Below are 115,343 nucleotides of genomic sequence, written 5' to 3'. Positions count from 1 at the left end.
GACGGCTGTGGCTTGCTGATGCAGAAGCCGGATGGCTTCCTGCGCGCAGTGGTTAAGGAATCACTCGGCGTGGAGCTGGCTGAGCAGTATGCCGTGGGGATGGTGTTTCTCTCCCAGGAGCCGGCCAAAGCCCAGACTGCGCGCGACACCCTGGATGCCGAGCTGACAGCACAAGGGCTGCAGCCGGTGGGTTGGCGGGTAGTGCCGACCGATGAAAGTTGCCTGGGGCCGATCGCCAAGGATACCCTGCCGCAGATCGCGCAGGTGTTTATCGAGGCGAAGGGTAAAAATGCCCGCGAACTGGCGATCAGCCTGTTCGTTGCACGTCGTAAAGCGGAGATCGCCCTGAGCGATGATGAGGACTTCTACATCTGTAGCCTGTCCGACAAGGTGATCTCCTACAAGGGTCTGACCATGCCGGTCGACCTGCCGGTGTTCTTCAAGGACCTGGCCGACCCGCGTCTGGAAACCGCAGTCTGCACCTACCACCAGCGGTTCTCCACCAACACCGCGCCGCGCTGGCCGCTGGCGCAGCCGTTCCGCTTCCTGGCGCACAACGGCGAGATCAACACCATTGAGGGCAACCGCAGCTGGGCCAAGGCGCGGGCGGGCAAGTTCGCCACCGAGGCGCTGCCGAACCTCGATGAGTTGCAGCCGATCGTCAACACCAGCGGTTCCGACTCATCGTCGATGGACAACATGCTGGAGTTCCTGCTGGTCGGCGGCATGGATATCTACCGTGCGGTGCGGATGATCGTGCCGCCCGCCTGGCAGAACGTCGAAACCATGGACGCTGAACTGCGCGCCTTCTACGAATACAACTCCATGCACATGGAGCCCTGGGATGGCCCGGCCGGGATGGTGATGACCGACGGTCGCTATGCGGTCTGCATGCTGGACCGTAACGGTCTGCGTCCGTCCCGCTGGGTAATGACCAAGGACGGCCTGATCTGCACCGCGTCCGAGATCGGCGTATTCGATTATAAGCCGGACGATATCGTCGCTCAGGGCCGGGTCGGTCCGGGCCAGATCCTGGCGATCGACACCGAGACCGGCGACGTGCTGCACACGGCCGACGTCGATGACCGACTGAAAAAGGCGCAGCCATACAAAAAGTGGCTGAAAGAGAACACCCTGCGCCTGGAACAGACCATGAACTTCATGGAGGAGGCTCAATCTTTCCCGCCGATGACGGCCGAGGAAGTGAAGACCCACATGAAGATGTTCCAGGTCACCTTCGAAGAGCGCGACCAGATCCTGCGCCCGCTGGGCGAATCCGGTATGGAAGCGGTCGGCTCGATGGGCGACGACAAGCCGATGGCGGTGCTGTCGCACCGGATCCGTTCGGTCTACGACTATTTCCGTCAGCAGTTCGCCCAGGTGACCAACCCGCCGATCGACCCGCTACGCGAGTCGATCGTGATGTCGTTGGAAACCTGCATCGGCTCCGAGCGCAACGTCTTTGAGGAGACGCCGGAACATGCCCGCCGGGTGGTGCTGACCACGCCGGTGCTGTCCGCCTCCAAGTTCTCCCGCTTGCGCAACAACAACGAGCCCGGCTTCGAAGTGGCGGTGATCGATCTCAATTACGATCCGCAACTGATGTCGCTGCAGGAAGCGATCACCAGCATCGCCGACCAGGCCGAACAGCAGGCCCGTGACGGCAAGGTGATCATCGTATTGTCCGACGCCAACATCGTGCGCGGCAAGCTGCCGGTGCACGCGGCGATGGCAACCGGTGCGGTGCACCAGCGGCTGGTCAACCAGGGGCTGCGCTGCGACGCCAATATCGTGGTGGAGACCGGTACCGTCCGCGACCCGCACCACTTCGCGGTGCTGTTCGGCTTCGGCGCCACCGCGGTTTACCCGTACCTGGCCTACCGTGTATTGAACGACCTCTGCGCCTCCGGCGAGCTGACCATGCAGCCGCTGGACAGCCATGAGAACTACCGCAAGGGCATCAACAAGGGGCTGTTGAAGATCCTCTCCAAGATGGGGATCTCCGCCATCGCCTCCTACCGCGGTGCCCAGCTGTTCGAAGCGATCGGCCTCTCCTCCGAGGTGGTCGAGCTCTGCTTCAACGGCGTCACCAGCCGTATCGAAGGCGCCCGTTTCGAGGACTTCGAACACGAGCAGAACCTGCTGGCCAAGGAAGCCTGGATTCCGCGCAAGCCGATCCAGCAGGGTGGTCTGCTGAAGTACATGCACGACGGCGAATACCACGCTTACAACCCGGATGTAGTACGCACCATCCATGAGGCGGTGCAGAGCGGCAATCCGGAGGCTTACCAGCGTTACGCCGACCTGGTCAACAAACGTGGCTTCGCCACCCTGCGCGACCTGCTGGGCCTGCGCAAGGACGTACAGTCGATTCCGCTGGACCAGGTGGAGCCGGCGTCCGATATCCTGAAACGGTTCGACTCGGCGGCGATGTCGCTGGGCGCGTTGTCACCGGAGGCGCACGAAGCGCTGGCGATGGCGATGAACGAACTGGGCGGTCGCTCCAACTCCGGTGAGGGCGGTGAAGATCCGGCCCGCCACGGCACCATGAAGCGCTCCAAGATCAAACAGGTGGCTTCCGGTCGCTTCGGTGTGACGCCGGAATACCTGGTCAATGCCGAAGTCATGCAGATCAAGGTTGCCCAGGGCGCCAAGCCGGGTGAAGGTGGTCAGCTACCGGGCGGTAAGGTCAACGAACTGATCGCCCGGCTGCGCTACTCGGTACCGGGCGTGACCCTGATCTCGCCGCCGCCGCACCACGATATCTACTCGATCGAGGACCTGGCGCAGCTGATCTTCGACCTCAAGCAGGTCAACCCGGAAGGGCTGGTATCGGTGAAGCTGGTTTCCCGGCCGGGTGTCGGCACCATCGCCTGTGGCGTGGCCAAGGCCTATGCCGACCTGATCACCATCTCCGGTTACGACGGCGGTACCGCCGCGTCGCCGCTGACCTCGATCCACTATGCCGGCTCGCCGTGGGAGCTGGGCCTGTCCGACGCTCACCAGTCGCTGCGTGGCAACCACCTGCGCGGTTCCGTGCGTCTGCAGACCGATGGTGGCCTGAAAACCGGCCTGGATGTGGTGAAAGCCGCTATCCTCGGCGCGGAGAGCTTCGGCTTCGGTACCATGCCGATGGTGGCGCTGGGCTGTAAGTACCTGCGTATCTGCCACCTGAATAACTGCGCCACCGGTGTGGCGACCCAGCACGAAGGGCTGCGTGACCAGTACTTCCGCGGCACCGTGGAGATGGTCAAGAACTTCTTCCGTTTCGTCGCCGAAGAGACCCGTCAGTGGATGGCCCAGCTGGGTATCCGCACCATGGACGAGCTGGTCGGCCGGGTCGACCTGCTGGAGATTCTGGACGGCGACACCCCGCGTCAGAAGAACCTGGACCTGCGGCCGATCATCTCCGATGGCGGCGTGCCGGCCGAGTTGCCGCACACTTGCCAGGTGGAGCGCAACGAGCCGTACGACAAGGGTACCCTGAACACCAAGATGCTGGAGCTGGCCCAGGCGGCGATCAACGACAAGGTCGGTGCCGAGTTCGAGCTGACCATCACCAACTGCGACCGCTCCGTCGGTGCGCGCACCTCCGGTGCAATCGCCAAGGTGCATGGCAACCAGGGGATGGCGGACCAGCCGATCACCTTCCGCTTCAAGGGGCACGCGGGTCAGTCGTTCGGCGTCTGGAACGCCGGCGGCCAGAACCTGTACCTGGAAGGTGATGCCAACGACTATGTCGGCAAGGGCATGGCCGGCGGTAAGGTGGTGCTCTACCCGTTCAAGGAGGTCAACTTCAAGTCCAACGAAACCTCGATCCTGGGCAACACCTGCCTGTACGGTGCCACCGGCGGCAAACTGTTTGCAGCTGGCCGCGCCGGCGAGCGTTTCGCGGTACGTAACTCCGGCGTGCACGCCGTCGTGGAAGGTGCCGGCGATCACTGCTGTGAATATATGACCGGCGGCCTGGTCACCGTGCTCGGTCCGACCGGCTACAACTTCGGTGCCGGCATGACCGGCGGTTTCGCCTACGTACTGGACCTGGATAACAGCTTCGTGGACAAGTACAACCACGAGCTGGTGGAGATCCACCGTATCCATACCGAGCAGATGGAAATCTATAAGAACCACCTGCGTTCCGTAATTATTGAGTTCACCAAGGAAACCGGCAGCGCCTGGGGCCAGGAGCTCATCGATAACCTCGATGACTACATCGGCCGCTTCTGGCTGGTCAAGCCGAAGGCCGCCAGCCTGAACGCGCTGCTCGACAACATGCGCAGCCAGAGCGAATAAGCACTGCTGACACAGCAGGTGAACGAATAACGGCGCGCCCGCTACGGCGGGCGCGACAGACGAGGTGAGAAAATGGCTAACCGTCTGAACAATGATTTTCAGTTTATCGATGTAACCCGGCAGGGGCCGGCCAAGAAGGACGCCAAGGAGCGTAAGCAGCAGTTTGCGGAGATCTACGAGCCGTTCCAGCCGGAGCAGGCGTCGGAGCAGTCGCACCGCTGTCTGTCCTGCGGCAACCCGTATTGCTCCTGGAAGTGCCCGGTGCACAACCATATCCCGAACTGGTTGAAGCTGGTGTCGGAAGGCAACATCATGCAGGCCGTCGAGTTGAGCCACCAGACCAACTCGCTGCCGGAGGTCTGCGGCCGGGTCTGCCCGCAGGATCGCCTCTGCGAAGGCGCCTGTACGCTGAACGACGGCTTCGGCGCCGTGACCATCGGCTCGGTGGAGAAATACATCACCGACACCGCCTTTGCGATGGGCTGGAAGCCGGATATGTCCAACGTCACCCAGACCGACAAGAAGGTGGCGATCATCGGGGCCGGTCCGGCCGGCCTTGGGGCGGCGGATATCCTGGTGCGCAACGGCGTCAAACCGGTGGTGTTCGACCGTAACCCGGAGATCGGCGGTCTGCTGACCTTCGGTATCCCGGAGTTCAAGCTGGAGAAGGACGTGATGTCCCGCCGCCGCGAGGTGTTCACCGAGATGGGCGTCGAGTTCCGTCTGAACACCGAAGTGGGCAAGGACGTCAGCATGCAGCAGCTGATCGACGAATATGACGCGGTGTTCCTCGGCATGGGTACCTACACCTATATGAAAGGGGGTTTCCCGGGCGAGGACCTGGACGGCGTCTTCGATGCACTGCCGTTCCTGATCTCCAACGTCAACCACTGCCTGGGCTTCGAAAAGGACCCGAGCGAGTTCATCGACATGAACGGCAAGCGGGTGGTGGTGCTGGGCGGCGGTGATACCGCGATGGACTGTAACCGTACCTCTATCCGTCAGGGCGCCAAGCAGGTGACCTGTGCCTACCGTCGTGACGAAGCCAACATGCCGGGCTCCAAACGCGAGGTGGAAAACGCCCGCGAAGAGGGCGTCAAGTTCATGTTCAACCGCCAGCCGGTGGAAGTGGTCGGCGACGACGGCAAGGTAACCGGCGTCAAGCTGGTTACCACCCGCATGGGTGAGCCGGACGAGAACGGTCGTCGCCGCGCCGAGGTGGTTGCGGGCTCCGAACAGGTGCTGGAAGCCGATGTGGTGCTGGTGGCGTTCGGTTTCCGGCCGAGCCCGGCGCCCTGGTTCGCCGACTTCGCTATCGACCTGCACGACGACGGTCGGGTCAAGGCGCCGGAGCAGTCCGAGTTCCCGTTCCAGACCAGTAACCCGAAAGTGTTCGCCGGTGGTGACATGGTGCGCGGTTCCGACCTGGTCGTTACCGCCATCGCCGAGGGCCGCAAGGCCGCCGAGGGTATCCTGGACTACCTGGAGGTCTGATCGTTAATTTCGTTAACTGATCAGCCTGAAAAAATGAAACAACCGAAAAGCCGCTCATTGAGCGGCTTTTTTAATTTCAGGACACAGGCAGTGACTCGACAGGCTGGCGCGAGATGTTGATTCTGCGGCCGCCCAGTGGCTATAGAAACGCCAGCTCAGACAGCAATACCCGACAGAACTCTGCTCTGTGGATTGAGCTAGATCAACGGCCCCCACTGTATGAAAATTATTCAATAACTGATAGTTGTCGCAGAGACTAATGATAAGTATTATCAATTCCAGTTTGTTACCGGAGCCTGATATGTACATCTGTATCTGCAACGACGTTACCGACCGCCAGATCCGTGAAGCCGTCGATCAGGGCGCCCGCACCATGCGTGATCTGAACCGCGAGCTGGAAGTGGCCAGCCAGTGTGGCAAATGTGCCTGCGCCGCCAAACAGGTGCTGCGAGCCCATCAACAGAACGATGACGGCTGCTGCGGCCTGCGGTAATTTTCTTTTGGTTAGATTTTCCGGAATAGCCAGCGGTATTACGCCAAGCCGAGTGCCGCTGTTGACTCGCTACCCCACCGTTACCGCGCCCTTGGCTCGCCGAATCTGAAGCTTTAAACGAAACCGGTTGCCTGCGCCGCCTGCCAGAGCAGTCGTAGCGCCAGCAGCGTGACGATCCAACGGAACAGCGTGCTGAACAACTGCGCTGGAATCTGGTTCAACAGCTTCAATCCCAGCCAGGTGCCGACCACCCCGGCAGCGATCATTGCCGCGATCAGCACCAGCCAATCCAAAAACGCAAAGCCCACCACCGAGAACACCAGCATCTTCAACAGGTGCTGCAGACTCATGCAGCTGGCGAAGGTGGCGGTGGTGGCGAACTTGTCCATGCCGTGCCGGTGCACGAAACCGGCCACCAGCGGCCCGGTGGCGCCGACAAACATCGATACCAGGGTGGTCAGCCCGCCGGCGATTACCTGACCGTTACGGCCCAGTGCATGCTTGCCCGGTTTCGGTCCCCACACCAGGTAGAGAATAAAGCCTGCCACGCTGAATTGGATCCAGCTCAGCGGCAGCTGCACCACGATCAGCGAGGCCAGCAGCGCACCGGCGACCGCGCCGACCAGGAACCACTTCACCATTGTCCAGTCGGTATGGCGCCGGGTCATCAACGCGCGATTGGCATTGGAGCCGAGCTGTACCAGGCCGTGCACCGGGATCAGCGCCGCCGCCGGCACCAGCGTGGCCATTACCGCCAGCAGCAGCACGCCGCCGCCGATCCCCATTGCAGCGGTGATCAGCGAGGTGAAACCGGCGGTCAGGATCAGCAGCAGGGCATCCAGCAGATCGATCGAGGCGGGCAGCAATTCCATTGCGGGTCTCCAGGTTGGGTAATAACCGCATTATAGGGAGGCATGGTACGTCACTGAATTGGACCAATGGCAGCGCTCGCCATGAAGCGGGTAGCCGGATGTTAAAAACAAAAAAAAGCCCCGCCGGGTAGATGGGGCAAGGTCTCGTCTTCTGTTGGAAGCAAGCGTCTAAGGAGGCTTTTGAGAAGGTTTAGCCGAACCGCTCCGGTCGGAACGGAGACAGGTCCAGGCTGGGCGGCTGTTGCCGGATCAGCTCGCTGACCAGCTGGCCGGTGATGGCAGCGAGGGTCAGCCCCAAGTGACCGTGGCCGAACGCCAGGGTGACTGTCGGATGGCTGGTCAGTTGACCGATCACCGGTAGCGAATCCGGCGTCGACGGGCGGCTGCCGACCCAGGAGGATTTAACCGGCAGCCGCTCGCCGAGCATCTGCTCGGCATGGCTTTGCATCGCATCGGTACGAGCCGGGTCCGGCGCCGCCATTGGGTCGGCAAACTCGGCGGTGCCGGCAATACGGATGCCATCGTGCATCGGCGTCAGGAAGATCCCCTTGTCCAGCCAGCCGACCGGCCGGCTGAGCCGCTGGCGGTCATCGGCCAGGGTGACGTGATAACCACGTTCGCTGACCAGCGGGATCGACAGACCGAGCTGTTGCAGCAGCGATTTCGAGGCGGCGCCGGCGGCGATCACCAACCGGTCCACCTGCATCTGCTGCAGGGTGGTTTGCAGCCGAACACCCTGCTCAAGTGGCTGCAGGTACTGTACCCGGTCGCGCACGAAGCGGCCGCCGCCGGCGATGAAATGCTCGAAATAGCGCCGGCTCAGGCTCAGTGGGCAGAGCGTATGGCGCGAGTTGGTATAGTGAACACCGCCGACATGAAAGCCGTGCAATGCCGGTTCCAGCTGCTGGACCTGTTCGCGGCCCAGGAACTCCATGATCACCCCCTGCTGGCGGCGCTCCTGCAGTTCGCCGTCGCGCGCCTTGTGGTAGCCCTGCTCGCTGCTGAACAGGCCGAGAATGCCCTGCTGTACGATCAGCTCGTTGGCACCGCTGGCATCGATCAACAGCTGGTCGGCGGCCGGGGCCGCTTGGTTGAGGGCGGTCAGTGCCGCGCGGCCGCGTCGGTAGTTGCCCGGCAGCGTGGCCTTCATGAAGTGCCAGCCGTAGGGCAGCAGGTTGGGCAGGTAGTGCGCCTTGATCGACAGTGGGCTCTGTTTGTCGAGCAGCATCTTCGGCATCTTGCATAGCAGCGGCCAACTGGCGAACGGCAGCCGTGCATAGTCGGCGAACAGGCCGGCGTTGCCGAACGAGGTGCCCAGGCCCGGTTCGTTCTGGTCGATCAGGGTGACCCGGCAGCCGGCGCGCTGCAGGAACAGCGCGCAGCTGAGGCCGACCACGCCGGCACCGATGATGGCGACTTCAAGTCTGTCAGTGTTCATCTGTCACGCTCCTCGGTCAGGCCGGCTGGCCGACGGCGCTGTCGCGCCGCCGCATCAGCAACTGTTGTGCGACCACCGGCACCAGCAGCACCAGGCCATACAGGTCGCTGTCCAGCCCCGGGGTGACCAGCATCATCGCCGCGCCGACCGTCATCGCCCGGAACAGCACCGGCAGGGTGCGCAGGAAGTAACCGCTGATGGCGATACCGAACACCACGATGCCGAGGCCGCAGGAGAGGGTGGTCAGCAGGTATTCGTACCAGGTGAAGTAGTCGTCCAGCACGATCAGCATCGCCGGCGAGTAGACGAACACGAACGGCATCATGATCTTGGCGTTACCCAATTGGAAAGCGCTGATACCGGTGCGGAACGGGTTGGCATTGGCGATACCGCCGGCGGCATAGGCCGACGTGCAGACGGGCGGCGTGATCTCCGACAGGACCCCGTAATAGAGCACGAACAGGTGCGAGGCCAGCGCCGGTACGCCGAGGTTGGCCAGCGCCGGCTGGGCTACCGCGCTAAGCATGATATAGAGCGCCGCGGTCGGCAGGCCGGCGCCCATCAGGATGCAGGACAGGGCGATCAGCATCAGCGAGATGAACAGCGTGGCCTGATCCAGCGCGAACAGCTCGAACGGTAGCCAGGCGGTGGCGGCGACCGCCAGTTCGCCGAGGTTCTGGGCGCCGGACGTGACCAGGAAGCCGAGCCGGAACGCCACCCCGGTGGTGGTGATCACGCCGACCACGATGCCGACCGCCGAACAGGCCGCGCCGACCGCCAGTGCATACTTGGCACCGGTTTTGAACGCCTCGTAGACGTCATGCAGGCTGATCCGGTTTTTCGGGTTCAACAGGCCAACCAGCAGACAGGCGCTGATGCCTGAAAAGGCTGCCATATAAGGGGTGAAGCCGCTGAACAGCACGCAGATCAGTACCACCAGCGGCAGCACGGTCATCCAGCCGTCGCGCATTACCTGGCCGATGCGCGGTATCTCTTCGCGGGAACAGCCGACCAGGCCCAGCTTCTTGGCCTGGAAGTGGACGATGGTCAGTACGCCGATATAGTGCATGATCGCCGGCGTCGCCGCCGCCAGTACGATGCTGCCGTACGGCATCTGCAGGTTTTCCGCCATGATGAAGGCGGCCGCGCCCATGATCGGCGGGGTGATCTGACCGCCGGCGGAGGAGGCGGCCTCGACGCCCCCGGCGAAGTGGCCCGGATAGCCGAGCCGTTTCATGTTCGGGATGGTCAGTGAACCGGTGGAGACCGTGTTGGCCACGGCGGAGCCGGAGATGGTGCCGAAGAATGCTGACGACACCACGGATACCTTGGCCGGCCCGCCGGCATATTTGCCGGCGATGACCGTGGCGATATCGATGAAGAACTGGCCCAGCCCCATGCGCTGGGCGATGACGCCGAACAGTACGAAATGGAACACCACGGTGGAGACCACCCACAGGGTGACGCCGAAGATCCCTTCCTGCGGGAAGTAGATGTTGTTGATGAATTGTGACCAGCTGACGCCGGGGTGGCGCAGGATATCCATGGGGATGTACTGACCGAACAGCGCATAACCGGCAAACAGCAGAATGATCAGCGGCAGCACTGGTCCCAGCGTACGGCGGGTCGCTTCCAGCACCAGTACGATCAACAGGCTGCCGAAGACGATATCGAGGGTGGCCGGATTGCCCTGGCGCAGCGCCTGCTCCGCCAGCTGAATCTCGATGCCGAACAGGCTGATATCCAACCCCATCCAGGTGACGCCGATATAGAGCGAGGCGGCCATGCTGAGCGCCGCCAGCAGATAGTCGTACAACGGAATCCGGGCGAAGCCACGGCTGTCGGTGCGCTGCCAGGCTTTGACGCCGGCGTAGTAGATGAAGATCATCGACAGCACACCGGCCAGGTGGATGCCCATATGCCAGTAGTCGGTCGGGATGCCGAAACCGGCGGTGATGTAGTGATACAGCGAGAACAGAACCAGGAATAGGCCGCAGCCGAATTCAAGCTTCTGGGGCAGCTTGCGGGTCTGCAGCTCGGAGTCGTATTTCTCCTCCAGATGCTGCAGCTCGTCTTGGGTGATCTGTTCCATAACAAACCTCGTTCGATATCAGGCGGACAGCGTGCATGGGGTGTGGATGTGGTCCACCCCGTCAAACGGATAAAACAGGAAGCTGGATGGCCGGGCCGGTCATCGCCGAGCCGTCCGCTCGGCGGCGCGATGATCGCCGCGTGGCAGCGGCGAATAGGGCCGTTGGGCTCTGCGCGGCGCTGCCGCGCAGAGCGGTCATTCTTACTTCAGTGCGCCGGCTTCACGGTAGAAGCGCTCGGCACCGGGGTGCAGCGGGATGGTGATGCCGCTGAGTGCGGTGTCCAGCTGGATCATGCTGGCCTTCGGGTGGCCGTTGCTGAACAGCTTCTTGGTGTTGTCGTTCCACAGCGCCTTGGTGATGTTGTAGGCCAACTCCTCGGACACGTCGCTGCTGGTCACCCACTGGGCGCCGCCGGCCAGGGTGTTGACGTCGTAATCGACCCCTTCATAGGTGCCGGCCGGAATGGTTTCGGCGTAGTAGTAGGGCAGTGCCTTGCGGATGGTGGCGATCTCTTCATCGCTGAATGAGTACAGTTCCATCCCTTTGGTGGCATCCAGTTGAACGATCGCCGCCACCGGGGTGCCGGCCACGTAGAAGTAGGCGTCCAGCTGGCCGTCGGCCAGGTGTTCGGCACTCTGGGTGTTGTTCAGTTCGGCTTCGTCGATGTTCGAGCGGTCGATACCGAACTCCTTCAGCAGGCGCAGTACCGCCACCTGGGTGCCGGAGCCGGCCTGGGCAATACCGACCCGCTTGCCTTTCAGGTCTTTCAGCGAGTTCAGCTTGGCGCCCTCGGGCAGCACCAGGTGCATCTCTTCCGGGAACAGGTTGGCGATCACCCGCAATTTGTCGTACTTCGGCTTGCCTTCGAACTTGCCTTCGCCGTTGAAGGCGGTGTGGACGATGCCGGCGATCGCCAGGCCGGATTCCATCTGGCCGGACTGTACGCCGGTCATGTTGGCCACCGAGGCGTTGGAAGACTGGGCGATGGCGACCAGGCCCGGTACGCCGCAGCTGCCACCCTGGTCACAGGGTCGTGAACCCGGCGGGTTGCTGATCGCATTGGCGATCAGGCCGGCGATCGGGAAGTAGGAACCGCCGGCGCTGCCGCTGCCAATGCGGAAGAACTGCATGTCGGCGGCGGAGGCGAAGCCGGAAACGGTGGTGGCGGCGGCCAGCAGGGTGCCGGCGATCATGTTTTTAATGCGCATAGCGATGCTCCTAATTGTTTTTATTGGTGCAAGTGCTTTGGTTGTGTCCGTCCGGCTGTTCGATGGAGCAACCAGGCGAATCGATCAGGCTGGACCGGTGGCAATGAGCGCCAGGGTCAAATGAAAAATCCGGCATGTTGGAACATCCGCTGCCGGGTCCGTTGGCGGGGGTATGCAACCATCGAGGATCTTCATTGTTGTTTTTGTTCTGCCGGCAACAGATGGCCGGATCAGTACAAGAGCCTTGATGTGGCCATTATTTGTTCGGCAAGATATAAATAAAAATATTATTTACTTAACAGTTGTTCAGGTTTTCTTATGTTTGGAGGTTGGCGATGAACTTACGGCAGATGGAGGCGTTTCGGGCGGTGATGATGACCGGTTCGGTCTCCCAGGCATCGCAGCAGCTGTTCAAGAGCCAGCCGGCGGTCAGTATGTTGATCAAGGAGCTGGAGGCGGATGTTGGTTTCCAGCTGTTCGAGCGGCGCAAGAGGCGGCTCTACCCGACGCCGGAAGCCAGCTACCTGTACAAGGAAGTGGAGCAGATCTTCAACCGGATCCACGATGTCTCCGAGACCGTCAAGGATATTGCCAACAAGCAGTATGGTTTCCTGCGGATCGGCTGCATGCCGGGGCCGTCGTTCTGCTTCGTGCCGGATATCCTGTCCGATTTCCTGCGCGAACGGCCGCGGGTGCGGGTGTCGATGCAGACCCGCGCCTCGGCGGCCGTCGCCGAACGGGTGGCCTCCTACCAGTACGATATCGGCTTGGCCGAGGTGATCGGTTCGGCCAGCCGGCAGGTGGACGCCGAGGTGTTCGCATTCAGCTGTCTCTGTGCGCTGCCGGTCGACCATTCGCTGGCCGACGAGCCGGTGATCCGGCCGCAGATGTTGGACAACGAACCGCAGATCACCCTGCATAGCGACCATATGACCTACCACGATCTGCAGAAGGCGTTTGCCGCCGCCAACAGCCGGATGAACGTGCGCTTGCAGACCCGCTTCTTCCTGCCGGCATTGCGTTTTGTCGAGCGCGGTCTGGGGGTCTGCGTGGTCGACCCGATGTCGGTCAGCAGCTACCGGGCCTACGCGCCGGCGGGGCGGTTGCTGTTCCGTCCATTTGAACCGGATATCACCATGAAATGCGGTATCCTGTTCGCCAAGGGCACGGTCAGGTCGCAGATGGCCGAGGCGTTTGCTGAGCGGTTGCGCGAGGAGATGCTGGCGCTGCAAGCCGATCCGCTGGCACTGGTTAACGACACTGTCTGATCCGCAGTCGAAGGCGCGACAGTTGTAACCGGCCCGGATCGTCGTAAAATCGAGCGATCCAACCTTCGCTTACAGGCCCGCCATGGAACTCGAACTGCTGCTGACCTACCTGGTCGCCATTACCTTGCTGACTATTACGCCGGGCGTCGACACCCTGCTGACTATCCGCAACAGTGCCCGCGGTGGTTGGCGGGATGGTGCGGTAACCAGTTTCGGCATCTGTTCGGGGCTGTTTATCCATGCCACGGTGTCGGCGGTGGGGATCTCGGTGATCCTGATGCAGACCGCCTGGGCATTCAGCGCGCTGAAGCTGATCGGCGCCGGCTACCTGATCTGGCTGGGGCTCAACAGCTGGCGGGCGGTGTTGCGCGGCAAGCAGACGCTGCTGAACGAAGGCTTGCCACCGGCGAGTGGTGGTTTCGATATGTCACGCTCGCTGCGCGAGGGCTTTCTGTCCAACGTGCTGAATCCCAAGACCGCGATCTTCTATATGGCGTTCCTGCCGCAGTTTATCGACCCGGCCGGCTCGGCGTTCTGGCAGTCGATCACCCTGGCGGCGATTCACTTCCTGATCGCCATGCTCTGGCAGTGTGGCCTGGCGTTGATGGTCAACCGGGCCAAAGAGCTGCTGCAGCGGCCGCGGGTCAACCGCACATTCGGCGGCCTGACCGGCTCGGTGATGATTCTGATGGGCCTGCGCTTGGCGGTAACCGACTAGTTTTTCTAATTCCGGCCAGGACAGTGGTCGCTCGATCGGCGGACCCTCCGCAGCCCGGTGAATCCCTACAGGTAGCGCGGAGCGTTGCGGATGATTGCCGGATCACGCAGGGTATGACTCTCACTGATTAGCGATGCTCATCACTAGCGACCGAGGTGTTGGATTGGTGTCAGTCGAGCCGATGTTAACTCAAAACTGTTCACCCATTACTACATAAAAAACATAAAAAAACGGCCGCGCCGGGATCACCGGGGCGGCCGTTGTGTTGAACCGGCGGACACCCTGGTACGGTGCCCGCGGTTTACCGAGGGTTAAGCTTTGCTCGGTGCGACGGTGACTTCCGGCTCGCCGTCCAGCTGACGCTGGTAGTCGTCGAAGCCGGCCTGCACCGATGCTTCCGGTTCGCCGCTCAGCAGGCTGACCACGACGATTGCGATGCTGGCGAAGATGATGCCCGGTACGATCTCGTAGACATCGAAGATGCCGCCGGAGATCTGCTTCCATACCACCACGGTGATACCACCGACGATGATGCCGGCCAGCGCGCCGAAGCGGTTCATCCGCTTCCAGTACAGGCTCAGTATCAGGGCCGGACCGAAGGCGGCGCCGAAGCCGGCCCAGGCGTAGGACACCAGGCCCAGTACGGTGCTGTCCGGGTTGAGTGCCAGCAGCATGGCGATCAACGACAGGCCGATGACCGCGAAGCGGCCGACCATCACCACCTCTTTCTGGGAGGCGTTCTTACGGATGATCTGCTTGTAGAAGTCTTCCGCCAGTGCCGACGAGGAGACCAGTAGCTGGGAGTCGGCGGTGGACATGATCGCCGCCAGGATCGCTGCCAGCAGGATACCGGCAACCACCGGGTTGAAGATGGCGTTGACCAATACCATGAAGATCTTCTCGCCGTCGCCCAGGCTACCAGCCATCTGGGTGTCCACGTACGGGATACCGACCAGGCCGATCAGGATCGCGCCGGCCATCGAGATGGCGCTCCAGATAACCGCGATGCGACGGGCGGTCGGCACGTCGGCGTTGGAGCGGATACCCTTGAAGCGAGCCAGGATGTGCGGCTGGCCGAAGTAGCCCAGGCCCCAGGCCATCAGCGAGATGATGGCGATGGCGGACAGCGGTTCGCCCTTGACGTCGTTCCAGACGGTCAGCAGTTCCGGGTTCTTGGTTGCCAGGGCGTTGAACATCTCGCCGCTGCCACCGATGGTCTGCATCGCGATCAACGGTACGGTGACCAGTGCCGCGGCCATCAGCAGGCCCTGCACCAGGTCGGTCCAGGAGACTGCCAGGAAGCCGCCGAACAGGGTGTAGGAGACGACGCAGATGGTGCCGACTACCAGCGCCACGGTGTAGTCCAGACCGAATACGGTTTCGAACAGCTTACCGCCGGCTACCAGGCCGGAGCTGGTGTAGAACAGGAAGAACAGCAGGATGAAGAATGCCGAGATCACCTGTAGCGCCTTGGAGTTGTCTTCGAACCGGTTGGCGAAGTACTCCGGCAGGGTCAGCGAGTTGTTGGCCGTTACCGAGTAGGTACGCAGGCGCTTGGCAACCATCAGCCAGTTGAGCCAGGTGCCGGCCAGCAGGCCGCCGGCCAGCCACAGGGACTCCATGCCGGACGCAAAGGCGTAGCCCGGCAGGCCGAGCAGCAGCCAGCCGCTCATGTCGGATGCACCGGCCGACAGCGCTGCCGGCCAGGGGCCCAGCGAGCGGCCACCCAGGAAGTAATCCGCAGAGCTGGAGGTACGTTTGTACGCATAGATACCGATACCCAGCATTACTGCCAGGTAAACGAGAAAGGTGCCGATAATGGCGCCACTGTTTTCAATCATTCGGGGTAAACCTCTCGTTTCTTATCGTTTATGTGACCAGTCATTGCCCGCGAGAGGAGCTGGCTGCTGGTCTCGGGAGACAAAAAGCCCTGCGACAAAAGTCGTAGGGCTTTCTGAATAGGGCGCGCAACTTAATCCTCTTTTCCGCCCAACTCAAGCAGTGTGGCGTTACCGCCCACTGCGGTGGTGTTGGTGGTGCGGGTCCGCTCGGTGATGAAGCGGTGCAGGTAGTAAGGGCTACCGAGGGTTGGCATCTTTGCGCAATCGGTTTCGGCGACCAGCTGGGCCAGGTTGCCGTCACGCGCCGCCAACAGGCGGTTCAGTTCGGCGACACGGCTGTTGCCGCAGTAGGCGACGCCGGCCAGTTCCGGCCGCTGGATCAGGGTTTCCAGCGGGCTGTCGGCGCCGAGTACCTGGACCACGCCGGCCGGCAGACCGGCCTGGGTCAGCAGCTTGTGCAGGCTGACGTGCAGGTTGTGTGGTTCACCGGCCAGGATCACCACGTTACCGGCGATCAGCGCGGTAACCAGCTGGCCGATCACTGCAGTCTCGTTGGCGTTGCTGTCGGCGGTGATCACGAACAGGCCGCGGCCGGCGGTGAGCAGTACGTTGGCTTCGCCGGTCGGCCCCGGCAGCGGCATCTCGTCGCCGATCTGACGCTGGGCGTTGTCGATCTGCCACAGCGCCATCTGGGCACTGCCGTTATGCAAGTTGTTGGCGAAGCGTTGCAGCAGCTGGGCGCGGCCGCTGACGCCGAGATCGTTCCAGCTTTCCCACTGGGCCTGGGCGGTGGCAACGGCGGTCTGGATAGCCTGGCTCATGATGCGTCTCCTGTAGCAGCAACTTCATGGGTAAAGCGCAGCAGGTAGCGCGGGCCGCCTGCTTTCGGGCCGGTACCGGACAGGCCTTGGCCGCCGAACGGCTGGACGCCGACCACGGCGCCGATCTGGTCGCGGTTGATGTAGGCGTTGCCGACCCGGGTACGACGGGCGATCCGGTCGGCGGTGCGCTCGTTACGGCTGTGTACGCCGAGGGTCAGGCCGTAGCCGGTGGCGTTGATGCTGTCGATCACCTTGTCCAGGTCGCGCGCCTTGTAGCGCACCACGTGCAGGATCGGACCGAACTGCTCGCGCTTCAGCTGGCTGATATCGCTGATTTCGAAGGCGGTCGGAGCCACGAAGGTGCCGCGCTCGGCATCCATCGGCAGCGGTGTCTGGCCGATCAACTTGGCTTCGCGCTTCATCCGCTCGATATGTTCCAGCAGGCCGGCCTGGGCGTCGGTGTCGATCACCGGGCCGACGTCGGTGCTGTGCAGGTACGGCTTGCCGACCACCTGTTCCTGCATGGCGCCTTCGATCATCGGGATGATCCGGTCGGCCACATCCTCCTGCACGAACAGTACCCGCAGTGCCGAGCAGCGCTGACCGGCGGAGGCGAAGGCGGAGTGCACCACGTCGCGCACCACCTGCTCCGGCAGTGAGGTGGAGTCGATGATCATCGCGTTCTGGCCGCCGGTTTCGGCGATCAGCGGTGCCGGCGCGCAATCGCGTGCCGCCAGCGCCCGGTTGATCAGCTGGGCGGTTTCGGTGGAGCCGGTGAAGGCCACGCCGGCGATGCGCGGATCGCGGGTCAGCGGCGCGCCAACGGTGGCGCCGTCACCCGGCAGCAGTGCGATGGCACCGGCCGGAATACCGGTTTCAAGCAGCAGCTCGATGGCGCGTACCGCGATCAGGCTGGTCTGTTCGGCCGGCTTGGCGATCACGCAGTTGCCGGCGACCAATGCGGCGCTGACCTGGCCCAGGAAGATCGCCAGCGGGAAGTTCCACGGGCTGATGCACAGGAACACGCCACGACCGGCCAGTTCGATCTGGCGCGGCTGGCCGTCGAAACCGGTGATGGTCTTGGGTGTCAGCTCGGCGCGCGCCTGCTGGGCGTAGTAACGGCAGAAATCGACCGCTTCGCGGATCTCGTCGATGCTGTCCTGGATGGTCTTGCCCGCCTCGCGGTGGCACAGCGCGACCAGCTCGCCCTCGTGCTGCTCCAGCAGATCGGCTAACTGTTCCAGGTATTTGCCTCGCTGGTCGACCGGCGTCGCCTGCCAGCCCGGCAGGGTATCGGCGGCGCATGCCAGGGCTTCGTCAACCTCGGCGGTGCCGGCCCAGTGCACCTGGCCGACCAGTTCGCTGCGGTCGTACGGCGCCTTGACCGGTTGCAGATTGCCGGTTTCACGCAGCTGGCCGTTGATCAGCGGACCGCCGGTCCACTGGGTCTCCATGAAGGCATCGACCGACTGCTTGAACGGCTGCCACTCGCACTCGATCTCGATATTCGGACCCTTGGAGTTGGTGCGGTCGTCGAACAGCTGGCGCGGCTGCGGGATGTACGGGTTGGCCAGCGACGAGCGGCCCTGCAGCACCTCGACCGGGTGGTGTACCAGGTCGGCGACCGGGTGACGGGCGTCGACCAGGCGGTGTACGAAGGAGCTGTTGGCACCGTTTTCCAGTAGACGGCGTACCAGGTACGGCAGCAGGTCTTTGTGGCTGCCGACCGGTGCATAGATGCGCACGTTGACGTCGTGCAGCTTCAGTACGGTGTTGTACAACGCGTCGCCCATGCCATGCAGGCGCTGGAATTCAAAATCGCGGTGGCTGGCCGTATTGATGATCGCCGCCACGGTGTGTGCATTGTGGCTGGCGAACTGCGGGTAGATCTTACCGCGCACCTGCTCGCTCAGCAGGAAGCGGGCGCAGGCCAGGTAGGAGACATCGGTCGCCTCTTTGCGGGTGAACACCGGGTAGCCGGACAGGCCGCGCTGCTGGCACAGCTTGATCTCGGCATCCCAGTAGGCGCCTTTTACCAGCCGCACAGGGATGCGGTCGCCCTGGTCGGCGGCCAACGCGGTCAGCCAGGCCAGTACCGGCAGGGCACGCTTGGAGTAGGCCTGGATCACCAGACCGAAGTTGCCCCAACCCTTGGCGGCCGGATCGCGGTACAGCTTTTCGAACAGTTCCAGTGACAGCTCCAGCCGGTCGGCTTCCTCGGCGTCGATGGTGATGCCGACATCCAGTGCCCGGGCCTGTTTGATCAGTTCGCGGACCCGCTCGAACATCTCGCTCATCACGCGGGCGTGCTGACCCACTTCGTAGCGCGGGTGCAGCGCCGACAGCTTGATGGAGATGGTCGGACGCGGGCTGTCGCCCTTATAGCTGTCCTGGCCGACAGAGGCGATCGCCCGGCTGTAGTCGTTGAAGTACTTGTCGGCATCTTTGGCGGTCAGTGCCGCTTCACCGAGCATGTCGAACGAGTAGGTGTAGCCCTTGTCGCGGTAGTTCTTGCCGCGCTTCAGCGCCTCTCCGATATCACGGCCCAGCACGAACTGGTGGCCCATGATCTTCATTGCCTGGTTCATCGCCTTGCGGATCACCGGCTCGGAGAACTTGTTGACCAGACGGTTCAGCACATTAGCCGGGCTGCCATCTTCCTTCTCGTCCATGGTGACCACTTTACCGGTCAGCAGCAGACCCCAGGTGGAGGCGTTGACCAGCAGCGAATCGGAGCTTTTCAGATGTGATTTCCAGTCTGCGACACTCAGTTTGTCGCGGATCAGGGCATCGGCGGTCTCCGCATCGGGAATGCGCATCAGCGCTTCCGCCAGGCACATCAGCAGGATGCCCTCTTTGGTATCCAGGCTGTATTCCAGCAGCAGGGCGTCGACCATGTGGATGGCGCCATCGTCGGCGCGCACCTTATTAATCAGGTCGGTGGCACTGTCGGTGGTACGGCTCAGCTCGGCTGCGCTGGGCTCGGCCAGCGGCAGCAGCTCGCGCAGCCATTGGGATTCGTCGACCGCGTACAGCGGTGAGATCAGCGGCCAGATCTCTGCGGGTTTACGCGCAGTGAATTCCGGCTGGAGTACATCGATGGCCTTGAACATAGCTCTTAGTCCTCAGCATCCGGCGATGGGAGATCGCGTGGAAATCAATCTTGTTATCTTGAGGATGGCACTTTAGTGACAGCGGCAAGGCGGGTCTTGCAAAAAACTCCGGATTTTTTGTGCCAGACTCCGGTGGCTGTGCGGGATTGATGATTAAATGTTCAGCCCAAAGGCTGAACGCTTGTTTTAATTTTTTACGCAATCCAGAGCTGTTCAAACGCAAAAAAGAGGCCCGTCTTACACTGGCCGATGGCCGTGAGTTAATACCCTGAACGAGCCGGTACGCCTGAATTTAAAGGTTTAGCGTATTTTCTGGTATGGCTTGTTGACGGTGTGTCATTAGACTGGTCAAGTCCGGCGAGCGTTATGTTTCACCAGCTTTACTGTTCATTGTCGGTCGTTTGATTTGGCAAAACTTTTCTTTGATTTCGCAAAACTTTTTTTCTCTGAACTAGTGAATACTTCGCCACCACATTGCGGCGGGGTTCCGGACAGCACACAGGGTCGCTTTAGGCCGGGCTAGGCGGGGCAAGAGAATGGTTCAATAGGGGCGAAGGAAATGGCGGATAGCTTGATTGTTGCGGCGGTCAGCGGCCAGGTGTGGATCGTATCGGCGGACGGTGAACGCCGTGAAGCCAAGGTGGGCGACCGGATCGAAGAGACCGACAAGGTCGTCCTGAGCGAAGGCGCTGATATCCAGCTGCAGTCAAGCGACAGCGGGTCGGTCAACGTTGTCGAAGCGGGTGAGTACTCGTTCGCCGAGCTTGCCGAGCTGCTCCTGGCCCAGTCGGACTACGACGACATTCTAAATGAAGACGCCGATGACATCGCCCAGCTGCAACAGGCGATCCTTGACGGCGTCGACCCGACCCAGGCCTTCGAGGCGCCGGCCGCCGGTGGTATTCAGGATGCCGGTGTCCGCACATCGTCCGAAGCGGTCACTCTCTCTCGAACCGGCCAGGAAGTGTTGCCGGACAGTGGCTTCGATACCGGTAATACCGGCAGTGCCGGCGCAGATGATAATCGGCCGCTGAACCCGGGCCGCCGGGATTCAACCGTCGAGTTTACCGCTACCTTGGATTCCAGCACCGACACTGATAGCAGTGCTGGCGGTTCCGATGGTGAATCCGGAACCAGCCCGTCAGAACCAACTGAGCCGACCGAACCGACCGAACCGACCGAACCGACCGAACCGACAGAGCCGACCGACCCGACCGATCCGACCGATCCGACCGATCCGACCGATCCGACCGATCCGACGACTCCGACGACTCCGACGACTCCGACGACTCCGACTGCCCCGTCCGACTCCAGCCCGCGCATTTCTCTGACAGCTGTTGAGTCCGTTACCGAAGAAGCGGTGACAGCGGGCCAGGTGATTGCCAATTTCACCTCGAGTGATCCAGATGGCGATGCACTGACACACCAGCTGCTCAATAACGACAATGGCTACCTGGCGCTGGACGGCAATACGGTGCTGCTGACCGCCGCCGGCGTCGCGGCGATCAACAATGATGAATTGGACCTGCAGAGCCTGAGCGTCAGCGTGCAGGTCACGGCCGGCGGCAAGAGCGCCGACGACAGCGACAGCACCGCCATCAACCGGGTCGACGAGGGTCCGAGCATCACCGTCACCGCGGTGGAATCGCTGACCGAGGAGTCGGTGGCCGCCGGTGATACCGTCGCCACCTTCGTCTCCAGCGATCCGGAAGGCCAGCCGCTGACGCACCAGCTGCTGAACGACCCGCACGGCTACTTCCAGATCGACGGCAATACGGTGCTGCTGACCGCCGCCGGCGTCGCGGCGATCAACAACGATCAGCTGGACCTGCAGAGCCTGACGGTCAGCGTGCAGGTCACCGCCGGCGACCAGAGCGCCGATGACAGCGACAGCACCGCCATCAACCGGGTCGACGAGGGCCCGAGCATCGAGGTAACCGCGGTGGAATCGCTGACCGAGGAGTCGGTCAGCGAAGGCCAACAGGTTGCCACCTTCACATCCAGCGATCCGGAAGGCCAGCCGCTGAGCCATCAGCTGCTGAACGATCCGAACGGTTACTTCCAGATCGACGGCAATACGGTGCTGCTGACCGCCGCCGGCGTCGCGGCGATCAACAATGACGAACTGGACCTGCAGAGCCTGACGGTCAGCGTGCAGGTCAGCGCCGGCGATCAGTCCGCCGACGATACGGACAGCACCCTGATCAACCGGGTCGACGAGGGCCCGAGCATCGCCGTCACCGCGGTGGAATCGCTGACCGAGGAGTCGGTCAGCGAAGGCCAACAGGTCGCCACCTTCACATCCAGCGACCCGGAAGGCCAGCCGCTGACGCATCAGCTGCTGAACGATCCGCACGGTTACTTCCAGATCGACGGCAATACGGTGCTGTTGACCGCCGCCGGCGTTGCGGCGATCAACAACGATCAGCTGGACCTGCAGAGCCTGAGCGTCAGCGTGCAGGTCAGCGCCGGCGACCAGAGCGCCGATGACAGCGACAGCACCCTGATCAACCGGGTCGACGAGGGCCCGAGCATCGCCGTCACCGCGGTGGAATCGCTGACCGAGGAGTCGGTCAGCGAAGGTCAGCTGGTCGCCACCTTCGTCTCCAGCGATCCGGAAGGCCAGCCGCTGACGCATCAGCTGCTCAATAACGGCAACGGCTACCTGGCGATCGACGGCAATACGGTGCTGTTGACCGCCGCCGGCGTCGCGGCGATCAATAACGATCAGCTGGACCTGCAGAGCCTGAGCGTCAGCGTGCAGGTCAGCGCCGGCGACCAGAGCGCCGACGACAGCGACAGCACCGCCATCAACCGGGTCGACGAGGGTCCGAGCATCGAAGTCACCGCGGTGGAATCGCTGACCGAGGAGTCGGTGGCCGCCGGTGATACCGTCGCCACCTTCGTCTCCAGCGATCCGGAAGGCCAGCCGCTGACGCACCAGCTGCTCAACGACCCGCACGGCTACTTCCAGATCGACGGCAATACGGTGCTGTTGACCGCCGCCGGCGTCGCCGCGATCAACAACGATCAGCTGGACCTGCAGAGCCTGACGGTCAGTGTGCAGGTCACGGCCGGCGACCAGAGCGCCGACGACAGCGACAGCACCGCCATCAACCGGGTCGACGAGGGCCCGAGCATCGAAGTCACCGCGGTGGAGTCGCTGACCGAGGAAGCGGTCGAAGTAGGCGATACCGTGGCCACCTTCACATCCAGTGACCCGGAAGACCAGCCGCTGACACACCAGCTGCTCAATAACGACAACGGCTACCTGGCGATCGACGGTAACAGCGTGCTGTTGACCGCCGCCGGCGTCGCGGCGATCAACAACGACCAGCTGGACCTGCAGAGCCTGACGGTCAGCGTGCAGGTCACCGCCGGCGGCAAGAGTGCCGATGACAGCGACAGCGTTCTGGTGGTAAGGGTCAACGAAGCGGCCAGCTTTGACGACCAGCAGCACAGCTATGCGGAAAACCAGCAAGCGAACGCCATTATCGCCACTCTTCAGGCTGATGATCCTGAAGGCGTAACAGGCTTCAATTTTAAAGCGACCGGCACCGATACCAGCGAAGACGGCTACTACCAGATCGACGGTGACGGCAACATCCGCATCACCGCGGCCGGCGTGGCGGCGCACGTCAACGACTTCGAGCAGGGCAGCAACAGCGGCCAGTATGTGGTGACCCTGACCGACGGTGGCGGTCGCACCAGCGATGCCACCATCACGCTGACCGAGACCGACCTGGATGAGGCGGCCAGCTTCGCCGACCAGAACTTCGACTACGCCGAGAACCAACAGGCTGGCGCGGTAGTGGCGACCCTGGAGGCGTCCGACCTGGACGGCATCAGCGACTTCGGCTTCAAACACGCCAACGGCAGCGTGCAGGCGACCAGCGAAGACGGCTACTACCAGATCAATGCCCAGGGTCAGATCAGCATCACCGCGGCCGGCGTGGCGGCACACGTCAACGACTTCGAGCAGGGCAGCAACAGCGGCCAGTATGTGGTGACCCTGACCGACGGCGGCGGCCGCACCAGCGACGCCACCATCACGCTGACCGAGACCGACCTGGACGAGGCGGCCAACTTCGCCGACCAGAACTTCGACTACGCCGAGAACCAACAGGCCGGCGCGGTGGTTGCCACCCTGGAGGCGTCCGACCTGGACGGCATCAGCGGCTTCGGCTTCAAGCAGGCCGATGGCAGCCTGTCTGCCACTTCTGCCGACGGTTACTACCAGATCAATGCCCAGGGTCAGATCAGCATCACCGCGGCCGGCGTGGCGGCGCACGTCAACGACTTCGAGCAGGGCAGCAACAGCGGCCAGTATGTGGTGACCCTGACCGACGGTGGCGGTCGCACCAGCGACGCCACCATCACGCTGACCGAGACCGACCTGGATGAGGCGGCCAGCTTCGCCGACCAGAACTTCGACTACGCCGAGAACCAACAGGCCGGCGCGGTGGTTGCCACCCTGGAGGCCTCCGACCTGGACGGCATCAGCGGCTTCGGCTTCAAGCAGGCCGATGGCAGCCTGTCTGCCACTTCTGCCGACGGTTACTACCAGATCGACGGTGACGGCAACATCCGCATCACCGAGGCCGGCGTGGCGGCGCACGTCAACGACTTCGAGCAGGGCAGCAACAGCGGCCAGTATGTGGTGACCCTGACCGACGGTGGCGGTCGCACCAGCGACGCCACCATCACGCTGACCGAGACCGACCTGGATGAGGCGGCCAGCTTCGCCGACCAGAACTTCGACTACGCCGAGAACCAACAGGCCGGCGCGGTGGTTGCCACCCTGGAGGCCTCCGACCTGGACGGCATCAGCGGCTTCGGCTTCAAGCAGGCCGATGGCAGCCTGTCTGCCACTTCTGCCGACGGTTACTACCAGATCGACGGTGACGGTAACATCCGCATCACCGCGGCCGGCGCCGCGGCACACGTCAACGACTTCGAGCAGGGCAGCAACAGCGGCCAGTATGTGGTGACCCTGACCGACGGTGGCGGCCGCACCAGCGACGCCACCATCACGCTGAACGAGACCGACGTCGATGAAGCCGCGAATGCCCCGACGTTAGACGTGCTGGCGGCCCAGGGCGATGAGGACGAGGCGATTGCGCTGTCGATCAGCGCCGAGTTGACCGATGCTACGGAGTCTCTGTCCATCGAGATTCGCGGTATTCCAAGTGGGGCGACCCTCAGCAATGCCCAAGGTGAGCTTGCTGTATCGAACGGGGTGGCGTCGCTGAATCCGGATGATCTCGCAGGGCTGAAGATCAAGCCGCCGCTGCACAGCGATGTTGACTTCGAGCTGAGCGTGGTTGCCGTTAGCACGGTCGAGGAGACCGGTGACCGGGCCGAGACCGTCGCCCCGCTGACGGTCGCGGTCAATGCGGTGGCCGACCAGCCGATATTGGCGGTCGAGCTGGGCGAGCCGGAGCCGATTGTGGTGGATGGCGGGACTTCGACTGTTTTCCAGTCCACCTTCGGTAATAGTGGCTCCGATGACTTTGTCGATTCGGTGGATGGCTGGCAGACCAGCTCCGACAAGATCGAAATGTGGAGTGGTGATGGTGCAGGCGACTATATCGAGCTGAACGAAGATCCCAGTCATAACCATCCGTTCCCGGATGCGGAAAATATCTACCGCACGGTGGATACCGTGGAAGGGGCGGTCTATACGCTGACCTTCGACTACTCGCCGCGCGCGGGCTACAGCGACTGGGTGAACAAGGTCGACGTCAGCGTCGGTGATCAGGTACTGGCAACAGTGTCTGCGGATGGTTCCGGTAACTCTGGCAATGAATGGTCCAGCCATACGCTGACCTTCGTCGGCACTGGCGAGTCGATGCAGATCGAATTCAGTGCTGCAGGTTGGGCGGTTGATCAGGGCCGCGGCATGTTCCTGGATAATATCGAGCTGACCCAGGACCTGGGCGATGTTGAATCGGGCATGGTCAGCGTGGCGCTGGATATTACCACCGCGTTGGTCGATCAGGATGGTAGCGAGTCATTGCTGGTCCGTGTTGAGAACCTGCCGGACGGCGCGCGTCTGTCGGCGGGTAGCGAGCAGGACGGTGTCTGGACGCTGACGCCGGCGCAACTCGATGGACTGCAACTGATCGCGCCGGAATCTGCTGGCAACTTTGAACTGAAGGTGACGGCGGTAGCTACTGAGCAACCGTCCGATGATGGCTACGAACTGGCGAACGATAACAGTGCGTCTGCCTCGGTAACCGTGCCGGTTGTGCTGGCCGAGTCATTCAGCCCACAGGCCGACAGCCTGAATGTGACTGAGGGCGAGCAGACCTCGGCGCAGTTCAGCGTGCTGGATAACGATCAGCCGGCCGATCAGGTCCAGTTACAGGTGGTGGCATTGGCACAGGATGGCGACGGCAGCGGCGCGGTAGACCTGTCCATCGGTAATGGTCTGACGCTGGTGACCGCGCTGGGTGGTACCGTGGTGATGCAGAGCAACGGTCAGTTCAGCTATGCGGCACCGGTGGTCGACAACAGCGAAGGAGCTGTCGTCGATTCCTTCACCTATCAGCTCAGCGATGGTGAATCCACGTCGAACTGGGTGACTGTGACCCTCAATATCAGCGATACCGGGGTTACCGCCCAATTGGATCAGGTTGACGCGCAAGTCGGCGGCGAACCGGTAACCGGCAATGTGTTGACCAATGACAGTTCGCTGGACAGCAACGATGCGCAGCCACTGAGACTGACCCAGATCTCCAATGACAACGACACCGTTGAGGTTCCGGCCGACGGCACCGTCCAGATTGCTGGCGAGGGTGGCGTACTGACCATCGCCAGCGACGGCAGCTATAGCTATACGCCGTCCGAACAGGCAGCTTCTGAAACCACCACCGCCAGTCTCAATATGACCGATTCGGCGCTGGGCCTGCGGGATTCCGATCCGCTGCTGGTCAATGGCAAGCTCAACCTGGCCGCCGCCAGCGCCGACTATGTATCAAGCGCCGGTTCCGGCCTGGGCGTGGGTGACAACGAAGGCAACAACAACGGCAGCAATGACCCGATCGACACGGACGCCAATGGCCAGGAAGCGCTGCTCTTCAGCTTCGGCGCCGGCACCTCAGAGGTCACCGCCGGTCTGCAGAACGCCACCGGCAATGACGATATCTCGATCCGGGTGTTTGACGCCGAAGGCAATGAAATCGCCGCCGAACTGGCGTTCTCCGGTAATGGCAACAATATCACCAGCGTGACCGTCAGCTCGGAAACCGATATCGGATATATCGCCTTTACCCTGTCTGAGAGTTCCAGCAACAACGACAACTATCGCGTTGACTCAGTGGCATCGGTTACCACGTCGGTCGCCACGGATATTTCCGACCAGTTCACCTACACGGTGGTCGATTACGATGGCAGCGAGGCGACCGCCACCCTGACGGTGAACCTAGGCGCGGAGCTGCAGAACCAGGCCCCGGAGGCGGTCGACGATCCGGCTGGCGAGGCTTACGCCATCGGCTTGGGTGATCTGGGTGATCAGAATCAAGATCAGGATAACTGGAGTGCCGAAGCCCGGCAGGCCCAGGGGGTAACGGTCAAGGCCTATGACCTGCAGGGGCAGGAGACCGAGCTGACCTTTGGCGATGGTAATAAGATCGGCGTGACCGGCGATGCCAACGGCGGCCCGGCGGAGCAGATCCAGTACAGTGCCGCCGAGGATGCCTCGGAAGCGGTGCTGATAGAGTTCGACGGCTATGTTACCGAAGCCAATCTGGGTATCTCCCATCTGTTCCCCAACGAGTTCGGCAGTGGCGAACTGGCGCAGTGGAGCGCCTATCTGGATGGCCAGTTGGTGGCGACCGGTACTATCAGCGATGCCGATGACGACAGCTTCACCACTGCGGTCGATACCGCTGGCAAGGTATTCGATAGCCTGCGGCTGGAAGCGATTGCCACCGAGGGCAATACCGACAACACCACCGATAACTCCGACTTCTTTATCACCGGTATCAGCGCCTTGGGCAGTGCGGCGGTGAACAGCCCCTATACCGTATTGGAAGGGCAGACGCTGAATATTCTCGATAGCCAGCAGGATCTGCTGGCCAACGACAGTGATGCCGACGGCGACAGCATTGCAATTACCGCCATTGAAGTTGGCGACGAAAGTCATGCGCTGGTGAACGGCAGTGTCACTGTTGCCGTCGACGGCGGATCGCTGACGGTGAACAGCGACGGCAGCTTCAGCTACAGCGCCGCTGATCAGGGGTTGGCCACCGGCGAGATCAAGCCGGTCAGCTTCGGCTATACGGTCAGCGATGAGTCCGGGGAGACCGATACCGCCCAGGTGCAGCTGACCGTGATCGGCGTGAATGTGGGGCCTGTACTGCAGATTACCTCGGCGGAAGAGCTTACCGAGGGTGAAGCCGCCGCGGGTCAGCGGGTCGCAACCTTTACCGCCACTGATGCCGATGGCGATGCGGTCACCACCGACTTTGCCGACGGCAGCAATGCGAACGGCTACTACGCGTTGCAGGTCGGCTCCGTGGTGCTGACGGCGGCAGGTGCGGCCCATGTCAACGCTGGCGGCAGCCTGCCGTTGATCCGGTTGGTTGCCGCTACCGCCGATGGTAATACCGACAGCGCGCAGCAAGCGGTTAACGTACTGCCGGCCGTCAATACCCCGCCGGTCAGCGAGTCGTTCACCATTCAGCTCAGCGACAGCGATGCGGTCGATATCGCCTTTGCCGAGCAGGGCGAGGTATCCGATACCGAGGATGGTGCCGACAGCAGCAAGGTTACCCAGGTGGTGATCCTGACGCTGCCAACCAACGGTGTGCTGCTCTATAACGGCCAGGCGCTGAGTGCCGAGGATCTGTACGATCCTGAGTCGGACGATCAGCCGCGGGCCTTCGCTCTGGATGCACTGCAGTACCAGGTCAGCGACGAACTGGCTGACAGCGGCGAGATCCTGCTCGGTACCAAGGATGAAACTTCGGTGACACGGGATAACTGGGGCGAAGTGCCGGCATCCGGTGCCGAAGACAGTCTGACCAAGCGCACGGATGGCGGCCTGTCGGCCACCACATCGATCGCTTCGAACGCGCAGGACCAGCAGAGCTCCGGCAATATCGGCAGCAAACTGGCGCAGTACGATGGCGAAGCTGATCATATCGGCCAGGGGCTGGCTGATGATGAAGGCCAGGGGATCAACCAGGGTGACCTGATCAGGGTCGAGTACAACGACACCATGAACGGGGCCGAGATCGGCCTGGATGGGCTCGGCGGCCACTTCGACATCGGCAGCGACCAGCTGGCCAGTGCCAAGGTCACCGCCTACCTGAATGGCCAAGTGGTGGCCCAAGCCGAGGTTTCTTCCGATCCGCTGGAAGCGACGCTGGTACTGGATGCCGAGTTCGACAGCCTGGAGTTCACTACCAACTCGGAGCACGGTTCGAACTACGAGATCAAATACATCGAAGCGCAGACTGAGGTCGAGGCCAGCGACTCCTTCGATTACCAGCCGATCGATTCGGATGGTGCACTGGGCGAAACCAGTACCGTGACCATCGAGATTACCCTGAACGGCGATGAAACCACGCCGGTAGAGCTGACCATGGCCGAGGACGGCTCACTGCTGGTCAGTGCCGATCAGCTCGGCGAGCAGGTAGGTCAGGGCTTCAGCCTGCAGGATGCCGCCACGGTGGAGATCAGCAATGCCGAGCAGGCCGAACTGAGCGTCTATCAGACCGATGAGGGCACCGTGCTGGTGCCGGCGGAGGACTTCAGTGGTGAGGCGGAACTGAGTTATACCCAGCTTAACGGCGACGGCAGCCGTAGTTTGAGCAGTTCGCTGACCGTCGGGGTCACCCCGGTGGCGGATGCGCCGGAGCTGGAAGTCACTGCCGAGGCGATCCAGACCCTGGCAACGGATGCCGACGACGGCTTGGAACGTGAGGTTTCGCTGAATCTGGATATCCGCAGTGGCGACAGTTCGGAATATGCCGGCCTGTTCGCGTCGAATCTGCCGGCAGGCGCTCGATTGAAGGTTGGTGGTCAGGAGCTCACCGCCAACGACCAGGGCGTGGTGGACCTGTCGACGCTCAGTAACCAGCAGCTGGCCGAGCTGAAATTGGTGGTCGATGACGCGTCGCTGGCAGGGTCGACGGAGATCAAATTCACCGCCACCTCGACCGAACAGCAAACCGGTGAAACCCGCAGCGACAGCCAGACGCTGACCATCGCGCAGCAGCAGCTGGAGCGCTCGGACGATACCGGCCACCAGGGCGAGTACCTGCTGACGGATGGTGTTGATCAACGCGCGGTCGATGTGACGGTGAACCTGCACGCCTATGACGCTGAATACGACAACGGGCTGGGCGTGTACAGTGCAGCCGACGGTGCGGACGGCGGCAAGACATTGCTGGGCGGCGTCATCGTCGAAGAGGATGCCAGCGAGCCGTTCACCGATGGCGACAGTGACGGTATCGATCAAACCAAACAGCTGTACCTGGACAGCGACGACTCGCTGCTGGGCGATGCCGACTCGCTCGGTCTGTTCATCCTGCCGGATGCCGATTCGCCCTCGGCGGGCCAGGTGAGCGGCTATCAGGAGGGAGCAACCGTCGGTTTCGAACAAAATGGAACGGGTTACTCGGCTACGCTGGGCGACGATACGGTTGAAACGGCGAATGCCAGCGACCGCGTTTTCTTCAGCCATGATGCGCTGAACCCGGAGGGTGCTGCTTACGAGCAGCAGACGGCGGACGCCGGAAGTGGCCAACAGGATGGCTCAAGCCATGTCTGGGAGGATACCCAGGATTCGCCGACCACTGATGATGTCTGGACCTCCTATGAAGTGACCGAAACCACCGTGGTGGTCGATACCAGTGAGCTGCTGGTCGACGAAGAGGAAGATCTGGAAGCCCTGCTGGATGGCGCATTGGGCAGCAGCGCAGAGGCGGCGGAGATCCGCAGCGATGAGGAAGCGGCCGCGTCGACCCCGGCCGAGAGCTTTAATGCCGATATCGCACCGCCCGAAACGGTCGTGGTGGATCTGACTACCCGGGTGGACGAATCGCCGGTCTGAAGGTTCGGCTGAGGTGCTGCCGGCGAGGGCCTTCCGTATGGCAGGCCTTAGCGTCGTGCCGAGCTGTTGGCCGTATCGCTGGTGAAAGTCGAGTAATGGACGAGTTGTATTGACGGACATGATGATCAAGAAACTGAAATCCGCACTATCCCTGTTTTGTCTGTGTACTTATCTGCCGGCGGCTCAGGCCGAGACCGCCGAGTTAGCCGAGGTGATTGGCAAGGCACTGGCCAGGCATCCGGATGTCCTGCGGGCGCAGGCGCAGACGGTCGAAGGGGAGCGTCGGTTGGATGCTGCCCGGGCGAGCTACCTGCCGTCATTGGATATCACCGGCGATATCGGTGCCGAGCAGGTCAACAATGCGACCACCCGGGCCCGCAACGAGCAGGATGACACCTGGGAACGCCGTCGGCTGGGGTTCGAAGCGCGGCAGATGCTGTTCGATGGCTTCAATACCCAGTACGAGGTGGAGCGTAACGAGCACTTTACCGAGGCTCGCCAGCTGGAACTGGCCGCAGTACGGGAGAACGTCGCGCTGCGGGTGGCGCAGGCCTATCTGGATCTTCAGAAACAGCGCGCACTGTACGGCCTGGCGGCGGAGAACCTGGCCAATCACGAGGAGATCTACAGCCAGATCCGTAGCCGGGTCGATCAGGGAGTTGGCACCCGGGCCGATCTGTCGCAGATCTCCAGCCGGCTGAACAGCGCCAATGCCAACCTGGTCAGTGCCGAAAACAACCTGGTGGATGCCGAAACCGATTACCAGCGGGTGGTCGGCGCATTGCCGCCGGATACGCTGACCGTCTTCGAACTGGACGAAACGCTGTTGCCGGAAACGCTGGAGGAGGCGGAACGGCAGGCGGTGACCGAAAACTATACGGTGCAGGCCTCCGTTGTGGATATCGATGAAGCCCGCAGCCAGTACAAGCGCAGCAAGTCGAATTACTACCCGCAGCTCGATCTGGTAGTGGGAGGCGACTACGGCGAGGAGATCGGCGGCACAGCGGGCGTTGATGAGAGTTATTCCGTGCTGTTGGAGATGCGTTGGAACCTGTTCAGCGGCGGCGCCGACAAAGCCAACAACCTGGCGGCTGCTCAGCAGGTGGAGCAGGCGCGGGCGGTGAATGACGATGCCCAGCGCCAGGCGCGGCAGGGGGTTCGGCTCAGTTGGGCGGCCTACGATGCGCTGGCGCGGCAGCGCGAGTTCCTGGCCGAGTACGTCTATGCCTCGGGCGCGACCCGCGATGCCTATCGCAAGGAGTTCAACCTGGGCAAGCGCACCCTGATCGACCTGCTGGACGCGGAGAACGAAGTGTTCCGTTCCAACAGCCAGTACATGGATGCTTACTATACCTACGAAGCGGCAAAAGTTAGGATACTCAATGCCATAGGCAAGCTGACGTCAGTTCTGCTGGCGAAGTGATTGGCCGGCCAGCGGGCCGGATTCCTTGTTCCTCGAAGGGCGCTGATGAATGGGAAGGCTCGGTGCCGTCCGGCCGCAAATCTTAAGCCTGTACCGCCGCTGGGCGATGCCGCTGATGCTGGTGCTTGGCCTGCTGCTCGCGTATCAGCAGGTAAAGGCCACCCAGGGGTTGAACTTCGCCAAGATCGCGCTGTTCGTCCAGCAGCAGTTCGGTGACCAGGCATTCCGGCGTACCCTGGCCTGGCAGGCGCTGATCGAGCAGAACCGAGAACAGCCTGTCGAAGCTCAGCTAGAGGCGGTCAACGACTTCTTCAATCAGCTGCAGTTCTCCGACGATATCAAGATCTGGCAGCAGGAAGACTACTGGGCCACGCCGGTGGAGTTCATCGGTCGCGGAGCGGGTGACTGCGAGGATTTCACCATCGCTAAATATTACACCCTGGTGGCGTTGGGCGTTCCGTCGGAAAAGTTGCGGCTGATGTATGTTAAGGCGGTTAGATTTAACCAGCATCATATGGTGCTGACCTATTATCAGCGGCGTGGTTCGGAGCCGCTGGTATTGGATAATATCGATCCAAAAATCAAGAAAGCCCGCTTTCGTAAGGATCTTTTGCCTATCTACAGTTTCAATGCCGAGTATCTCTGGCTGACCAAGTCGCGAGGGATCGGTAAATTGGTCGGCAGCTCGGACCGGCTGAGTCTCTGGAAAGAGCTGCGCCAGCGCCAACAGGAATTTTCTCAGTAGGATGGATACAAGGTAATCGGCTTATGACACTGTATCGCCAGTTATTACTGCTGCTTTGGTTCACCATGGTGATCTCGCTGGCGGCGGTGCTGTTCCTCAACGTGCGCTCCAGCTCCGAATCGCTGCAGATCCAGTCACAGGTCAATACCGAAAGCGCCTTGACCTCGCTGGGTATGCGGCTGGCACCGCTGTTGGAGCCGCTGGACAAGACGGCGGTCGAGGTCACCCTGAATGCGGCTTTCGATGGTGCCTTCTACCGCCGGATGTCGGTGGATATCTTCGCTACCGAGGAGACCCTGGTACGGGAAAACCGGGCCGACCCGGAGGGTGTACCGGGCTGGTTCATCAATCTGTTCGATATCGAACCGGCGCTCGCCAGCGCTCCGGTCGCCAGCGGCTGGACCGAATCCGCCGAGATCCGCATCGAAGGGCATCCCGGCTTTGTGCAGCAGCAGCTGTGGCAGCTGAGCCTGGAACTGCTGGCGCTTTATGGTTCGCTGTTCGTCGTTATCGCGTTGATCGGCTCGCTGGGGGTGCGGGTGCTTATTCGGCCGTTGCGCCAGATCGAGCATCAGGCCCAAGCGATCGAGGACAAGGATTTCAGCTACCGGGTGCCGGAGCCGCGCACCCAGGAGTTGAAGCGGGTGGTGTTCGCGATGAACCGGCTGAGCGATATCCTCAATGAGCGTTTCACTGCCAATGCCCGCCAACTGAAGGCCCTGCACCAGCGGCTGCAACAGGATGAGGAGACCGGTGTTGCCAACCGCCAGCACCTGTTGAACGAGCTTGAGGCACGCCAGGCCGAAGGTGAGAAAACCCATGCCTTTATCGCGCTACGCCAGCTTAAGGGCGAGACCGTCCGTAAAAGTTACGGCTATCCGAACTGGCTGGCCCTGATCCAGCAGGCGGTCGGGTTGCTGCGGCAGCATTTCGATCGGCCCGACAGCCTGGTCGGGCGGATCTCCGAGTATGAATTTGGCGTGCTGGTGCCGGTGCTGCCATCGGACGACCTGAGCCACTCGCTGGCCGAACTGAGCAAGCGGCTGTCCGCTCTGCAGCTGCCGGGGGCGGTGGCCGAGCAGGCGCATTTCAGCCTGGCCGGCACCCTGGTCGAGTCCCAGGACGGGGTCGGCTCGCTGTTGACGCGTGTCGATACCTTGTTGCGGGAAGTGGATGCGCTGGGGGTGGATCGGTTCGTCTGGTCCACCGCCGCGCCGGATACCGCCAATGTCCTGCGTACCGGTCAGGCCTGGGTTGAACTGTTACGCCGGCGCATTGCGGATCGCGCGCTGACGCTGAGCCATCAGCCGGTGGTTCAGGCACTGGCTGGCCCAGCGGTGCAAAGTGAGGTCTATGTCCGGCTGCTGGATGAATCGGGCCAGGAGATGAGGGCCGGTGCCTTCCTTCCGGTGATCGAGCAGTTCAACCTGGGCGCCGAGCTGGATCTGGCGGTGCTGGACAAGATCCTGCAGGAACAGGGCGAGACGCCGCTGGTACTGAACCTGTCGCTGTCGTCGATGCGTGATACCGGTTTCATCAGCCGCCTGGCCGCGTTGACCGCCGGCCAGGCGGGGGCGCTGTTCATCGAGTTTCCGGAAAGCCATCTGCAGCGCGAGCCGGAGGCGGTGGACAGTTTCGTCCAGATCCTGCGCTCACTGAAGCTGCGTTTCGGCATCGACAACGTGGCCGGCGGCGGCCTGGAGCTGGATTATGTCGCCCGGCTACGGCCGGACTATGTCAAGATTGCTCCCGCCATCTGTCGGGCGCAGGATGACGCCAGCCTGACATTGCTGACCGGGGTCTGCAATACGGTGCATAATCTGGCGATTCCGGTCTATGCCACGGTGGTGGAGAGCGAGCAGCAACTGAACCGGCTGCAGGAAACCGGCATCGACGGATTCCAGGGTTATATCAACGAGGGAGGGGGCGCTTGAACGGGGTTATATCAGGCTTTCCGGTGAGTCTTCCTCGCCGAGCAGGGTGGAGCTGGTACTGAGGCTGGAGACCAGTCGCTGACGCAGCTCCCGGCGGTCGAGCAGTTTCTGCTGGGCCGCGTCGGGCAGGTCGGTGAACTGGATGATATCGCGATCGATCAGAATATCGATGACGTCCTCCAGCACCCGAATAAATCCGGAATCGGAGCTCTTCAGCTCGCCTAGTTCGTTGAGAGGGATGTTGTTATTATCCAGAAAACTGATGATCTCCGGGTGCTCGGGATCTATTTCCTCGCGGTGTCGGTCGTCCTTGCTTTGCGAGATGGATTGAATAACGCCCTCTTTATCTCTTGTTATGTAAAGCATGCTGTCGGCCCCTGTATTCTGGATATTGCCTGGAGAGCGGTCTTCCACGTACATGAAAAATAAAAGCCAGACCGAAGTATAGGTTTTTTTATATTAAATCACAGCAGTCAAACTGCTGGATAAGTGGGTTGCATGGAACATCAAACGACGCTGGAAAGCCGGCAAGCACATCAGCATCAGGATAGCGACAACACGTTCTTCGATCCGTTGCTGGATGCGTTGAAGGTTGTCTGCAAACTGCATGGCCGTGCTATCTCCAGAGACGAGCTGCGAGCCGGCTTGCCGCTGGTCGACAATCGCTACACCCAGGCGCTGTTTATCCGCGGTGCCGCCCGGGCCGGCCTGTCGGCGCGCTTGCTGCAGCGTTCGTTCGAGCAGCTCGATCCGCTGCTGCTGCCGGCTGTGCTGCTGCTGCGCGGCGGCCGTACCGCGGTACTGGTGCGGCTCGACGACAATGTTGCCGGCCTGATCCGCCCGGAAACCGGCGAGGGTGAAGTCGAGGTGTCGCTCGACCAGCTGGCGGATGATTACCTGGGCTTCGTGTTCTACGTCAAAAAGCAGTTCCGCTACGACGAACGGGCACCGCAAACGCTGAAACTGGACGACGAACATTGGTTCTGGGGCACGCTGAAGCGCTCCTGGCGGATCTACCGCGATGTGCTGATCGCCTCGCTGCTGATCAGCCTGTTCGCGATCGCCTCGCCACTGTTCGTGATGAACGTCTATGACCGGGTGGTGCCCAACAACGCCATCGATACCCTGTGGGTGCTGGCGGCCGGCATCAGCCTGGTGTTCCTGTTCGATTTCATCCTCAAGCAGCTGCGCGCCCACTTCATCGACCTGGCCGGCAAGAAGTCGGATATCCTGCTGTCGACGCAGATCTTCGAAAAGGTGATGTCGATCAAGATGCAGGCGCGGCCGGCCTCGGTGGGGGCGTTCGCCAAGCACCTGCAGGAGTTTGACCATATCCGCGAGTTCATCACCTCCGCCACGGTCACCGCGCTGATCGACCTGCCATTCGCATTGATCTTTTTCCTGGTGGTGTTCCTGGTCGGCGGCTGGTTGGCGGTGATTCCGGTGATCATCATGCTGATCGTGATCGGCTACAGCGTCTGGCTGCAGGCGCCGTTGCGCCGCAGCGTCGAGGAGACCGGGCGGATGTCCAGCATCAAGAACGCCACCCTGGTGGAGGCGCTGACCGGCATCGAGATGATCAAGGTCTGCGGTGCCGAGGGCCAGTTGCAGCGACGCTGGGAGCAGGCCTGCGGTCATATCGCCGACTGGGGGATCAAGACCCGCCGGCTGACCAGCTCGGCCGGCAGCGTGGCCAGTTTCTGCATCCAGATGACCACCGTATTGATGATCATCGCCGGGGTCTACCGGATCGCCGAGGGCGACCTGACGATGGGCGGCCTGATCGCCTGCGTGATGCTGTCGTCGCGCTCGCTGGCGCCGATGGCCCAGATCGCCCAGCTGGCGACCCGCTACAACCAGGCTAAATCGGCATTGACGATGCTCGGCGAGATCATGGCGTTGCCGGTGGAGAACCCGGAGGGCAAGAACTTTATCCACCGCGAATCGCTGGCCGGCCATATCCGCTTCAAGCAGGTGTCGTTCGCCTATCCGGAGCAGAAGCTCAATGCGCTGACCGAGGTATCCTTCGACGTTCGCCCCGGTGAGAAGGTCGGCATCATCGGCCGGATCGGCTCCGGCAAGTCGACCATCGGCCGGCTGGCCACGGCGTTCTACGATGCCTCGGCCGGCCAGGTGCTGCTCGACGGGGTGGACATCCGTCAGCTCAGCCCCAGCCACGTGCGCCACCTGATCGGTGTGATGCCGCAGGACGTCACCCTGTTCTACGGTACCCTGAAGGAAAACCTGACGCTGGGAGTGCCCTGGGTGGAGGACGACGCCGTGCTGCAAGCCGCCGAGCTGGCCGGGGTGACCGAGTTCAGCAACCGCCATCCGGAGGGGCTGGACATGCATGTCGCCGAGCGCGGCGCCAACTTGTCCGGCGGCCAGCGCCAGAGTGTGGCACTGGCGCGGGCACTTTTGCTTAACCCGTCGGTGCTGGTGATGGACGAGCCGACATCATCGATGGACAACACCAGTGAAGCCCGTTTCCGCAACCGCCTGCAGGCTCATCTGGGCGACAAGACGCTGCTGTTGATTACTCACAAGGCGTCGATGCTGGAACTGGTCGATCGCTTGATTGTGGTGGACCAGGGCCGAATCGTGGCGGACGGCCCCAAACCTGCGGTGCAGGAGGCGTTGCGTTCCGGTCGCCTGCACCTGGACCGCTGATGATTGGCTATGTTGGAGCAGTTGCCTGATGCGTATTCGTAGCGCTATGGAAGCCAAGCAGACCCCGCTGTCCGAACAGGATATGGCCTTTGTGTCCGATACCTCGGCGGCACTGATGCTGGCCACCCCCCGCGGTGCCCGATTCCTGTTGTGGAGTATTTTCGCGTTCCTGATCTGCGCATTGGTCTGGGCCTATTTTGCGCAGATCGACGAGGTCACGGTGGGCGCCGGCAAGGTGATCCCGTCGCGTCACCTGCAGGTGATCCAGAACCTGGAAGGGGGCATCGTCGCCGAGATCTATGTCGCCGAAGGTGAGCAGGTAGCGCCGGGCCAGCCGTTGGTACGGCTGGACGACACCCAACACCGCACCAGCTTCCGCGAAAACCAGCAGGCGCGCGGCAACCTGGAAGTGATGGTGGCCCGGCTGAAGGATGAGGCGGCGCTGCCGAAGGCGATCGATGTGGATCAGCTGGAGCGACTGCATGAGCTGTCCTCTCATACACCGAACCTGGCGGCGTTGAACGATAAATTTCCGACCCTGGTGCGCAGCGAGAGCGAAGTGCTGGAGGGGCGTATCCGCAACCTGCAGGCCGGACTGCAGGTACTGTCCGATCAGCGCGGCCAGGCCAAGACCGAGCTGAACAGCCTGAAAAGCAAGGTCGCCAGCCTGACCACCAGTTACCAGCTGGCCCGCGAGGAGCTGGAGCTGAAGCGCCCGCTGGTCGAGGAGGGGGTGGTCTCACGAATCGAGTTCTTGCAGGACCGGCGTAAGGTCAATGACCTGAAAGGGGAGCTGGACGGCACCCGGTTCGCGATCTCCAAGGCGGCCAAGCAGATCGAGGAGCTGGAGCAGAAGCGACTGGAACTGGTCGCCAAGTTCCGCTCGGATGCGTTGAACGAGCAGCGGCTCAGCGCGGCGGAGCTGGACCAGCTGGGCGAGAGCAAGGTCGGCCTGGAGGACCGGGTCAACCGGACGCTGGTGACCTCGCCGGTCAAGGGCACCATCCAGAAGATCCATGTCACCACGGTTGGTGGCGTGGTACAGCCGGGCATGATGTTGATGGAGATCGTGCCGCTGGAGGGGGTGCTGCAGGTGGAGGCCAAGATCAAGCCGGAGGATATCGCCTTCATCCGGCCCGGGCTGAATGCGGTGGTCAAGCTGACCGCCTACGATTTCGCCATCTATGGCGGCCTGGCCGGCAAGGTGGTGCATGTCAGCCCGGATACGGTGATCGACGAAGAGGGTAACAGTTTCTATATCGCCCGGGTGGAGACGGCCCAGACCCATCTGGGGCCGGCCGACAAGCCGCTGCCGATCATCCCCGGCATGCTGACCAGCGTCGATATCATGACCGGCAAGAAGTCGGTGCTGGATTACTTGTTGAAGCCGATCAACCGGGCCCGCGCCAACGCATTCCGCGAACGCTGACCGGCCGTGCCGGTGATCAGCGTTCGCGTCTGAAGCGGGCCGGGGTGATGCCGAACCGGCGCTTGAAGGCGTGGGTGAAGGCGCTCTGGCTGCTGAAGCCGCAGCGATCGCTGATCTGCGACAGCGGCCGGCCCTGCTCCAGATCCTGATGGGCTTTCTGCAGCCGTTTCTCCAGCAGGTACTGGTGCGGTGTCATACCGGCCTGTTTCTTGAACAGCTCGTGGAACTGGCTGTTGCTCATGCAAGCCAGCCCGGCCAGCTGGCCGACGCTGATTTTCTGATGCAGGTGCAGGCGGATGTAGTCGTCGATCAGATCCATATCGATCACCCCGGGCCGGCGTGCCGGTGGGATCTGCAGGTGGTGCTGCAGTGCGCACAGCAAGGTGTTGCCACAGGCGCGGGCCAGCAGTGAGTCGTTCGGCTGCTGCTGCAATTCGCGGCTCAGCGCGCCGGCCAGTACCTGCAGTTGGGTATCCATATTGAAATAGCTGGCGCGGTCAAACAGCCGGTTGATCAGATCCTGTTCCTGGGCACTGTAGCTCTGTTGCCAGGGCAGGTTTACCACCATGATCTGGTTATTGTCCGAGCCGGCGAAGGCATGGCCGGTGCTGCAGGGCACCAGGCAGCCGGCGCCCGCTTCGACCCGCTGGCCGAGTCCGGCGATGTCGAAGTCGGTGTTGCCGCGTAACCCGAGTACCAGCTGATGGTATTCGTGGTCGTGGGTGTGGGCATCACCCGGCAGGCTCATGATCTCGATGTTTTTGACCATCGTGTATACGAATTTACGTTGCAGGCAGTGGTGGAATAAATCTTATTCTCGACACCCCTATTGTACAGGTTAAATTCTGAGCAGCCAGCGGTTGAATGACCGTTTTAGTAAGTTATCGCATCGTGCGAACCGCCGCGACGGCCATTGCGCTTGTCTTCGATCAAACAACGCCGGCCTGGCGGGGATTTCCAGCGCTCGGGGCAGGTCTTCCGCGGTAAACTCGGGTACAATGCCGGGCTTGAAATTTTACCCGTCCGGCAGCGCCTGAAGCCGCCATGCAGCCACTGCGCCTGTCCAGGGCTTACCGCACACCGGACCGAATCGGGAGAACTGAGAATGGCTGAACTGAAAAACGATCGCTTCCTGCGGGCCCTGCTGCGTGAACCGGTCGACTGCACGCCGGTCTGGATGATGCGCCAGGCGGGGCGCTATCTGCCGGAATACCGCGCCACCCGTGCCAAGGCGGGCGATTTTCTGAGCCTGTGCAAGAACAAGGAGCTGGCTTGCGAGGTGACCATTCAGCCGCTGGAGCGCTACGAGCTGGACGCGGCGATCCTGTTCTCCGATATCCTGACCATCCCGGATGCGATGGGGCTGGGGCTTTATTTCGAAACCGGCGAAGGGCCGCGCTTCAAGAAGATCATCCGCAGTGAGCAGGACGTTGCCGAACTGCCGGTGCCGGATGCCGCCCGCGACCTCGGTTACGTGATGGACGCGGTCAAGGAGATTCGTCGCGAACTGAACGGCCGGGTGCCGCTGATCGGTTTCTCCGGCAGCCCCTGGACGCTGGCCACCTACATGGTTGAAGGCGGTTCCTCCAAGGATTTTCGGCATATCAAGCAGATGATGTATGCCACCCCGGAAGTGCTGCACGCACTGCTGGACAAGCTGGCCCGATCGGTGACCGACTACCTGAACGAGCAGATCCGTTGCGGCGCCCAGGCGGTACAGATCTTCGATACCTGGGGGGGCGCGCTGAGCGGTCCCTGCTACCGTGAGTTCTCGCTGAAATACATGCAGCAGATCGTCGACGGCCTGATCCGCGAACATGACGGCCGCAAGGTGCCGGTGATCCTGTTCACCAAGAACGGCGGCCAGTGGCTGGAAGCGATCGCCGATGCCGGCGCCGATGCGCTGGGGCTGGACTGGACCACCGATATCGGCGACGCCCGCGCCCGGGTCGGCGAGCGGGTGGCGCTGCAGGGTAATATGGACCCGAGCGTACTCTATGCCCCGGCGGCACGGATTCGCGAAGAGGTCGAGCGCATTCTGGCCGGTTTCGGCAACGGCTCCGGCCATGTCTTCAACCTGGGACACGGTATTCATCAGTTTGTCGATCCGGCACAGCCGAAGATCTTCGTCGACGCGGTGCATGAGCTGAGTGCCAAGTACCATCAGGGCTAAGCGGTACGATCAGGCAGGGCTCGTCATGAGCCCTTTTTTTGGCGCGCTATAACCGATATATTTACTCGGATAATTTGCATAATCGGGTTAACTTCTTGTTTTTTGGTGCGAATAGATGACAAAACTGCAAGAACTGATGGATGGCAACCGCCAGTGGGCAAGCCGGGTCAACGAAAAGTCACCGGATTTTTTCAAGACCCTGGCGCAGCAGCAGTCGCCGGAATACCTGTGGATCGGCTGCTCTGACAGCCGGGTGCCGGCGAACGAGATCCTCGGCATGCTGCCGGGCGATGTGTTCGTACACCGCAATGTTTCCAACCTGGTGATCCATACCGACATGAACTGCCTGTCGGTTCTGCAGTTCGCCGTACAGGTGTTGAAGGTCAAACATATCATGGTGGTTGGCCACTACGGCTGCGGCGGCGTCAAGGCCTCGTTGAGTGACTCGCCGCTGGGGCTGATCGGCAACTGGCTGCGGCATATTCGCGATGTGTCGAAAAAATACAGCGACGTGCTGGAGCCTTGCCAGGGCGATGAAGATCAGCTGGTTGACCGGCTGTGCGAACTCAATGTGCTGGAACAGACCTACAACCTCTGCAATACCACCATCGTGCAGGAGGCCTGGCGCAACGGCCAGGAGCTCAATGTCTATGGTCTGGTCTACGGCCTCAGCGACGGCCTGCTGCAGGACCTGCACTTCCATAACGAAGGGGCAGACGGCCTGGAACAGCGACTGCAGGCGGCGGTAGAGGTGGTGGCCACCCGTACCGGCGCACGGCAAGCCTGACGCGATCGGAAATGCTCATGAAAAGGCGCTCTTAGAAGCGCCTTTTTCGTATCTACGCTACCGGCGGGGCAGTGATTAACCGTTCTATACTCAGGGCAACCTTTTCCAACCTTTGTCGCAGCAAGGTGGGATGCCTATGTGGTTGCCCCGTCGCTGGTGGCAGAACCTTCAGGTACGCATCAATCTGCTGTTCGCCGTGGTGATCCTGGCCATTCTGGTGGTGGTGTTCAGCCTGATGACCGGTTTTGCCCGCGATATCCTGGTCGAACGCGACCGGCGTCTGGTGGCCCAGGCGGGCGAGCTGATCGTGGCGGAACTCAATCGCCGGGTCGAGCATGCCGAGAGCCTGGTCAGGGCGATGGTCAGCATCGTTGCGGCGTTGCCGCCGGAACCCGACCACTTGCGCCAGACCCTCCATCGGCTGCTGTCCGATAGCCGCTATCAGACGCTGATCGCCGGTGGCGGTATCTGGCCGGAACCGGGCCGGCTGCTGCCGGGTATCGAGCGGGCCAGCCTGTTCTGGGGCCGCCAGGGTAATGGCGCACTGGTGCAGTTCGACAATTACAACCAGCCGGACGTTCCCGGCTATCACCGGGCCGAGTGGTACCAGCCGGCAACCCGCCTTCACAACCAGGTGTGCTACTGGTCGCGCTCCTATACCGATCCCTATACCGGTGTGTCGATGGTCACCTGCTCGGCGCCGATTATCCGTTACGGTGCGCTCTGGGGGGTGGCCACGGTGGATCTGCGACTGCATGGGCTGGACCGCTTCCTGGCCGGCCGGCTGGCCAGCCTGGGCGGCTATGCGCTGATGCTTGACCGCAACGGCCGTTTCCTGTCTCTGCCGGCACCCATGCGTGAGCAGCTCGGCGGTGACGCCAGCTCCGATTACAGTCTCGGTCGACTGGAAGCCGAGCAAACCGCATTCGCGCCACTGATGGCGTTGATCGACCTGCCGCCGGGCAGCCTGTCAGACGAGGAACAGCGGTTGGCGGACAGCCTGGCGGACAGTACCGATGCCCTGGAGGTAGGCGAGGCGGAACGTATCGCCGCTCACCTGTATCGCAGTGCCAGTAAACCGGCATTCCGTAACGGCGCGTTGGAGGATGATCCACTACTGGACGAAGAGGTGCAGGTGTCGCTGGTGGCGATGCCGCGTACCGACTGGTTGCTGGCGATGGTGGTGCCGGACCGGATCGCGATCGCCGGTGCCGAGCAGATCGTCTGGCGTACCCTGCTGGTGCTCGGCGGCACCATCCTGCTGGGCATGGCGTTCGTGGTCTTCCGGTTGCAGAAACAGCTGGTCAGCCCGCTCCAGGGAATGATCTCGCAGCTGAAGAGCAGCGGCTCGCAACCCGCCCTGCTGGATGAGAGCTGCGTTGCCGAGTTGGGCGAACTGGCCGGTGCCTACAACCGCCAGCAACAACAGCTGCAGAGTTACCGGGCGGACGTGGAAGTATCGCGCCAGCGGCTGCAGACCATCATGGATGTGGCCAGCGACGGCATCCTGACACTGGACCGTCATGGCCGACTGATCAGCGCCAATCCGGCGGCCCTGGAGATGCTGGGCAGCGATGAGTTGCTGCAGCAGAAAATCTATTTTCCGGCCCGGGCGCAGGATCCCAGCCGCAGTGAGCTGGAGGAGACCCTGCAGCAGCTGTTGAGCAACCGGATCGACCGGGTGACCCAGCTGGAGGTGCAGCTAAATCAACAGGATGGCAGCGAATTGCCGGCCGAGCTGTCGATGAGTCGCTGGATGGCCGGCGACCAGCCCCATGTCACGGTCTTCATGCGTGATATCTCGCGCCGCAAGGCGGCCGCCGAGCGGATCCACTATATGGCGACCCACGACGGCCTGACCGGGCTGCACAACCGCTTCCAGCTGGTCGAGCGGTTGCAACAGGCACTGGAAGCGGCACGCCGCCACAACCAGTTGGTAGCGGTGCTGTTCATCGACCTGGACTACTTCAAGGAGGTTAATGACAGTCTCGGGCACCAGGCCGGCGATCAACTGTTGGTCGGGGTCGCGCGACGGCTGGAGGAGCATCGCCGGGCGACCGATACCGTGGCCCGGCTGGGCGGTGACGAGTTCGCGGTGATTATTCAGGAGGTCGAGCATATAGGTGCGGTCGCCGCCATCGCCGACAGTATCGTGCAGACCCTGCAGCGGCCGTTCACCGTCGGCGCCAATGAGTGCCGGATCGGTGCCAGCATCGGTATCGCACTCTACCCGGACAATGCCGCCAGCGCGCCGGAGCTGATCAAGCAGGCCGATGTGGCGATGTACCAGGCCAAGGCGGACGGCCGTAATACCTGGCGCTTCTTCGCCCGCAAACTGCACCGCCAGCAGCAGAAGCGCCGCCGGATGATGGCCGAACTGGAGCACGCGGTGGAGCGTCAGCAACTGCGGCTGCTCTACCAGCCGATCGTGGCGGCGGACACCGGCGTCGAGATCGCCTTCGAGGCGCTGTTGCGCTGGCAGCATCCGAAGATGGGCAGTATTTCACCGCAGGAGTTTATCCCGCTGGCAGAGCAAAGCGGGCTGATCATCAATATCGGCCGCTGGGTGCTGGAGGAGGGCTGCCGCCAGCTGCAGCGCTGGCAGAACCAGGGGATCAAGATCGACTGCCTGTCGATCAATGTGTCGGCGCTGCAGTTGCAGCGCAGCGAGTTCCACAGCGACCTGGCCGAGATTCTGGCCGACAGCGGCCAGCAGCTCAGTCACCTGCGGCTGGAGATCACCGAATCCCTGTTGATCGACGAAGGCTGTGCCCGTGAGCTGCACCGGCTGGACGAGATGGGCGCTCAGCTGGTGGTCGATGACTTCGGCACCGGCTACTCCAGCCTCAGCTATCTGCAGAGTTTCCCGGTAAGGCTGATCAAATTGGATCGCTCCTTCGTCAGCGAGGTGGACAGCAGCGAGAACTGTCGGCTGATCTGCCAGGCGGTGATCGCCCTGGCCCATACGCTGGATATGCAGGTGGTGGCCGAAGGGATAGAGAATGAAAGCCAATATCGGCAGTTGCAGCAGATGGGCTGCGACCTGCTGCAGGGCTACCTGTTCAGCAAACCGATGACCACCGAACAGACCGCGCATTGGGTGACCGAGCGGCACCATCCAGCGCGCCATTGAGCCGGCTGATGCCGGACGGAGAGCATTGATCAGCTTGCAGCTGCATAGAGGTCGTCGATCGCGCCAACGGTGCCATGACCGGTCGCCCTCGAAGCGGGCGGCTACGAAGCACGAAATCCTGTCGCAGCGGGCTTGCTATGCCCTTTGGGTACCGACCGCGACGGGCATTACGCCGCGATCGGAATAGACCTTACTGACCGGTCGCGCTCAGCGCATGGTCCAGGTCGGCCAGCAGGTCGTCGATATGCTCGATACCGATCGACAGCCGCACCATCTCTGGCGATACGCCGGCGGATTCCAGCTCGGCGTCGTTGAGCTGGCGGTGGGTGGTTTCCGCCGGGATCGACGCCAGCGACTTGCAGTCGCCGATATTGACCAGCCGCAGGAACACCTTCAGCGCGTCGTAGAAGCGGCGGGTGCCCTCACGACCGGACTTCAGGCCGAAGCTGAGGATGCCGGAGGCCTGGCCGTTCATGTATTTCTGCGCCAGGGCGTGATCCTTGTGGCTCTCCAGGCCGGCATAGTTGACCCAGGTGACCTGCTCGTGGCTTTCCAGGAACTCGGCCACGTGTTGGGTGTTCTGGTTGATCCGCTCCATGCGCAGCGCCAGGGTTTCCAGCCCCTGCAGCAGCAGGAAGGCGTTCATCGGGCTCAGCGCGGCGCCGGTGTTGCGCAGCGGCACCACCCGGCAGCGGCCGATAAAGGCCGCCGGACCGAACGCTTCGGTGTAGACCACGCCGTGATAGGAGACATCCGGCTCGTTGAGCAGCGGGAAGCGGTCCTTGTGGTCGGCCCAGGGGAAGTTGCCGGAGTCGACGATCACCCCGCCGATCGAGTTGCCGTGGCCACCGATATACTTGGTGGCCGCCTGGATGATGATGTCGGCGCCCTGCTCGATCGGCCGCCACATCGCCGGGCTCGGCACGGTGTTGTCGACGATCAGCGGCAGGCCGTGGCGGTGGGCGATCTCGGCCAGTTTCTCGACATCGGCGATGCCGCCGGACGGGTTGCCGACCGATTCGCAGTAGATCGCCTTGGTGCGCTGGTCGATCAGTGCTTCGATCGCCGCGAAATCGTCTTTCTTGGCGAAGCGGGCCTCAATTCCCTGGCGCGGCAGGGTGTGGGCGAACAGGTTGTAGGTGCCGCCGTACAGCTCGCTGGTGGAGATGAAGTTGTCGCCGACCTCGGCAATGGTCTGGATGGTGTAGGTGATCGCCGCCATGCCGGAGGCCACCGCCAGCGCCGCCACGCCACCTTCCATCTCGGCAACGCGCTTCTCCAGCACGTCGGTGGTCGGGTTCATGATGCGGGTGTAGATGTTGCCCGCCACCTTCAGGTCGAACAGATCGGCGCCGTGCTGGGCGCTGTCGAAGGCGTAGGACGTGGTCTGGTAGACCGGTACGGCGACCGCCTTGGTGGTCGGGTCGGGCTCGAAACCGCCATGAACGGCGATGGTTTCCAGTTTCATCGGCAAATCCTCGGTACGTCTTGTTGTGGTTATCCCCGGCAGAATCAGGTCCCTGAACTCCCTGTGCCGCAGCGGATGAAACATCCGATTGTAGAGACTGTTGTTCGAAAATACAGCAGTTCCCCTATCGACTTCCGTTGCATGGCCGAGACCTGGATTTCTGTCCGGCGATCGCGGGCATGACCATCGCCGACGGCATTGGGTAGAATGCGGGGCTGATTTCCATTCCGTTGCGCAGGAACCTTGTCGATGGCCAAACAGAAAACCGCTTTTGTCTGTAACGACTGTGGCGCCGACCACAGCAAGTGGCAGGGCCAGTGCTCGGCCTGCGGTGCCTGGAACACACTGACCGAAGTGCGGCTGGGCAGCAGTAGTGGCGGAGGCGGCGCGCGCAATGCCCGCTTCGAAGGCTACGCCGGCGGTGCCGCGCAGAACCAGGTGGTCAGTCTGGCCGAGGTGAACCTGGAGGAGGTACCGCGCTTCTCGACCGGCAGTGGTGAGCTGGACCGGGTGTTGGGCGGCGGCCTGGTGCCGGGCTCGGCGATCCTGATCGGCGGCCACCCGGGGGCGGGTAAGAGTACCCTGCTGCTGCAGACCATGTGTCACCTGGCGGGCCAGATGCCGGCGCTGTACGTGACCGGCGAGGAGTCGTTGCAGCAGGTGGCGATGCGCGCCCACCGGCTGGGCCTGAAGGCCGATCAGTTGAAGATGCTGTCGGAAACCTCGGTGGAGACGATCTGCGATGTCGCCAACCAGCTCAAACCGAAGGTGGTGGTGATCGACTCGATCCAGGTGATGCATATCGCCGATGTGCAGTCGGCGCCCGGCTCGGTGTCCCAGGTGCGCGAAGCAGCCGCCTACCTGACCCGCTTCGCCAAGCAGACTGGCACCGTGCTGTTCCTGGTCGGCCATGTCACCAAGGACGGCAGCCTGGCCGGGCCGAAGGTGCTGGAGCATATGATCGACTGCTCATTGCAGCTGGAGGGCTCGTCCGACTCCCGCTTCCGCACCCTGCGTTCGCACAAGAACCGATTCGGCGCGGTCAACGAGCTGGGGGTGTTCGCGATGCTGGAGAGTGGCCTGCGCGAGGTCAAGAACCCCAGCTCGATCTTCCTCAGCCAGGCCGAACAGGCCAGCCCGGGCAGCGTGGTGATGGTGGTCTGGGAGGGTACCCGGCCGCTGCTGGTGGAGATCCAGGCGCTGGTCGACCAGTCCCATATGAACAATCCGCGCCGGGTGGCGGTCGGCCTGGAGGGCAACCGGTTGTCGATGCTGCTGGCGGTGATGCACCGCCACGGCGGGCTGCACACCGGCGATCAGGACGTATTCGTCAACGTGGTCGGTGGCGTCAAGGTATTGGAAACCAGCGCCGACCTGGCGCTGCTGCTGGCGGTGGTGTCCAGCTTCCGCGACCGGGCGTTACCGCAGGACCTGATGACGTTCGGCGAGGTTGGCCTGTCCGGCGAGATCCGGCCGGTACCGAACGGCCAGGAGCGTATCCGCGAGGCGGCCAAGCACGGTTTCCGGCGGGCCATCGTGCCGAAGAGCAACGTGCCCAAGGAACCATTGCCGGGTATGGAGGTGATCGGTGTGACCAGCTTGTCGCAGGCGCTGGACGCGATCTGAGCCCGGCAGGTTGTTTATCCCGGGGCGGCGTAAACCTGCTGACACCACGTTGTCAGGAGCCCCTGTGTAGAGTGCGCAGTACAAGCGATCGAGCTTGCAACCTAACGCACAAGGAATAACATCATGAGCGAAGTTATTGAGCTGGTGACTTTCCGCACCAAACCCGGCGTGTCCGAAGCGGACTTTGTAGCCGCCTCCCAGGTCATCAGCGACTGGGCGGGGCGTCAGCCGGGCTTTCACTACCGCAGCCTGAGCCGCGATGGGCAGGGCCTGTGGCGAGATATTGTCTACTGGAGTAGCCAGGCTGACGCGCAGCGGGCGGCCGAAGCATTTATGCGCGACAACGGCCAGAGCGCTTTCATGCAGATGGTCGACGCCGACAGCGTGGTGATGAACCACAGCCAGGTGCAGCAAGCGGTCCTGGGCGGCTGCTAGTGCGCAAAGCCGAGCGCCTGTTCCAAATCATCACGCTACTGCGGGGTAGGCGCACGGCCATGACTGCGCAACAGCTGGCCGAGGTGCTGGAGGTCTCGTTGCGTACCCTGTACCGGGATGTCCAGGCGCTGCAACTGGCCGGCGTGCCGGTCGAGGGCGAGGCCGGTGTCGGCTACCGGCTGAGGCCCGGCTACCAGCTGCCGCCGCTGATGTTCGAAGCGGACGAACTGCTGGCCCAACTGGTGGGCCTGCGTATGGTGCGGGCCTTCACCGACCCGCAGCTGGCCGCTGCCGCGCGCAGCGCTGAGCACAAGGTGCGGGCGATTCTGCCCGAGCATCTGCAGCGCCAGGCCGAGCAACAGCCCTACCGGGTGCCGGTTCTGAAACGTGACGAGGAGGCCCGCCGAACCCACGCCATGCTGCGCAAGGCCTGCGAACGCTGCCAGTGCCTGACACTGCGCTATCGCGACCTGCAGGGGGAATTCAGCGAGCGGCTGGTTTATCCGCTGGCGCTGATCGGCTGGCGTCATTGCTGGACCCTGTTGGCTTGGTGCGAACTGCGCCGTGCCTACCGCAATTTTCGGCTGGATCGGATACTCGAGGTGTGCGTCACCGACCGCCACTTCGAAACCCACCACCAACTCAGCCTGCAGCACTATCTGGCCACGGAGCTGGCTATGGACGATTTCGACTAGCAACCCCTTGATAAACGACTAGGCGCGGCATCCGAGCCGCCAGGGTGTTTGATATCTCGTTTATTGCTGCGGGAACAGCTGTTCCAGTTCGCGCTCCAGCAGGCTGCTGTCGCCCAGGTTCAGCTCCACCAACCGGCGCAGGTGGCTGAGGCTTTCCAGCTCGAGGGTATCGAAGAGGAAGCCGGCATGGAGGCCTTCGGTGTGTGCCAGGCTGGCCGGCAGGCGCAGCCGGGTGGCGCCGTCCGCCAGTTCGATCAGCAGCTCGACCGGGCTGCCGACCGGGCAGGGCAATTTTTCGCTCAACGCCACCAGAGCGCCTTTCAGCGACAGGTCCAGCAACTCCACCGGGCTGGAGTGGCCGTCGAGTTTCAGCGCCGTGCTGGCGTCGAAGCGGATGCGGGTGAAGCGGCGTCGCTCGTGCGGATTTGCAGTTGTCACGATGATTTCCCGTACGGGTACTGATGCCTGCCATCTTAGTACAGCGCTTTCATTAATGGGAACCTTTCCGGCCTGTAATAAGAAGGCGCAACTGAGCTGGGTCATGGTTCCGCAACAGCACTGCGGGTAAGGTTGAACGCCTCGTAAATTTTCAGGAAGAAAGTGCGTCATGGTGTTCGAGGCATTGCTCGATGTGGTGACGGCGGGGCGGCACTCACGCTATTTCAATCACGCCCGCAGCCACCACCTGTACCGCCGCATCCGGGTGATCGCCCTGCTGATGGGATTGCTGCAACCGGCCTGGGTGCTGGTCGATGCGCTGTTGCTGCCGGCCGATATCCTGGCGCCGATCGCCCTCTGTCGGGCGCTGTCGGGCGGTCTCTGCCTGGTACTGGCCGCCTGGTATCACAGCCCTTACGATCTGCGGCTGGGCTACCTGCGCTTGCTGCTGCTGGTCGGCCTGCTATCGGCCTTTCAGACCGCTTCGACCTCGCTGCTGATCCAGGCCGGTTACGGCAACCAGGTGGCCGGCTACCACTTCTTCCCGTTTATGATCATCTGCATGATGGCGGTGTTTCCGCTGACCATCCTGGAGGTGATAGTCTTCGCCGGCGGGGTCCTCCTGCTGGAGTTGAGCACTCAGCTGATGCGCGACAGCTTCGGCCAGATCGGCACGTTGAACGACCTCTGGTTGCTGTCGGTGCTGGGCGCCATCGCCGGCTGGGCGGCGGTCAATCAGCTCAACATGCTGCTGGGGCTGTTCCGCCAGGCGACCCGCGACCCGCTGACCGGACTGTCCAACCGGCGCCAGCTGATGGAGCAGCTCGGTGCCGACTTGGCGAGCTACCGCTCCCACGGCAAGCCGTTGTCGGTGTTGATGTTCGATCTGGACCACTTCAAGCAGTTTAACGACCAGCATGGCCATGCCGCCGGCGATATTGTGTTGCGCACCTTCGCTAAGCTGATGCGCCGACACTGCCGTAAGAAGCTGGATCTGGCCGGCCGCTACGGCGGTGAGGAGTTCCTGATGGTGCTGCCCGGCCTGGATGCCGGTGAGGCCCGGCAGGTGGCCGAGGCGATTCGCAATGGCTGTCACGGTACCCAGGTATTGACCCCCAGCGGCGAGAAAATCGGCTTTACCACCAGCATCGGCCTGGCATCGGTCAGGGCCGGCGACGATATCGACGATCTGCTGAAGCGGGCCGACGAAGCGCTGTATGAGGCCAAAGGCAGTGGCCGCGACCGGGTGCAGATTGCGGCCTGAATGATTTACGATCGTGCGGCTTTGAAAACAAAAACGGCTCCCGAGGGAGCCGTTTGTTATTTTGATAAGTCTGGAACTTAGCCGATCCGCTTGTACTTGATCCGTTCCGGCTGGTGTTCTTTGCCGTAACGGCGCTTGTAGTCTTCCTGGTACTCGCTGTAGTTGCCTTCGAAGAACTCCACCTTGGAGTCGCCCTCGTAAGCCAGCATGTGGGTGCAGATACGGTCCAGGAACCAGCGGTCGTGCGAGATCACCACCGCGCAGCCCGGGAACGCCAGCAGCGCTTCCTCCAGCGCACGCAGGGTTTCCACGTCCAGGTCGTTGGTCGGCTCGTCGAGCAGCAGCACGTTGCCGCCCTCTTTCAGCAGCTTGGCCATGTGCAGGCGGTTGCGCTCACCACCGGACAGGTCCTTGACGAACTTCTGCTGGTCGCCGCCCTTGAAGTTGAAGCGACCGCAGTAGGCGCGGGCCGGGGTCTGGTAGTTGCCGACGGTGATGATGTCCTGGCCGTCGGAGATCTCCTCGAACACAGTCTTGCTGCCGTCCAGGTCGCGCGACTGGTTGACGTAGGCCAGCTGCACGGTGGAGCCGATCTCGATCTCGCCGGTATCCGGCTGCTCTTCACCGGCGATCATCTTGAACAGGGTCGACTTACCGGCGCCGTTACCGCCGATGATGCCGACGATCGCCCCCTGCGGGATGGAGAAGCTGAGGTCTTCGAACAGCACCTTGTCACCGAATGCCTTGGAGATCCCTTTAGCTTCGATCACCTTGTCGCCCAGGCGCGGACCCGGCGGAATGTAGATCTCCTGAGTCTCGTTGCGGCTCTGGAACTCCTTGGAGTTCATCTCCTCGAACTGCTTCAGACGCGCCTTGGACTTGGACTGGCGGCCCTTGCTGCCCTGGCGGACCCACTCCAGCTCGGCGGCAACGGATTTGCGGTGTGCCGCTTCCTGCTTGGCCTCCATCTCCAGCCGCTTCTCTTTCTGCTCCAGCCAGGCCGAGTAGTTGCCTTCGTACGGGATGCCGCGGCCGCGGTCCAGCTCCAGGATCCAGCCGGCGGCGTTGTCGAGGAAGTATCGGTCGTGGGTGATCGCCACCACGGTGCCCGGGTACTCCTGCAGGAAGCGCTCGATCCAGGCCACGGACTCGGCGTCCAGGTGGTTGGTCGGCTCGTCCAGCAGCAGCATGTCCGGCTTGTCCAGCAACAGGCGGCACAGTGCCACGCGGCGACGCTCACCACCGGACAGGTGTTCGACCTTGGCGTCCCAGGCCGGCAGGCGCAGGGCGTCGGCGGCGCGTTCCAGGGCGTTGTCCAGGTTGTGGCCGTCTTTGGCCTGGATCAGGTTCTCGTATTCCGCCTGTTTCTTGGCCAGCTCGTCGAAGTCGGCGTCCGGCTCGGCGTAGGCGGCGTAGACCGCTTCCAGCCCGTCCAACGCCTCTTTGACGTCGGCGACCGACTCTTCGACGATCTCGCGCACGGTCTTGCTGTCGTCCAGCTGCGGCTCCTGCGGCAGGTAACCGACCTTGATACCCGGCATCGGGCGGGCTTCACCGATGATCTCGGTGTCGATGCCGGCCATGATGCGCAGCAGGGTGGATTTACCGGCGCCGTTCAGGCCCAGTACGCCGATCTTGGCGCCCGGGAAGAACGACAGCGAGATGTCCTTCAGAATTTCGCGTTTCGGCGGCACGATCTTGCCGACGCGGTTCATGGAATAAACGTACTGAGCCATTCAGTGACAACCTGTATCTGTAATTGGAATGGCAAGATTTTATCTGATTGCGGTTATCGAGTGCCAACCTGATTCAGGTCAAATTTCAGGCTGGCGGGCAATCGGCGGCGATCTAGACTGCAGTGTGGCCGTGCTGCGCCGCGCTGTCCGGCCTGCATCGGCCAATTAAATCAACCGGGCGTACTTCAGTGCGCCACCGCCGTAGGCGGTTGGGGAGCCTTGCCGGCTCCTGGCCGACTGATACCCAAAGGGCACACAGCGTCAGCGCTACAGTCGCTGTCCAGGCCGTGTGGAACAGCGCCACTTGAAAAGACATTCCTCCCTGTCCTTGAACCGGCCTGCTCACCCTGAGTTGCGATTACCGCTGGTTCTGAAATAACCGCTTGAAAGCCATTGAAGCCGGGCTGAGCGGCTTTCAAGTGTCCTGCCCCGTTTCATACGGTATACTTCGCGCTCCTTCACCGGCCCCCTGCACAGGGCTGTACGTTGCACATTGCAAGTATTAGAGGACAACCGAGCAATGTTTACCAAAGACATGACTATCGCCGATTTCGACGCCGAGCTGTGGAATGCCATGCAGTCCGAGGCGCTGCGCCAGGAAGAGCATATCGAGCTGATCGCATCCGAGAACTACACCAGCCCGCGGGTGATGGAGGCGCAGGGTTCCGCGCTGACCAACAAGTACGCCGAGGGGTATCCGAACAAGCGCTACTACGGTGGCTGTGAGTACGTCGATGTGGTTGAGCAGCTGGCGATCGACCGTGCCAAAGAACTGTTCGGTGCTAGCTATGCCAACGTACAGCCCCACTCCGGTTCCCAGGCCAACGCCGCCGTTTACATGGCGCTGTGCCAGCCGGGCGACACCGTGCTGGGCATGAGCCTGGCGCACGGCGGTCACCTGACTCACGGCGCCTCCGTGTCCTTCTCCGGCCGTATCTACAACGCGGTCCAGTACGGCCTGAACCCGGCAACCGGTGAGATCGACTACGCCGAGGTCGAGCGCTTGGCAGAAGAGCACAAGCCGAAGATGATCGTTGCCGGCTTCTCCGCTTATTCCCGTATCGTCGACTGGCAGCGTTTCCGCGATATCGCCGACAAGGTCGGTGCTTTCCTGTTCGTCGACATGGCGCACATCGCCGGCCTGGTTGCGGCGGGCGTCTACCCGTCGCCGCTGCCGTTCGCCGACGTGGTGACCACCACCACCCACAAGACTCTGGGTGGTCCGCGTGGCGGCCTGATCCTGTCCGCCCGTGCCGACGAGGAGCTGCAGAAGAAACTGAACTTCGCGGTGTTCCCGGAATCCCAGGGCGGCCCGCTGATGCACGTGATCGCTGCCAAGGCGGTCTGCTTCAAGGAAGCGCTGGAGCCGGAGTGGAAGGCTTACCAGGCGCAGGTGGTGAAGAACGCCCAGGCGATGGCCAAGGTGTTCCAGGAGCGTGGCATCAAGATCGTTTCCGGCGGCACTGAAGATCACCTGTTCCTGGTCGACCTGATCGACAAGGACATCACCGGTAAGGATGCGGACGCGGCACTGGGCCGGGCCAACATCACCGTCAACAAGAACTCGGTACCGAACGATCCGCGCTCGCCGTTCGTCACCTCCGGCCTGCGGATCGGCAGCCCGGCGGTGACCCGCCGCGGTTTCAAGGAAGCGGAAGTGAGCGAGCTGACCAACTGGATCTGCGATATCCTGGACGATATCGACAACGAGGCGACCATCGCCAAGGTCAAGGAACAGGTCAAGGCGCTGTGCGCCCGCTTCCCGGTCTACAAGTGATCGGGTAGACAGGGTACAATGCGCGGGCGGTCTTCGGACCGCCTTTTTTATTTCTGCGTTATTTCAGCGTAATGCGCTCTTTTTAAGGGATTTCTCATCCCTCGCTCTTTATGACAGGATTCGAAGATGCATTGTCCGTTTTGCGGTGCCAATGAAACCAAAGTGGTCGATTCCCGGCTGGTGGCTGAAGGTCAGCAGATCCGTCGGCGCCGCGAGTGCGTTGCCTGTCATGAACGTTTCACCACCTACGAAATCGCCGAACTGCTGATGCCGAAAGTGATCAAGAGCGATGGCTCGCGCCAGCCGTTCGACGATGAGAAGCTGCGCGGTGGTATCCAGCGGGCGCTGGAGAAACGGCCGGTGTCGGTGGAGGATGTCGAAGCCTGCCTGAACCGCATCAAGCATCGCCTGCGCGCCACCGGCGAGCGCGAACTGCCGTCCCGCCAGGTTGGCGAAGTGACCATGGCCGAACTGCGCAAGCTGGACGAGGTGGCCTATGTCCGTTTTGCCTCGGTGTATCGCAGTTTCCAGGATATCAACGAGTTCCGTGAAGAGATCGAGCGGATGTCGCTGCGCGACGGCGTCGACAACGGCACGGACTGAGGTTGGCATCAGGCGTGATAGACGGGTGGCTTCAATGACAGCATTCAGCATTCAGGACCGTGAATTCATGGCGCGGGCGATCCGCCTGGCGCGGCGCGGGCTGTACACCACCGCGCCCAATCCGCGGGTCGGTTGCGTGCTGGTCAAAGATGGCCTGATCGTTGGCGAGGGCTTCCATCTGCGCGCAGGTGAGGGTCATGCCGAGGTCAATGCCTTGCGCCACGCCGGTGAGCAGGCCCGCGGCGCTACCGCTTACGTGACGCTGGAGCCCTGCAGCCACCACGGCCGCACGCCACCCTGTGCCGAAGGCTTGATTCGCGCCGGCGTGGCGCGGGTGGTGGCCGGCATGGTCGACCCCAACCCGCAGGTCGCCGGGCGTGGCATGAAACTGCTGGCCGAGGCCGCTGTCGTTGCCGAGCACGGCCTGCTCGAGGCGCAGGCGCGCGAGCTCAATCCCGGCTTTATCAAGCGGATGGAGCAGGGCATGCCGCTGGTGACCCTGAAACTGGCCGGCAGCCTGGATGGTCGCACCGCGATGCGCAGCGGCGAGTCCCAGTGGATCACCGGGCCGCAGGCGCGCCGCCAGGTGCAGCGGCTGCGGGCGCGTAGTTGTGCGATCATCAGCGGGGTCGAGTCGATCCTGCAGGACGATTCGGCATTGACCGTGCGTGAAACCGAACTGGGGCTGGATAACGCCGCCGAGATCGTCTGCCGCCAGCCGTTGCGGGTGGTGCTGGACAGTCGGCTGCGCACGCCGCCGGACGCGAACATACTTAAACAAGCGGGCCGCACGTTGCTCGTCCATGTCGGTGAGCGGCCGGGAAACGAACAGGCGCTGAAACTGGCTGGCGCCGAACTGCTGGCGTTGCCGGCACTGGATGGCCGGGTCGATCTGTCTGCGCTGCTCCGGTACCTGGCACAGCATGAGCAGTGCAACGAGGTGCTGGTGGAGACCGGTGCTACCCTGGCCGGTGCCTTCGTCGAACAACAACTGGCGGACCGGCTGGTGCTGTTCATGGCACCCACGCTGATGGGTTCGGATGGCCGGCCGCTGCTTGAGCTGCCGCTGACCCGGATGGCCCAGCAGATCCCGCTGAAGGTGCTGGACTGTCGCCAGGTGGGCGGGGATCTCTGTTTTACACTGCAGCCGAAGTATCGGGAGGCCGATTGATGTTTACTGGAATTATCGAAGCGGTGGGCATGGTCGCGGCGATCGAGATGCAGCAGGGCGATATGCGGCTCTATATCCGCACCGGCGCGCTGGACCTGGCCGACGTCAAGTTGGGCGACAGCATCGCCACCAACGGCATCTGCCTGACCGCGGTCGAGTTGCCGGGCGACGGCTTCTGGGCCGATGTGTCGCGTGAGACGCTGGCGCATAGCCGCTTTGAACAGCTGCAGGTGGGTGAGCGGGTCAACCTGGAAAAGGCGATGATGCCCAGCAGCCGGTTCGGTGGCCATATCGTCACCGGCCATGTGGACGGAGTCGGCGAGGTGGTCGAGCGCTATGATGATGCCCGCTCGATCCGGCTGGCGATCCGTGCACCGCAGAACATCCGCCGCTATATCGCCGGCAAGGGCTCGATCACCGTCGATGGCGTCAGCCTGACGGTCAACGCGGTCGACGGCGAGCTGTTCGAACTGAACATCGTGCCGCATACCGCCGAGCAGACCATTATCCAGCAGTATGGCCCGGGTCATCCGGTGCATCTGGAAGTTGATATCATTGCCCGCTACCTTGAACGGTTGCTGGGCGGCGCTGCGACCGAACCGCAAGCTGAATCGGCTGGCGGCGGCCTGAGCATGGAGCTGCTGGCGCAATCCGGATTTTTGAATCGCTGAGGCGAACGGGAAAGATTATGAAGCTGAACAGCACTGAAGAACTGATCGAAGATATCCGTCAGGGCAAGATGGTGATCCTGATGGACGACGAGGATCGCGAAAACGAAGGCGACCTGGTGATCGCGGCCGAGATGGTGCGACCGGAAGATATCAACTTCATGGCCACCCATGCCCGCGGCCTGATCTGCCTGACGCTGACCCGCCAGCGTTGCGAACAGCTCAAGCTGCCGCTGATGGTGCAGAGCAACGGCGCCCAGTTTTCGACCAACTTCACGCTGTCGATCGAGGCGGCGGAAGGGGTGACCACCGGTATTTCGGCGGCCGACCGCGCCCACACGGTGCGTACCGCGGTGAAAGCCGACGCCAAGCCGGAGGATATCGTCCAGCCGGGCCATATCTTCCCGCTGATGGCGCAGCCGGGCGGCGTACTGAGCCGCGCCGGCCACACCGAGGCCGGTTGCGACCTGGCCCGCATGGCCGGCTATGGCCCGGCGGCGGCGATCGTCGAGATCATGAACGAGGACGGCACCATGGCGCGCCGCCCGGATCTGGAGAAGTTCGCCGAGAAGCACAACCTGAAGATCGGCACCATCGCCGACCTGATCCATTACCGCACCATGAACGAGCACACCATCCATCGTGAAGAGGAGGGGGTGCTGCCGACCGAGTACGGCGATTTCAATTACATCACCTACCGGGACGAGATTCAGGGTTGCACGCACCTGGCGCTGTACCAGGGCGAGATCAAGGGCGACGAGCCGACCCTGGCGCGGGTGCATATCCGCACCGAGGTATTGCGCGACGTGGTCGGCGTCGATCCCGACGGCCAGCGTAAGTGGACCATGCGCCGTGCGCTGAAGCGGGTGGCCCAGGAGGGCCAGGGCGTGGTGGTGCTGCTGGATACCGGCGTACGGCTGGATCTGGGCGAGGCGCTACAGGGCGTGCTGGCCGGTCGAAGCAAATCCAACAAGGTCAATGTCAGCGCCTCCGGCGCCTACCTGACCGTCGGCACCGGCTCGCAGATCCTGCGCGACCTGGGGGTGGGCAAGATGCGCCTGCTCAGCTCGCCGATGAAATTCAACGCGATCTCCGGCTTTGATCTGGAGATCGTCGAATATATACCCTGTGAAGACTGATAAAGCGGAACTATAAGATGGCTGTTAAAACCTTTGAAGGTGATCTGATCAGCGGCGCCGGCAACTATGCCATTGTGGTCGGCCGTTTCAATGCATTTGTGGTTGAAAGCCTGCTGGAAGGCGCGCTGGACACCCTGAAGCGCCACGGCGTCAGCGAAGACAACATTCGCGTGATCCGGGTACCGGGCGCGTTCGAGATTCCGCTGGCGGTGAAGAAAGTCGCCCAGCAGAAGCGGGATGACGCCATTATCGCGTTGGGTGCGGTAATCCGCGGCGGTACACCGCACTTCGAATATGTCTCCTCCGAAAGCTCCAAGGGCGTGGCCCAGGTCTCCCTGGACTACGACGTACCGGTGGCCAACGGCATCCTGACCGTCAACAGTATCGAGCAGGCGGTCGAGCGTGCCGGTACCAAGATGGGCAACAAGGGTGCGGAAGCGGCGCTGTCTGCGCTGGAGATGGTCAGCCTGCTGCGGCAGCTTGAGGGTTAATCGGGCATGAGCGACAAACCTGCGTCCAAAGGCAAGAAAGTCTCCCTGACCGAACAGCGTCGTTCGGCGCGTGCCTTCGCGCTGCAAGCGCTGTACTCCTGGTCGCTGACCGGCAACCCGATCAACGAGCTGGAAGCCCAATTCCGGGTCGACAACGACATGCGCAACACCGATCTGCAGCTGTTCTCCGAACTGCTGCGTGGCGTTGCCAGCCGCAAGTCCGAGCTGGACAAGACTTTCGAGCCGTTCCTCGACCGCATGCTGGACGACCTGGACCCGGTCGAGTTGAACGTGCTGCGCATCGGCAGCTACGAGCTGCTGCAGCGGCTGGAAGTACCGTACCGGGTGGCGATCAACGAAAGCGTTGAGCTGGCCAAGATCTTCGGTGCTACCGACAGCCACCGTTACGTCAACGGTGTGCTGGACAAGGTCGCCCAGCGCGCACGGATGGCCGAGATCCAGGCCGCCCGCCAGAAGAAGTAAGCAGGGACGCAGGCACACAGTATGGGTGAATTCGAACTGATCCGGCGCTATTTCGCCCGCCAGCCGGCGGTCGACTCGGTGGCGCTGGGGATCGGCGACGATTGCGCCCTGCTGCAACTGCCCATCGGCCGACAGTTGGCGGTATCGATCGATACCCTGGTCGAGGGCACCCATTTTCTAGCCGGTTCGGATCCGGCCCGGCTGGCCGAGCGGCTGCTCGGCGCGGCGGTCAGCGATCTGGCCGGCATGGCCGCCGAACCGCTCTGGTTCACCCTGGCGCTGACCCTGCCGGAAGCGGATCCCGCCTGGCTGGAGCCGTTTGCACGACGGCTGTCGGAGCGGGCCGCCGACTTCGGCATCGTGCTGGTCGGTGGCGATACCACCCGCGGTCACCGCACGATGAGCGTCCAGGTACATGGCGCGGTGGAGCCGGGCAGGGCGCTGACCCGCCGTGGCGCGCAGCCGGGCGACCTGGTCTGCGTGACCGGCACCCTCGGTGATAGCCGGGGCGGTCTGCAGACGTTGCTGGATCAAAGCGCAGCCAGTGGAGATGTCGACTGGCTACGGCAGCGGTTCTACTGCCCCGAACCCCGTTTGGCGGTCGGCCACCGGATCGGCGGTATCGCCACTGCCGGACTCGATATCTCCGACGGTTTGCTGGCCGATCTCGGCCACCTGCTGGAGGACGGCCTCGGCGCGGAGATCGAACTGGACGGGCTACCGTTGTCGGCGGCGCTGGTGGCCCGGTTCGGCCGCGAGCAGGCACGCCAGTGGGCGCTGTCCGGCGGCGAGGATTTCGAGCTCTGTTTCACTCTGCCTGAAGCGCAGCGCTCTCTGTTGGCTTCGTTGTCCGACCAGGTCACCGTGGTTGGCCGCATCGAGGCCGAATCCGGTCTGCGACTGCGCCACCCCGATGGCCGGTTAGAGTCGGTTGCGGCAGCCGGCTTCGATCATTTTCCGGATAATTGAGCAGTAGCCGAGAAACGTAATGAACAAGGTACCGGCCTCGGTCTGGCGCAATCCCATCCATTTTCTCGCCTTCGGTCTGGGGAGCGGGGCCTCACCCTGGGCGCCCGGTACCGTCGGCACCCTGGCGGCGATCATCCCCTACCTCTGGTTCGCCAAGCTGAGCCTGCCGCTCTACCTGTTGATGCTGGTGGTCACCACGCTGATCGGTATCTGGCTGTGCGAGCGCACCTCCAGGGATATCGGCGTGCACGACCACGGCGGCATTGTCTGGGATGAGTTTGTCGGTTTCTGGCTAACCATGCTGGCCGCACCGGCCGGCTGGCAGTGGATCGCTATCGGCTTCGTCCTGTTCCGCATCTTCGACATCCTCAAGCCCTGGCCGATCCGCTGGGCGGACAGGAAGGTTCATGGCGGGCTCGGTATCATGCTCGACGACCTGCTGGCCGGCGTCTATGCCGGGCTCTGCCTGCAGCTACTGGCCGGGCTGAATATTTTCTAACATTCTGCCAGCGTCTCCTGTAGCAGCCGCTCCGACGGCGACTGCCGCGGACTCTGAAAGGACCCCGCGGGTCGTGGCTGAACCTGCCCGGCCGGAGCCGCTTTATTACATCTCCTACAGGGGCTGGGCTCCGTAGCAGCCCGCCGTAGCCAAGGGCCATGGCAAGCGAGTTGCTACGGTGAGATTCCTGCCTGCTGCGACTGTGGCATGGGCACTCCCGTCCCGCTATATACCCCAAAATCAAGGCCGCCCGTTGCCTGGACGGTTAACTTCCCGGGGCTCCAAAGCCCGCTTTCAGCTTGATTTCACCATCTTCGGTTACTGTTTAAATGACAGCTGAATATTGTGAGGCGTCATCATGGCATCCCTGACCCGCCCGGGCCTGGCAATCATCGTTGCGCTGTTGTTCGGCGCCCCTGCGCAGGCCCATCTTGTGAATCCTCACGACGACTGGCGCCGCCTGGTTCAGGGCAATATGGCCGCGGAAATCGTCGAGCCGGATCTGAGCGAGCATGGCGAAGTGCCGGAACGGGATCTCTGGGGCAACAGTATTTACGACTATAGCCGCTGAGCCGGTTGCCACGGCCGTTCGGCGGATTGATCCGGAGGCAGCCAAGGCGCGTATGAGGTAGTGAGGGATGGTTGGCTAAAAAATAATCAGGGTTTTCAGCTTGGTTTCAGATTGTCCCTCTAGAGTGAGATTGGAAAACAAAAAGTCACGAGGAACTAGTCATGAAAACACTACATATCTCCGGGTTGGTGACTGCGACTGTTCTTCTGGCATCGGCGCAGGTTTCGGCTGACAGCCAGTCCATGCAGAGTCAGATGTGGGCGCACAGCGACCTTGATTTGATGGAAGAGCAGGATATTCGAGAACAGGAGCAGATCGACCATTGGGGTAAGAGCGTCTACGACTATCAAAGCTCGCTGACACCGACAGTTGGAGCACAGTGGATGCTGGCTCATAGTGATCGTGAGTTGATGGACGAAGAAGAGATGCGCCATGAGGGCACGATCGACCACTGGGGTAAAAGCGTCTACGACTACCAGGGTTCGGTGACCACAGAGGCTGCCGGTTTAATGATTGCACGTAGCGATCGTGAGCAGACCGACGAAGAAGATAAGCCGTATGACGGTGTAATCGACCACTGGGGTAAGAGCGTCTTCGACTATCAGAGTTCCGTATCGTCCCCGTCCAGCCAGCTGCTGGCGCACAGCGATCGTCAGCTGATGGATGATGAGATGATGCGCGAAGAGGAGAAGACCGATTTCTGGGGTAACAGCGTTTACGACTACCAGAGCTCGATCCCGACCTATTCGAGCGACCTGCTGGCGCACAGCGATCGTGATCTGATCGAAGATGAGATGATGCGCGAAGAGGAGAAGACCGATTTCTGGGGTAACAGCGTTTACGACTACCAGAGCTCGATCCCGACCTATTCGAGCGACCTGCTGGCGCACAGCGATCGTGATCTGATCGAAGAAGAGATGATGCGTGAAGAGGAAAAGACCGACCACTGGGGTAAAAGTGTTTACGACTACCAGGGTTCGGTTACTTCCGATGTAAGTGGTCTGATGTTGGCGCACACTGATAAAGAACTGATTGAGGAGCTGCAGCAAGAGCGCGAGCAGAAATTCGACCACTGGGGTAAGAGCGTTTACGAGTACCAGAGCTGACAGCCCGCCCCCATTGACTACCCGACAGCGGCTCGCTCGGCGGGTCGCGGTTGGGCTGGTTGCAGCTTGGAGAGGAAATCCTTAGTCTGCTTGGAAGAGGGGGAGCCATGAGCAACTTACGTTTGTTGATCACCATGCTGGCCGTACTGCCGATGCAGGGCTACGTGTCTGTGTCGTTTGCTCATGAAACGGAACGACTGGATTATCATGCCTGCCGCACGCTGGTGGAAAAAGGTGATATTTTGCCGATGGCGGAACTGCATCAGCGGGTTGACCGACTGACTGAAGGGCGGATGCTCGATACCACTCTGCTACGCCATGGTAGTGGCTATATCTACGAGATGGAGGTTGCCGGCCGGGACGGCGTGGTGCGGATTATCTATGTGGACGCCCGCACCGGGTCATTGCTGACGGAGTAAGCAAACGAATGCGAGTACTGCTGGTGGAAGACGATCCGGTGTTAGGGCCGGAGTTGCGTGCCGAGTTGGTACGCAGTGGCTACGCGGTCGATCTGGCCGATAATGGCGTCGATGGCGAAGCGATGGGCTATGAGGATATCTACGATCTGGTGATCCTGGATCTGGGATTGCCACAACGTTGCGGGCTGGATGTGCTGCGCAACTGGCGCACCCGGCGCAATAACATACCGGTGTTGATCCTGACCGCCCGCTCCGCCTGGCAGGAGCGGGTGGATGGCTTCGAGGCCGGTGCCGACGATTACCTGGGTAAACCCTTTCACTCCGAAGAACTGCTGGTGAGGATGACCGCGTTACTGCGCCGGGCAAACCAGCAGATCTCCAGTTCCCTGCAGGTCGACGGCCTATCGCTTGATGAGAAAACCCAATCCGTGCAACTGACGGGCGGCAGCGAGGTTTCACTAACCGGCACCGAATACCGGCTGTTGCGCTACATGATGCACAACCCCGGTCGGGTGCTGTCGAAATTGCAGCTGGTCGAGCATCTGTACGATGAGGGGGCCGACAACGACAGTAACGTGATCGAAGCTTATATCAAGATGCTGCGCAAGAAGATCGGCAAGGAGCGGATTCTCACCAAGCGCGGTCAGGGCTATATCTTTGTGGCGTCTCCTCGATGAAATCGATCCAGGCGCGACTCAATGTCGGCTTCATCGTGCTGACGATGCTGGTATTCCTGTTGTTATGGTTGGCCAACGGCTGGTTCTTGCGTCAGACCGCCTATGACTTCGTGGGCGACCGGTTGTCCAGTGACGCTTATGCATTGCTGCGGGCGGTACAGGTCGAGGAACCGGGCGTCTGGGAGGTGCTGCCGGAGATGGTCGATCCGGTCTATCAGCAACCGATGTCGGGCCACTATTTCCAGCTGGCGGTGGGTGACCAGTGGTTCTACTCCCGCTCGCTGTGGGATGACCGCATCTCGCTGGAAGGGGCCCGTACCGTCGGCCAGGACAACCTCTACCTGATCCGCAAGGGGCGCAGCTCCTGGCTGGTGCTGGAAGAGCAGTTCATGAAGCAGGGCCGGAACGTGCATCTGCTGGTGGCGCAGGACGTGCAGCGGATCGAAAGGGGATTGGTACGGCTCGGTTGGTTGGTAGCAACCGTCGGGCTGGTGTCGCTGGCGCTGTTGTTGCTGGTGCAGGTGATGGTGATCCGTAGCGGGCTGCGCTCACTGGTGCGGGTACGCGACGATATTGGCAAATTGAAAAAAGGCGAGATACGCCAGCTGCCGCACAGCGACACCCTGGAAGTGGAGCCGCTGGTGACCGAGATCAACTACCTGGTGCAGTCGATGGAGTTGCGCCTGCAACGCTCGCGCAACGCGCTGGGCAACTTGGCCCATGCCGCCAAGACTCCGCTAACCGTGCTGGACCGACAGATTGAAAAGCTGAAGGACAACGCGCCGGACTGCGCCGACGCGATGCGTGAACAGTCCTCCCGGCTGTGCGACCTGATTGGCCGTGAGCTGACCCGGGCCAGGATTGCCGGCTCGGCATTGCCGGGCCAGCGGATCTTCATCGCCGAGGAGCTGGAAAAGCTCGAGCGAACATTGAAGACCATCTATCGCGACAAGGCGCTGAATGTTCGGTGTCGGATCGACGAAGGCAGTTACTTTCCCGGCGAGCGCGACGATCTGGTCGAGCTGCTCGGCAACCTGTTGGACAACGCCTGTAAATGGGCCGAGGGTCGGGTGCGGGTGGCGGTCAGTATGGGGGAAGACCACCTGGATCTGAGAGTCGAGGATGACGGCCCCGGTATCGAGGAGGAACAGATGGCGCGGCTGATGAACCGTGGCGAGCGGCTGGACGAGTCGCGCCACGGCCACGGCCTGGGGATGAGCATCGTCTGCGATATCATCCGCCAGTACCGGGGGCGGTTGCAGCTCAGCCGTTCATCCCGACTAGGCGGTTTGCAGGTCGATGTCTGTCTGCCGCGCCGGCACGATGTCGAGATGCCGGATGGCTGATCGGATTGAGTGGTTCGGGCGACCGCAACAGTCTGTTGTTTCCTATCATGTAAAGAAACGGTCACTGTTGGTTTGGCGCACCCGGTGGCGCTGCTATAATGTGCGCCTTCGCTTACAGGGGTAGCTTGTGTGACTGTAAAATTCGTAGCCTCCTCCAAACTGCCGACCCCTTGGGGGGTATTCGAGATGGTCGGTTTCGATGACGAGACCACCGGCAAGGAGCATGTGGCACTGGTGTTCGGTGAGCCGGGCGGCGACCAGCCGGCCCTGGCGCGTGTTCATTCGGAATGCCTGACGGGCGATGCCCTGTTCAGCCTGCGTTGCGATTGCGGTTTCCAGCTGCAGGAAGCATTGAAGCGGATCGCCGAAGAGGGCAGCGGCGTGCTGCTCTACCTGCGTCAGGAAGGGCGCGGCATCGGCCTGCTCAACAAGATCCGCGCCTACCATCTGCAGGATGGCGGTGCCGATACCGTGGAAGCCAACGAGGCGTTGGGTTTCGAAGCGGATATGCGCGATTACAGCATGTGCCAGCCGATGCTCGACCATCTGGGCATCAAGCGGGTCCGGCTGATGACCAACAATCCGCGCAAGGTCAAGGCGCTGGAGAAGTTCGGTGTCAGCGTCGCCGAGCGGGTGCCGCTGCAGGTCGGCAAGAACCGCCACAACGAGAACTACCTCGCCACCAAGATGGGCAAGCTGGGTCATATGATGACCGAGCACCATTTCCGCGAAGAGAGCGAATAAAATCCGGGTTTGTCGGTAGCGCCTTGGGTGGTGTGCCGACTTACCGGAGATAAGTTTCTGATGTTGGTCGCGTGGCCGGCCGGAGCCCCTTCCTACAGGGGCTGAGCTCCGTAGCGGCCCGCTCCGAGGGCGACTGCCGCAGACTCTGAAAGGACCACCGTGGGTCGCGGATAAATCCTCTCCTCCAGGGGCTGAGCTCCGTAGCAGTCCGCTCCGCGGGCGACTGCCGCAGACTCTGAAAGGACCACCGCGGGTCGCGGATAATTCCCCTCCTACAGGGGCTGAGCCCCGTAGCGGCCCGCTCCGCGGGCGGCAAGCCGCGGGTTCTGACAGGACCACCGCGGGTCGCGGATAAATCCCCTCCTACAGGGGCTGAGCCCCGTAGCAGCCCGCTCCGCGGGCGACTGCCGCAGACTCTGAAAGGACCACCGCGGGTCGCGGATAATTCCCCTCCTACAGGGGCTGAGCCCCGTAGCGGCCCGCTCCGAGGGCGACTGCCGCAGACTCTGAAAGGACCACCGCGGGTCGCGGATAATTCCCCTCCTACAGGGGCTGAGCCCCGTAGCGGCCCGCTCCGAGGGCGACTGTCGCAGACTCTGACAGGACCACCGCGGGTCGCGGATAAATCCTCCCCTCCAGGGGCTGAACTCCGTAGCAGCCCGCTCCGCGGGCGACAAGCCGCGGGTTCTGACAGGACCACCGCGGGTCGCGGATAAATCCCCTCCTACAGGGACTGAGCTCCGTAGCAGTCCGCTACCAGGGCGACATCATGTCCTGTTTTATCTAGCCGCAACTTTCGGCTATCAACCTAGCTGCGCTTCTATCGCCGTCCGGATACCGTCCGCATCCAGCCCGCACTCGGCCAACTGCGCCTGCCGTGAGGCATGCTCGATCCAGCGGTCCGGCACGCCCAGCGTCAGCAGTTGGCAACTCACGTTGAGCGGTTGCAGGTACTCGCCAACCGCCGAGCCGGCGCCGCCCTGGATTGCATGATCTTCGACGCTAACCAGCAGCTCATGGCTGGCGGCCAGCCGGTCGATCTGTTCGCAATCCAGTGGCTTGACGAAGCGCATGTCGACCAGTGTGGCATTCAGCTGCTCGGCGGCCTGTGCGGCGGCCGGTAACAGTGGGCCGAAATTGAGGATCGCGACCCGCTCGCCCTGGCGGATTGGTCGGCTCTTGCCGATCTCCAGTTGTTCCAGCGAGTCGCTTGCATCGGGCCGGCTGCCACTGCCGCGTGGGTAACGCACCGCTGCTGGGCCCTGATGCAGGTAGCCGGTGTAGAGCATGTTGCGCTGCTCCTGCTCGTCGGCCGGGGTCATGATCAGCATCCCGGGCAGGCAGCGCAGGTAACTGATATCGAACAGCCCGGCGTGGGTGGCGCCGTCTTCCCCGACCAGGCCGGCCCGGTCGATGGCGAACAGCACGTCCAGATCCTGGATCGCCACGTCGTGAACCAGTTGGTCGTAGGCGCGCTGCAGGAAGGTGGAGTAGATCGCCACCACCGGTTTCATCCCTTCGCAGGCGAAGCCCGCTGCCAGGGTGACCGCATGCTGCTCGGCGATGGCGACATCGAAATAGCGTTCCGGAAACTGCTGCGAGAAGGCAACCAGGTCGGACCCTTCGCGCATCGCCGGGGTGATGCCGACCAGCCGTTCATCCTGCGCCGCCAGCTCAGTGATCCAGCGGCCGAAACTGTTGGCGAAGGTCGCCTTCTTCGGTTTCGGACGCTGGTCCAGCGGTTCGATCTTGCCGATCGCATGGTAGCCGACCGGGTCGGCCTCGGCCGGTTCGAAACCCTTGCCCTTGCGGGTCAGCAGGTGCAGGAACTGCGGCCGTTCACTCTGCAGCACCCGGTCCAGCAGCGGCAGCAGCTGTTCCAGGTCGTTACCGTCGACCGGGCCGTGGTGCTCGAAATCGAGGGTGCCGAACAGCGCGCCGGTCTGCTCGCCGGCGGTGCGGTTTTTCAGGTCGTTGCAGATGTAGTTGGCCAGGCCGCCCTCGTTGTGGGAGATCGACATGTCGTTGTCGTTCAAGATCACCAGCAGGTCGCCGCCGGTGTGGGTGGCGTGGTTCAGCGCTTCGAACGCCATACCGGCGGTCATGGCGCCATCGCCGATCACCGCTACGGTTTTCTGGCGGCGGCCCTGCAGCCGGGCCGCCAATGCCATGCCCAGCGCGGCGCTGATCGAGGTACTGGAGTGGCCGGTGCCAAAGGCGTCGTAGGGGCTTTCGCTCATGCGCGGGAACGGCGCCAGGCCGTCCGGCTGGCGCATGCTGAGCATCTGTTCGCGGCGGCCGGTGAGAATCTTGTGCGGATAGCTCTGGTGGCCGACATCCCAGATCAGCTTGTCGCTCGGGGTGTCCAGCAGGTAGTGCAGGGCGATGGTCAGCTCGACCACACCCAGGCCGGCGCCAAAGTGGCCGCCGGTCTGGCCGACGCTGTACAGCAGGTAGGCGCGCAGCTGCTCGGCCAGTTGCGGCAGCTGGTCGGCGTTCAGTCGGCGCAGGTCGGCCGGGTCGTTGATCTGGTCCAGCAGCGGCGTGGTTGGCCGCTGCGTCGGGATCTGCTGGAACATCAGTGGTTACGTTCGACGATGTAGTCGGCCAGTGCACGCAGTGCATCGGCCTGCGGGCCGAACTCGCGCAACGCGTCCAGCGCCGTCTGGTGCAGCTGGTGCAGTTTCTGGCGAGCGCCGTCGAGCCCCAGCAGGGCCGGGTAGGTGGGTTTGTTGGCAGCCTGGTCGGACCCCTGCGGCTTGCCGAGGGTCTCGGTATCGCCTTCGATATCCAGGATATCGTCCTTGACCTGGAACGCCAGGCCGATCGCCCGGCCATACCGGCGCAATGCCTCCAACTGGTTCGGCTCGACCTGCCCGCTGGACAGCGCGCCCAGTTCGATCGCCACCGACAGCAGGGCGCCGGTCTTATGGTGGTGCATCTGCTGCAACTGATCCAGCGTCAGCATCTGCCCCTCGTGCTGGATGTCGAACATCTGGCCGGCGATCATGCCGCGATCGCCGGCGGCAATCGCCAGCTGGCGGGTCATCTGCAGCTTCTGTTCCGCCGGCAGCGGGTAAGCGGCGTCGCTGATCAGCTCGAACGCCAGCGTCAGCAGCGCATCGCCGGCCAGGATCGCGGTGGCCTCGTCGAACTGGATGTGGCAGGTGGGCTGGCCACGACGCAGGGCGTCGTCATCCATCGCCGGCAGGTCGTCGTGCACCAGTGAGTAGCTGTGGATGCATTCCAGCGCGCAGGCAGCCGGGTCGGCGTCCGTCAGCTTGCCGCCCAGCAACTGGTTGACCAAGTAGACCAGGCAGGGGCGTACCCGCTTGCCGCCGTCCAGCAGTGCATAGCGCATCGCCTGCTGCAGACGTGGGGCAATACTGTCCCGCTCCAGTCGGGCGGCCAATTGCTGTTCGGTACGGGCCCGATACTGGCCCAGCTGCTGCATCAGCTCCACGGCTTAATCCTGTTCCGGTTCGAAGGGTACGCTCTGCAGCTCGCCCTGGCTGTTGCTGATCAGCTGCTGTACTTTCTGCTCGGCCTGATCGAGGATCGACTGGCATTCGCGGGTCAGCTTGACGCCCTCCTCGAACGCCTGCAGCGCCTCCTCCAGCGACAGTTCGCCCTGCTCCATCTGTTCGACCAGGGTTTCCAGTTGGCTGAGGGACTGCTCGAAGTCCGGTGTTTTCTTCTTACGGGGCATTCAGATTACCTGCTTCTCTAGAGGCGTAGAACTTACCGGAGCGACCGGGGAGGGTCAATCTCGCTGGAAAGGGTATACGACCTTGGTGGCTGCTTTGTTGTTCGAGCCGCCGCCGCCGCGGCAATCAGCCGGCTGTCGTCCGGCTCTGCCGAGGGCAGGAATGATGCGGTCGTCCGCTGAATCGACGCACAGTCTATGCCTGATAGTTAAGTACACATTTCACCGCTTAAACGTATGTTCGGTGGGTGAATGTCTGCTCATTTTTTAATACCATGTGCAGTCGCCTAGAACGCTTGTTGGCACGCCTCGGAAGTGTGCCGATTGATAGGAGAGCTGTGTGGATATTGCAACGCTTGTCGGTCTGATCGGTGCGATGGGTCTGATCATCGCCGCGATGGTAATGGGGGGAGACGCCGGCGTCTTCGTCAACCCGCCGTCGCTGCTGATCGTTGTGGGCGGTACCCTGCTGGTCGCGATGATGAAGTACACCCTGGCCCAGTTTTTGGGGGCGGGTAAGATCGCGGCCAAGGCATTCATATACAAGTCGGCTAATCCGGAAGACATCATCAGCGAAACCGTCGAGCTGGCCGATGCGGCCCGCAAGGGCGGTCTGCTATCGCTGGAGGACAAGCAGGTCAGCTCCGACTTCATGCAGCGGGGGATCCAGCTGCTGGTGGACGGACACGACCCGGAAGTGGTCAAGATGCTGTTGAAAAAAGAGGCCAAGTTGACCTCCGATCGTCATGAGCAGGGCGCCACCATCTTCGCCGCGATGGGCGATGTGGCGCCGGCGATGGGCATGATCGGTACCCTGATCGGCCTGGTGCAGATGCTGTCTAACATGAGCGACCCGAAGGCGATCGGGCCGGCGATGGCGGTGGCGCTGTTGACCACCCTGTATGGCGCGATGATCGCCACCTGTATCGTGCTGCCGATGTCGGACAAGCTCGGCCTGCGTCGGCAGGAGGAGGAGCTGAACCAGGCGATGATCATCGACGGCCTGCTGGCGATCCAGGCTGGCCAGAACCCGCGCGTTATCGAGCAGATGCTGAAGAACTACCTGCCCGAGAAGAAACGTGGCGAAAACGGCTGATAGTGGGCGGATGCGTCGATGAGTGACGATAGCGAACTCGAATGCCCTAAATGTCCGGCCGGCCTGCCGGCCTGGATGGCGACCTTTGCCGACCTGATGTCACTGCTGATGTGCTTCTTCGTCCTGTTGCTCTCCTTTTCTGAGATGGACGTACTGAAGTTCAAGCAGCTGGCCGGTTCGATGCGTGAAGCGTTCGGGGTGCAGAACCAGATCAAGGTGGAGGATATTCCGAAAGGGACCTCCATCATCGCCCAGGAGTTCAGTCCGGGGCGGCCGGAGCCGACGCCGCTGAACGAAGTGCGGCAGATGACCGTCAACAACAACCTCAATACGCTCGATATCCGCTCGATCGAGGGTGACGCCGAGATCAAGGACAAGATGGACGGCGAGTTCGAAGAGAACCTGCAGGAGATGCTGGAGAAGCAGCAGCAGGAGGCCGAGCAGCAAGCGGTCGAAGTGGTTGCCGCGTTGAGCAAGGAGATCGGTCAGGGCGCGGTGGAGGTGGAAACCGACGGCCGCAAGATCATCATCCGGGTCAAGGAGAAGGGCTCGTTCGACTCCGGCTCGGCTGAACTGAAGTTCGATTATATCCCGGTAATCGCCAAGATCCGCGACCTGATGCTCAACATCAGCGGCAAGGTCGCCATCGAGGGGCACACCGACAATATTCCTTATGCCGGTCGCCGTTTCACCTCCAACTGGGACCTGTCGGTAGCCCGCGCCCTGGCGGTGGCCAATGAACTGTTCGGTGATCCTCGGATCGACCAGAAGCGTTTCACCGTAGTCGGCTATGCCGATGCCAAGCCGCTGGTGCCGAACAATACCTTCGAAAACCGCGCGCGTAACCGCCGGGTGGAGATCGTGATCCAGAAGGGCGACGACAAGGAGATGCTCGACAAGATCAAGACCCAGCAGGAAGATAACGCCCAGGAGTTCCTGCAGCTGCGACCGGACGAGATTTTTTAAGCTTCAAGCTATGAGCTTCAGCGGTAAGCGCCGTAGATTGTGGCTCAGCGGTGCGAAACCCGACGGATGAATGAAGAGCATTGCTCGCGGCTGGAGCCCCTCCTGTTGGGGATGCCGTTCCTAATTAAAAAAACGCCCGCGCTGTCAGCGACAGCGCGGGCGTTTTTATTTTTGTCGGTCAATGCCGGGCAGCTTCCAAGCCTGTCGTAGCAGCTCGCTTGGTATGCCCCTTGGGTGCTGCGGGCGACCCTTGATCAGCTTGCAGCTTATCCCGTCAGTCAAAGATCCCGAAGGTGGCTTTACTGAACAGCGAGCGCTCCTGTTCAGGTTGCGCGGCCGGTTCTGTGCGGCTTTGCGGTTCCCGCTTGAAGATACCGTCGGAGGGCGCCGGTGCCTCGGGCTCGTCGTCGAGCAGGTTGAAGGTGGCGGCATCCCACAGGGTCTTGTTCTCTTCGCCGATCGGCTGGTACTGGTAGTCCGGGTAGTTGGCGCTCAGTACCGCGCGGGCCGACGCTGCCAGTTGTGGCATGTTCAGCGCTTCGTACGATTCGATCATCACCGCCAGGGCATCCGGAATCGCCGGGGTACGCGGCAGGTTTTCCACCACGTAGCGGCCACGGTTGGCGGCGGCGACAAAGGCGCCACGCTTGATGTAGTAGCGTGCCACGTGGATCTCATAAGCCGCCAGGCGGTTCTTCAGGTGTACCATGCGCTTCTGGGCGTCCGGCGCATAAGGGCTGTCCGGGTAGCGCTCCAGCAGGGTGGAGAAGCTCTCGAACGAGGTCAATGCGGCGCCCGGGTCCCGGCTGCTTTCGTCGATCGGCAGGTAGCGGGTGAAGAAGGAGCGGTCCTGCTCGAAGGCGGTCAGCCCCTTCAGATAGTAGGCGTAGTCGATATTGTGATGGTTAGGGTGCAGGCGGATGAAGCGGTCGGCCGCCGAGCGGGCGGCTTCCGGCTCGTGGTTCTGGTAATAGGCGTAGATCAGCTCCAGCTGCGCCTGTTCGGAATAACGGCCGAACGGGTAGCGTGCTTCCAGCAGCTGCAGGCGTTCCACCGCCAGCGGGTAGTTGCCCGTTTCCAGTGCTTCCAGTGCCTCTTCATACATCTGCTGTTCCGGCAGGTCCGGCTGGTCGTTGTCATCGCCGCCGAAGATGGAACAACCGGTGATCGCCAGGCAGAGTGCGGCGATACCGAATGCTTTGCTTAATCGCATCCCTTTGAATCCCGATGTAGTCTGCGGCCTGAACGGTTATACTGGGCAGGCCTTGAAAAATGTCGGCATATTTAACCATAACCCGTACCTAACACCAATTTACCCGCACTGGCGAAAACTCCTCAGATGTCTGAACAGGTTCAACTGCAAGCCCAGATCGGTGACGATCTGGTTGGTCTTCGACTCGATCAGGTCGTGGCCCAGCTCTTTCCCGATTACTCCCGCTCCCGGCTGACCGGCTGGATCAAGGACGGTTCGCTGACGGTCGATGGCGAAACCCGCCGTCCGCGCGACAAGATGCTTGGCGGCGAGACGGTACGTGTCGATGCCAAGCTGGAAAGCATCGATCATCATCAGGCACAGGAGATCCCGCTGGATATCGTCTACGAGGACGAAGATATCCTGGTGATCAACAAACCGGCCGGGCTGGTGGTGCATCCGGCTGCCGGTCACCACGACGGTACCTTGCTGAATGCATTGCTGCACCACTGTCCGGAGATCGGTCAGGTACCGCGCGCCGGTATCGTGCACCGGCTGGATATGGATACCACCGGGCTGATGGTGGTGGCCAAGACTATCCCGGCCCAGACCGAGCTGGTGTCCCAGCTGCAGGAGCGTAGCATGGGCCGTGAATACGAGGCGGTGGTGCAGGGCGTGATGACCGGCGGCGGCATGGTCGACGAGCCGATGGGACGCAGCAGCCGAAACCGCCAGAAGATGGCGGTGGTCGCGCTGGGCAAGGAAGCCGTGACCCACTACCGGGTGCTGAAGAAATTCCGTTCGCACACCCATATCCGGCTGAAGTTGGAGACCGGCCGTACCCATCAGATCCGTGTCCATATGTCGCATATCAACTATCCGCTGGTGGGCGATCCGTTGTATGGCGGTCGTTTTCGGTTGCCGAAAGGAGCCGGCGAGCAGCTTCAGCAGTTCCTGCGCCAGTTCAAGCGCCAGGCGCTGCATGCCAAGAAGCTGGAGCTCTGGCATCCGAGCAGTGGCGAGCTGATGAGCTGGGAGGTCGATCTGCCGGAGGATATGCAACAGCTGCTGGTTACCCTGCAGCGTGATGCGGCGAAACAGGACGACTACGGGCTATGAAACTGATTCAGGCTGACTGGCCGGCGCCGGCCCACATCAAGGCTGTGACCAGCACCCGTCAGGGCGGTGTCAGCCTGGCGCCGTACGACAGCCTGAATCTAGGCGACCACGTTGGCGACAACCCTGCCCACGTGGCTGATAACCGGCACCGGCTGGTCAGCACACTGGGGCTGACGCAGTCGCCACAGTGGCTGGAACAGGTGCACGGTATCGACCTGGTTGAAGCCCGGGCCGACGGCCAGTTGCGCAGCGCCGACGCCTGCTGGAGCGAGCGGGCCGGCCAGGCCTGCGTGGTGATGACCGCCGACTGCCTGCCGGTGTTCTTCACCGACAAGCAGGGTAGCAAGGTGGCGGTGGCCCACGCCGGTTGGCGTGGGCTGTGCGACGGGGTGCTGGAAAACACCCTGGCGGTGTTTGCCGAACCGGCCGAGGTGCTGGTCTGGCTCGGGCCGGCGATCGGTCCGGATGCCTTCGAAGTGGGTGACGAGGTGCGACAGAAGTTCTGCGACCGGCAGGCCTCGGCGGACGCCGCGTTCAGGCCTGTGGTTGACGAGTCTGGTCAGCCCGACAAGTGGCTGGCCGACCTCTACCTGTTGGCCCGGCTGCGCTTGCAGCGGGCCGGAGTGCGCTCGATCCACGGTGGCGGTTTCTGCACCTACCATGACAGCGCCCGCTTCTTTTCCTACCGGCGCGACGGTCAGACCGGCCGTATGGCCAGCCTGATCTGGATCGAGTCTTAAGCCTGACGCTTGTTCTCTAAGCCCTCTCTAAGGCCGGCGCCGGAACAGCGGCCGCCTCCATTGGCCCTTTCCTGTCAAAGATTGAAGTGGCCCAGGCGCTGCTCCAGATGGCCGCAGACCTGCTGCAGCTGCTGGCTGGTTTCCAGGCTGGTGCCGCTCTGACTGCGGGTGTCATCCGACAGTTTCTGGATGCTGTGCAGGCTCTGGCTGATGGTTTCCGCCACCCCGGCCTGCTGCTCGGCGGCGCTGGCAATATTGGTACTCATATCGGTAATCGCCATCATATATTCGGTGATGTCGTTGAACAGTGACTTGGTCGATTCCGCCTGGTCAACGCTGAGCTGCGAGGCCTGATGACCATCGCCGATCACCGTCACCGCCTGGTGGATGTTCTCCTGCAGGCGCAGCACGATGGTTTCGATCTCGCGGGTGGCCTGCTGGGTACGACCGGCCAGCTGGCGAACCTCATCGGCCACCACGGCGAAGCCGCGGCCGGATTCACCGGCGCGAGCTGCCTCGATGGCGGCGTTCAGTGCCAGCAGATTGGTCTGGGCAGCGACCTCGTTGATGGTGCCCATGAAGTTGCAGATGTTTTCGCACTCGGATTCCACCTCACTGATCAGCTTGCAGGCGCCGTCCATCTGCTCGGCCAGGGCCTGGATGCTGCCGCTGATCGATTCCACCGTCGAGCGTCCGGTATTGGCCTTTTCCATCCCCTGCCGGGTGGTCAGTGCGGCGTTGCGGGCGCTGTCGGCGACATCGTTGGTGGTGGAGGTCATCTCCTCCATCGCCGAGACCACCTGGTCGGTTTCCAGTGACTGCTGCTGTACGGCCGACTCGGTGCCGTGGCTGGCCTGCTGAACCTGGGCTGCGGAGCCGTTCAGCGTCCGGGCGGTCTGTTGCAACTGGCCGACCAGTTCGCTGAGGTTATCGCGCATCTGGATCACGCCCAACTGGATCAGGCTGATCTCGTTCTTGCAGCCAGCTTGGATGTCGACCGTTTGCAGAACGGTATTGAGTCGGCCCTCGCCGATCTCCTGCAGGTTGCGGGTCAACCGGTTCAGTGGTGACAGCATACGGAACATCAGCAATGCGCTGCCGCCGATGGTGATCAGTAGGCTGACGATGTTCAGCACAACCATCGAGTTGCGCAAGGTGGTGCTGGTCTGGGCGAACTCCCGGGTAAAGGTGCCGAGCGCCAGTACCCAGTTCCAGCCATCGATATGTCGGTAGCTGAGCGTCTTATCGGTTGGTTTCTGATCGCTGTCGGGCCAGACATAGTTCAGTACACCGTCGCCACCGTTCAGCACCGTCCGGAACGGCTGCTGGCCGTCCGCCGTCCTTACGCTCTCCAGCTGCTTGCCTTCCAGTGTCGGGTGCATCAGTACTTTGCCGGCCTGCTTGTGGCCCTGGCCCGCGATGACCATCGCGTAGCCGGTCTGGCCGACTTTGATGTCACCCAGGGTCTGGCGCAGCTCGGCCAGGCCCGGCGTCAGATCGAAACCGATATAGAGGATGGCGATGGTTTCACCGTTTTTACGTACCGGCCGGTAGATGGTCATATAGTCGCGGCCGAACAGGTGGGCGACGCCGCTGTAGGTTTCTCCGCGCAGTAACATTTGGTAGCCCGGATGGCCTTTGCCGAGCAGGGTGCCGAAGGCGCGCTGACCGTCCGCTTTCTTCAACGAGGTGCTGATGCGCAGGAAGTCGTCGCCGTGGCGGGCGAACACCGTGGCGTTACCGCCGGTCATCCGGGTGAACTGGTCCGGTTTGCTGAAATTGCCGTTGATCACGCCGTTTTCATCCAGCAACGCGGTGGTGCGGTAATTGGCCACCTGCACCTCTTTATGCTGGTCGAACTCGACGCCGCCGGGGAACATGTCGAAGAAGATATCGGATAGCCGCTGGGCATTGTTCAGGCTGTCCTGATAGTAAAAGGTCAGCAGCTCGGCGATCACCTGGGTCTGATGGTTGAGGGTTTGTTCGGCTTCCTGCTGCAGGTCGGCTTCGGTTTTGGTGGTCAGCAGGTAGGTGGTTGTCGTGCCGGTAATCAGCAGTAGCAGCGAAATCACCAGGGTCAATTGCAGTGCCAGGGATTTTTGTTTGAATTTTTGCAGCATAGGATCGTCCGTGATTTTCCGTTCACCGTTTTGACGCCGGCCAGATACCGCAAAATTCTTGGCTGTACGACAATGTAAACCGCACTCTAACTGATATGCCAGTGGAAAATATTGACGGAAGTCCGGTGTTTGAATGTCGGGCCGGGTTTTGTGTGGTGCGGCTGGCAAGGTGTGACCGCAGAGCTGCAACCGACAAGCAGCCTCCGGCCGAGACAGGGAAATGGACTGGATGTGAAGTCTACAGATAATCCAGCGGTAGCTCGGTGGTGCTTTTCATCTGCTCCATCACGAAGCTGGCGCTGACGTCGTACAGGTCGGCCTTGATCAGTTTCTTGTAGAGCCGGTCGTAGCCGGCCATATCGGTCACCACCGCCTTGATCAGGTAGTCCAGGTCGCCGCTCATCCGACAGACCTCCAGCACCTCGGGGATAGCGTCCAGCAGCTGCTGAAACTGCTGTGCCCAGTCGTCGTTATGGCGGTTGGTACGCACCGCGATATAGACGGTCAGTGGCAGGTTGACCTTAGCGGGCTCGAGCAGCGCCACCCGGCGGTTGATCACCCCCCGCTTGTCGAGTGCCTGGATGCGGCGCCAGCAGGCGGTCTTGGAGATCGCCACCCGTTCGGCAATCTCGCCGACAGAGAGGGTGGCGTCGCGCTGCAGCAGCGCCAGGATCGCCTTGTCGATACGGTCTATTTTCATAGGTGTTTCTGGTTTTGTTTTAAATATGGATGTTTATTTTAACTTTATACTGAGATTGTGAATATTGATCCGTTTAAGTCGTTTTTGATAGTCCAAATGAAAACAATGTTTCCCATTCGGCCGCCTATACTGCAGCCATCGTTGAATGAGGAAGCAGTCCATGTCGTTGTCCCTGGAAACCATCCGTCAGGCGGTGATCGGCGAGCAGGTGCCGCTGCCGACGCCGTTCGGTATCAAGCCGCTGATCTACGCCGATTACACCGCCTCCGGGCGCGGCTTGCGGCTAATCGAAGAATTCATTAGCCGGCGGGTGCTGCCGTACTATGCCAACACCCATACCGAAACCTCCTTCACCGGCCGTCAGACCACCGCGTTGCGCGAGCAGGCCCGTGAGCAGATCCGACAGGCGCTGAACGGCACCCCAGAGCATAAGGTGATCTTCACCGGCAGTGGCGCCACCGCCGCGATCCATAAGCTGATCGAGCTGCTCAACCTGCGGCTGCCGGCCGAGCTGGAGCGGCGTTACGCTTTCGACCGGCAGATTCCGGAGGCGGAGCGACCGGTGGTGTTTATCGGCCCCTACGAGCACCACTCCAACGAACTGCCCTGGCGTGAGAGCATCGCCACTCTGGTCTGTATCCCACTGGACGGGCAGGGCCAGCTGGACCTGTCCGCGCTTGAGGCGGCGCTGCAGCGCTATCGCGACCGGCCACTGAAGTTGGGCAGTTTCTCGGCGGCCTCCAACGTTACCGGCATCAAGACCGATGTGGCGGCGGTTACCGCCCTGCTGCACCGGCATAATGCACTGGCGTTCTGGGATTACGCCGCTGCCGGCCCCTATCTGAAGATCGACCTGCAGGCTGATGGGCCGGACGGCCTGTTCCTGTCGCCGCACAAGTTTATCGGCGGCCCCGGCACCCCTGGCGTGCTGGTGGTACGCGAGCCCGTGTTGAGCAACCGGGTGCCGGCGGTGCCCGGCGGCGGCACGGTGCTCTATGTAACGCCGGACGATCACCGCTTTATCGAGGATGTCGAGCGGCGTGAGGAGGGCGGCACGCCGGGCATTATCGAGTCGATCCGCGCCGGATTGGTGTTCCAGTTGCAGCAGCAGGTCGGTACCGAGCGGATCGAGGCGCGTGAACATCAGTTGATACAGCAGGCGTTGGCGCGCTGGTCGGCCCATCCGCAGATCGAGATCCTCGGCAGCACCGAGGCCGATCGGCTGTCGATCTGCTCGCTGCAGATTCGTCATCGGGACAAAGTGCTGCATTACGGCTTCGTGGTGGCGTTGCTGAACGACCTGTTCGGTATCCAGGCCCGTGGCGGCTGCTCCTGCGCCGGCCCTTACGGCCATCAGCTGCTGGGGATGGACATGGCCTACAGCCGGACGCTGGAAGCGCGCTTGCTGGACGGCGAGATGGTGCTGCGACCGGGCTGGGTGCGGCTCAACTTCAATTACTTTGTCGACGACGCCACTTTCGAGTACCTGCTACGGGCGCTGGAGCTGGTGGCCGAGCATGGCTGGCGGTTGCTGCCGTATTACCGATTTGACCCGGTGCACGGGGTCTGGCGTTTTCAGAATCAGCGGCCGGAACTGCCGGTCGATCTGGCCGATGCGCTGCAGACGCCGTTTGCAGAGCCTATGGCGGCGCTGCACGTGGATTTCGATCAACTGCTGGCCGAGGCGGCAGCGCAGATGTTGCAGCCGCGGTCGCAGGCGCAACGCTATGAGCTGACGTTGACTGAGCAGGGCGACAAGCTGCGCTGGTTCGTGCTGCCGCAGGAGGTTTCTCTATAAGCCGATACCAGCGGGAGAAACCCCTGTCGCCCGCGGCACTCACAGGGCATAAAAAGTAGCGGGAAGTATCTACATCAGGCGAACAAGCGCCACGTGGGCACAAAAAACGTGCCCACCCTACAACGCTGCTACGAAGCTGAATCCCGGTAGCAGCGGGCTCTGACCACGACAGAATTGACGCAGTACGCAGCTGTCGCCCGCGGAGCGGGCTGCTGCGAAGCTGAATCCCCTGCTGCAGTGGGCTCCACCGCGACAAAATCGACGCAGTCCGCAGCTGTCGCCCTCGGAGCGGGCGGCTACGAAGCTGAATCCCCTGCTGCAGTGGGCTCCACCGCGACAAAATCGACGCAGTCCGCAGCTGTCGCCCTCGGAGCGGGCTGCTGCGAAGCTGAATCCCCTGCTGCAGTGGGCTCCACCGCGACAAAATCGACGCAGTCCGCAGCTGTCGCCCTCGGAGCGGGCTGCTGCGAAGCTGAATCCCCTGCTGCAGTGGGCTCCACCGCAACAAAATCGACGCAGTCCGCAGCTGTCGCCCGCGGAGCGGGCTGCTACGAAGCTGAATCCCGGTAGCAGTGGGCTCCACCGCAACAAAATCGACGCAGTCCGCAGCTGTCGCCCGCGGAGCGGGCTGCTGCGAAGCTGAATCCCGGTAGCAGCGGGCTCTGACCGCGACAGAATCGACGCAGTACGCAAATGCCGCCCGCGGAGCGGGCTGCTACGAAGCTGAATCCCGGTAGCAGCGGGCTCTGACCGCGACAGAATCGACGCAGTCCGCAGCTGTCGCCCGCGGAGCGGGCTGCTACGAAGCTGAATCCTGGTAGCAGCGGGCTCTGACCGCGACAGAATCGACGCAGTACGCAAATGCCGCCCGCGGAGCGGGCTGCTGCGAAGCTGAATCCCCTGCTGCAGTGGGCTCCACCGCGACAAAATCGACGCAGTCCGCAACTGTCGCCCTCGGAGCGGGTTGCTACAAAGCTCAGCCCTTGCAGGCGGGGCTTCAGCCGCGACCGGGATTATCAGGCATCGTATCGATTTCCGGCTAACCCACCGGCGTCTGGGTGCCCGGATCAGCGTTGTAGGGCGTCACCCGGAGCGCCGCCGCAGGCGGATATTTCAGGCCTCCACACATGGGGAGGCGAGCCGGCGGCAGCGGGCCGCTTTAGAGAAGAGGCTACGGCCGGGCAGGTTTAGCCGCGACCTATGTTGCTCAGTCGTAGCCAATGCCTCTCCGCATTGAAGATTACCGAACTGCCTTACCGGCGCACGATAAAGTCCCGCTCGATCAGCTCGGCGTCGCCGTCAACCACCTTGGCGTAGGTGGTCTTGGCACTCACCCGTACCACCTTGATCTTGGCGATCTTCTCCTCCAGCTGGCCGAGCGATTCCTTGGTGTAGGGGTCGAACATCTCTTCGCCCAGCAGAAATACGTCCAGCAGTTCACCGGGTTTCAGTGTCTTGCCGCCCTGGTTCAGCACGATGGTCTTGCCCTTCACCGCCACCACCCGCATCGGGTAGATATTGGCCAGCGCGTTCTGGGCCAGCTCGTTGGCCAGGTAGTGGGTCATGCCCACCTGGCTGGAGCCGTACTTGCCGAGCATCCGACGGATATCGCCGTCGTCGAACTTGACCCGGATGCTGTCGGACCATTTCACCTGTCGGGTGGCCGCCAGGATGATCTTGTAGTCCAGCTGCGCCGAACCGCTGTAGCTGCTCAGCGTCTCGCCAGTCAGCTCCAGCGTCTTGTTGTGACGGCGGCTGTGGATATTACGCAGGTTGCCGACCACCAGGTAATCGACGCCGAGCACGTTGCCCAGCTTGGCGTGCTCTTCGAGCGCGGCGTCATCGCTGGCCCAGATCGCCTTCTCGGCACTGAATTCCGCGTCAAACTCACGGTCCAGCACCGCCACCCGGCGCGACTGGGTGAACTGGTCGATCAGCTTGTTGCGCAGCTCCTCCTCCACCTTCCAGGCGGCCACCCGGTCGCCCAGCAGCGAGAAACTTTGCTTGTCCACATGAAACGGCAGTACCGCCAGCTTGCGACGGCTGTCGGCCGGCAGGCCGGGCTTTTCGTAGTTCAGCACGTAGACCGTCATCTGCGCCTGGTAGCTGCCGTCATCCTGCTGCTGCAGCGACTCGACCTGGTAACGCGATACCAGGCCGCGGGTCTTTAGCGACACCGTGCCGGACTGGTTGATGCTGTGGCTGGTGCTGTACTGCTCGCCGTCACTGTTGCTGGTGGACTGGCGCGAAGAGATCGAGTCGAGCAGCTCGTTGCCGTCCACCGACACCCCCTTGATCTGCCGAATCGCCTGCACCAAACCATCGGCCAGCGCCCGTTTCTGGTCGGCGCCGTAGCCGGAGACCTGAACCGACTGTTCGGCGGCGTTTGCCAGGGTGCCGAACCAGCCGGCCAGCACGAGGCCCAACAGGGCTATCCACTTGTTCATGGCTGTCTCCTCAGAAATCGTCCGCCCGCATCCGGTCCGGGCTGCTGCTGGTGCCGGCGGTGCCGGTTACCTTGCTGGTCTGCTCGGACGCTTTGTCGCGCTGGCGCTGCGGGTTCTTCAGATCGCGCGCCAGTTGCTCTGTGCGCGGGTGCCAGGCGTAGACCACGCCGTTGATCTCATGGCCGTACAGCGGGTGCTTGGCGGTCCACTGGAACAGTTTCTTGATGCCCGGCTGGTTGCTCATCGAGCCGCGGGCCTGGATCTGCCGGTCGATGGTTTGCACGAACTCCAATGAGCGCTGTTCGATCTCGTTGACGCCGTCCTGCTCCTTGTGGGCGATACCGGTGGTGCTGCGGGCCGCCTTGCTGCTGTCGTCGCTGCGGTAGCTGCCGGTGGCGTTGAACAGGTAGGCGAAGTTGCCATAGGCCTGGCTGTCCGCCGCGGCATAGGACAGTTCACGCTTGTCGGCGCGCTGCTGGTAGTCGTTGCCGCGATAGGGATTGCTGGCCTGGCCGAAGGAGACCAGCACCGGGTAGCCCTGCTCGTCGTACAGCCGGCGGATGCCGAACTCGTCCAATAGTGCCCGCTTGTCGCCCTGCAGTTGCTCGAGCAGCGTCGGGCCGCCGGCCCGCGCCGGATTCGGCGCGATATCGCCCTTGCTGTCCAGTACATCCTCGACGAACTGGCGGAACCGGTCGGAGGCGACGATCGCCACCGCCACCGCGTGGTTGCCGTTGGCGTCGTGCGCTTCGAAGGTCTTTACCGGGATCACCCCGGACAGGCTCTGGCGGGCGCGGGTGATCACCCGCTCCTCGACCGCGCGCTGATAGATCAGCGCCCGTTTTGCAGGCGGCGCGGCATTGAACTGGCTCGGGTCGATGCCCAGCTCCTCCAGTTGCCGGTCCAGCTTGCCGCCGGCCACCGCCATCGCCTTGTTCAGCAGTTCCATCCATTTGCTGCTGTTGTTCAGCTCCTCGGCGGTGAACTGCGGCATCTGGGTCTTGTCGTCGAACAGCTTGCTGGCCGATTCGGCGGTGACGCTGACGCCCAGTGACTTGACGTAGTCGGCCTGCGCCTTCAGCAGCGCTTCCTTATAGGCCATCACCCGGAAGTTGCCCCAGTCGCGGCTCTCCGGCTTGCCCATCACCAGCGCGCTGCCGGTGCCGTAGTACAGCTCGCCGCGCTCGGCGCGGGCCCGGAAGGTGCTGCCCAGGCCGCTGGTGTTGAACTGCTCGAGCAGTTCCTCGATTTTCAGGCCGGGATCGTCGAAATCGGGCGTGGCCGCTTCGGCGATTTCGGCCTGCACCTGGGCATCGGCGGCAGCATGTTCAGGGCTGGCCTGCACGGCGGTCGGTTGCTCGGCCGCTGTCGCGGCCATCGCTGCGCCGGACAGTGTGCTGAGGCTCGCCACCAGCAGTGGCGTGGTAAAAATCTTCTTCATCGTGGACATCCTTGTCGTTTACCAGGACACGGTGTTGGCACCGGTCAGTTTGCGGATCGGGGTTTCGCCCTCCCAGACCGCCAGGCCGTCGCTCAGGTCGGTCAGGGTCAGCTGGAAGTAGTATTCGACCAGTTCCCGGTCGGACTCCAGCCGGTTGTTGCGCTGGATGATCTTGCCGGACAGGCTCAGGTTCGGCGCGGTGAAGCGCTGGCGCACCACCGTTTTCTGGTTGACCTTGCTGGACTGCGACAGCTGGGCGTACTTGGTGTTCATCTGGTCTTCGGCGCCGTTCAGGCCGATGGCGGTGGTGGTTTTCACCTTGCCGCTCTGCAGCAGTTCGACGCGGATCTTCTTGACCAGCTGGTCGGTATCCAATCGCTGCATGGTGTCGTTGAGGATCGACGAGATCACCAGGATGTTCTTCTTGCCGTCGCTGCGGTCGACCGCGCCGGAACGCAGCATCGACTGTACCGCTTCGCCGGCGGCCTGCTCGAAGTCGGTGTTGGTCAGCCCGGCGGTGGTGATCTCATCGGCCTGCACCTGGTTCAGCATCTGGGTCTTGGGGGCGCAGCCGACGCTCAGCGCCATCATCAGGGCCAGCCCCAGCGCCTTGCCGGACTTGTTCAAATAACCAACTGCCTGTTTGTTCATTGTTCGGTTCCTTCTGAAGGTGTGGTAGCGGGGCCGCGGCTATCGAACAGATAGACGCGATAATCGGATGCATCGGGGTTGGCGGCGATCATCTCGACCGCGAACGGCTCGCGCGGTCGCAGGCTGGTACGTTGCCAGCGGGCACTGCCGCCCGGCAGCTCGAAGCCGCTGCTGTCCAGCCAGACGAAGCGGTAGCGCAGCTGTTCCATATGCTGGCTGCGGTTGTAGCCGTTGATGCCGACCCGCAGCAGGTTGCCTGAGGCGACGCCTTCACGCACGCCGTCGATCTGCAGGTAGCGTTGTGCCGCCGGGCCGATCTCCAGCTTGGCCGGTTGCAGCGGTTGTACGTTCTGCTGCTGACAGCCGGCCAGCAGTGCGGTGGCGCCCAGCAACAGGCCGGGCAGCAGGGAAGGGTGCATGAATTACCTCCTTGTATGGGAATCAGGCGTCGAAGCCGACCACCTGGAATACCGGCTTGCTCTGCGGCGAGCTGGCCTTGACGAAAACGATCGAGAAGCGGTCGTCCGGCAGCTCGATCTCCATCGCCTCGGCCAAGCCTGGTGCTTTCAGCTGCAGCTTGTTGTCATTCGGCTTGCGTACCCGGGCCACCTGGACCTCCTTGGGCAGTGCGCTCCAGCTGCGGGTGTCGGCGTGGGTGGTGGCGGCCTGATAGACGATACCGGCCAGGCTGCCCAGCACGCCGGCTTCCTCCTGTATCTTGTACTGGATGAATGCCTTGGTCAGGGTGCTGGCCACCGCCTCGGTGACCTTGTAGGGGAACTCTTTCTTGAACTCGGTCTGGATCACCCGGTCGATGCTGGCCAGCTGTTCGGTGCGGGCCAACTTTTTCTTGCCATTGAAGATATCCAGGTGGGGGTAGGCCTGTTCGCGCGCTTCCAGTTTCGGCAGCGCGATCTGGGTGTAGTCGATCTTGTTACTGACCAGGAACAGCGGCAGCGGAATCAGGGTCTCCTTGAGCTGCGGCGCCTGGCCGTTTTCGAACACCACCCAGACCGCCGGACTGAGCCGTTTCTTGGCCCATTTACCCTGGCGCAGGTTGTCGGCGACCTTCAGGTCGACCGCCACCGCCTTGTTATCGGGCACCATGCCGGCCACCCGGCGCAGCGACTGGCGCGACTTGCCGTAATCGCTCTTGTCCTGGCTGGCCAGGAAGAAATAGAGCCCGTGCAGGTAGTCGGTGTAGGGATTGACGAAATCCGGGTAGACCGCCCATTCTGCCAGCTCCGGATACTTGTCGTAGATCGCCTGTTCGGAGGCGGAGTAGCTTCTGTCGTAGCTGAAGCCTTTGTTCTGCGGAGTTTTGGCGGCCGCCTGCTCGGCTTTCTGCTGACGTTCCTTCTCCTGCTCGTCCAGCTTCGCCTGCTGCTCCTTGATCTTTTCCTTGAAGTGCTCCTCGGCGCGGCGCTGGCGGTCGGCGGCCCGGTTCAACTCGATGCGGGCGTTCTGCCAATCGCCCAGCAGGATATTGTTCAGCGCCTTGTAGGTGTTGGTCATCACCCCGTCGTAGACGGTTGGGGTGTAACCGTTGAAACTGCCGTTCAGCAGAACCGAGGTGACCTTCTCGAAGCCGCGCTTGGCGATGTTCTCGTTGTCGTCGGCCTTCATCAGCGTCTCGGCGCCATCCAGCACCTTGTTGCTGAAATCGTAGCGGCCGCTGGCGGTCAGCGCGGCGCCGGCCTGCAGCGACCAGAGCAGATCGTCCGACTCGCCTTCAGCGCTGATCTCACCGGCCTGCAACGCGGCATCGGCCGCCAGCGGATAGTCGCCACTGGCGAACTGCTGGTCGAAAGACTGGGTATGTTTTTTTGTTTCGAGTGTCTGGCAGCCGGCCATAAGCACGGCCAATGACAGGACCAGAACGGACCTGCCCACGAATCCCTGGCTTCTCATTACATCTCCTTAGATATCCCTGAAGCCTGTTTTGTCCCTGTGACGGATCCTACCGTCGAGTTCAAGCCTGAGCATTCTGCCCCATCCGATCGCCGGATTACAGCACCACTTTTGTCTTTATTGATCTGGGGTGGGGAGGAAGAGAAGGGGTAAAGGCCTGTCGCCCGCGGAGTGGGCTGTTACGAGGCTGTTGCTTGTTGTAGGAGCGTGCTTCAGCCGCGACCGGGTTATTCAGTGGAACTCCACCGCCGCAGGCCACTTACTATCGCCCAGCAGAGCTAGCTGCTACGGCGACTCCCACATGCTGGTTCCCTCGCAAACTCTAAAAAACATAAAAAAACCGCCCCGGCATACTGCCGGGGCGGTTTTCATCAATTGCGATATCAAAAAGAAAATTACTGGGCCAGCGCCGCTTTCTGGATCTCGAACAACTCGGCGATCCCTTTCTGCGCCAATTCCAGCATCGCGTTCAGCTCGGCCTGGCTGTACGGCGCCGCTTCGGCGGTGCCCTGCACCTCGATAAAGCCGCCGGCGTCGGTCATGATCACGTTCATATCGGTTTCCGCCTTGGAATCTTCGGCGTAATCCAGGTCCAGCACCGGCTGGCCCTCGTAGATACCCACCGATACCGCGCCGATCATCTGCTTGATCGGGTTGCCCTTCACCGCGCCGTTTTTGTCCTTACGCAGCGTATTGACCGCATCCATCAGCGCCACGCAGGCGCCGGTGATCGACGCACAGCGGGTGCCGCCGTCGGCCTGGATCACGTCACAGTCGATGGTGATGGTGTTCTCGCCCAGTTTTTCCAGGTCCAGCGCGGCGCGCAGGCTGCGGCCGATCAGCCGCTGAATCTCGATGGTGCGGCCGGTCTGCTTGCCGCGGGCCGCTTCACGGTCGGCGCGGCTGCCGGTGGCGCGCGGCAGCATACCGTATTCGGCGGTGACCCAGCCGGTACCGCTGCCCCGCAGGAAACGCGGTACGCCCCGGTCGACGGACGCGGTGCAGATCACCTTGGTATCGCCGAACTCCACCAGCACGGAACCTTCCGCATGCTTGGTGAAGTTGCGGGTGATCTTGACCTCGCGCATCTGGTCCGGCTGACGGCCGCTCGGGCGATGCTTGTTAAGGCCCAGATTCTGCAACTGTTCGGAGAGGGAGGAACTCATGGTGCTGTTTTTACCCCGTTTACTGACGTAGGCCGCATAGAGCAGCCGCCGTGGACTTGTTAGAATGCCTGACACTGAGGGTAGCCGAATCCGCGCGAAACGCCGTGAAATAACGCCGTTAATATCCGCCGTATCAGCTACCGGGAGAGGCGGGGCCGCGCAACCTGCGGCCGAGGAATGCGCCTCGCAAGCCAGCCATTTTAATCGAGAGCGTTACATATGACACGCAGTATGACCGCCTTTACCCGGCAGGAAGCACAGTACGATTGGGGTAACCTGGCCTGGGAGGTTCGTTCGGTAAACCACCGCTACCTGGAGCCCCACCTGCGGCTGCCGGATAACCTGCGTGAGCTGGAGATCCCGCTGCGCGAACGGCTGCGCAAGAAACTGAGCCGCGGCAAGGTGGAATGCACCCTGCGCTTCCTGCCGGAAGCCCGCGCCCAGAGCCTGACCGTCAACGAAGCCTTCGCCGGCGACCTGATCAACGCCGCCCAGCAGGTACAAGGCCTGCTGCCGGACAGCCAGCCGCTGAACCCGCTGGACGTGCTGCGCTGGCCCGGCGTGCTGCAGGATGCGGAACTGGATATGGACCAGATCAAGGCGCAGGCGCTGGAACTGTTCGACAATGCGCTGGACGACCTGCTGATCGGCCGCGAGCGCGAAGGCAAGGAACTGGCCAACCTGATCAACCAACGGCTGGACCGGATCAGCGAGATCGTCGTCGAGGTACGCGGCAAGCTGCCGACCATTCTGCAGAACCAGCGCGATAACTTGCGCACCCGGCTGGACGAACTGACCGCCGAACTGGACGAAGGCCGGCTGGAGCAGGAGATGGTGATCCTGGCCCAGAAAGCCGACGTCGATGAAGAGATGGACCGGCTCGACACCCACGTGCAGGAGGTGCGCCGGGTGCTGAAACAGAAAGAACCGATCGGCCGCCGGCTCGACTTCCTGATGCAGGAACTGAACCGTGAAGCCAACACCCTGTCATCTAAATCGATCGTTGCCGACACCACCCAGAGCGCGGTGGACCTGAAGGTGCTGATCGAGCAGATGCGTGAACAGATTCAGAATATTGAGTAACTCATGAGCGATAAAGGAACCCTGTACGTAATCTCCGCCCCCTCCGGCGCGGGCAAGACCAGTCTGGTGAAGGCGCTGCTGGCGCAGGATCCGCAGGTGGTGGTGTCCGTTTCACACACTACCCGTGAGATGCGGCCGGGTGAGGTGGATGGCAAGGACTACAACTTCGTCGAGATGGCGACCTTCGATGCGATGATCAATCGCGGCCAGTTCCTGGAGTTCGCCGAGGTGTTCACCAACAAGTACGGCACTTCCCAGGTGTGGGTCGAGGAGCAGCTGAACAACGGCCTGGACGTGATCCTGGAGATCGACTGGCAGGGCGCCCAGCAGGTGCGCCGGTTGATGCCGCAGTGTGTGTCGGTGTTTATCCTGCCGCCGTCCCGCGAGGAGCTGCACGCCCGGCTGACCGGTCGCGGCACCGACGAGAAGGATGTGATCGACTACCGCATGGGCCAGGCGGTGGAGGAGATGAGCCACTACGGCGAGTACGACTACCTGGTGATCAACGACCAGTTTGAGACCGCGCTGGACGAGCTGCAGGCGGTATTCCGCGCCCGTCGGCTGTTGCTGGAGCGTCAACAGCAGCGTCACGGTGACCTGCTGCAGGCGCTGTTGGCTGGTTAATTCTTGTCACTTTCAGGACACTCAGATAAACTGCGCGGTCTTCTCTGAAGACCGCTATCTATCGTCCTAATGTCAAACCGAGGTCAAAATGGCACGAGTAACCGTTGAAGATTGCCTGGGCAAAGTCGACAACCGCTTCGAACTGGTCATGGTCGCTGCAAAACGCGCTCGCCAGCTGGCAACCGGTGGTAAAGATCCGAAAGTCGAGTGGGAAAACGACAAGCCGACCGTGGTTGCCCTGCGTGAAATCGCGGAAGACCTGATCGACAAGTCCGTTCTGGATGAACGCGACGAGGATTAATCTTTCCCAACGCCTTTCTTTGCGGCATCATCTTTGGTATCCGGAAGTTACAGCTGCATAACCCCACTGTACGGATACTGGAGGAATGATGCCCACTATCGACGCACTCTCGGAACGCCTGACCGACTATCTCGATCTGCAGCAGATCAGAGAGGTGCGTCGTGCCTATTTTTACGCCGAGCAGGCCCACGATGGCCAGCGGCGTAAAAGTGGCGAGCCCTACGTAACCCACCCACTGTCCGTTGCCAGCATCCTGGCGCAGATGCACATGGACCATCAGAGCCTGATGGCGGCCATGCTGCACGATGTGATCGAAGATACCGAGATCAACTACGAGGGCGTCTCCTCGCAGTTCGGCGACACCGTGGCCGATATCGTCGACGGCGTCTCCAAGCTGGCCCACCTGGATTTCGAGACCAAGGCCGAGGCCCAGGCCAGCAACTTCCAGAAGATGGTGCTGGCGATGGCGGAGGATATCCGCGTCATCCTGGTGAAACTGGCCGACCGGATGCACAACATGCGCACCCTGGGTGCCATGCCGCCGGAGAAGCAGCGCCGTATCGCCCGCGAAACCCTCGATATCTATGCGCCCATCGCCGCCCGCCTGGGCATGCGCGATCTGCAGGTGGAGCTGGAAGACCTGGCGTTCCAGGCTCAGCACCCGATGCGCGCCAAGTATATCCGCCGTGCGGTGGTACAGGCGCGTGGCCAGCGCAAGGATGTGATCTCCAGCATCCAGAACAGCATTCAGGAGCGGCTCCACCAGGAGGGGCTGCCCGGCCTGGTGACCGGCCGCGAGAAGCACCTGTACAGCATCTACCAGAAGATGAAGAGCCAGCGGAAGTCGTTCGCCGAGATCATGGACGTGTTCGCCTTCCGCATCGTCACCGAGAGCGTCGACGAGTGCTACCGCATCCTCGGCACGGTGCATAACCTGTACAAGCCGGTGCCCGGCCGCTTCAAGGACTATATCGCCATCCCCAAGGCCAACGGCTACCAGTCGCTGCACACCGCGCTGTTCGGCGCCCGCGATATCACCATCGAGGTGCAGATCCGCACCAAGGAGATGGACGCGGTGGCTAGCCAGGGGATCGCCGAGCACAGTCACTACAAGGCCTACGGCGACTCCGAAAGTGCCGTCGGTTCCTACAACCGGGCCCGCAAGTGGGTGCAGGGGCTGCTGGAGATGCAGAAGCGGGCCGGCAACTCGATGGAGTTCATCGAGACGGTGAAGACCGACCTGTTCCCGGACGAGGTCTACGTGTTCACGCCAAAGGGCCGCATCCTGGAGCTGCCGCACGGCGCCACACCGATCGACTTCGCTTACGCGGTGCACACCGACGTCGGCAACAGCTGCGTCTCCTGCCGTATCAACCGCCGTCTGGCGCCGCTGTCGCAGCCGCTGGAGAACGGCCAGACCGTCGAGATCATCACCGCGCCGGGCGCCCAGCCGAACATGGCCTGGCAGAACTTCGTGGTGACCGGCAAGGCTCGTTCGTCGATCCGCCACTTCCTGAAAAACCAGCAACGCCACGAGTCGGTCGCTCTCGGCCGCCGTCTGCTGAGCCAGTTCCTCGGCAACTATGGCGCCCAGATCAAGGATATCGACCAGGCGGCGCTGAAGCAGTTGCTGGCCGAGGCGGAGCTGAAATCGCTGGATGACCTGCTGGAAGATGTCGGCATGGGCAACCGCATGGCCTACGTGGTGGCCCGCCGGCTGAAGCCGAGCGACGCCGCCGAGGCGGTCAGCAAGGAGGGCCGCGAGAAGCAGCGCCCGCTGGCGATCCAGGGTACCGAAGGGATGGTGTTGCAGTACGCCAAGTGCTGCCGGCCGATTCCGGGCGACACCATTATTGGCCATATCAGCACCGGCCGCGGGCTGGTGATCCACCGTACCGACTGCCGCAATATCGGTTACCTGCGCGATGACCCGGAGAAGTGTATCTATCTGGAGTGGGCCAAGGATACCGAGGATGAGTTCACCGTCAGCCTGAAGCTGGAGGTGGAATCACAGCGCGGACTGATCGCCAGCCTGGCGACCACTGTTGCCTCCACCGGCGCTAATATCCTGAAGATCGACACCGGCGAGCGCGAGGGCCAGCTGGCTACCGTCGAGGTCGACCTGACCGTCACCAATCGTGTCCACTTGGCCCGGGTGATCAAGAAACTGCGGGTGCTGAAGTCGGTCAACAAGGTCAGTCGCAGCTGATCGGCGGCAGCTCGGCCTGGTCTCTCGATTGCTGGTGAACAGCCGTTAAACAGCCCCCAACGGTTGTTGGCGGGGCCCTATGGGGTGCCGCCGATCAACCGCTTGTCCGTTCACTTTTTCGTTTGTTTTTCTGTTCATTTCTCCGTTCATTTTTCCGCTATGGCCAGGCTGTTAACCTGACGATCCGTCATGCGTCTGGGCCACCCCGACAGCCGTCGTTTATTCTTCTCTCCCTGAGGATGATTTTGATATTCATGGGTTTTTGAAGGTTTGCTTTGCGGTCAGCTTGCGCAATAATTTGTCGATTCAGCCAATGTAAAGGCGGCGTGATTGCGGGCACTGGGTGCCGGCGCGCTTATTACCGGATCGGGAGAGAGTAAAGTGTCGGTTGGAGTTCGTACCCCAGGGAGCAGTGTTCCGCAGCTGGATCAGGCCCGTGTCGTGCTGCTGCATGATGCGGAGGGTAAGATGCTGGCTGTTCTGCCCAGTTCCTGCCTGCTGAACCTGGCCAGTGTCTGGAAGCAGACCGGCCGTCACCTGCAGCCAGTACGCGGCGACGACGCCGCCCGCTTTTTCGGTCAGCCGACGCTGGCCAGCAATGAGGCTGCCCAGCAGAAGCTGTTGTCGATGCCGCTGCTGATCGATCCGGGCTGCGCCAAGCAGGCCAACCTGAATATTAACGACCCGCATAGTCAGCTAACTTTCGTTGCCCCGAAGGCGTGGCTGCAGCATGCCGAGAGTTGCAGTCTGGCGTTGTCCAACGCCGAGATCGAGGCCCGTCAGCCGAGCGGTGACGATGAGGCGCTGATTACCCTGGCGGTGGAGCGGTTTACTGCGTTGCGGGTCAAGCAGCGGCTGGAGGACACCCTCGACCTGCCGGCGCTGAGCCCCACCCTGCAGAAGATCGTCGCGCTGCGCTCCGACCCTGACGCCAGTGTCGACGAACTGCTGCCGATCGTGCGGGTTGATCCGAGCCTGTCGGCTCAGGTGATGAGCCTGGCTGCCTCGCCCTATTACGCTGCACCGGGCAAGATCGCCTCGGTAGAGGATGCGGTGATCCGGGTGCTGGGTTTCGATCTGGTGATCAACATGGCGCTGGCCACCGCGATGGGGCGTATCCTGGAGCTGCCGAAGGAGGGGCCGCGCGGTGGCACGCCGTACTGGCTGCAGGCGGTCTACAACGCCACCCTGGCGGAGAAGTTGTGTCAGCTGATGCCGGTCGAACGGCGGCCCAAGCCGGGGCTGGTCTACCTGAGCGGATTGTTGCACAACTTCGGCTACCTGGTGCTGGCCCACCTGTTCCCGCCGCATTTCTCGTTGCTGGCGCGCTATATCGAAGCCAACCCGCATTTCCAGCTGGATGCGATCGAGCGTCAGCTGCTGAATGTCACCCGCGAACAGATCGGCGCCTGGTTGTTGAGCAGCTGGTCGCTGCCGGAGGAGGTCTGCAAGGCGATCCGCCATCAGAATGATCCGGACTACGGCGGACTGGCCGCGGAATATGCCAAGATCCAGTTCCTGACTAACCGCCTGCTACGCGAGCAGGGCCTCAGCGATGGCCCGCTGGAGCCGATTCCCGGCGAGCTGTACCTGCAGCTGGGGCTGACCCCGGCCAAGGCGATCAACGCCCTGCAGCAGCTGATGGAACAGGACGAACAGCTGCGTGAGCTGACCCGGATGCTGGCCGCTTAGGCTTCTTGGTTATTCTGCATTTTGATTCTTTGTGGAGAGTTCGAAATCAGGCGCCTTTTCAGGCGCCTGAATTTTAGGGTCTCTGCTGGTTCCGGCATTATTGAACCACTACAGGTCCCCGGCTCTGCGGGCGATATCTGCGGACTGTGCGGATCTGTCGCGGTCAGAGCCCGCTGCTACAAGGGCTTCTGCTTCGCAGCTGCCCGATCCGGGGGCGACATTCGCGAACTGTGGCAACCTTGTCGCGGTCGGAGCCCGCTGCTAAAAGGGCTTCTGCTTCGCAGCAGCCCGCTCCGGGGGCGACATTCGCGAACTGTGGCAACCCTGTCGCGGTCGGAGCCCGCTGCTACAAGGGCTTCTGCTTCGCAGCAGCCCGCTCCGGGGGCGATATTCGCGAACTGTGGCAACCCTGTCGCGGTCGGAGCCCGCTGCTACAAGGGCTTCTGCTTCGCAGCTGCCCGCTCCGGGGGCGGCATTCGCGAACTGTGGCAACCTTGTCGCGGTCGGAGCCCGCTGCTACAAGGGCTTCTGCTTCGTAGCAGCCCGATCCGGGGGCGGCATTCGCGAACTGTGGCAACCTTGTCGCGGTCGGAGCCCGCTGCTACAAGGGCTTCTGCTTCGCAGCAGCCCGCTCCGGGGGCGACATTCGCGAACTGTGGCAACCTTGTCGCGGTCGGAGCCCGCTGCTACAAGGGCTTCTGCTTCGCAGCAGCCCGCTCCGAGGGCGATATTCGCGAACTGTGGCAACCCTGTCGCGGTCGGAGCCCGCTGCTACAAGGGCTTCTGCTTCGCAGCTGCCCGCTCCGGGGGCGGCATTCGCGAACTGCGGCAACCCTGTCGCGGTCGGAGCCCGCTGCTACAAGGGCTTCTGCTTCGCAGCAGCCCGCTCCGAGGGCGACATTCGCGAACTGTGGCAACCTTGTCGCGGTCGGAGTCCGCTGCTACAAGGGCTTCTGCTTCGCAGCAGCCCGCTCCGAGGGCGGCATTCGCGAACTGCGGCAACCCTGTCGCGGTCGGAGCCTGCTGCTACAAGGGCTTCTGCTTCGTAGCAGCCCGCTCCGAGGGCGACAATCGAATTAACCCTCTTCCGCCAGCTGGGCTTCCAGTTCTTCCAAGGCTTCGAGCTGTTCCAGCCAGTCCGCTTCGATGCTGTCGACTTGCTTGCTGTATTTCGCCTGCTCGGCCAGCAGATCCTTCAACTTCAGCTTGTTGCTGTCATCGTAGATCGACGGCTCGGCCAGTGACTGTTCCACCTCGGCCAACGCGTTCTGAACCTGCTCCAGCTGCGCTTCCAGCTTCTCCACCGCCTGCTTCAGTGGCCGCAGCTTGGCGCGTTGAGCGGCCTGCTGGCGTTTCTGCTCCTTGCGTTCGGCGGCGCTGAGCGAGCGGTTCTCCCGCTCGGTTTCGGCCGGCTGTTCCGCTTTGCGTTCGTTGCGCCGCTGTTCCAGTAGCCAGCTCTGGTAATCATTCAAGTCGCCGTTGAACGGCTCCACCGTGCCGTTGGCGACCAGCCAGAACTCGTCCACCGTGTTGCGCAGCAGGTTGCGGTCGTGGGAGACCAGGATCAGCGCGCCTTCGAAACCTTGCAGTGCCAGGGTCAGCGCGTGACGCACCTCCAGATCGAGGTGGTTGGTCGGTTCGTCGAGCAGCAACAGGTTGGGCTTCTGCCAGGCGATCAGTGCCAGCGCGACCCGTGCCTTCTCGCCACCGGAGAACCGCTTGACCGGTTCCAGCGCGTCGTCGCCGTGGAAGCCGAACGCACCCAGGTAGGTACGGATCTCCTGGTCACTGGCCTTCGGCGCCAACCGTTGCAGATGCAGTGCGGGCGACGCCTCCAGATCAAGTGCTTCCAACTGGTGCTGGGCGAAGTAGCCGACCCGCAGGTGCTCGCCGTCGTGGCGCACGCCGGCCAGCAGCGGTTGGTCGCCGACCAGTGACTTGATCAGGGTGGACTTGCCGGCGCCGTTCGGGCCCAGCAGGCCGATGCGGGCGCCCGGTGCCAGGTTGATGTTCAGCTCGCGCAGTATGGCCTTGTCGGTGTAGCCGCAGTCGGCCTTCTCGAAGGTCAGTAGCGGGTTGGACACCTTGTCGCTGGACTGGAAGGTAAAGCGGAACGGGCTGTCGATATGGGCCGGCGCAATCCGCTCCATCCGCTCCAGCTCCTTCAGCCGGCTCTGGGCCTGTTTGGCCTTGCTGGCCTTGGCGCGGAAGCGGCGCACGAAGCTTTCGATCTCGGCCACCCGCTGCTGCTGCTTCTGGAACTGCGCCTGCTGCTGGGCCAGCCGTTCGGCGCGCAGCAGTTCGAAGGCCGTGTAGTTGCCCTTGTACAGCTCCAGCTTGCGCTGGTGGAGGTGCGCCACATGGCCGACCACACTGTCGAGGAAGTCGCGGTCGTGGGAGATCAGCAGCAGGGTGCCCGGATACTGGCGCAGCCACTGCTCCAGCCAGATGGTGGCGTCGAGGTCGAGGTGGTTGGTCGGCTCGTCCAACAGCAGCAGGTCGGACGGGCACATCAGCGCCCGTGCCAGGTTGAGCCGGATACGCCAGCCGCCGGAGAACGCCCGTACCGGCTTGTCGCCGTCGGCCTCGCTGAAGCCGAGCCCGGCCAGCAGCTGGCGGGCGCGGGATTCGGCGCTGTAGCCGTGCAGGTCTTCCAGCTTGGCGTGCAGTTCGGCGATCCGGTGGGCGTCATCGGCCGCCTCGGCTACCGTCAGCTGGTGCTGTACCTGGCGCAGCAGCTCATCGCCGTCCAGCACGTAGTCGACCGCCCGTCGTTCGCTGGCGTCGACCTCCTGTGCCATATGGGCGATACGCAGCTGGCTGGGCAGTTGGAAATCGCCGCCGTCCGGCTGCAGCTGGCCGAGGATCATGCTGAACAGGGTCGACTTGCCGGCACCGTTGGCGCCGATCAGACCGACTTTCCAGCCTTGATGGATGGTTAGGTCGGCCTGCTCTAAAATCGCCAGGGGACCCCGATGTAAACTGACTTGTTGCAATAGAATCATGGCCGCGAATTCTACCACAGCGCTTGCGCTGGATAATCCATTCTGGCGCTTCGCGCTGAACACTTATCGCCAGCCCGGCGTCGAGGCGATCTGCCTGGAACTTCAATGCCAGGGACTGAGCATCAACCGGTTGTTGTACTGCTTGTGGCTGGCTGGCCAGGGGCGAGGGTTGCCAGCGGAAACCGATCTGGCCGACCGCTGGCAGCAGCAGATCAGCCACCCGTTGCGGGCGTTGCGCTACCAGGTGCGAGGGATGAAAGCGGATCAACCGGAGCTGGCCGACTGCTACCGGAAGATGCGCGAGGCAGAACTGGCGTGCGAGCAGGTTGAAATCGCTCGACTGTACCAACAGGCTGAGCAGGGCGCGCCGCTGGACAGCCCGTCGCACGCATTGCGGCAGAACCTGAACCGGTATCTACAGCAGGTTGGCGTGCCGTTGGCAGATGTTCAGCAGAACCTGCAGGCGCTGTTGGTGGCACTGGGACTTGAATGGCCCGGGTCGCCATCGGTGTAAACGCTGGGTTACACTGGGTGTAAGTGGTGAGCGGTGGAACTTTACGCTTCAATCGGCCACTAACCGTGAAACGGCCCAAACACAAGGATTCTACTGATGAAACGAACTTGGCTGGCTGCCGCCATGGCAACCGCACTGACCGCCGCACCGACCCTGTTTGCTGCGGAGCTGGAAAACGAGCAACAGAAGCTGAGCTACAGCTTGGGCCTGATCCTCGGCCAGCAGCTGAAGCAGCAGGTCGAGAAACTGGACTTCGAGGCGTTCCGCAGTGGCGTTGAGACCATCTACAGCGGTAGCGAGCCGAAACTGACCGATGAACAGGTCAATGAAGTGATGCAGGCGTTCCAGGCCCGCAAGATGGAGGAGCAGCGCCAGCGCTTCGCCGAACTGGCGGCCGCCAATATGGAGAAGGGCAAAAGCTTCATGGCAGAAAATGCCAAGAAGGGCAGTGTGCAGACCACCGACAGCGGCCTGCAGTATGAAGAGCTGACCGCCGGCACCGGCAAGAGCCCGACCGCCGAGGACACTGTGCAGGTACACTACGAGGGTACGCTGGTTGACGGTACCAAGTTCGACAGCTCCTACGACCGTGGCGAGCCGGTCTCCTTCCCGCTGAACGGCGTAATCCCGGGCTGGACCGAAGGTCTGCAGCTGATGAAGGAGGGTGGCAAGACCCGCTTCGTGATCCCGGCTGACCTGGCTTACGGCCCGGGTGGTATGGGCAACGCGATCGGCCCGAACGAAACCCTGGTGTTCGAGGTGGAACTGCTGAAGGTCAACCCGGAAGACAAGAAGTAAGCGTTTCCTTCGCCAGCGTTTGTTTGAACCAATAAAAATGCCGATCAGATAGACTATCTGACCGGCATTTTTGGTTTTAGGGTGCCTATTCCTCTGAACTGCAGCACCCGCTCCGCGGGCGACACCCGCGGGCTGTGCCGACCCTGTCGCGGTCGGAGCCCGCTGCTACGGGGAATTCCGCTTCGTAGCAGCCCACTATGAGGGCGACACCCGCGGACTGCGCCGACCCTGTCGCGGTCGGAGCCCGCTGCTACAGGGGGGCTTCGTAGCCGCCCACTATTAGGGCGACATCCGCGGACTGCGCCGACCCTGTCGCGGTCGGAGCCCGCTGCTACGGGGAATTCCGCTTCGTAGCAGCCCACTATGAGGGCGACACCCGCGGACTGCGCCGACCCTGTCGCGGTCAGAGCCCGCTGCTACGGGGGGCTTCGTAGCCGCCCACCATTAGGGCGACACCCGCGGACTGCGCCGACCCTGTCGCGGTCGGAGCCCGCTGCTACAGGGGGGCGTAGCAGCCCGCTCCGAGGGCGAATGATGCTGGCACGGAGTATCAGAAAGACTTGCGTAAAACTACTGCAATTCGTTCAGGATGCCGTTGGAGCCGATCGCATAGTACTTGCCGCTGCCGAAGGCGACATCATAGACCCCGGTGTGTGTCGGGCCATAGGGATCGCGCTTGTGCACCTGCCAGCGGCGCAGCTCCTTGCCGCTGGCGACCTCCCACAGTTGCACCAGGCCGGAGGCTGAACCTGTCAGCAACTGGCGGCCGTCCTTGGAGAAGCGGGCGCTGAGATAACTGATCCGCTGGGCGAAGAAGCGCTTGTCGCTGGTCAGGGTGACCAGCTCCTGGCCGTTCGCGGTATCCCAGATTACCGCCCGGTTGAGGGTGGCCGAGCTGAATGCGCGGCGACCGTCGTGAGACAGCGCCACCGTATCGACCACGTTGTCGAACGGCAGGCTGTGCAACACGCCGCCGCTGGTCATATCCCACAGTCGAACCCGGTAGTCGTCCGAGCCGGTCAGTGCCAGCTTGCCATCTTCACTCAGCGCGACGCTGCGCACCCGGGCAGGGTGGCGGAATACATTGCGGGCGCCGCCGTTTTTAACGTCGAAATAGACCGCGGTATGGTCGGCCAGTCCCAGCAGGGCATAATCGCCATTGCTGGACAGCGCGACATCGAGGATTTCGGCCGGCGAACTCCAGAACCCCTGCGGCTGACCGCTGGTAACGCTCCAGAGCACCAGATCCTGGGGGTTGGCAGTCACCGCGTAGTCGCCCTCCGGTGAGAAGGCGGTGGCGGCGATCAGTGAATATTCCTGTGCATGGTGATTCCAGTTAAACAGCCGGGCGTGCTTGCGCAGGTCCCACAGGCTGCCGCCGTGCAGGCTGGAGCCGAGGCTGACGTGATCGCCTGCCGGCGAAATGGCTGCCGAATAGGCACCCTGCTTGGCATACTCCTTCCAGGCTGCGGGCGGCTCGCCGCCGCTGCAGCCCGCCAGCGCCAGTGCCGTTGTGGCAGCCAGCACATACTGCGGTACGGAAAACTGCATCCGGGCCTTAGCCCTCACTCGCCAGGGCCTGTTCCCGGTGTGCGTTGTGCAGCACCTCGATCAGCTGGTCTTCCAGCTCGAAGCGCTCCTCCAGCGCTACCCCCAGCGAAGACAGGCTTTCGGAAAACTCGCGCAACTCCTGCACCGTCGGATCATCGAAAGCGGAGAAACGATCGTTGAAGTCCAACGCCACATCGGTGGTGGTCTGAATCTTCGGGAAGAGTTCCTGGGCATTCTCGACACTGCCGTCGTTGAACTCGCTGCCTTCACGCAGCAATTGCTCATAGACCTCGAAGTGACCGGAGGACAGGTAGTCGACCAGGACCTGGCAGAAGTTCTCCGTCATTGATTGCAAGCCGTTCGCCACTCGCTGGTTTGGCAGATGGACGAACAGGCTGATCAGCTGCTGTCGCTCTTCCAGCCAGTGATCGATGATCTCACTGACCCCGCCCCAGCGCTCTTTCGCATTGCGGCATTTCTCAAGCATCGTAGATCTCCCTCTTGCCAGTCATCAGGCGGTTTCGTCCATACTAGCGCCAAGCGAAACGGCGGTGCAATAGAGCATTGGGCCGGGTTATACTTGCCGCCACTCTAATGACCTGGATCGCTTTACTCGGGGGTATCGATGCTAAAGAAATTGCTGCTGGTATGGTTGCTGGCCATCCTGACACCGCTGGCCTGGTCCGCAGAGGAGGGGGCACCGGCTCAGGAGGAGTACGTCAACTATATCGAACTGAAGCCGTTCGTCGCCAATTTTGGCACGGGTCCGAAGACCCGCTTCGTTAAATGCGAAATTACCATACAGGTCAGCTCCGAGGCGGCCCACCATGCGGTAAACCATCATATGCCGCATATTCGCAACGACATCGTATTCCTGCTCAGCAGCCAGAGCGAAGAGTCGATGAAAACCATCGAGGCCCAGCAGACCCTGGCCCGCCAGGCGCTGAAACTGGTGCAGAACATCCTGGTGGAGGAGGAGGGCGAAGCGTTCGTCTCCGATTTGTTCTTCACCAGCTTCGTAATGCAATAACGGGCCGCCTGTTTAGCCGGATCGTTCCGATGCCCGCAAGCGAAGTTCGCAGGCGGGCATTTTTGTATGAACCATACTCGGTTACCGTTTTGATCTGGCAGGACCCGGCAGCGGAACGGGCTGTTGTGCCGCTATTTCTACTGCCGGCTGACCCTGCCCATCGAAAATGGGATGTTTGAAAATAGCCGGTTTTCGCAGTAGTGTGTGCGGCCCGAATAGCACTGGACTGTGCCAAAACGCTGGCTGTATCGAAGTCGGGTAGCTGTTGCTCATCAGGAAGAGAGCAAGGGCACCGTTCGACGCGTTTATTCAGAGTAGGGTCGATAACGGACACCGTAAGCAGAGGCCCGGTCCCGTTGTTGTTTCCGTACCCCCGTTGATAAAGAGCTCAGGGAGTGGGCGCTGAAGCAGGAGCAGCGTTGCGTGTTCGCCGCGGATTTTATCGATCATCTACCTGATATGTATTTCCGGACCGATCCGTCCGGTCAGCTGACCACCGTCTCATCCTTTGCCTGCAGCTTGCTGGGCTACAGTACCGACGAACTGTGCGCTCTGTCGTTGGCGCAGTTGTTCGTGGATGCCGGGCAGTATGAGCAGCTGGTCAGCGCGGCGGAGCAGGCCGATGGTGACGGTGTTCGGCTGGAGGCGGAGTTGGTCTGCCGGGACGGCCGCCATCGCTGGTTGCAGATCCACGCCCGGTGGCATAGCCGAGCTGAGGGTCGATCGGATGGCCTGGAGGGCTTGGCGCGAGACATTACCGAGCTCAAGCTGGCACAGCAGGAGCTGGGCCAGAGCGAAGACCGTTTCCGCCGGTTGGCCGATGTCACCACCGAAGCGCTGTTCATCCATCACCAGGGCCGGATGCTTGCATGCAACGGGGCTGCCGAAGTGATGTTCGGCTATAGCCATGCGGAGTTAATGAGCATGGTGGCGCTGGATATGGTGGATCCGCGGGATCATGCGACGGTCAGCGAAAATATCCGGCGGGAGTATCAGCAGCCCTATCAGGTGAAAGGCCGCCGTAGCGACGGTTCGCTGTTCCCGATGGAGATATTCTCCAAGCAGAGTCGGATGGGTGAGTTGCCGGTACGGGTCACCGCAATCCGCGATCTGAGCGAACACAAGGCGGCCCAGTCAAAACTGGCAACGTTGTCGGCCGCAGTGGAGCAATGCCCGGTGGCAGTGCTTATCGCCGGCGTGGACGGCACGCTTGAATATTGCAACGATGCCGCCGAAGCGATTACCGGCTATGCCGGTGATGAGTTGCGAGGGCGGCAGTTGGTCGATCTGTTCGACAAAAAGATCGATCCGCAGGCCAAGCGGCTGGGGTGGCACCTGGCGATGTATCGCGACTGGAACGGCGAGCTGAAGACCCGGCACCGGGACGGCCGTGAATGCTGGTTGCAGGCCCGGCTCAGTACCATCAAGAGTGATAGCGGCGATGTACAGCATTACCTGTTGATTCTGCAGGATGTCAGTCTGCAGAAGCAGCAGCAGGCGCGGATTCAGCACCAGGCCGACTTCGACCTGCTGACCGATCTGCCCAACCGCGGCCGGGCCAACCGGATACTGCAGCAGTTGCTGGCTGAGGCCGCCCAGCAGGCCGACAAGGTTGGTCTGTTGTTCGTCGACCTGGACGAATTCAAGGCGATCAACGATTCGCTCGGCCATGAGTACGGCGACGGTCTGCTGCGGCAGGCTGCGGCCCGGATGCGGCAGGTGGCCGATGAGCAGCATTGCGTGGCCCGCTTTGGCGGCGATGAGTTCCTGGTTATTGTCGACCAGGCCGACAGTGCGCAGATGGAAGAATTGGCCCGGCAGCTGGCGGACTGTCTTGCCGAACCCTTCATGGTGAAAGAGCATGAGCTGATCACTACGGCCAGTATCGGCCTGGCGCTTTATCCGCATGACGGCAAGGACGCATTGAGCCTGTTGCGCAATGCCGATACCGCGATGTATCAGGCCAAGCTCAGTGGCAAGAACGGTTTCCGCTTCTTCAGCCGTCATATGAATAAAGAGGCTGAACAGCGGCTGCAGATAGAACAGCAGTTGCGTAACGCGCAGGAGCGCCAGGAATTCAGCCTGCACTACCAGCCGGTGGTCGATTTCCAGAGTGGCCAGCTGGTGGGGGCCGAAGCCCTGTTGCGCTGGCATAACGAAGCCTTGGGGGCGGTGGGGCCGGATACCTTCGTGCCACTGGCGGAAAGCACCGGGCTGATTGTGCCGATCGGTGAATGGGTGTTGCAGACCGCCTGCCGCCAGGCGCACCGCTGGCAACAACTCTACGATGAGTCGTTCCGGATCGCGGTCAATGTATCGCCGCGCCAGTTCCGTGGCGACAGCCTGCTGAAGGCGGTGCGCGAGGCGCTGGCGCAGAGTGGATTGGCGCCGCACTGCCTGGAGATCGAAGTGACCGAAGGTCTGCTGATCAAAAACCGGGTAGAGACCAAGCGGGTATTCCACGAGCTGAAGCAGATGGGCGTGAGGATCGCCATCGACGATTTTGGCACCGGCTATTCGTCGCTCGCCTACCTGGAGCGGTTCCCGTTCAACACCCTGAAAATCGACAAGTCGTTCGTGGCCGGCCTGCAACCGGACAACCGCCGTGAGCTGCTGGTACGGACCATCATCGAGATGGCCCATGGCCTGTCACTGGACGTCGTGGCCGAGGGGGTGGAGAACCTGATGCAGGTGGATCAGCTCAGTGCGCTGGGGTGTGACTTCGCCCAAGGCTATCACTTCAGCAAGCCATTGACGCCCGAGGTATTCGAGATCTACCTGAAGGATCGCGCCAGTCTGTTGCCCGGTCGTGCACCGGCGGCACTGCAGGAGAGCTGATTCGCCGGATCCGGCAGCGATACATTGGGCGACACGCACCGCTTGGCCTATAAACAAGGGATAGGATTCTCAAAAGGTGCCAGTGATGTCGAAATCTCGTGACCAGCTACGGGTATTGTTGCTACAGATACGGGAGGATGGCCTGGTGCGCCGGGAGGAGCACCAGAGCTTCACCGACTACTGCGGCCTGGCGCCACACCAGATTGAAGTCCTCAATGTTTTCGATTCGCCGGACTTCGAGCCAACCGCTGCCGATGAGTACGATGCATTGCTGGTGGGCGGGGCCAGCGAAGCGGATGTATTGAAGCCGGAACAGTACCCGTTCGTGGCCAACAGCCAGCAGTTGCTGCGCCGCTGTGCCGAGCGGCACCAGCCGGTTTTCGCCTCCTGCTTCGGCTTTCAGCTGGCGGTGCTGGCACTGGGCGGCGAGATCCTGCACAAGGACCAGGATTTCGAGATGGGCACTATCCCGATCTCGTTGACCGGTGCGGCCGCCACGGATCCGCTCTACCGGGATACACCGGATGCGTTCCTGGCGGTATCGGTACATCGTCAGTATGCCGCGCGGGTGCCGGCCTGTTGCGAAGTGTTGGCCTATACCGAGCAGTGTATCCATTCATTCAAATTGCGTGATCGGCCGTTCTGGGCCTTCCAGTTCCACCCGGAGGTGGACCGGGCCCGGCTGGTCGAGCGGCTGACCCGCTTCAAGCAGCACTACACTGACGGCGACGACCACCTCGAGCAGGTGCTCGGTTCAGCCAGCGATACGCCGGAAGCCAATATCCTGGCACGCAAATTTATCGAACGGGCGTTGCTTTGTGAAAGTTGACAGTTATAAGTTAACAGAGCCTGTCGGTTGGCAACGGAGCTCGAATATGCCGCTGTAAACTGTCCACTGTTAGCTTGATGCTGACTATTTGATCTTCAAGCCGACCCAGAGTACGGCGGCCAGTCCGACGAGCGCCTCGATAAAGATGAAGCCGTATTGCTGGAACAGTTCGGACATAAAAGAGTGCTGATCTTTAATACTTGAAGTAAGAAGTTTACAGCGCTGACCTGGTGATCAACAGGCATCCCATCCGGCTAATCTGGCGGTGGCACTGTAAACTGTCCACTGTTAACTCACTCCTATTTCACCCCTCATGGCATAAGCGGATGGCTCACAGTAGAATGTACGGCAAATTTTTGAGCCGGCTATACGACTGATGAGTAACGAAGAGAATCACCACCAGACCGAAGCCGAGGGCGCCAAGCCGCGCCGCGGTATCTACCTGTTGCCGAACCTGTTCACCACCGGGGCGCTGTTTTCCGGCTTCTATGCAGTGGTCGCCAGCATGCAGGGCCACTTCGAGAGCGCCGCGATCGCCATCTTCGTGGCGATGGTGCTGGACGGCCTGGATGGCCGGGTGGCCCGGATGACCAATACCAGCAGCAAGTTCGGCGCCGAATACGATTCACTGTCCGACATGGTGTCTTTCGGGGTGGCGCCATCGCTGGTCGCCTTCAACTGGGTGCTGGACGATATCGGTAAGCTGGGCTGGTTCGCGGCCTTTATCTATGTCGCTGGCGCGGCGTTGCGGCTGGCGCGTTTCAATACCCAGATCGGTTCGGTCGACAAGCGCTACTTTATCGGCTTGCCGAGTCCGGCGGCAGCGGCCTCGATCGCCGGCCTGGTCTGGGTGGCGGTGGAATACCAGTTCGACGGCAGCGGCTACGCGTATCTGATCGCCCTGTACGTGGCGCTGGCCGGGGTGTCGATGGTCAGCAACGTGCTCTATTACAGCTTCAAGGATGTCGATTTCCGCGGCAAGGTGCCTTTTGTCATTCTGGCGGGTATCGTGCTGGCGGTCGCGGTGATCTCGATCAGCCCGTCGATGTTCCTGTGGCTGCTGTTCCTGGGATATGCGTTTTCCGGGCCGGTGCTTTGGCTCTGGCGTAAGCGATCGAAGTGAATGCTCGATTTTGCACAAAATAGAAACGGGGAGCCTGAGGCTCCCCGTTTTGGTTTTTATCGATATGATTCATTGGAATTCATTGCTTGTAGGAAATGGGATGGACCCACCCACCCTATCAGTGCACTTACGCTGAGAAGGCCACAGACCAAAAGAGAGGGGGCCATCTCATGCAAGTTAAGACACTGGCTATCGGTCTTGGCAAATCCGTTTTTCAATTTCACGGCGTCGATGCGCACCACAGAACCGTGCGGCAACGGCAGGTACGTCGAGCCAAACTGCTGGCAACGGTACTGCGCTTAGCGCCGGAAAGGGTGATCATGGAGGCCTGCGGCTCGTTGAAGACGTAAATAACCGCTATTTCATCAGCCAGGGAATTTTTTGCGTCCGGGCAGTCTAAAGATATCTGCCTTAGTGACGGACAATGGATGCCGAGATGTTGATCAAGAAACCTGACGATATTCGTCCCTCCGAAATTACCCCGGAATCGGTTTACCTGAACCGGCGCCAGTTCATGCGGGGCCTGCTGGGCGGCGCCGCGCTGGCCGCCTCCGGCACTGCCTTGGCGCTGCCGAAACCCGAATTCGACGGCGACCTGCCGGTCTATCCCGGTCCCGACTGGCTGCAGGCGCAACTGCGGGCCGGGGAACGCAATACCGAACTGTCGACCGATGAGGCGCCGGCGCCCTACCAACACGCGATCCGTCACAATAACTTCTACGAGTTTGGCACCCGAAAAACCGATCCGTCCCGCAATGCCCAGCAGTTCGTGACCGATCCCTGGTCGGTGGAGATCGGCGGCGAGGTCGGCAAACCGGGCACTTACCCGCTGGAGGATCTGCTCAAGCCGTACCGGCTGGAGGAGCGGATCGTTCGGTTGCGCTGTGTCGAGGCCTGGTCGATGGTGATCCCGTTTGTCGGTATTCCGCTGGCCGATCTGCTCAAGCGGGTGCAGCCCAACTCCCGTGCCCGCTATGTCGAATTCACCACGCTGCACGACCCGCAGCAGATGCCAGGTCAGCGCTCGGTGTTCAGCACCCTCGACTGGCCCTATGTGGAGGGGCTGCGGATCGACGAGGCGATGCACCCGCTGAGCTTCCTGGCGGTTGGCATGTACGGCAATGCGCTGCCACCGCAGAACGGTGCGCCTTTGCGGTTGGTGGTGCCCTGGAAATATGGCTTCAAATGGGTCAAGTCGATCGTCAAGATTCGGCTGGTCGAGCAGATGCCCAATACCACCTGGAACCGGGCGGCGCCGGACGAATACGGTTTCTACGCCAACGTCAATCCGGCGGTTGATCATCCGCGCTGGAGTCAGGCCACCGAGCGGCGGTTACCGTCGTCGCTGTTCCAGCCCAATATCATCGATACCCAGCCATTCAACGGCTACGGTGAGCAAGTGGCCCACCTGTACCGTGATCTGGACCTGACCAAATGGTTCTGACGACAGCGGTGCGTACCATGCCCTGGTTGCGAGTGCTGCAGTGGTGGCTGGTCTTCCTGGCGGCGCTACTGCCGCTGGTGTCGATCGGCTATGATGCCTGGATCTTCAACCTCGGTGCCGATCCGGCCAAGGAGATAGTCGATCATCTCGGCCGCTGGGCGCTCTATTTCCTGTGGATAACCCTGGCGATCACGCCGCTGCGCCGGTTGCTGCACTGGGGCTGGCTGCAGCGCTACCGGCGCATGATGGGGCTTTACTGCCTGTTCTACGCCTGCCTACACCTGCTGGCATTCGCGACCTTCATTGTCGGCTGGCGCTGGGATCTGCTGTTGACCGCCTTTACCGAACGGCCCTATATCTTTGTCGGCGCCAGCGCTCTGTTACTGTTGATTCCGCTTGGCATCACCTCGACCCGCGGCTGGCAGCGGCGTTTGAAAAAGAACTGGCTGCGGCTGCACCGGCTGGCCTATCCCGCCGCGTTGCTGGTACTGGTACACGTGATCTGGTTGATCCGCTCGAGCTATTTCGACGCGGTGATTTACGGTGTATTGCTGGCATGGATGCTGGGCTATCGGCTATACCTGAAAAGGACATCCTGATATTCAACGGGAGGTAATCATGTCTTCCCGGCATCCATCTTTCTGGCGGCTCTGGCTGAGCGTACTGGCCGCCATGTTCGGCGTGCAGTCGGAAAAGAACCGCCTGCGCGATTTCAACAGCGGTGCCGCCTGGCCCTATATGCTGTTGGGACTGCTCAGCGTGGTGCTGTTTGCCATGCTGGTGATCGCCATGGTGCGCTGGGCGTTGTACTTGGCGGGCGCCTGAGTGAACACGGAGCGTAGCTACCCGGTTGCAGTTACGGCCTTTCTGTTACAGAACCTGAACACATTTCTCCACCTTCGTCATTGCATTTGAGCATCGACTGCTATACTTCGACTTATCCAAGCGGATTGGTAGGGATTGATGGGATGGAACCAGAGCCTGGTCGAAACCCGTCACGACCGACGCTGCAGTAGTTGCAAGCGCGCCGTACGACAGTCAGAGCAGAACTGTCCGGACACTTGGTTTACAGCGCCATAGTGAATGGTTTTCGAGCAGGCTTACCGTGCCCATAAGGGAGGCCTGCGATGAGAGTTTCAGCACTTCCACTGCTGCTGGCGGTGGCTGGCGGCGTGCCCGCTGCGCGAGCGGACTGGTCGCTCAACATGACGCCCGGTGTGACCGAGATCAGCCAGGCGGTGTTCGATCTCCACATGACCATCTTCTGGATCTGTGTCGCCATCGGCGTGGTGGTATTCGGCGTGATGCTCTGGTCGATTTTCCACCACCGCAAGTCCAAAGGCGCCCAGGCCAAGCATTTCCACGAAAACACCCTGGTCGAAATCATCTGGACGGTGATCCCGTTCGTGATCCTGATCGGCATGGCGGTACCGGCTACCGCCACCCTGATCAAGATGTACGACAAGAGCGAGGCCGACCTCGATATCCAGGTGACCGGTTACCAATGGAAGTGGCGCTACCAGTACCTGGGCGAGGATATCGACTTCTTCTCCAACCTTTCCACCCCGCGCGAGCAGATCAGCAACGACAGCGAAAAGGGTGAAAATTATCTACTGGAAGTGGATAACCCGCTGGTGATCCCCGCCGACAAGAAAGTCCGTTTCCTGATCACCTCGAATGACGTTATCCACAGCTGGTGGGTGCCGGCCTTTGCCGTCAAGAAAGATGCCGTGCCGGGGTTCATCAACGAGGCCTGGACCCGGGTACCGAAGCCCGGTATCTACCGGGGCCAGTGCGCCGAGCTGTGCGGTGTCGACCACGGCTTCATGCCGGTCGTGGTGGAGGTGAAACCGCAGGCCGAATATGAGCAGTGGCTGGCCGATGTCCGGGCAGCCAAGGCCGAGCAGGCAGCAGCGGCCCAGCAGGAGATCAGCTTCGACGAGCTGATGGCGCAGGGCGAGCAGGTCTACAACCGCGCCTGTGCCGCCTGTCATCAGGTGACAGGCGAGGGGCTGCCGAACGTATTCCCGGCGCTGAAGGGCAGTGCGATGGTGCTGCAGGATATGGCCGGCCATATCGATATCGTGCTTAACGGCAAGAGCGGCACCGCAATGCAGGCGTTCCGCGACCAGCTCAGTGCGGTCGAGCTGGCGGCGGTGATCACCTACGAGCGAAACGCCTGGGGTAACGATACCGGCGAGATGGTCAGCCCGGCCGAGATTTCGCAACGGACAGCCGCGTCAGCGACAGAGTAGGAGGCGACCGATGACCACCCTGCATCAATCGGTGAAACAGACGGAACAGCATGGACCGGCCACCGGTCTGACCCGCTGGCTCTACACCACCAACCACAAGGATATCGGCACCCTCTACCTGTGGTTCAGCTTCATCATGTTCCTGACCGGCGGCTGCATGGCATTGATGATCCGCGCTGAGCTGTTCCAGCCCGGCCTGCAGCTGATCGATCCGGAATTCTTCAACCAGATGACCACCATGCACGGCCTGATCATGGTGTTCGGCGCGGTGATGCCGGCCTTTGTCGGCCTGGCCAACTGGATGGTGCCGATGATGGTCGGCGCGCCGGACATGGCGCTGCCCCGGATGAACAACTGGAGTTTCTGGATCCTGCCGTTCGCCTTCGGGCTGATGCTGTCGACATTGTTCATGGAGGGCGGAGCACCTAATTTCGGTTGGACCTTCTACGCGCCGCTGTCGACCACCTACGCACCGCCCAGCGTGACCTTCTTCATATTCGCCGTGCACATGATGGGCATCAGCTCGATCATGGGGGCGATCAACATTATCGCCACCATCCTGAACCTGCGCGCGCCCGGCATGACGATGATGAAACTGCCGCTGTTCGTCTGGACCTGGCTGATCACCGCCTTCCTGCTGATCGCGGTGATGCCGGTGCTGGCCGGGGTGGTCACCATGATGCTGATGGATATCCACTTCGGCACCAGTTTCTTCAACGCCGCCGGCGGCGGCGATCCGGTGCTGTTCCAGCATGTGTTCTGGTTCTTCGGTCACCCCGAGGTGTACATCATGATCCTGCCGGCATTCGGTATCGTCAGTGAGATCATCCCGACCTTCGCTCGTAAGCGGCTGTTCGGTTACGCGTCGATGGTTTACGCCACTGCGTCGATCGCCTTCCTGTCGTTCATCGTCTGGGCACACCATATGTTTACCGTCGGCCTGCCGTTGGCCGGCGAGCTGTTCTTCATGTTTGCCACCATGCTGATCGCAGTGCCGACCGGGGTGAAGGTGTTCAACTGGGTGGCGACCATGTTTCACGGTTCGCTGACCTTCGAGACGCCGATGCTGTTTGCGCTGGCGTTCGTGGTGCTGTTCACCATCGGTGGTTTCTCCGGCCTGATGCTGGCGATCGCCCCGGCGGATTTCCAGTACCACGATACCTATTTCGTCGTGGCGCACTTCCACTATGTGCTGGTGCCGGGGGCGATTTTCGCGATCATGGCCGGCGCCTACTACTGGCTGCCGAAATGGACCGGCCACTACTACAACGAGCGGCTGGGCAGGTGGCACTTCTGGCTCAGCTTTATCGGCGTCAACATCACCTTCTTCCCGATGCATTTTATCGGCCTGGCGGGCATGCCGCGGCGAATTCCTGATTACGCCCTGCAGTTCGCCGACTTCAACATGGTGGCTTCAATCGGCGCCTTTATCTTCGGGTTCTCCCAGTTGCTGTTCCTATACATCGTCATCGCCACGATTCGCGGTGGAGAAAAAGCCGGCGACAAGGTCTGGGAACAGCCGACGGGGCTGGAGTGGACGCTGCCGTCGCCGGCGCCCTATCACACTTTTGCAGAGCCACCGGAAGTGAAATAGAGGTCTGTTATGGATGCCATGCAACGCAAGAACTTACGTCTGGTCCGGCGGCTGATACTCGGCTGCCTGCTGATGTTCTGCTTCGGCTTCGCCTTGGTACCGCTCTACGACGTGTTCTGCAAGGTGACCGGCCTGAACGGCAAGGTGCTCAATGTCGGCCCGGTCAGCATCGGCGGTCAGGATCTGGCACGTACCATCAAAGTGCAGTTGATCGCGGTGAATAATGAGGGGATGCCCTGGCTGTTCAAAGCGCAAACGCCTCAGCTGGAGGTGCACCCGGGGGAAACCCGCAAGACCGCCTATCTGGCGCACAATCCGACCGCCAGCCGGATGGTGGCACAGGCGATCCCCTCGGTGGCGCCCTCCGAGGCGGCCCAGTACCTGCACAAGGTGAACTGCTTCTGCTTCGACCAGCAGCCGCTGGAGGGGTTCGAAACCCGCGAGATGCCACTGTTGTTCGTGGTTGATCCCGAACTGCCGAGCCATATCAAGACCATCACCCTGTCCTACACGCTGTTCGACATCACGCCAAAATCGGAACAACACACCGAGTTGATCGGTGATCGGTCGACCACACGGAGGATTTGGCTATGAGTACCGCGAACTACTACGTACCGGCGCAGAGCCGTTGGCCGATCTTCGCCTCACTGGCGCTGTTCATGCTGGCCCTGGGGGCGGGCACTCTGATCAATGGCCTGAGAACCGATTCCGGCGGTGTTGGTCTTGTGATACTGCTGAGCGGGGCTTTGTTGATGGGGCTGATCCTGGTGGGCTGGTTCGGCAATGTGATCAAGGAGAGCCGCACCGGTCTATACAGCGAGCAGATGGATCGCTCGTTCCGCTGGGGGATGATGTGGTTCATCTTTTCCGAGGTGATGTTCTTCGCTGCTTTCTTCGGCACCCTGTTCTACGTGCGTACGCTGGCGGTGCCCTGGCTCGGTGGCGAAGGTGAAAAAGGGGTCTCCAATATGTTGTGGCAGGGCTTCCAGGCCCAATGGCCGCTGATGACCACGCCGGATATGGAACAGTTTCCCGGACCCCAGGCGATTATCGAGCCTTGGCATCTGCCGCTGCTGAATACGGTGTTGCTGATCAGCTCCAGCTTTACCGTCACCATTGCCCATCATGCGCTGAAGGCGGATCGCCGGCCGCGGGTGGTGCTCTGGCTGGCCGCCACCATCGGCCTGGGGGCCGCCTTCCTGCTGTTCCAGGTGATGGAGTATATCGAGGCCTATCAGGAGATGGGGCTGACCCTGCATGCCGGTATCTACGGGGCGACTTTCTTTGTGTTGACCGGTTTCCACGGCCTGCATGTGACCTTGGGAACCTTGATGTTGAGCATCATCTGGCTGCGGGTGCTGAAGGGGCACTTCGAACCGGACAATCACTTCGGCTTCGAGGCGGTGGCCTGGTATTGGCACTTTGTCGACGTGGTCTGGATCGGCTTGTTCCTGTTCGTCTACATCCTGTAGCCAGGGGCTACTGGCCATTCAGCCAGGGTGCCTGGGTTTCCAGCTCACCGGTGACCAGGCCGTAAACGACCAGAGCCAGCAGCAGGGCGCAGAAGGTTACCCGCAGGAACAGTGAATGGACCAGGCGGCGTGACTGGCCACGGTCGTTAAGCAGGAAGTACAGGCCGCTGAACAGGCTGATAACAGCAGCGATGAACATAAGCAGTACAAGGGCTTTGAGCATGGTCGGACTCCAGCAGGCTACCACGTTGAGTAAAGACCGCCGCCGGCAGCGCTTCAAGTGGTTCCTGTTGGCAAATCTGGCGCTGCTGTTGCCGATGCTGATCGGGCTGGGCTGCTGGCAACTGGACCGAGCCGCTCAGAAGCAACGACTGATGGAACGCTGGCAGAACGACGATCAGGCGCGACCGCTAAGCGCGGCATCGCGACAGCTTGACCGGGTAGAAATCGTAGGGCAGCTGGATACCGAGCATTGGTTCCTGCTGGACAACAGGACCCGTCAAGGCCGGGTGGGTTACGAAGTGATCGCCAAGGTTCAGCCGGAACAGGGCGATGCAGGCTTGTTGGTCAACCTGGGATGGTTAGCGGCCGACCCGGATCGTCGCCGGTTACCGACGCTGGAGTTGCCGGTGCAGCGGATCCGGATTGAAGGACGGCTGCATATGCCAGGTGCTGGACTGTTGTTGGCTGAAGATGTCTGGCAGACCGGCTGGCCGAAGCGTATTCAGCAGCTGCAGCCGGATCGCCTGGCGGTACCGATGGCGCAGCCGCTACTGCCCTGGGTGTTGCAGCTGGAGCAGCCGCTGGTGGCGGGGCTGCAGCCGAACTGGACGCCGGTGGTGCTGATGCCCGAAAGGCACCTCGGCTATGCGATTCAGTGGTTTGGGCTGTCATTGGCACTGTTGGTGCTGACGGCCGTGGCCTGGCGGCACCAGCGTGAGCGAGGAGGTTGAGATGAATCGGCGAATTTTCTGCGCAGTCTGGGCCGTCGGCTTGGGGCCGCTGCTGTTGGCGGTGCTGCTCTATTTTCTGAACCTCGGCCCGATTCAGACGAAACCGCAGGGGCAGTTGCTGCCGCCGGGCCAGCATCTGAACAGCTGGCAGCTGGTCGATGAGAGCGGTGAGTCGCACCTTCTGAACCCCAAATGGCGGTTGCTGATGACGGTGCCGGGCGTTTGCGATCAGCGCTGCGACTATTGGAACCACCAGTTGAAGCAGGTGTATACCGCGTTGGGCAAAGACCGGAGTCGGGTGGAGTGGTACCAGGTGGTCGGCGAGCCAACCGGTCGGCAGTTGGGTAGTGAACAGCTGGCTCGGCTGGGCGCGGCGCTCTGGGTGGTCGACCCACATGGCAATCTGGTACTGCGCTATAGCTTGGAGCAGGCACCGCAGGACCTGCTGAAGGATCTACGCCGACTGTTGAAAGTGTCGCGGATTGGTTAGCAAGCAAAGAGTGGTAGGGGCGATGGACAGGCAACTGCTGTGGAACAGGCGATTGGCAACGCTGGCGCTAGGGCTGGCGCTGCTGGTGGTTGCGCTGGGCGGCTGGACAAGGCTCAACGATGCCGGGCTGGGGTGCCCGGATTGGCCCGGCTGTTATGGCCAACTGACGGTGCCGATGGCGGAGCAGCAACTGCAGCAGGCCGAAGCCCTGTATCCACATGCACCGGTGGATATCCACAAGGGCTGGCTGGAGATGGTGCACCGCTACGCCGCCGGAATCTTGGGCCTGCTGGTGATGGCACTGGCGGTGATGGCGTGGAAGCAGCGGGCCGTGGCGCATTATCCCTGGCGGGCGACATTGGCGTTGGCCGGGCTGATCATCGTCCAGGCGTTGTTCGGTATGTGGACTGTCACGTTGAAGCTGTTGCCGCTGGTGGTGACGCTGCACCTGCTGGGTGGGTTGCTGACGCTGAGCCTGCTGTTCTGTTTGCGGATGCGGTTGCAGCATCTGGCTGCGGATTCTGTACCAGTCAGAAGTACTTCTGAAGTGGTCGCTGGGCGGCGTTGGGTGATGGCGGGGCTGTTGTTGCTGTTTTTACAGTTGGCGATGGGCGGCTGGACCAGTTCCAACTATGCCGGTTGGGCTTGTACGGATTGGTTGCAATGTAATCCGCAAAGCGAGATCGAACCCGATTTCGGCGCCGCCTTCGAACTGTTTCCGGGGGTGGGGGCGAATTACGAGGGAGGTCACCTGCCGGTCGAGGCGCGGGCAGCAATTCAGATCAGCCACCGTGTTGTCGCGTTGCTGCTGCTGGGTTACGTGGCGCTGCTCTACTGGCGGTTCGCCGGTCGGTCGGCGACCGGTTCGGCAGTCGGCTGGGTCGGGCTGTTGACGCTGGTACAGGCGGTATTGGGAATCGCCAACGTGAAACTGGCGTTGCCGCTGGCATTGGCGACCGCCCACCACTTGGGCGCCGTCGCGCTGCTGGTGGCGATGCTCTGGTTGTATGAACGGGTCGGGAAGGAGACGCAGGAGGTCGGTCATGGCAAGAATGCATGAGATTGAGGGGCGCGTAGTTGGTGCCAACTGGCGCGATTATCTGGCGCTCTGCAAGCCGAAAGTGGTACTGGTGATGCTGTTGACCGCACTGGTCGGTGTCTGCCTGGCAAGCCCGGGGCTGCCTGACCCTGTATTGGCACTGATCACCCTGCTGGGTATCGGCATGAGCGCTGGCTCAGCAGCGGCGGTAAACCATGTGTTGGACCGGCACTACGACGAACGGATGGCGCGGACCCGCCATCGTCCGCTGCCACAAGGCCGGTTGAGCCCCGGCCAGGCACTTGGCTTTGCCGCTCTGCTTGGGACGGCCGGTATAGCGCTGCTGGCGCTGTTGGTGAATCCGCTGACCGCTTGGCTGACATTGGCCTCACTGATCGGTTATGCGCTGATCTATACCGTATTCCTGAAGCGGGCGACCCCGCAAAATATCGTTATCGGCGGCGTGGCCGGCGCGGCACCGCCATTGCTGGGCTGGGTGGCAGTCACTGGCAGCCTGGATGCTAACGGTTTGCTGTTGATGTTAATCATCTTTGCCTGGACGCCACCTCATTTCTGGGCGCTTTGTATCGCGCGCAAGGCTGATTACCAGCGAGCGGGAGTGCCGATGCTGCCAGTCACCCATGGCGAGCGCTACACGGGCCTGCAGATCCTGCTGTATACGCTGCTGATGATGGTAACCACGGCGTTTCCCTATCTGACACAGCTTAGCGGACCGGTCTATCTGGTTGGGGTTGCCATACTCAATCTGCGCTTCCTGCAGTTGGCCTGGCAGCTGTACCAGGGCGGAGACAAGCAGGTTGCGATGGCTCTGTTCCGCTACAGCATTAGCTACATTATGTGGCTGTTTGCCATACTGTTGCTGGACCACTATTTATTCGCATCGGCATAGGCCGGTGGGAGCAAACTGAGTTTTTGGATATCTAAGGTTCCTGAAAAGGAAGGAAATGGAGAAACGTAGTTAGATGACCATTCAATCCAACAGGTGAGGCAGTGCTCCGCTGCCGTAGCACCGGAGGGGGATAACAGCATGTTCTTACAACATATGATGGGTATCCTGTACCACCCTAAATCCGAGTGGGGTGTGATACGCAAAGAGCACTACTCCACTGTTCATGTGTTCCTGGCACAGATCAGTATCCTGGCAGCTATACCTGCAGTATCGCTGTTCATCGGTACCACCCAGGTCGGCTGGAGCGTTGCCGGAGGGGAATTCGTTAAGCTGGATGTCACCAGTGCACTCATGGCGGGTGTCGCGTTCTACTTCGCCATGTGGGTGGCGGTGGGCATCATTGCCTACTCGATCTATTGGATGGAGCGTACCTACGGCGGCAAGGTCTCCTTCGAGGAGTGCCTGGTGCTGACCACCTTTACGGCAACGCCGCTGTTCCTGTCCGGGATTGTCGGGCTTTATCCGATGCTCTGGTTCAATGTGGCTGTCGGTGGGCTCGCCCTACTGTATTCCGTTTACCTGTTGCGTATCGGCGTGCCGATTATCATGCAGATCACCGAAGACCGTGCATTCCTGTTCTTCTGCTCGGTGTTGACCGTCGGCCTCTGCGTATTGGTAGGGCTGATGGCGACTACGGCATTGCTTTGGGGCACTGTAATACCCTTAAGCTATACGTCCTGATTTACTGTTGTTTAATATTCAACCAAAAAGGCGCATTCCAAGCGCCTTTTTGTATTTATAAGCGTTAAATTTCAATTATTTTAATATCGCCGGTTGACTCCCTCGGTGGGGTCTGTAGAATGCGCCTCCTCGCTTGGGGAGATAGCCTGAAACGGCCGCTCAGCAAGCCGGGAAGGTCGGAAATAAGTTGTTGATTTTTAATCGAAATTAACGATAATAACCGACCCGCTCTCAACCGCTTCACAGTAGTCGCCACGGCGACGAAAGTTGAAAAAAACGGTTGACAGCGAAGCGGGGTTCGCTAGAATATGCGCCTCGCTTGAGCAGAACGCTCAGCACGCTCTTTAACAAATTGATCAAGTAATTCGTGTGGGCGCTTGTCGGGATAAGGCAACAAAAGCTTTATCAAGGCAAGCAACCTAAGTGAATTCATTTAGCGTTGTTTATACCTTGAGCCAA

At 61.9% G+C, this 115,343-nt stretch carries 90 protein-coding genes (1 of these 90 running past the window's edge); 62 read left to right on the top strand and 28 right to left on the bottom strand.

What is annotated here, in order from left to right:
• From gltB to K6T12_RS03115, 3 genes are all read left to right on the top strand, one after another.
• Positions 1 to 4,293 carry the 3' portion of a glutamate synthase large subunit gene (gltB, locus tag K6T12_RS03125; protein WP_222219382.1) on the top strand. Its footprint begins 165 nt before the window's first position, so the window shows 4,293 of its 4,458 coding nt (coding positions 166-4,458); the start codon falls outside the window, past its left edge; the stop codon is at positions 4,291 to 4,293.
• A 72-nt stretch (positions 4,294 to 4,365) separates the two neighbouring features.
• Positions 4,366 to 5,787 carry an FAD-dependent oxidoreductase gene (locus K6T12_RS03120; protein WP_222219380.1) on the top strand — a complete coding sequence of 474 codons (1,422 nt, stop codon included), beginning with the start codon at positions 4,366 to 4,368 and terminating at the stop codon, positions 5,785 to 5,787.
• Positions 5,788 to 6,088: 301 nt separating this feature from the next.
• The gene (locus K6T12_RS03115; RefSeq protein ID WP_222219378.1) at positions 6,089 to 6,280 is read left to right on the top strand and encodes a (2Fe-2S)-binding protein; all 192 of its coding nucleotides are present in this window, start codon (positions 6,089 to 6,091) and stop codon (positions 6,278 to 6,280) included.
• A 113-nt stretch (positions 6,281 to 6,393) separates the two neighbouring features.
• On the opposite strand, the gene K6T12_RS03110 is transcribed toward K6T12_RS03115, so the two are convergent.
• From K6T12_RS03110 to K6T12_RS03095, 4 genes are all read right to left on the bottom strand, one after another.
• Complete coding sequence (locus tag K6T12_RS03110; protein ID WP_222219376.1) at positions 6,394 to 7,152, bottom strand: sulfite exporter TauE/SafE family protein; 759 nt, start codon at positions 7,150 to 7,152, stop codon at positions 6,394 to 6,396.
• Positions 7,153 to 7,342: 190 nt separating this feature from the next.
• Positions 7,343 to 8,590 (bottom strand): NAD(P)/FAD-dependent oxidoreductase, encoded by a 1,248-nt coding sequence (locus K6T12_RS03105; protein ID WP_222219374.1) that lies wholly within the window; start codon positions 8,588 to 8,590, stop codon positions 7,343 to 7,345.
• Positions 8,591 to 8,606: 16 nt separating this feature from the next.
• Positions 8,607 to 10,682, bottom strand: coding sequence for a TRAP transporter permease (locus K6T12_RS03100; protein ID WP_222219372.1), 2,076 nt, complete (start codon positions 10,680 to 10,682; stop codon positions 8,607 to 8,609).
• Between the two features lie 201 nt (positions 10,683 to 10,883).
• Entirely contained in the window at positions 10,884 to 11,891 is a 1,008-nt protein-coding gene (locus K6T12_RS03095; RefSeq protein ID WP_222219369.1) for a TAXI family TRAP transporter solute-binding subunit, read from the bottom strand.
• 335 nt (positions 11,892 to 12,226) lie between these two features.
• On the opposite strand from K6T12_RS03095, the gene K6T12_RS03090 reads away from it, so the two are divergent.
• Positions 12,227 to 13,159: a LysR family transcriptional regulator gene (locus K6T12_RS03090; RefSeq protein ID WP_222219367.1), complete on the top strand. Its 933-nt coding sequence runs from the start codon at positions 12,227 to 12,229 to the stop codon at positions 13,157 to 13,159.
• An 82-nt stretch (positions 13,160 to 13,241) separates the two neighbouring features.
• Positions 13,242 to 13,877, top strand: a complete 636-nt coding sequence (locus K6T12_RS03085; RefSeq protein ID WP_222219365.1) for a LysE family translocator — start codon at positions 13,242 to 13,244, stop codon at positions 13,875 to 13,877.
• Between the two features lie 311 nt (positions 13,878 to 14,188).
• Here K6T12_RS03085 and putP read toward each other — a convergent pair whose 3' ends face one another.
• The 3 genes from putP to putA form a co-directional block, all read right to left on the bottom strand.
• Complete coding sequence (putP, locus tag K6T12_RS03080) at positions 14,189 to 15,718, bottom strand: sodium/proline symporter PutP (protein ID WP_222219363.1); 1,530 nt, start codon at positions 15,716 to 15,718, stop codon at positions 14,189 to 14,191.
• A gap of 131 nt (positions 15,719 to 15,849) precedes the next feature.
• The gene (locus tag K6T12_RS03075; protein WP_222219361.1) at positions 15,850 to 16,539 is read right to left on the bottom strand and encodes an aldehyde dehydrogenase family protein; all 690 of its coding nucleotides are present in this window, start codon (positions 16,537 to 16,539) and stop codon (positions 15,850 to 15,852) included.
• The gene (putA, locus tag K6T12_RS03070; protein WP_222219359.1) at positions 16,536 to 19,652 is read right to left on the bottom strand and encodes a bifunctional proline dehydrogenase/L-glutamate gamma-semialdehyde dehydrogenase PutA; all 3,117 of its coding nucleotides are present in this window, start codon (positions 19,650 to 19,652) and stop codon (positions 16,536 to 16,538) included. Before putA ends, K6T12_RS03075 begins: the two co-directional genes overlap by 4 nt.
• Before the next feature lie 559 nt (positions 19,653 to 20,211).
• Here putA and K6T12_RS03065 point away from each other — a divergent pair.
• The 4 genes from K6T12_RS03065 (at position 20,212) to K6T12_RS03050 (ending at position 34,819) form a co-directional block, all read left to right on the top strand.
• Positions 20,212 to 30,717, top strand: coding sequence for a retention module-containing protein (locus K6T12_RS03065; RefSeq protein ID WP_222219357.1), 10,506 nt, complete (start codon positions 20,212 to 20,214; stop codon positions 30,715 to 30,717).
• A gap of 118 nt (positions 30,718 to 30,835) precedes the next feature.
• A complete protein-coding gene (locus tag K6T12_RS03060; RefSeq protein ID WP_222219355.1) occupies positions 30,836 to 32,140 on the top strand; it encodes a TolC family outer membrane protein in 1,305 nt (434 codons plus the stop codon).
• A 49-nt stretch (positions 32,141 to 32,189) separates the two neighbouring features.
• Positions 32,190 to 32,885, top strand: a complete 696-nt coding sequence (locus tag K6T12_RS03055; RefSeq protein ID WP_255611505.1) for a transglutaminase-like cysteine peptidase — start codon at positions 32,190 to 32,192, stop codon at positions 32,883 to 32,885.
• A 23-nt stretch (positions 32,886 to 32,908) separates the two neighbouring features.
• The gene (locus K6T12_RS03050; protein ID WP_222219353.1) at positions 32,909 to 34,819 is read left to right on the top strand and encodes an EAL domain-containing protein; all 1,911 of its coding nucleotides are present in this window, start codon (positions 32,909 to 32,911) and stop codon (positions 34,817 to 34,819) included.
• A gap of 6 nt (positions 34,820 to 34,825) precedes the next feature.
• Here the strand turns inward: K6T12_RS03050 and K6T12_RS03045 are convergent, their stop codons facing one another.
• Complete coding sequence (locus tag K6T12_RS03045; RefSeq protein WP_222219351.1) at positions 34,826 to 35,239, bottom strand: hypothetical protein; 414 nt, start codon at positions 35,237 to 35,239, stop codon at positions 34,826 to 34,828.
• Between the two features lie 78 nt (positions 35,240 to 35,317).
• Here K6T12_RS03045 and K6T12_RS03040 point away from each other — a divergent pair, with 78 nt between their 5' ends.
• Both K6T12_RS03040 and K6T12_RS03035 read left to right on the top strand, forming a co-directional pair.
• On the top strand, positions 35,318 to 37,489 hold the full coding sequence (locus K6T12_RS03040; protein ID WP_222219349.1) for a type I secretion system permease/ATPase: 2,172 nt from the start codon (positions 35,318 to 35,320) through the stop codon (positions 37,487 to 37,489).
• Between the two features lie 28 nt (positions 37,490 to 37,517).
• Positions 37,518 to 38,918, top strand: coding sequence for an HlyD family type I secretion periplasmic adaptor subunit (locus K6T12_RS03035; protein ID WP_255611504.1), 1,401 nt, complete (start codon positions 37,518 to 37,520; stop codon positions 38,916 to 38,918).
• Between the two features lie 16 nt (positions 38,919 to 38,934).
• Here K6T12_RS03035 and K6T12_RS03030 read toward each other — a convergent pair whose 3' ends face one another.
• Positions 38,935 to 39,687: a helix-turn-helix domain-containing protein gene (locus K6T12_RS03030; RefSeq protein WP_222219347.1), complete on the bottom strand. Its 753-nt coding sequence runs from the start codon at positions 39,685 to 39,687 to the stop codon at positions 38,935 to 38,937.
• A 336-nt stretch (positions 39,688 to 40,023) separates the two neighbouring features.
• Between K6T12_RS03030 and hemE the strand changes: the two genes are divergently transcribed.
• From hemE to K6T12_RS03015, 3 genes are all read left to right on the top strand, one after another.
• Positions 40,024 to 41,091: a uroporphyrinogen decarboxylase gene (hemE, locus tag K6T12_RS03025; RefSeq protein WP_222219344.1), complete on the top strand. Its 1,068-nt coding sequence runs from the start codon at positions 40,024 to 40,026 to the stop codon at positions 41,089 to 41,091.
• A 115-nt stretch (positions 41,092 to 41,206) separates the two neighbouring features.
• Entirely contained in the window at positions 41,207 to 41,878 is a 672-nt protein-coding gene (gene can, locus K6T12_RS03020) for a carbonate dehydratase (RefSeq protein WP_222219342.1), read from the top strand.
• A 136-nt stretch (positions 41,879 to 42,014) separates the two neighbouring features.
• Entirely contained in the window at positions 42,015 to 45,011 is a 2,997-nt protein-coding gene (locus K6T12_RS03015) for a bifunctional diguanylate cyclase/phosphodiesterase (RefSeq protein WP_222219341.1), read from the top strand.
• Positions 45,012 to 45,201: 190 nt separating this feature from the next.
• Here K6T12_RS03015 and K6T12_RS03010 read toward each other — a convergent pair whose 3' ends face one another.
• On the bottom strand, positions 45,202 to 46,479 hold the full coding sequence (locus K6T12_RS03010) for an O-acetylhomoserine aminocarboxypropyltransferase/cysteine synthase family protein (RefSeq protein ID WP_222219339.1): 1,278 nt from the start codon (positions 46,477 to 46,479) through the stop codon (positions 45,202 to 45,204).
• Between the two features lie 249 nt (positions 46,480 to 46,728).
• On the opposite strand from K6T12_RS03010, the gene radA reads away from it, so the two are divergent.
• The 3 genes from radA to K6T12_RS02995 all read left to right on the top strand — a co-directional run bounded on the left by radA (position 46,729) and on the right by K6T12_RS02995 (position 49,235).
• Positions 46,729 to 48,105: a DNA repair protein RadA gene (gene radA, locus K6T12_RS03005; protein WP_222219338.1), complete on the top strand. Its 1,377-nt coding sequence runs from the start codon at positions 46,729 to 46,731 to the stop codon at positions 48,103 to 48,105.
• 123 nt (positions 48,106 to 48,228) lie between these two features.
• Positions 48,229 to 48,540: a hypothetical protein gene (locus tag K6T12_RS03000; RefSeq protein ID WP_222219337.1), complete on the top strand. Its 312-nt coding sequence runs from the start codon at positions 48,229 to 48,231 to the stop codon at positions 48,538 to 48,540.
• The gene (locus K6T12_RS02995) at positions 48,540 to 49,235 is read left to right on the top strand and encodes a helix-turn-helix transcriptional regulator (protein WP_222219336.1); all 696 of its coding nucleotides are present in this window, start codon (positions 48,540 to 48,542) and stop codon (positions 49,233 to 49,235) included. The genes K6T12_RS03000 and K6T12_RS02995 overlap by 1 nt, the downstream gene beginning before the upstream one ends.
• Before the next feature lie 60 nt (positions 49,236 to 49,295).
• Here K6T12_RS02995 and K6T12_RS02990 read toward each other — a convergent pair whose 3' ends face one another.
• Positions 49,296 to 49,673, bottom strand: a complete 378-nt coding sequence (locus tag K6T12_RS02990; protein ID WP_315853555.1) for a PilZ domain-containing protein — start codon at positions 49,671 to 49,673, stop codon at positions 49,296 to 49,298.
• 169 nt (positions 49,674 to 49,842) lie between these two features.
• Here K6T12_RS02990 and K6T12_RS02985 point away from each other — a divergent pair, with 169 nt between their 5' ends.
• A complete protein-coding gene (locus K6T12_RS02985; RefSeq protein ID WP_222219334.1) occupies positions 49,843 to 50,937 on the top strand; it encodes a GGDEF domain-containing protein in 1,095 nt (364 codons plus the stop codon).
• 77 nt (positions 50,938 to 51,014) lie between these two features.
• Here the strand turns inward: K6T12_RS02985 and ettA are convergent, their stop codons facing one another.
• On the bottom strand, positions 51,015 to 52,673 hold the full coding sequence (gene ettA / locus K6T12_RS02980) for an energy-dependent translational throttle protein EttA (RefSeq protein ID WP_222219333.1): 1,659 nt from the start codon (positions 52,671 to 52,673) through the stop codon (positions 51,015 to 51,017).
• Between the two features lie 520 nt (positions 52,674 to 53,193).
• Between ettA and glyA the strand changes: the two genes are divergently transcribed.
• The 15 genes from glyA to ribA all read left to right on the top strand — a co-directional run bounded on the left by glyA (position 53,194) and on the right by ribA (position 65,336).
• Positions 53,194 to 54,450, top strand: coding sequence for a serine hydroxymethyltransferase (gene glyA / locus K6T12_RS02975; protein WP_222219332.1), 1,257 nt, complete (start codon positions 53,194 to 53,196; stop codon positions 54,448 to 54,450).
• Positions 54,451 to 54,576: 126 nt separating this feature from the next.
• Positions 54,577 to 55,053 carry a transcriptional regulator NrdR gene (nrdR, locus tag K6T12_RS02970; protein WP_222219330.1) on the top strand — a complete coding sequence of 159 codons (477 nt, stop codon included), beginning with the start codon at positions 54,577 to 54,579 and terminating at the stop codon, positions 55,051 to 55,053.
• 34 nt (positions 55,054 to 55,087) lie between these two features.
• Positions 55,088 to 56,224, top strand: coding sequence for a bifunctional diaminohydroxyphosphoribosylaminopyrimidine deaminase/5-amino-6-(5-phosphoribosylamino)uracil reductase RibD (gene ribD, locus K6T12_RS02965; protein WP_222219328.1), 1,137 nt, complete (start codon positions 55,088 to 55,090; stop codon positions 56,222 to 56,224).
• A complete protein-coding gene (locus tag K6T12_RS02960) occupies positions 56,224 to 56,895 on the top strand; it encodes a riboflavin synthase (protein ID WP_222219326.1) in 672 nt (223 codons plus the stop codon). Before ribD ends, K6T12_RS02960 begins: the two co-directional genes overlap by 1 nt.
• 17 nt (positions 56,896 to 56,912) lie before the next feature.
• Positions 56,913 to 58,031 (top strand): bifunctional 3,4-dihydroxy-2-butanone-4-phosphate synthase/GTP cyclohydrolase II, encoded by a 1,119-nt coding sequence (gene ribBA, locus K6T12_RS02955; protein WP_222219324.1) that lies wholly within the window; start codon positions 56,913 to 56,915, stop codon positions 58,029 to 58,031.
• Positions 58,032 to 58,048: 17 nt separating this feature from the next.
• The gene (gene ribH / locus K6T12_RS02950; RefSeq protein ID WP_222219322.1) at positions 58,049 to 58,522 is read left to right on the top strand and encodes a 6,7-dimethyl-8-ribityllumazine synthase; all 474 of its coding nucleotides are present in this window, start codon (positions 58,049 to 58,051) and stop codon (positions 58,520 to 58,522) included.
• Positions 58,523 to 58,528: 6 nt separating this feature from the next.
• The gene (gene nusB, locus K6T12_RS02945) at positions 58,529 to 59,005 is read left to right on the top strand and encodes a transcription antitermination factor NusB (protein WP_222219320.1); all 477 of its coding nucleotides are present in this window, start codon (positions 58,529 to 58,531) and stop codon (positions 59,003 to 59,005) included.
• Between the two features lie 21 nt (positions 59,006 to 59,026).
• Positions 59,027 to 59,974, top strand: a complete 948-nt coding sequence (thiL, locus tag K6T12_RS02940; RefSeq protein ID WP_222219318.1) for a thiamine-phosphate kinase — start codon at positions 59,027 to 59,029, stop codon at positions 59,972 to 59,974.
• A 19-nt stretch (positions 59,975 to 59,993) separates the two neighbouring features.
• On the top strand, positions 59,994 to 60,473 hold the full coding sequence (locus K6T12_RS02935; protein WP_222219316.1) for a phosphatidylglycerophosphatase A family protein: 480 nt from the start codon (positions 59,994 to 59,996) through the stop codon (positions 60,471 to 60,473).
• Between the two features lie 358 nt (positions 60,474 to 60,831).
• A complete protein-coding gene (locus tag K6T12_RS02930; RefSeq protein WP_222219314.1) occupies positions 60,832 to 61,044 on the top strand; it encodes a hypothetical protein in 213 nt (70 codons plus the stop codon).
• 161 nt (positions 61,045 to 61,205) lie between these two features.
• Positions 61,206 to 62,150 carry a hypothetical protein gene (locus tag K6T12_RS02925; protein WP_222219312.1) on the top strand — a complete coding sequence of 315 codons (945 nt, stop codon included), beginning with the start codon at positions 61,206 to 61,208 and terminating at the stop codon, positions 62,148 to 62,150.
• Positions 62,151 to 62,257: 107 nt separating this feature from the next.
• Positions 62,258 to 62,569, top strand: coding sequence for a PepSY domain-containing protein (locus K6T12_RS02920; protein ID WP_222219310.1), 312 nt, complete (start codon positions 62,258 to 62,260; stop codon positions 62,567 to 62,569).
• An 8-nt stretch (positions 62,570 to 62,577) separates the two neighbouring features.
• Positions 62,578 to 63,246 (top strand): response regulator transcription factor, encoded by a 669-nt coding sequence (locus K6T12_RS02915; protein ID WP_222219308.1) that lies wholly within the window; start codon positions 62,578 to 62,580, stop codon positions 63,244 to 63,246.
• Positions 63,243 to 64,592, top strand: a complete 1,350-nt coding sequence (locus K6T12_RS02910; protein ID WP_222219306.1) for an ATP-binding protein — start codon at positions 63,243 to 63,245, stop codon at positions 64,590 to 64,592. Before K6T12_RS02915 ends, K6T12_RS02910 begins: the two co-directional genes overlap by 4 nt.
• A gap of 129 nt (positions 64,593 to 64,721) precedes the next feature.
• On the top strand, positions 64,722 to 65,336 hold the full coding sequence (gene ribA, locus K6T12_RS02905; protein WP_222219304.1) for a GTP cyclohydrolase II: 615 nt from the start codon (positions 64,722 to 64,724) through the stop codon (positions 65,334 to 65,336).
• Between the two features lie 803 nt (positions 65,337 to 66,139).
• Here the strand turns inward: ribA and dxs are convergent.
• From dxs to K6T12_RS02890, 3 genes are read right to left on the bottom strand one after another with little or no spacing between them, the layout of a single operon-like run.
• On the bottom strand, positions 66,140 to 67,915 hold the full coding sequence (gene dxs / locus K6T12_RS02900; protein ID WP_222219302.1) for a 1-deoxy-D-xylulose-5-phosphate synthase: 1,776 nt from the start codon (positions 67,913 to 67,915) through the stop codon (positions 66,140 to 66,142).
• Positions 67,915 to 68,790, bottom strand: coding sequence for a polyprenyl synthetase family protein (locus K6T12_RS02895; RefSeq protein ID WP_222219481.1), 876 nt, complete (start codon positions 68,788 to 68,790; stop codon positions 67,915 to 67,917). Before K6T12_RS02895 ends, dxs begins: the two co-directional genes overlap by 1 nt.
• Positions 68,791 to 68,802: 12 nt before the next feature.
• Positions 68,803 to 69,045, bottom strand: a complete 243-nt coding sequence (locus K6T12_RS02890) for an exodeoxyribonuclease VII small subunit (RefSeq protein ID WP_222219301.1) — start codon at positions 69,043 to 69,045, stop codon at positions 68,803 to 68,805.
• A 337-nt stretch (positions 69,046 to 69,382) separates the two neighbouring features.
• On the opposite strand from K6T12_RS02890, the gene pomA reads away from it, so the two are divergent.
• Positions 69,383 to 70,138 (top strand): flagellar motor protein PomA, encoded by a 756-nt coding sequence (gene pomA / locus K6T12_RS02885; RefSeq protein WP_222219299.1) that lies wholly within the window; start codon positions 69,383 to 69,385, stop codon positions 70,136 to 70,138.
• A gap of 18 nt (positions 70,139 to 70,156) precedes the next feature.
• Positions 70,157 to 71,104 carry a flagellar motor protein MotB gene (locus tag K6T12_RS02880; RefSeq protein WP_222219297.1) on the top strand — a complete coding sequence of 316 codons (948 nt, stop codon included), beginning with the start codon at positions 70,157 to 70,159 and terminating at the stop codon, positions 71,102 to 71,104.
• A gap of 274 nt (positions 71,105 to 71,378) precedes the next feature.
• On the opposite strand, the gene K6T12_RS02875 is transcribed toward K6T12_RS02880, so the two are convergent.
• Positions 71,379 to 72,317 carry an outer membrane protein assembly factor BamD gene (locus tag K6T12_RS02875; protein ID WP_222219294.1) on the bottom strand — a complete coding sequence of 313 codons (939 nt, stop codon included), beginning with the start codon at positions 72,315 to 72,317 and terminating at the stop codon, positions 71,379 to 71,381.
• A 126-nt stretch (positions 72,318 to 72,443) separates the two neighbouring features.
• Here K6T12_RS02875 and rluD point away from each other — a divergent pair, with 126 nt between their 5' ends.
• Both rluD and pgeF read left to right on the top strand, forming a co-directional pair.
• The gene (rluD, locus tag K6T12_RS02870; protein WP_222219292.1) at positions 72,444 to 73,415 is read left to right on the top strand and encodes a 23S rRNA pseudouridine(1911/1915/1917) synthase RluD; all 972 of its coding nucleotides are present in this window, start codon (positions 72,444 to 72,446) and stop codon (positions 73,413 to 73,415) included.
• Positions 73,412 to 74,155 carry a peptidoglycan editing factor PgeF gene (gene pgeF, locus K6T12_RS02865; protein ID WP_222219290.1) on the top strand — a complete coding sequence of 248 codons (744 nt, stop codon included), beginning with the start codon at positions 73,412 to 73,414 and terminating at the stop codon, positions 74,153 to 74,155. Before rluD ends, pgeF begins: the two co-directional genes overlap by 4 nt.
• A gap of 74 nt (positions 74,156 to 74,229) precedes the next feature.
• On the opposite strand, the gene K6T12_RS02860 is transcribed toward pgeF, so the two are convergent.
• Both K6T12_RS02860 and K6T12_RS02855 read right to left on the bottom strand, forming a co-directional pair.
• Positions 74,230 to 76,275 (bottom strand): methyl-accepting chemotaxis protein, encoded by a 2,046-nt coding sequence (locus tag K6T12_RS02860; protein WP_222219288.1) that lies wholly within the window; start codon positions 76,273 to 76,275, stop codon positions 74,230 to 74,232.
• Between the two features lie 238 nt (positions 76,276 to 76,513).
• Entirely contained in the window at positions 76,514 to 76,975 is a 462-nt protein-coding gene (locus K6T12_RS02855) for an Lrp/AsnC family transcriptional regulator (RefSeq protein ID WP_255611502.1), read from the bottom strand.
• Positions 76,976 to 77,135: 160 nt separating this feature from the next.
• Between K6T12_RS02855 and K6T12_RS02850 the strand changes: the two genes are divergently transcribed.
• Positions 77,136 to 78,773 (top strand): aminotransferase class V-fold PLP-dependent enzyme, encoded by a 1,638-nt coding sequence (locus K6T12_RS02850; RefSeq protein WP_222219286.1) that lies wholly within the window; start codon positions 77,136 to 77,138, stop codon positions 78,771 to 78,773.
• A gap of 1,253 nt (positions 78,774 to 80,026) precedes the next feature.
• Here the strand turns inward: K6T12_RS02850 and K6T12_RS02845 are convergent.
• The 6 genes from K6T12_RS02845 to rph all read right to left on the bottom strand — a co-directional run bounded on the left by K6T12_RS02845 (position 80,027) and on the right by rph (position 86,389).
• Entirely contained in the window at positions 80,027 to 81,220 is a 1,194-nt protein-coding gene (locus K6T12_RS02845) for a hypothetical protein (RefSeq protein ID WP_222219284.1), read from the bottom strand.
• Between the two features lie 10 nt (positions 81,221 to 81,230).
• Positions 81,231 to 82,661, bottom strand: coding sequence for a DUF6844 domain-containing protein (locus K6T12_RS02840; RefSeq protein ID WP_222219282.1), 1,431 nt, complete (start codon positions 82,659 to 82,661; stop codon positions 81,231 to 81,233).
• 18 nt (positions 82,662 to 82,679) lie between these two features.
• Positions 82,680 to 83,312 carry a penicillin-binding protein activator LpoB gene (gene lpoB, locus K6T12_RS02835; protein WP_222219280.1) on the bottom strand — a complete coding sequence of 211 codons (633 nt, stop codon included), beginning with the start codon at positions 83,310 to 83,312 and terminating at the stop codon, positions 82,680 to 82,682.
• Positions 83,309 to 83,731 carry a YcfL family protein gene (locus K6T12_RS02830; RefSeq protein WP_222219278.1) on the bottom strand — a complete coding sequence of 141 codons (423 nt, stop codon included), beginning with the start codon at positions 83,729 to 83,731 and terminating at the stop codon, positions 83,309 to 83,311. The genes lpoB and K6T12_RS02830 overlap by 4 nt, the downstream gene beginning before the upstream one ends.
• Before the next feature lie 22 nt (positions 83,732 to 83,753).
• Entirely contained in the window at positions 83,754 to 85,223 is a 1,470-nt protein-coding gene (locus tag K6T12_RS02825) for a COG3014 family protein (protein WP_222219276.1), read from the bottom strand.
• A 395-nt stretch (positions 85,224 to 85,618) separates the two neighbouring features.
• Entirely contained in the window at positions 85,619 to 86,389 is a 771-nt protein-coding gene (gene rph / locus K6T12_RS02820; RefSeq protein WP_222219275.1) for a ribonuclease PH, read from the bottom strand.
• A 219-nt stretch (positions 86,390 to 86,608) separates the two neighbouring features.
• On the opposite strand from rph, the gene K6T12_RS02815 reads away from it, so the two are divergent.
• From K6T12_RS02815 to K6T12_RS02795, 5 genes are all read left to right on the top strand, one after another.
• Positions 86,609 to 87,472 (top strand): YicC/YloC family endoribonuclease, encoded by an 864-nt coding sequence (locus K6T12_RS02815; protein WP_222219273.1) that lies wholly within the window; start codon positions 86,609 to 86,611, stop codon positions 87,470 to 87,472.
• A gap of 3 nt (positions 87,473 to 87,475) precedes the next feature.
• Positions 87,476 to 88,096 (top strand): guanylate kinase, encoded by a 621-nt coding sequence (gmk, locus tag K6T12_RS02810; RefSeq protein ID WP_222219271.1) that lies wholly within the window; start codon positions 87,476 to 87,478, stop codon positions 88,094 to 88,096.
• 88 nt (positions 88,097 to 88,184) lie between these two features.
• Entirely contained in the window at positions 88,185 to 88,397 is a 213-nt protein-coding gene (gene rpoZ / locus K6T12_RS02805) for a DNA-directed RNA polymerase subunit omega (protein ID WP_222219269.1), read from the top strand.
• An 88-nt stretch (positions 88,398 to 88,485) separates the two neighbouring features.
• Positions 88,486 to 90,606, top strand: coding sequence for a bifunctional GTP diphosphokinase/guanosine-3',5'-bis pyrophosphate 3'-pyrophosphohydrolase (gene spoT, locus K6T12_RS02800; RefSeq protein WP_222219267.1), 2,121 nt, complete (start codon positions 88,486 to 88,488; stop codon positions 90,604 to 90,606).
• 468 nt (positions 90,607 to 91,074) lie between these two features.
• The gene (locus K6T12_RS02795; RefSeq protein WP_222219265.1) at positions 91,075 to 92,298 is read left to right on the top strand and encodes an HDOD domain-containing protein; all 1,224 of its coding nucleotides are present in this window, start codon (positions 91,075 to 91,077) and stop codon (positions 92,296 to 92,298) included.
• Positions 92,299 to 93,374: 1,076 nt separating this feature from the next.
• Here K6T12_RS02795 and K6T12_RS02790 read toward each other — a convergent pair.
• Positions 93,375 to 95,303, bottom strand: coding sequence for an ATP-binding cassette domain-containing protein (locus K6T12_RS02790; protein ID WP_222219263.1), 1,929 nt, complete (start codon positions 95,301 to 95,303; stop codon positions 93,375 to 93,377).
• Here K6T12_RS02790 and K6T12_RS02785 point away from each other — a divergent pair.
• Entirely contained in the window at positions 95,302 to 95,817 is a 516-nt protein-coding gene (locus tag K6T12_RS02785; protein WP_222219261.1) for a TIGR02444 family protein, read from the top strand. The two genes, K6T12_RS02790 and K6T12_RS02785, sit on opposite strands and share 2 nt — an antisense overlap.
• A 96-nt stretch (positions 95,818 to 95,913) precedes the next feature.
• Complete coding sequence (locus K6T12_RS02780) at positions 95,914 to 96,615, top strand: FKBP-type peptidyl-prolyl cis-trans isomerase (RefSeq protein ID WP_222219259.1); 702 nt, start codon at positions 95,914 to 95,916, stop codon at positions 96,613 to 96,615.
• Positions 96,616 to 97,185: 570 nt separating this feature from the next.
• Here K6T12_RS02780 and K6T12_RS02775 read toward each other — a convergent pair.
• Positions 97,186 to 98,166: a WD40 repeat domain-containing protein gene (locus K6T12_RS02775; protein ID WP_222219257.1), complete on the bottom strand. Its 981-nt coding sequence runs from the start codon at positions 98,164 to 98,166 to the stop codon at positions 97,186 to 97,188.
• Positions 98,167 to 98,173: 7 nt separating this feature from the next.
• The gene (gene rsd, locus K6T12_RS02770; protein ID WP_222219255.1) at positions 98,174 to 98,653 is read right to left on the bottom strand and encodes a sigma D regulator; all 480 of its coding nucleotides are present in this window, start codon (positions 98,651 to 98,653) and stop codon (positions 98,174 to 98,176) included.
• A 138-nt stretch (positions 98,654 to 98,791) separates the two neighbouring features.
• On the opposite strand from rsd, the gene K6T12_RS02765 reads away from it, so the two are divergent.
• From K6T12_RS02765 to K6T12_RS02710, 12 genes are all read left to right on the top strand, one after another.
• Positions 98,792 to 99,196, top strand: coding sequence for a flagellar basal body-associated FliL family protein (locus K6T12_RS02765; RefSeq protein ID WP_222219253.1), 405 nt, complete (start codon positions 98,792 to 98,794; stop codon positions 99,194 to 99,196).
• A 423-nt stretch (positions 99,197 to 99,619) separates the two neighbouring features.
• The gene (locus tag K6T12_RS02760) at positions 99,620 to 102,034 is read left to right on the top strand and encodes a sensor domain-containing protein (protein WP_222219252.1); all 2,415 of its coding nucleotides are present in this window, start codon (positions 99,620 to 99,622) and stop codon (positions 102,032 to 102,034) included.
• Positions 102,035 to 102,119: 85 nt separating this feature from the next.
• The gene (locus K6T12_RS02755) at positions 102,120 to 102,863 is read left to right on the top strand and encodes a type 1 glutamine amidotransferase (protein ID WP_222219249.1); all 744 of its coding nucleotides are present in this window, start codon (positions 102,120 to 102,122) and stop codon (positions 102,861 to 102,863) included.
• 376 nt (positions 102,864 to 103,239) lie between these two features.
• A complete protein-coding gene (gene pssA / locus K6T12_RS02750) occupies positions 103,240 to 103,986 on the top strand; it encodes a CDP-diacylglycerol--serine O-phosphatidyltransferase (protein WP_222219247.1) in 747 nt (248 codons plus the stop codon).
• Between the two features lie 170 nt (positions 103,987 to 104,156).
• Positions 104,157 to 104,336, top strand: a complete 180-nt coding sequence (locus tag K6T12_RS02745; protein ID WP_222219245.1) for a hypothetical protein — start codon at positions 104,157 to 104,159, stop codon at positions 104,334 to 104,336.
• 86 nt (positions 104,337 to 104,422) lie between these two features.
• Complete coding sequence (gene msrP / locus K6T12_RS02740) at positions 104,423 to 105,430, top strand: protein-methionine-sulfoxide reductase catalytic subunit MsrP (protein WP_222219243.1); 1,008 nt, start codon at positions 104,423 to 104,425, stop codon at positions 105,428 to 105,430.
• Entirely contained in the window at positions 105,421 to 106,029 is a 609-nt protein-coding gene (locus tag K6T12_RS02735) for a protein-methionine-sulfoxide reductase heme-binding subunit MsrQ (RefSeq protein ID WP_222219241.1), read from the top strand. Before msrP ends, K6T12_RS02735 begins: the two co-directional genes overlap by 10 nt.
• 19 nt (positions 106,030 to 106,048) lie before the next feature.
• On the top strand, positions 106,049 to 106,255 hold the full coding sequence (locus K6T12_RS02730) for a DUF2970 domain-containing protein (protein WP_222219240.1): 207 nt from the start codon (positions 106,049 to 106,051) through the stop codon (positions 106,253 to 106,255).
• Between the two features lie 302 nt (positions 106,256 to 106,557).
• Complete coding sequence (gene coxB / locus K6T12_RS02725; RefSeq protein WP_255611501.1) at positions 106,558 to 107,685, top strand: cytochrome c oxidase subunit II; 1,128 nt, start codon at positions 106,558 to 106,560, stop codon at positions 107,683 to 107,685.
• Positions 107,686 to 107,695: 10 nt separating this feature from the next.
• Complete coding sequence (gene ctaD, locus K6T12_RS02720; protein WP_222219238.1) at positions 107,696 to 109,279, top strand: cytochrome c oxidase subunit I; 1,584 nt, start codon at positions 107,696 to 107,698, stop codon at positions 109,277 to 109,279.
• Between the two features lie 9 nt (positions 109,280 to 109,288).
• Complete coding sequence (locus K6T12_RS02715; RefSeq protein WP_255611500.1) at positions 109,289 to 109,873, top strand: cytochrome c oxidase assembly protein; 585 nt, start codon at positions 109,289 to 109,291, stop codon at positions 109,871 to 109,873.
• Positions 109,870 to 110,751 carry a cytochrome c oxidase subunit 3 gene (locus tag K6T12_RS02710; RefSeq protein ID WP_222219235.1) on the top strand — a complete coding sequence of 294 codons (882 nt, stop codon included), beginning with the start codon at positions 109,870 to 109,872 and terminating at the stop codon, positions 110,749 to 110,751. The genes K6T12_RS02715 and K6T12_RS02710 overlap by 4 nt, the downstream gene beginning before the upstream one ends.
• A 7-nt stretch (positions 110,752 to 110,758) precedes the next feature.
• Here the strand turns inward: K6T12_RS02710 and K6T12_RS02705 are convergent, their stop codons facing one another.
• Positions 110,759 to 110,974: a DUF2909 domain-containing protein gene (locus K6T12_RS02705; RefSeq protein WP_222219233.1), complete on the bottom strand. Its 216-nt coding sequence runs from the start codon at positions 110,972 to 110,974 to the stop codon at positions 110,759 to 110,761.
• 25 nt (positions 110,975 to 110,999) lie between these two features.
• Between K6T12_RS02705 and K6T12_RS02700 the strand changes: the two genes are divergently transcribed.
• The 5 genes from K6T12_RS02700 to K6T12_RS02680 all read left to right on the top strand — a co-directional run bounded on the left by K6T12_RS02700 (position 111,000) and on the right by K6T12_RS02680 (position 114,884).
• Positions 111,000 to 111,704, top strand: a complete 705-nt coding sequence (locus tag K6T12_RS02700) for an SURF1 family protein (RefSeq protein WP_222219231.1) — start codon at positions 111,000 to 111,002, stop codon at positions 111,702 to 111,704.
• A 1-nt stretch (position 111,705) separates the two neighbouring features.
• Positions 111,706 to 112,194 (top strand): hypothetical protein, encoded by a 489-nt coding sequence (locus K6T12_RS02695; RefSeq protein ID WP_222219229.1) that lies wholly within the window; start codon positions 111,706 to 111,708, stop codon positions 112,192 to 112,194.
• A gap of 22 nt (positions 112,195 to 112,216) precedes the next feature.
• Positions 112,217 to 113,254 (top strand): COX15/CtaA family protein, encoded by a 1,038-nt coding sequence (locus K6T12_RS02690; RefSeq protein WP_255611499.1) that lies wholly within the window; start codon positions 112,217 to 112,219, stop codon positions 113,252 to 113,254.
• A complete protein-coding gene (gene cyoE / locus K6T12_RS02685) occupies positions 113,238 to 114,143 on the top strand; it encodes a heme o synthase (RefSeq protein WP_222219228.1) in 906 nt (301 codons plus the stop codon). The genes K6T12_RS02690 and cyoE overlap by 17 nt, the downstream gene beginning before the upstream one ends.
• Before the next feature lie 138 nt (positions 114,144 to 114,281).
• On the top strand, positions 114,282 to 114,884 hold the full coding sequence (locus K6T12_RS02680) for a Yip1 family protein (protein ID WP_222219226.1): 603 nt from the start codon (positions 114,282 to 114,284) through the stop codon (positions 114,882 to 114,884).
• Positions 114,885 to 115,343 lie beyond the last annotated feature (459 nt).

The sequence above is a fragment of the Marinobacterium arenosum genome (assembly GCF_019795155.1).
Taxonomy (GTDB): domain Bacteria; phylum Pseudomonadota; class Gammaproteobacteria; order Pseudomonadales; family Balneatricaceae; genus Marinobacterium_C; species Marinobacterium_C arenosum.
Note: the sequence above shows the minus strand (reverse complement) of the source record. Positions and strands in the feature narration are given on the sequence as shown.

Coding starts and splice junctions, on each gene's coding strand:
- K6T12_RS03120 (WP_222219380.1), top strand. CDS start 4,366: ATGGCTAACCGTCTGAACAATGATTTTCAGTTTATCGATGTAACCCGG.
- K6T12_RS03115 (WP_222219378.1), top strand. CDS start 6,089: ATGTACATCTGTATCTGCAACGACGTTACCGACCGCCAGATCCGTGAA.
- K6T12_RS03110 (WP_222219376.1), bottom strand. CDS start 7,152: ATGGAATTGCTGCCCGCCTCGATCGATCTGCTGGATGCCCTGCTGCTG.
- K6T12_RS03105 (WP_222219374.1), bottom strand. CDS start 8,590: ATGAACACTGACAGACTTGAAGTCGCCATCATCGGTGCCGGCGTGGTC.
- K6T12_RS03100 (WP_222219372.1), bottom strand. CDS start 10,682: ATGGAACAGATCACCCAAGACGAGCTGCAGCATCTGGAGGAGAAATAC.
- K6T12_RS03095 (WP_222219369.1), bottom strand. CDS start 11,891: ATGCGCATTAAAAACATGATCGCCGGCACCCTGCTGGCCGCCGCCACC.
- K6T12_RS03090 (WP_222219367.1), top strand. CDS start 12,227: ATGAACTTACGGCAGATGGAGGCGTTTCGGGCGGTGATGATGACCGGT.
- K6T12_RS03085 (WP_222219365.1), top strand. CDS start 13,242: ATGGAACTCGAACTGCTGCTGACCTACCTGGTCGCCATTACCTTGCTG.
- putP (WP_222219363.1), bottom strand. CDS start 15,718: ATGATTGAAAACAGTGGCGCCATTATCGGCACCTTTCTCGTTTACCTG.
- K6T12_RS03075 (WP_222219361.1), bottom strand. CDS start 16,539: ATGAGCCAGGCTATCCAGACCGCCGTTGCCACCGCCCAGGCCCAGTGG.
- putA (WP_222219359.1), bottom strand. CDS start 19,652: ATGTTCAAGGCCATCGATGTACTCCAGCCGGAATTCACTGCGCGTAAA.
- K6T12_RS03065 (WP_222219357.1), top strand. CDS start 20,212: ATGGCGGATAGCTTGATTGTTGCGGCGGTCAGCGGCCAGGTGTGGATC.
- K6T12_RS03060 (WP_222219355.1), top strand. CDS start 30,836: ATGATGATCAAGAAACTGAAATCCGCACTATCCCTGTTTTGTCTGTGT.
- K6T12_RS03055 (WP_255611505.1), top strand. CDS start 32,190: ATGGGAAGGCTCGGTGCCGTCCGGCCGCAAATCTTAAGCCTGTACCGC.
- K6T12_RS03050 (WP_222219353.1), top strand. CDS start 32,909: ATGACACTGTATCGCCAGTTATTACTGCTGCTTTGGTTCACCATGGTG.
- K6T12_RS03045 (WP_222219351.1), bottom strand. CDS start 35,239: ATGTACGTGGAAGACCGCTCTCCAGGCAATATCCAGAATACAGGGGCC.
- K6T12_RS03040 (WP_222219349.1), top strand. CDS start 35,318: ATGGAACATCAAACGACGCTGGAAAGCCGGCAAGCACATCAGCATCAG.
- K6T12_RS03035 (WP_255611504.1), top strand. CDS start 37,518: ATGCGTATTCGTAGCGCTATGGAAGCCAAGCAGACCCCGCTGTCCGAA.
- K6T12_RS03030 (WP_222219347.1), bottom strand. CDS start 39,687: ATGGTCAAAAACATCGAGATCATGAGCCTGCCGGGTGATGCCCACACC.
- hemE (WP_222219344.1), top strand. CDS start 40,024: ATGGCTGAACTGAAAAACGATCGCTTCCTGCGGGCCCTGCTGCGTGAA.
- can (WP_222219342.1), top strand. CDS start 41,207: ATGACAAAACTGCAAGAACTGATGGATGGCAACCGCCAGTGGGCAAGC.
- K6T12_RS03015 (WP_222219341.1), top strand. CDS start 42,015: ATGTGGTTGCCCCGTCGCTGGTGGCAGAACCTTCAGGTACGCATCAAT.
- K6T12_RS03010 (WP_222219339.1), bottom strand. CDS start 46,479: ATGAAACTGGAAACCATCGCCGTTCATGGCGGTTTCGAGCCCGACCCG.
- radA (WP_222219338.1), top strand. CDS start 46,729: ATGGCCAAACAGAAAACCGCTTTTGTCTGTAACGACTGTGGCGCCGAC.
- K6T12_RS03000 (WP_222219337.1), top strand. CDS start 48,229: ATGAGCGAAGTTATTGAGCTGGTGACTTTCCGCACCAAACCCGGCGTG.
- K6T12_RS02985 (WP_222219334.1), top strand. CDS start 49,843: ATGGTGTTCGAGGCATTGCTCGATGTGGTGACGGCGGGGCGGCACTCA.
- ettA (WP_222219333.1), bottom strand. CDS start 52,673: ATGGCTCAGTACGTTTATTCCATGAACCGCGTCGGCAAGATCGTGCCG.
- glyA (WP_222219332.1), top strand. CDS start 53,194: ATGTTTACCAAAGACATGACTATCGCCGATTTCGACGCCGAGCTGTGG.
- nrdR (WP_222219330.1), top strand. CDS start 54,577: ATGCATTGTCCGTTTTGCGGTGCCAATGAAACCAAAGTGGTCGATTCC.
- ribD (WP_222219328.1), top strand. CDS start 55,088: ATGACAGCATTCAGCATTCAGGACCGTGAATTCATGGCGCGGGCGATC.
- K6T12_RS02960 (WP_222219326.1), top strand. CDS start 56,224: ATGTTTACTGGAATTATCGAAGCGGTGGGCATGGTCGCGGCGATCGAG.
- ribBA (WP_222219324.1), top strand. CDS start 56,913: ATGAAGCTGAACAGCACTGAAGAACTGATCGAAGATATCCGTCAGGGC.
- ribH (WP_222219322.1), top strand. CDS start 58,049: ATGGCTGTTAAAACCTTTGAAGGTGATCTGATCAGCGGCGCCGGCAAC.
- nusB (WP_222219320.1), top strand. CDS start 58,529: ATGAGCGACAAACCTGCGTCCAAAGGCAAGAAAGTCTCCCTGACCGAA.
- thiL (WP_222219318.1), top strand. CDS start 59,027: ATGGGTGAATTCGAACTGATCCGGCGCTATTTCGCCCGCCAGCCGGCG.
- K6T12_RS02935 (WP_222219316.1), top strand. CDS start 59,994: ATGAACAAGGTACCGGCCTCGGTCTGGCGCAATCCCATCCATTTTCTC.
- K6T12_RS02930 (WP_222219314.1), top strand. CDS start 60,832: ATGGCATCCCTGACCCGCCCGGGCCTGGCAATCATCGTTGCGCTGTTG.
- K6T12_RS02925 (WP_222219312.1), top strand. CDS start 61,206: ATGAAAACACTACATATCTCCGGGTTGGTGACTGCGACTGTTCTTCTG.
- K6T12_RS02920 (WP_222219310.1), top strand. CDS start 62,258: ATGAGCAACTTACGTTTGTTGATCACCATGCTGGCCGTACTGCCGATG.
- K6T12_RS02915 (WP_222219308.1), top strand. CDS start 62,578: ATGCGAGTACTGCTGGTGGAAGACGATCCGGTGTTAGGGCCGGAGTTG.
- K6T12_RS02910 (WP_222219306.1), top strand. CDS start 63,243: ATGAAATCGATCCAGGCGCGACTCAATGTCGGCTTCATCGTGCTGACG.
- dxs (WP_222219302.1), bottom strand. CDS start 67,915: ATGTTCCAGCAGATCCCGACGCAGCGGCCAACCACGCCGCTGCTGGAC.
- K6T12_RS02895 (WP_222219481.1), bottom strand. CDS start 68,790: ATGCAGCAGCTGGGCCAGTATCGGGCCCGTACCGAACAGCAATTGGCC.
- K6T12_RS02890 (WP_222219301.1), bottom strand. CDS start 69,045: ATGCCCCGTAAGAAGAAAACACCGGACTTCGAGCAGTCCCTCAGCCAA.
- K6T12_RS02880 (WP_222219297.1), top strand. CDS start 70,157: ATGAGTGACGATAGCGAACTCGAATGCCCTAAATGTCCGGCCGGCCTG.
- K6T12_RS02875 (WP_222219294.1), bottom strand. CDS start 72,317: ATGCGATTAAGCAAAGCATTCGGTATCGCCGCACTCTGCCTGGCGATC.
- rluD (WP_222219292.1), top strand. CDS start 72,444: ATGTCTGAACAGGTTCAACTGCAAGCCCAGATCGGTGACGATCTGGTT.
- pgeF (WP_222219290.1), top strand. CDS start 73,412: ATGAAACTGATTCAGGCTGACTGGCCGGCGCCGGCCCACATCAAGGCT.
- K6T12_RS02860 (WP_222219288.1), bottom strand. CDS start 76,275: ATGCTGCAAAAATTCAAACAAAAATCCCTGGCACTGCAATTGACCCTG.
- K6T12_RS02855 (WP_255611502.1), bottom strand. CDS start 76,975: ATGAAAATAGACCGTATCGACAAGGCGATCCTGGCGCTGCTGCAGCGC.
- K6T12_RS02850 (WP_222219286.1), top strand. CDS start 77,136: ATGTCGTTGTCCCTGGAAACCATCCGTCAGGCGGTGATCGGCGAGCAG.
- K6T12_RS02845 (WP_222219284.1), bottom strand. CDS start 81,220: ATGAACAAGTGGATAGCCCTGTTGGGCCTCGTGCTGGCCGGCTGGTTC.
- K6T12_RS02840 (WP_222219282.1), bottom strand. CDS start 82,661: ATGAAGAAGATTTTTACCACGCCACTGCTGGTGGCGAGCCTCAGCACA.
- lpoB (WP_222219280.1), bottom strand. CDS start 83,312: ATGAACAAACAGGCAGTTGGTTATTTGAACAAGTCCGGCAAGGCGCTG.
- K6T12_RS02830 (WP_222219278.1), bottom strand. CDS start 83,731: ATGCACCCTTCCCTGCTGCCCGGCCTGTTGCTGGGCGCCACCGCACTG.
- K6T12_RS02825 (WP_222219276.1), bottom strand. CDS start 85,223: ATGAGAAGCCAGGGATTCGTGGGCAGGTCCGTTCTGGTCCTGTCATTG.
- rph (WP_222219275.1), bottom strand. CDS start 86,389: ATGAGTTCCTCCCTCTCCGAACAGTTGCAGAATCTGGGCCTTAACAAG.
- K6T12_RS02815 (WP_222219273.1), top strand. CDS start 86,609: ATGACACGCAGTATGACCGCCTTTACCCGGCAGGAAGCACAGTACGAT.
- gmk (WP_222219271.1), top strand. CDS start 87,476: ATGAGCGATAAAGGAACCCTGTACGTAATCTCCGCCCCCTCCGGCGCG.
- rpoZ (WP_222219269.1), top strand. CDS start 88,185: ATGGCACGAGTAACCGTTGAAGATTGCCTGGGCAAAGTCGACAACCGC.
- spoT (WP_222219267.1), top strand. CDS start 88,486: ATGCCCACTATCGACGCACTCTCGGAACGCCTGACCGACTATCTCGAT.
- K6T12_RS02795 (WP_222219265.1), top strand. CDS start 91,075: ATGCTGGCTGTTCTGCCCAGTTCCTGCCTGCTGAACCTGGCCAGTGTC.
- K6T12_RS02785 (WP_222219261.1), top strand. CDS start 95,302: ATGGCCGCGAATTCTACCACAGCGCTTGCGCTGGATAATCCATTCTGG.
- K6T12_RS02790 (WP_222219263.1), bottom strand. CDS start 95,303: ATGATTCTATTGCAACAAGTCAGTTTACATCGGGGTCCCCTGGCGATT.
- K6T12_RS02780 (WP_222219259.1), top strand. CDS start 95,914: ATGAAACGAACTTGGCTGGCTGCCGCCATGGCAACCGCACTGACCGCC.
- K6T12_RS02775 (WP_222219257.1), bottom strand. CDS start 98,166: ATGCAGTTTTCCGTACCGCAGTATGTGCTGGCTGCCACAACGGCACTG.
- rsd (WP_222219255.1), bottom strand. CDS start 98,653: ATGCTTGAGAAATGCCGCAATGCGAAAGAGCGCTGGGGCGGGGTCAGT.
- K6T12_RS02765 (WP_222219253.1), top strand. CDS start 98,792: ATGCTAAAGAAATTGCTGCTGGTATGGTTGCTGGCCATCCTGACACCG.
- K6T12_RS02755 (WP_222219249.1), top strand. CDS start 102,120: ATGTCGAAATCTCGTGACCAGCTACGGGTATTGTTGCTACAGATACGG.
- pssA (WP_222219247.1), top strand. CDS start 103,240: ATGAGTAACGAAGAGAATCACCACCAGACCGAAGCCGAGGGCGCCAAG.
- K6T12_RS02745 (WP_222219245.1), top strand. CDS start 104,157: ATGCAAGTTAAGACACTGGCTATCGGTCTTGGCAAATCCGTTTTTCAA.
- msrP (WP_222219243.1), top strand. CDS start 104,423: ATGTTGATCAAGAAACCTGACGATATTCGTCCCTCCGAAATTACCCCG.
- K6T12_RS02735 (WP_222219241.1), top strand. CDS start 105,421: ATGGTTCTGACGACAGCGGTGCGTACCATGCCCTGGTTGCGAGTGCTG.
- K6T12_RS02730 (WP_222219240.1), top strand. CDS start 106,049: ATGTCTTCCCGGCATCCATCTTTCTGGCGGCTCTGGCTGAGCGTACTG.
- coxB (WP_255611501.1), top strand. CDS start 106,558: ATGAGAGTTTCAGCACTTCCACTGCTGCTGGCGGTGGCTGGCGGCGTG.
- ctaD (WP_222219238.1), top strand. CDS start 107,696: ATGACCACCCTGCATCAATCGGTGAAACAGACGGAACAGCATGGACCG.
- K6T12_RS02715 (WP_255611500.1), top strand. CDS start 109,289: ATGGATGCCATGCAACGCAAGAACTTACGTCTGGTCCGGCGGCTGATA.
- K6T12_RS02710 (WP_222219235.1), top strand. CDS start 109,870: ATGAGTACCGCGAACTACTACGTACCGGCGCAGAGCCGTTGGCCGATC.
- K6T12_RS02705 (WP_222219233.1), bottom strand. CDS start 110,974: ATGCTCAAAGCCCTTGTACTGCTTATGTTCATCGCTGCTGTTATCAGC.
- K6T12_RS02695 (WP_222219229.1), top strand. CDS start 111,706: ATGAATCGGCGAATTTTCTGCGCAGTCTGGGCCGTCGGCTTGGGGCCG.
- K6T12_RS02690 (WP_255611499.1), top strand. CDS start 112,217: ATGGACAGGCAACTGCTGTGGAACAGGCGATTGGCAACGCTGGCGCTA.
- cyoE (WP_222219228.1), top strand. CDS start 113,238: ATGGCAAGAATGCATGAGATTGAGGGGCGCGTAGTTGGTGCCAACTGG.
- K6T12_RS02680 (WP_222219226.1), top strand. CDS start 114,282: ATGTTCTTACAACATATGATGGGTATCCTGTACCACCCTAAATCCGAG.